107 protein-coding genes and 1 tRNA gene (2 of these 108 only partly in view) are annotated in these 113637 nt (G+C 64.5%); 58 read left to right on the top strand and 50 right to left on the bottom strand.

The annotated features are described in order from the left end of the window. A protein-coding gene (locus AC07UX_RS01770) for a CDP-alcohol phosphatidyltransferase family protein (RefSeq protein WP_495190311.1) crosses the window boundary here: on the top strand, positions 1–941 show its 3' portion. It extends 163 nt beyond the left edge of the window; only the last 941 of its 1104 coding nucleotides appear in the window; its start codon lies off the left edge, out of view; the stop codon is at positions 939–941. After that, on the top strand, positions 938–1363 hold the full coding sequence (locus tag AC07UX_RS01765) for an HIT family protein (RefSeq protein WP_495190310.1): 426 nt from the start codon (positions 938–940) through the stop codon (positions 1361–1363). The genes AC07UX_RS01770 and AC07UX_RS01765 overlap by 4 nt, the downstream gene beginning before the upstream one ends. A 248-nt stretch (positions 1364–1611) precedes the next feature. Here AC07UX_RS01765 and AC07UX_RS01760 read toward each other — a convergent pair whose 3' ends face one another. Beyond that, positions 1612–2382: a phosphocholine cytidylyltransferase family protein gene (locus AC07UX_RS01760; protein ID WP_495190309.1), complete on the bottom strand. Its 771-nt coding sequence runs from the start codon at positions 2380–2382 to the stop codon at positions 1612–1614. A gap of 111 nt (positions 2383–2493) precedes the next feature. Between AC07UX_RS01760 and AC07UX_RS01755 the strand changes: the two genes are divergently transcribed. Then, positions 2494–3798, top strand: a complete 1305-nt coding sequence (locus tag AC07UX_RS01755) for a lipopolysaccharide biosynthesis protein (RefSeq protein WP_495190308.1) — start codon at positions 2494–2496, stop codon at positions 3796–3798. Positions 3799–3822: 24 nt separating this feature from the next. Here AC07UX_RS01755 and AC07UX_RS01750 read toward each other — a convergent pair whose 3' ends face one another. The 3 genes from AC07UX_RS01750 to AC07UX_RS01740 are packed head-to-tail and all read right to left on the bottom strand — an operon-like array spanning position 3823 to position 6103. Continuing rightward, complete coding sequence (locus tag AC07UX_RS01750) at positions 3823–3999, bottom strand: YegP family protein (RefSeq protein WP_120249452.1); 177 nt, start codon at positions 3997–3999, stop codon at positions 3823–3825. A 23-nt stretch (positions 4000–4022) separates the two neighbouring features. Further along, positions 4023–5126: an NAD(P)/FAD-dependent oxidoreductase gene (locus AC07UX_RS01745; protein ID WP_495190307.1), complete on the bottom strand. Its 1104-nt coding sequence runs from the start codon at positions 5124–5126 to the stop codon at positions 4023–4025. A 14-nt stretch (positions 5127–5140) separates the two neighbouring features. After that, positions 5141–6103, bottom strand: coding sequence for an alpha/beta fold hydrolase (locus tag AC07UX_RS01740; protein WP_495191752.1), 963 nt, complete (start codon positions 6101–6103; stop codon positions 5141–5143). Positions 6104–6154: 51 nt separating this feature from the next. Here AC07UX_RS01740 and AC07UX_RS01735 point away from each other — a divergent pair, with 51 nt between their 5' ends. The 8 genes from AC07UX_RS01735 to AC07UX_RS01700 all read left to right on the top strand — a co-directional run bounded on the left by AC07UX_RS01735 (position 6155) and on the right by AC07UX_RS01700 (position 13789). Beyond that, positions 6155–6628, top strand: coding sequence for an A24 family peptidase (locus tag AC07UX_RS01735; protein ID WP_495190306.1), 474 nt, complete (start codon positions 6155–6157; stop codon positions 6626–6628). Positions 6629–6679: 51 nt separating this feature from the next. Beyond that, positions 6680–7693 carry a Flp pilus assembly protein CpaB gene (gene cpaB, locus AC07UX_RS01730; RefSeq protein ID WP_495190305.1) on the top strand — a complete coding sequence of 338 codons (1014 nt, stop codon included), beginning with the start codon at positions 6680–6682 and terminating at the stop codon, positions 7691–7693. A gap of 1 nt (position 7694) precedes the next feature. Next, complete coding sequence (locus AC07UX_RS01725; RefSeq protein WP_495190304.1) at positions 7695–9221, top strand: type II and III secretion system protein family protein; 1527 nt, start codon at positions 7695–7697, stop codon at positions 9219–9221. Between the two features lie 15 nt (positions 9222–9236). Beyond that, complete coding sequence (locus AC07UX_RS01720) at positions 9237–9890, top strand: CpaD family pilus assembly protein (RefSeq protein ID WP_495190303.1); 654 nt, start codon at positions 9237–9239, stop codon at positions 9888–9890. 1 nt (position 9891) lies between these two features. After that, positions 9892–11181, top strand: a complete 1290-nt coding sequence (locus AC07UX_RS01715; protein ID WP_495190302.1) for a CpaE/TadZ family protein — start codon at positions 9892–9894, stop codon at positions 11179–11181. Positions 11182–11235: 54 nt separating this feature from the next. Next, a complete protein-coding gene (locus tag AC07UX_RS01710; protein ID WP_495190301.1) occupies positions 11236–12234 on the top strand; it encodes a type II secretion system F family protein in 999 nt (332 codons plus the stop codon). 19 nt (positions 12235–12253) lie between these two features. Further along, on the top strand, positions 12254–13243 hold the full coding sequence (locus AC07UX_RS01705) for a type II secretion system F family protein (protein ID WP_495190300.1): 990 nt from the start codon (positions 12254–12256) through the stop codon (positions 13241–13243). 129 nt (positions 13244–13372) lie between these two features. Further along, positions 13373–13789, top strand: a complete 417-nt coding sequence (locus tag AC07UX_RS01700; RefSeq protein WP_495190299.1) for a DUF2147 domain-containing protein — start codon at positions 13373–13375, stop codon at positions 13787–13789. A 3-nt stretch (positions 13790–13792) separates the two neighbouring features. Here AC07UX_RS01700 and rnhB read toward each other — a convergent pair whose 3' ends face one another. The 4 genes from rnhB to glmM are packed head-to-tail and all read right to left on the bottom strand — an operon-like array spanning position 13793 to position 16887. Beyond that, positions 13793–14392, bottom strand: a complete 600-nt coding sequence (gene rnhB, locus AC07UX_RS01695) for a ribonuclease HII (protein WP_495191751.1) — start codon at positions 14390–14392, stop codon at positions 13793–13795. Beyond that, complete coding sequence (gene thiD, locus AC07UX_RS01690; protein ID WP_495190298.1) at positions 14385–15269, bottom strand: bifunctional hydroxymethylpyrimidine kinase/phosphomethylpyrimidine kinase; 885 nt, start codon at positions 15267–15269, stop codon at positions 14385–14387. The genes rnhB and thiD overlap by 8 nt, the downstream gene beginning before the upstream one ends. After that, complete coding sequence (locus AC07UX_RS01685; RefSeq protein WP_495190297.1) at positions 15266–15502, bottom strand: DUF1272 domain-containing protein; 237 nt, start codon at positions 15500–15502, stop codon at positions 15266–15268. Before AC07UX_RS01685 ends, thiD begins: the two co-directional genes overlap by 4 nt. 44 nt (positions 15503–15546) lie before the next feature. Further along, the gene (gene glmM, locus AC07UX_RS01680) at positions 15547–16887 is read right to left on the bottom strand and encodes a phosphoglucosamine mutase (RefSeq protein ID WP_495190296.1); all 1341 of its coding nucleotides are present in this window, start codon (positions 16885–16887) and stop codon (positions 15547–15549) included. Positions 16888–16988: 101 nt separating this feature from the next. On the opposite strand from glmM, the gene AC07UX_RS01675 reads away from it, so the two are divergent. Continuing rightward, positions 16989–18359 (top strand): alanine/glycine:cation symporter family protein, encoded by a 1371-nt coding sequence (locus AC07UX_RS01675; protein WP_495190295.1) that lies wholly within the window; start codon positions 16989–16991, stop codon positions 18357–18359. A gap of 176 nt (positions 18360–18535) precedes the next feature. Here AC07UX_RS01675 and AC07UX_RS01670 read toward each other — a convergent pair whose 3' ends face one another. Continuing rightward, positions 18536–18718, bottom strand: a complete 183-nt coding sequence (locus AC07UX_RS01670) for a CsbD family protein (RefSeq protein ID WP_495190294.1) — start codon at positions 18716–18718, stop codon at positions 18536–18538. Positions 18719–18802: 84 nt separating this feature from the next. After that, positions 18803–19960, bottom strand: coding sequence for an N-acetyltransferase (locus tag AC07UX_RS01665; RefSeq protein ID WP_495190293.1), 1158 nt, complete (start codon positions 19958–19960; stop codon positions 18803–18805). Between the two features lie 150 nt (positions 19961–20110). Here AC07UX_RS01665 and AC07UX_RS01660 point away from each other — a divergent pair, with 150 nt between their 5' ends. After that, positions 20111–21178 carry a fatty acid desaturase family protein gene (locus AC07UX_RS01660; protein ID WP_495190292.1) on the top strand — a complete coding sequence of 356 codons (1068 nt, stop codon included), beginning with the start codon at positions 20111–20113 and terminating at the stop codon, positions 21176–21178. A 378-nt stretch (positions 21179–21556) separates the two neighbouring features. Here AC07UX_RS01660 and lptG read toward each other — a convergent pair whose 3' ends face one another. Both lptG and lptF read right to left on the bottom strand, forming a co-directional pair. Further along, positions 21557–22657: an LPS export ABC transporter permease LptG gene (gene lptG, locus AC07UX_RS01655; protein ID WP_495190291.1), complete on the bottom strand. Its 1101-nt coding sequence runs from the start codon at positions 22655–22657 to the stop codon at positions 21557–21559. A 3-nt stretch (positions 22658–22660) separates the two neighbouring features. Next, entirely contained in the window at positions 22661–23872 is a 1212-nt protein-coding gene (gene lptF, locus AC07UX_RS01650; protein WP_495190290.1) for an LPS export ABC transporter permease LptF, read from the bottom strand. A gap of 130 nt (positions 23873–24002) precedes the next feature. Here lptF and AC07UX_RS01645 point away from each other — a divergent pair, with 130 nt between their 5' ends. Both AC07UX_RS01645 and AC07UX_RS01640 read left to right on the top strand, forming a co-directional pair. Then, on the top strand, positions 24003–24497 hold the full coding sequence (locus tag AC07UX_RS01645) for a DUF2141 domain-containing protein (protein ID WP_495190289.1): 495 nt from the start codon (positions 24003–24005) through the stop codon (positions 24495–24497). A gap of 10 nt (positions 24498–24507) precedes the next feature. Then, a complete protein-coding gene (locus AC07UX_RS01640) occupies positions 24508–25476 on the top strand; it encodes a diacylglycerol/lipid kinase family protein (protein WP_495190288.1) in 969 nt (322 codons plus the stop codon). Positions 25477–25539: 63 nt separating this feature from the next. On the opposite strand, the gene AC07UX_RS01635 is transcribed toward AC07UX_RS01640, so the two are convergent. The 8 genes from AC07UX_RS01635 to AC07UX_RS01600 all read right to left on the bottom strand — a co-directional run bounded on the left by AC07UX_RS01635 (position 25540) and on the right by AC07UX_RS01600 (position 32677). Continuing rightward, the gene (locus AC07UX_RS01635; RefSeq protein ID WP_495190287.1) at positions 25540–25953 is read right to left on the bottom strand and encodes a cupin domain-containing protein; all 414 of its coding nucleotides are present in this window, start codon (positions 25951–25953) and stop codon (positions 25540–25542) included. Positions 25954–26034: 81 nt separating this feature from the next. Beyond that, complete coding sequence (locus tag AC07UX_RS01630) at positions 26035–26556, bottom strand: DUF2239 family protein (protein WP_495190286.1); 522 nt, start codon at positions 26554–26556, stop codon at positions 26035–26037. A 67-nt stretch (positions 26557–26623) separates the two neighbouring features. Further along, positions 26624–27400: an exodeoxyribonuclease III gene (gene xth / locus AC07UX_RS01625; RefSeq protein WP_495190285.1), complete on the bottom strand. Its 777-nt coding sequence runs from the start codon at positions 27398–27400 to the stop codon at positions 26624–26626. Positions 27401–27482: 82 nt separating this feature from the next. Next, positions 27483–27809 carry an iron-sulfur cluster insertion protein ErpA gene (gene erpA / locus AC07UX_RS01620; RefSeq protein ID WP_495190284.1) on the bottom strand — a complete coding sequence of 109 codons (327 nt, stop codon included), beginning with the start codon at positions 27807–27809 and terminating at the stop codon, positions 27483–27485. Between the two features lie 79 nt (positions 27810–27888). Further along, the gene (locus AC07UX_RS01615; RefSeq protein ID WP_495190283.1) at positions 27889–28614 is read right to left on the bottom strand and encodes a M23 family metallopeptidase; all 726 of its coding nucleotides are present in this window, start codon (positions 28612–28614) and stop codon (positions 27889–27891) included. Positions 28615–28722: 108 nt separating this feature from the next. Next, positions 28723–29532 (bottom strand): ferritin-like domain-containing protein, encoded by an 810-nt coding sequence (locus AC07UX_RS01610; protein ID WP_495190282.1) that lies wholly within the window; start codon positions 29530–29532, stop codon positions 28723–28725. Next, a complete protein-coding gene (bcp, locus tag AC07UX_RS01605) occupies positions 29529–29990 on the bottom strand; it encodes a thioredoxin-dependent thiol peroxidase (RefSeq protein WP_495191750.1) in 462 nt (153 codons plus the stop codon). The genes AC07UX_RS01610 and bcp overlap by 4 nt, the downstream gene beginning before the upstream one ends. 2 nt (positions 29991–29992) lie before the next feature. Further along, positions 29993–32677, bottom strand: a complete 2685-nt coding sequence (locus AC07UX_RS01600; protein ID WP_495190281.1) for a bifunctional [glutamine synthetase] adenylyltransferase/[glutamine synthetase]-adenylyl-L-tyrosine phosphorylase — start codon at positions 32675–32677, stop codon at positions 29993–29995. 50 nt (positions 32678–32727) lie between these two features. On the opposite strand from AC07UX_RS01600, the gene AC07UX_RS01595 reads away from it, so the two are divergent. Together AC07UX_RS01595 and AC07UX_RS01590 are read left to right on the top strand one after the other, a co-directional pair. After that, complete coding sequence (locus tag AC07UX_RS01595) at positions 32728–32967, top strand: hypothetical protein (RefSeq protein ID WP_495190280.1); 240 nt, start codon at positions 32728–32730, stop codon at positions 32965–32967. 88 nt (positions 32968–33055) lie between these two features. Then, positions 33056–33385: a hypothetical protein gene (locus AC07UX_RS01590; protein ID WP_495190279.1), complete on the top strand. Its 330-nt coding sequence runs from the start codon at positions 33056–33058 to the stop codon at positions 33383–33385. A 7-nt stretch (positions 33386–33392) separates the two neighbouring features. Here the strand turns inward: AC07UX_RS01590 and ypfJ are convergent, their stop codons facing one another. After that, positions 33393–34271 (bottom strand): KPN_02809 family neutral zinc metallopeptidase, encoded by an 879-nt coding sequence (gene ypfJ, locus AC07UX_RS01585; protein WP_495190278.1) that lies wholly within the window; start codon positions 34269–34271, stop codon positions 33393–33395. A gap of 145 nt (positions 34272–34416) precedes the next feature. Here ypfJ and AC07UX_RS01580 point away from each other — a divergent pair, with 145 nt between their 5' ends. Together AC07UX_RS01580 and AC07UX_RS01575 are read left to right on the top strand one after the other, a co-directional pair. Next, a complete protein-coding gene (locus AC07UX_RS01580; protein ID WP_495190277.1) occupies positions 34417–35610 on the top strand; it encodes a DUF3734 domain-containing protein in 1194 nt (397 codons plus the stop codon). Further along, entirely contained in the window at positions 35607–36398 is a 792-nt protein-coding gene (locus tag AC07UX_RS01575) for a 3-hydroxybutyrate dehydrogenase (protein ID WP_495190276.1), read from the top strand. Before AC07UX_RS01580 ends, AC07UX_RS01575 begins: the two co-directional genes overlap by 4 nt. 76 nt (positions 36399–36474) lie before the next feature. On the opposite strand, the gene fsa is transcribed toward AC07UX_RS01575, so the two are convergent. Next, the gene (gene fsa / locus AC07UX_RS01570) at positions 36475–37128 is read right to left on the bottom strand and encodes a fructose-6-phosphate aldolase (protein WP_495190275.1); all 654 of its coding nucleotides are present in this window, start codon (positions 37126–37128) and stop codon (positions 36475–36477) included. Positions 37129–37208: 80 nt separating this feature from the next. On the opposite strand from fsa, the gene AC07UX_RS01565 reads away from it, so the two are divergent. Together AC07UX_RS01565 and AC07UX_RS01560 are read left to right on the top strand one after the other, a co-directional pair. Further along, complete coding sequence (locus tag AC07UX_RS01565; RefSeq protein WP_495190274.1) at positions 37209–39377, top strand: primosomal protein N'; 2169 nt, start codon at positions 37209–37211, stop codon at positions 39375–39377. A gap of 27 nt (positions 39378–39404) precedes the next feature. Continuing rightward, entirely contained in the window at positions 39405–39722 is a 318-nt protein-coding gene (locus AC07UX_RS01560; protein WP_495190273.1) for a DUF1289 domain-containing protein, read from the top strand. On the opposite strand, the gene AC07UX_RS01555 is transcribed toward AC07UX_RS01560, so the two are convergent. Continuing rightward, positions 39640–41154: a hypothetical protein gene (locus AC07UX_RS01555; RefSeq protein ID WP_495190272.1), complete on the bottom strand. Its 1515-nt coding sequence runs from the start codon at positions 41152–41154 to the stop codon at positions 39640–39642. The two genes, AC07UX_RS01560 and AC07UX_RS01555, sit on opposite strands and share 83 nt — an antisense overlap. A gap of 77 nt (positions 41155–41231) precedes the next feature. Continuing rightward, entirely contained in the window at positions 41232–42296 is a 1065-nt protein-coding gene (gene ada / locus AC07UX_RS01550; RefSeq protein ID WP_495190271.1) for a bifunctional DNA-binding transcriptional regulator/O6-methylguanine-DNA methyltransferase Ada, read from the bottom strand. A gap of 114 nt (positions 42297–42410) precedes the next feature. On the opposite strand from ada, the gene AC07UX_RS01545 reads away from it, so the two are divergent. The 8 genes from AC07UX_RS01545 (at position 42411) to AC07UX_RS01510 (ending at position 51164) form a co-directional block, all read left to right on the top strand. Then, a complete protein-coding gene (locus tag AC07UX_RS01545; RefSeq protein ID WP_495190270.1) occupies positions 42411–43982 on the top strand; it encodes a S1C family serine protease in 1572 nt (523 codons plus the stop codon). A gap of 183 nt (positions 43983–44165) precedes the next feature. Further along, positions 44166–44720, top strand: coding sequence for a F0F1 ATP synthase subunit delta (locus tag AC07UX_RS01540; protein WP_495190269.1), 555 nt, complete (start codon positions 44166–44168; stop codon positions 44718–44720). Between the two features lie 3 nt (positions 44721–44723). Next, on the top strand, positions 44724–46253 hold the full coding sequence (atpA, locus tag AC07UX_RS01535) for a F0F1 ATP synthase subunit alpha (RefSeq protein ID WP_495190268.1): 1530 nt from the start codon (positions 44724–44726) through the stop codon (positions 46251–46253). 6 nt (positions 46254–46259) lie between these two features. Continuing rightward, positions 46260–46883 carry a LysE family translocator gene (locus tag AC07UX_RS01530; protein WP_495190267.1) on the top strand — a complete coding sequence of 208 codons (624 nt, stop codon included), beginning with the start codon at positions 46260–46262 and terminating at the stop codon, positions 46881–46883. A gap of 3 nt (positions 46884–46886) precedes the next feature. Continuing rightward, positions 46887–47771: a F0F1 ATP synthase subunit gamma gene (locus AC07UX_RS01525; protein WP_495190266.1), complete on the top strand. Its 885-nt coding sequence runs from the start codon at positions 46887–46889 to the stop codon at positions 47769–47771. Positions 47772–47792: 21 nt separating this feature from the next. Further along, positions 47793–49253, top strand: a complete 1461-nt coding sequence (atpD, locus tag AC07UX_RS01520) for a F0F1 ATP synthase subunit beta (protein ID WP_495190265.1) — start codon at positions 47793–47795, stop codon at positions 49251–49253. Between the two features lie 53 nt (positions 49254–49306). After that, the gene (locus tag AC07UX_RS01515; RefSeq protein ID WP_495190264.1) at positions 49307–49561 is read left to right on the top strand and encodes an ATP synthase F1 subunit epsilon; all 255 of its coding nucleotides are present in this window, start codon (positions 49307–49309) and stop codon (positions 49559–49561) included. Positions 49562–49646: 85 nt separating this feature from the next. After that, the gene (locus AC07UX_RS01510) at positions 49647–51164 is read left to right on the top strand and encodes a hypothetical protein (protein WP_495190263.1); all 1518 of its coding nucleotides are present in this window, start codon (positions 49647–49649) and stop codon (positions 51162–51164) included. Here the strand turns inward: AC07UX_RS01510 and AC07UX_RS01505 are convergent. Then, positions 51156–51881 (bottom strand): class I SAM-dependent methyltransferase, encoded by a 726-nt coding sequence (locus AC07UX_RS01505; RefSeq protein ID WP_495190262.1) that lies wholly within the window; start codon positions 51879–51881, stop codon positions 51156–51158. The two genes, AC07UX_RS01510 and AC07UX_RS01505, sit on opposite strands and share 9 nt — an antisense overlap. Further along, the gene (locus tag AC07UX_RS01500) at positions 51854–52861 is read right to left on the bottom strand and encodes a glycosyltransferase family 2 protein (RefSeq protein WP_495190261.1); all 1008 of its coding nucleotides are present in this window, start codon (positions 52859–52861) and stop codon (positions 51854–51856) included. The genes AC07UX_RS01505 and AC07UX_RS01500 overlap by 28 nt, the downstream gene beginning before the upstream one ends. 428 nt (positions 52862–53289) lie before the next feature. Between AC07UX_RS01500 and AC07UX_RS01495 the strand changes: the two genes are divergently transcribed. The 3 genes from AC07UX_RS01495 to AC07UX_RS01485 all read left to right on the top strand — a co-directional run bounded on the left by AC07UX_RS01495 (position 53290) and on the right by AC07UX_RS01485 (position 56705). Beyond that, positions 53290–54819: a TadA family conjugal transfer-associated ATPase gene (locus AC07UX_RS01495; RefSeq protein ID WP_495190260.1), complete on the top strand. Its 1530-nt coding sequence runs from the start codon at positions 53290–53292 to the stop codon at positions 54817–54819. 111 nt (positions 54820–54930) lie between these two features. Next, on the top strand, positions 54931–55731 hold the full coding sequence (locus tag AC07UX_RS01490; RefSeq protein ID WP_495190259.1) for a class I SAM-dependent methyltransferase: 801 nt from the start codon (positions 54931–54933) through the stop codon (positions 55729–55731). 95 nt (positions 55732–55826) lie between these two features. Then, positions 55827–56705, top strand: a complete 879-nt coding sequence (locus AC07UX_RS01485; RefSeq protein WP_495191749.1) for a DMT family transporter — start codon at positions 55827–55829, stop codon at positions 56703–56705. On the opposite strand, the gene AC07UX_RS01480 is transcribed toward AC07UX_RS01485, so the two are convergent. Further along, positions 56677–57108, bottom strand: a complete 432-nt coding sequence (locus tag AC07UX_RS01480; RefSeq protein WP_056687533.1) for an OsmC family protein — start codon at positions 57106–57108, stop codon at positions 56677–56679. The genes AC07UX_RS01485 and AC07UX_RS01480 overlap by 29 nt on opposite strands. An 88-nt stretch (positions 57109–57196) precedes the next feature. Here AC07UX_RS01480 and AC07UX_RS01475 point away from each other — a divergent pair, with 88 nt between their 5' ends. The 11 genes from AC07UX_RS01475 (at position 57197) to AC07UX_RS01425 (ending at position 67715) form a co-directional block, all read left to right on the top strand. Beyond that, on the top strand, positions 57197–57562 hold the full coding sequence (locus AC07UX_RS01475; RefSeq protein WP_495190258.1) for a PRC-barrel domain-containing protein: 366 nt from the start codon (positions 57197–57199) through the stop codon (positions 57560–57562). A 177-nt stretch (positions 57563–57739) separates the two neighbouring features. Continuing rightward, the gene (locus tag AC07UX_RS01470; protein WP_495190257.1) at positions 57740–58411 is read left to right on the top strand and encodes an RBBP9/YdeN family alpha/beta hydrolase; all 672 of its coding nucleotides are present in this window, start codon (positions 57740–57742) and stop codon (positions 58409–58411) included. 104 nt (positions 58412–58515) lie between these two features. After that, positions 58516–58704, top strand: a complete 189-nt coding sequence (locus AC07UX_RS01465) for a YezD family protein (RefSeq protein WP_495190256.1) — start codon at positions 58516–58518, stop codon at positions 58702–58704. Between the two features lie 157 nt (positions 58705–58861). Next, complete coding sequence (locus tag AC07UX_RS01460) at positions 58862–61318, top strand: TonB-dependent receptor (protein ID WP_495190255.1); 2457 nt, start codon at positions 58862–58864, stop codon at positions 61316–61318. An 86-nt stretch (positions 61319–61404) separates the two neighbouring features. Next, positions 61405–62277, top strand: coding sequence for a 3-methyl-2-oxobutanoate hydroxymethyltransferase (panB, locus tag AC07UX_RS01455; protein WP_495190254.1), 873 nt, complete (start codon positions 61405–61407; stop codon positions 62275–62277). A 74-nt stretch (positions 62278–62351) separates the two neighbouring features. Further along, positions 62352–63050 carry a tetratricopeptide repeat protein gene (locus tag AC07UX_RS01450; protein ID WP_495190253.1) on the top strand — a complete coding sequence of 233 codons (699 nt, stop codon included), beginning with the start codon at positions 62352–62354 and terminating at the stop codon, positions 63048–63050. Positions 63051–63058: 8 nt separating this feature from the next. Then, on the top strand, positions 63059–64396 hold the full coding sequence (locus AC07UX_RS01445) for an outer membrane protein assembly factor BamB family protein (RefSeq protein WP_495190252.1): 1338 nt from the start codon (positions 63059–63061) through the stop codon (positions 64394–64396). 95 nt (positions 64397–64491) lie between these two features. Next, the gene (gene der / locus AC07UX_RS01440; protein WP_495190251.1) at positions 64492–65859 is read left to right on the top strand and encodes a ribosome biogenesis GTPase Der; all 1368 of its coding nucleotides are present in this window, start codon (positions 64492–64494) and stop codon (positions 65857–65859) included. A gap of 4 nt (positions 65860–65863) precedes the next feature. Next, the gene (locus AC07UX_RS01435) at positions 65864–66076 is read left to right on the top strand and encodes a sulfurtransferase TusA family protein (protein ID WP_495190250.1); all 213 of its coding nucleotides are present in this window, start codon (positions 65864–65866) and stop codon (positions 66074–66076) included. A gap of 95 nt (positions 66077–66171) precedes the next feature. After that, positions 66172–66609, top strand: coding sequence for an Hpt domain-containing protein (locus AC07UX_RS01430; RefSeq protein WP_495190249.1), 438 nt, complete (start codon positions 66172–66174; stop codon positions 66607–66609). A 101-nt stretch (positions 66610–66710) separates the two neighbouring features. Continuing rightward, positions 66711–67715 carry an LLM class flavin-dependent oxidoreductase gene (locus AC07UX_RS01425; RefSeq protein ID WP_495190248.1) on the top strand — a complete coding sequence of 335 codons (1005 nt, stop codon included), beginning with the start codon at positions 66711–66713 and terminating at the stop codon, positions 67713–67715. Here the strand turns inward: AC07UX_RS01425 and AC07UX_RS01420 are convergent. Further along, positions 67685–68800: an acyltransferase family protein gene (locus AC07UX_RS01420; RefSeq protein ID WP_495190247.1), complete on the bottom strand. Its 1116-nt coding sequence runs from the start codon at positions 68798–68800 to the stop codon at positions 67685–67687. The genes AC07UX_RS01425 and AC07UX_RS01420 overlap by 31 nt on opposite strands. 239 nt (positions 68801–69039) lie before the next feature. Between AC07UX_RS01420 and AC07UX_RS01415 the strand changes: the two genes are divergently transcribed. Beyond that, positions 69040–70698: an ATP-binding protein gene (locus tag AC07UX_RS01415; protein WP_495190246.1), complete on the top strand. Its 1659-nt coding sequence runs from the start codon at positions 69040–69042 to the stop codon at positions 70696–70698. A 76-nt stretch (positions 70699–70774) separates the two neighbouring features. On the opposite strand, the gene AC07UX_RS01410 is transcribed toward AC07UX_RS01415, so the two are convergent. The 6 genes from AC07UX_RS01410 to AC07UX_RS01385 all read right to left on the bottom strand — a co-directional run bounded on the left by AC07UX_RS01410 (position 70775) and on the right by AC07UX_RS01385 (position 80002). Further along, entirely contained in the window at positions 70775–72163 is a 1389-nt protein-coding gene (locus AC07UX_RS01410; RefSeq protein ID WP_495191748.1) for an MATE family efflux transporter, read from the bottom strand. 252 nt (positions 72164–72415) lie between these two features. Then, positions 72416–75115 (bottom strand): valine--tRNA ligase, encoded by a 2700-nt coding sequence (locus AC07UX_RS01405; protein ID WP_495190245.1) that lies wholly within the window; start codon positions 75113–75115, stop codon positions 72416–72418. A gap of 43 nt (positions 75116–75158) precedes the next feature. Next, complete coding sequence (locus AC07UX_RS01400) at positions 75159–77189, bottom strand: dipeptidyl-peptidase 5 (RefSeq protein ID WP_495190244.1); 2031 nt, start codon at positions 77187–77189, stop codon at positions 75159–75161. Between the two features lie 110 nt (positions 77190–77299). Next, on the bottom strand, positions 77300–77788 hold the full coding sequence (locus AC07UX_RS01395) for a DUF2497 domain-containing protein (protein ID WP_495190243.1): 489 nt from the start codon (positions 77786–77788) through the stop codon (positions 77300–77302). Positions 77789–77858: 70 nt separating this feature from the next. Continuing rightward, positions 77859–79349 carry a TolC family outer membrane protein gene (locus AC07UX_RS01390; RefSeq protein WP_495190242.1) on the bottom strand — a complete coding sequence of 497 codons (1491 nt, stop codon included), beginning with the start codon at positions 79347–79349 and terminating at the stop codon, positions 77859–77861. A gap of 20 nt (positions 79350–79369) precedes the next feature. Next, positions 79370–80002 (bottom strand): protein-L-isoaspartate O-methyltransferase family protein, encoded by a 633-nt coding sequence (locus AC07UX_RS01385; protein WP_495190241.1) that lies wholly within the window; start codon positions 80000–80002, stop codon positions 79370–79372. A gap of 201 nt (positions 80003–80203) precedes the next feature. Between AC07UX_RS01385 and AC07UX_RS01380 the strand changes: the two genes are divergently transcribed. From AC07UX_RS01380 to AC07UX_RS01370, 3 genes are all read left to right on the top strand, one after another. After that, positions 80204–80277 (top strand) — tRNA-Cys (locus tag AC07UX_RS01380). Between the two features lie 39 nt (positions 80278–80316). Further along, positions 80317–80511 carry a hypothetical protein gene (locus tag AC07UX_RS01375; protein ID WP_495190240.1) on the top strand — a complete coding sequence of 65 codons (195 nt, stop codon included), beginning with the start codon at positions 80317–80319 and terminating at the stop codon, positions 80509–80511. 118 nt (positions 80512–80629) lie between these two features. After that, positions 80630–83179 carry a TonB-dependent receptor gene (locus AC07UX_RS01370; protein WP_495190239.1) on the top strand — a complete coding sequence of 850 codons (2550 nt, stop codon included), beginning with the start codon at positions 80630–80632 and terminating at the stop codon, positions 83177–83179. Between the two features lie 122 nt (positions 83180–83301). Here AC07UX_RS01370 and AC07UX_RS01365 read toward each other — a convergent pair whose 3' ends face one another. After that, the gene (locus AC07UX_RS01365; RefSeq protein ID WP_495190238.1) at positions 83302–84642 is read right to left on the bottom strand and encodes a sensor histidine kinase; all 1341 of its coding nucleotides are present in this window, start codon (positions 84640–84642) and stop codon (positions 83302–83304) included. Next, entirely contained in the window at positions 84639–85316 is a 678-nt protein-coding gene (locus AC07UX_RS01360) for a response regulator transcription factor (protein WP_495190237.1), read from the bottom strand. Before AC07UX_RS01360 ends, AC07UX_RS01365 begins: the two co-directional genes overlap by 4 nt. 127 nt (positions 85317–85443) lie before the next feature. Here AC07UX_RS01360 and AC07UX_RS01355 point away from each other — a divergent pair, with 127 nt between their 5' ends. The 3 genes from AC07UX_RS01355 (at position 85444) to AC07UX_RS01345 (ending at position 87721) form a co-directional block, all read left to right on the top strand. Beyond that, positions 85444–86118 (top strand): glutathione S-transferase family protein, encoded by a 675-nt coding sequence (locus AC07UX_RS01355; protein ID WP_495190236.1) that lies wholly within the window; start codon positions 85444–85446, stop codon positions 86116–86118. A gap of 4 nt (positions 86119–86122) precedes the next feature. Further along, a complete protein-coding gene (locus AC07UX_RS01350) occupies positions 86123–86776 on the top strand; it encodes a hypothetical protein (protein WP_495190235.1) in 654 nt (217 codons plus the stop codon). A 99-nt stretch (positions 86777–86875) separates the two neighbouring features. Further along, entirely contained in the window at positions 86876–87721 is an 846-nt protein-coding gene (locus tag AC07UX_RS01345) for a sulfite exporter TauE/SafE family protein (protein WP_495190234.1), read from the top strand. A gap of 92 nt (positions 87722–87813) precedes the next feature. Here the strand turns inward: AC07UX_RS01345 and ndk are convergent, their stop codons facing one another. From ndk to AC07UX_RS01330, 3 genes are all read right to left on the bottom strand, one after another. Next, positions 87814–88236 (bottom strand): nucleoside-diphosphate kinase, encoded by a 423-nt coding sequence (ndk, locus tag AC07UX_RS01340; protein WP_093010670.1) that lies wholly within the window; start codon positions 88234–88236, stop codon positions 87814–87816. Positions 88237–88589: 353 nt separating this feature from the next. Beyond that, the gene (locus AC07UX_RS01335) at positions 88590–89027 is read right to left on the bottom strand and encodes a DNA polymerase III subunit chi (RefSeq protein WP_495190233.1); all 438 of its coding nucleotides are present in this window, start codon (positions 89025–89027) and stop codon (positions 88590–88592) included. After that, on the bottom strand, positions 89027–90472 hold the full coding sequence (locus AC07UX_RS01330) for a leucyl aminopeptidase (RefSeq protein ID WP_495190232.1): 1446 nt from the start codon (positions 90470–90472) through the stop codon (positions 89027–89029). Before AC07UX_RS01330 ends, AC07UX_RS01335 begins: the two co-directional genes overlap by 1 nt. Before the next feature lie 188 nt (positions 90473–90660). Here AC07UX_RS01330 and AC07UX_RS01325 point away from each other — a divergent pair, with 188 nt between their 5' ends. The 5 genes from AC07UX_RS01325 to AC07UX_RS01305 all read left to right on the top strand — a co-directional run bounded on the left by AC07UX_RS01325 (position 90661) and on the right by AC07UX_RS01305 (position 96852). Further along, complete coding sequence (locus tag AC07UX_RS01325) at positions 90661–92910, top strand: LPS-assembly protein LptD (RefSeq protein WP_495190231.1); 2250 nt, start codon at positions 90661–90663, stop codon at positions 92908–92910. A gap of 86 nt (positions 92911–92996) precedes the next feature. Then, entirely contained in the window at positions 92997–94382 is a 1386-nt protein-coding gene (locus AC07UX_RS01320; RefSeq protein ID WP_495190230.1) for a peptidylprolyl isomerase, read from the top strand. A 4-nt stretch (positions 94383–94386) separates the two neighbouring features. Then, entirely contained in the window at positions 94387–95382 is a 996-nt protein-coding gene (gene pdxA, locus AC07UX_RS01315; RefSeq protein ID WP_495190229.1) for a 4-hydroxythreonine-4-phosphate dehydrogenase PdxA, read from the top strand. Further along, positions 95375–96211: a 16S rRNA (adenine(1518)-N(6)/adenine(1519)-N(6))-dimethyltransferase RsmA gene (gene rsmA / locus AC07UX_RS01310; RefSeq protein ID WP_495190228.1), complete on the top strand. Its 837-nt coding sequence runs from the start codon at positions 95375–95377 to the stop codon at positions 96209–96211. Before pdxA ends, rsmA begins: the two co-directional genes overlap by 8 nt. 89 nt (positions 96212–96300) lie before the next feature. Then, positions 96301–96852, top strand: coding sequence for a pseudouridine synthase (locus AC07UX_RS01305; RefSeq protein ID WP_495190227.1), 552 nt, complete (start codon positions 96301–96303; stop codon positions 96850–96852). A 185-nt stretch (positions 96853–97037) separates the two neighbouring features. Here the strand turns inward: AC07UX_RS01305 and AC07UX_RS01300 are convergent, their stop codons facing one another. The 11 genes from AC07UX_RS01300 to ptsP form a co-directional block, all read right to left on the bottom strand. Then, positions 97038–98189, bottom strand: coding sequence for a JmjC domain-containing protein (locus AC07UX_RS01300; RefSeq protein WP_495190226.1), 1152 nt, complete (start codon positions 98187–98189; stop codon positions 97038–97040). Positions 98190–98453: 264 nt separating this feature from the next. Further along, positions 98454–98975 carry a tetratricopeptide repeat protein gene (locus tag AC07UX_RS01295; protein ID WP_495190225.1) on the bottom strand — a complete coding sequence of 174 codons (522 nt, stop codon included), beginning with the start codon at positions 98973–98975 and terminating at the stop codon, positions 98454–98456. Positions 98976–99052: 77 nt separating this feature from the next. Then, positions 99053–100228: an RsmB/NOP family class I SAM-dependent RNA methyltransferase gene (locus AC07UX_RS01290; RefSeq protein ID WP_495190224.1), complete on the bottom strand. Its 1176-nt coding sequence runs from the start codon at positions 100226–100228 to the stop codon at positions 99053–99055. Positions 100229–100372: 144 nt separating this feature from the next. Then, a complete protein-coding gene (gene guaB / locus AC07UX_RS01285; RefSeq protein WP_495190223.1) occupies positions 100373–101830 on the bottom strand; it encodes an IMP dehydrogenase in 1458 nt (485 codons plus the stop codon). A gap of 192 nt (positions 101831–102022) precedes the next feature. Continuing rightward, a complete protein-coding gene (locus tag AC07UX_RS01280) occupies positions 102023–102499 on the bottom strand; it encodes a hypothetical protein (RefSeq protein WP_495190222.1) in 477 nt (158 codons plus the stop codon). A gap of 149 nt (positions 102500–102648) precedes the next feature. Further along, entirely contained in the window at positions 102649–104598 is a 1950-nt protein-coding gene (gene ftsH, locus AC07UX_RS01275; protein WP_495191747.1) for an ATP-dependent zinc metalloprotease FtsH, read from the bottom strand. Positions 104599–104697: 99 nt separating this feature from the next. Continuing rightward, positions 104698–104886 carry a hypothetical protein gene (locus tag AC07UX_RS01270; RefSeq protein WP_120249277.1) on the bottom strand — a complete coding sequence of 63 codons (189 nt, stop codon included), beginning with the start codon at positions 104884–104886 and terminating at the stop codon, positions 104698–104700. Positions 104887–105015: 129 nt separating this feature from the next. Continuing rightward, complete coding sequence (gene tilS / locus AC07UX_RS01265) at positions 105016–105990, bottom strand: tRNA lysidine(34) synthetase TilS (protein ID WP_495190221.1); 975 nt, start codon at positions 105988–105990, stop codon at positions 105016–105018. Beyond that, the gene (locus AC07UX_RS01260) at positions 105981–106910 is read right to left on the bottom strand and encodes a hypothetical protein (RefSeq protein WP_495190220.1); all 930 of its coding nucleotides are present in this window, start codon (positions 106908–106910) and stop codon (positions 105981–105983) included. The genes tilS and AC07UX_RS01260 overlap by 10 nt, the downstream gene beginning before the upstream one ends. Before the next feature lie 111 nt (positions 106911–107021). Further along, on the bottom strand, positions 107022–108002 hold the full coding sequence (locus tag AC07UX_RS01255) for a helix-turn-helix domain-containing protein (protein WP_495190219.1): 981 nt from the start codon (positions 108000–108002) through the stop codon (positions 107022–107024). A gap of 74 nt (positions 108003–108076) precedes the next feature. Then, positions 108077–110350, bottom strand: a complete 2274-nt coding sequence (gene ptsP, locus AC07UX_RS01250) for a phosphoenolpyruvate--protein phosphotransferase (RefSeq protein WP_495190218.1) — start codon at positions 110348–110350, stop codon at positions 108077–108079. A gap of 160 nt (positions 110351–110510) precedes the next feature. Here ptsP and AC07UX_RS01245 point away from each other — a divergent pair, with 160 nt between their 5' ends. The 3 genes from AC07UX_RS01245 to AC07UX_RS01235 all read left to right on the top strand — a co-directional run. Then, complete coding sequence (locus AC07UX_RS01245; protein WP_495190217.1) at positions 110511–111671, top strand: pyridoxal phosphate-dependent aminotransferase; 1161 nt, start codon at positions 110511–110513, stop codon at positions 111669–111671. A gap of 343 nt (positions 111672–112014) precedes the next feature. Further along, on the top strand, positions 112015–113181 hold the full coding sequence (locus AC07UX_RS01240) for a pyridoxal phosphate-dependent aminotransferase (RefSeq protein WP_495190216.1): 1167 nt from the start codon (positions 112015–112017) through the stop codon (positions 113179–113181). Between the two features lie 222 nt (positions 113182–113403). Next, on the top strand, positions 113404–113637 hold the start of the coding sequence (locus AC07UX_RS01235) for an oligogalacturonate lyase family protein (protein ID WP_495190215.1). Its footprint extends 1044 nt past the window's final position; the window shows 234 of its 1278 coding nt (coding positions 1–234); it begins with the start codon at positions 113404–113406; its stop codon lies off the right edge, out of view.

Below are 113637 nucleotides of genomic sequence, written 5' to 3'. Positions count from 1 at the left end.
TCACCTACGCCTTCGACCCGCTGCTGTTGCGGCTCGTGCTGGAAACGCCGGGCACCTTGTTCGTCTGGGGCGGCACGCCGGTCGTGGGGCAAGTGGCGCAGAGCGCCGATCCGCTGACCGCGCCGCATGTCGTCGATCTGTCGGACGGCCGCAAACTCTATAACCGCCAGCTGCGCAAGCTGGAGCAGCCGATGGTGCGGGAACTGACGCCCGCATCGCGGCGGGCGATCGAGCGGCGCAGCTATTTCGGTGCGTATAAGGGCGTGACCGACCTGCTGACCAAATACCTCTGGCCCGAACTGGCGCTCATCCTGACGCGCATCGCCGCGCAGTTGCGCATGACGCCGAACATGGTGTCGGTGATCGGCGTGACCCTGTGCCTCGTCGCGACCTTCCTGTTCGCCAAGGGGCTGTTCTGGACCGGATTCCTGTGCGGTTTCATCTTCATGGTGCTGGACACGGTGGACGGGAAGCTGGCCCGCTGCACCATCACCTCGTCCAAATGGGGCAATGTGATCGACCATGGCGTGGACCTCGTCCACCCGCCCTTCTGGTGGTATTTCTGGGGCACGGGCCTGGTCTATTGGGGCCTTGGTCTGTCGGACGGCACCTTCGCCTTCATCATGACCGCCGTGATCGCGGGCTATGTGCTGCAACGGCTGATCGAGGGAATGTTCCTCAAGGACTTCAAGATGGACATTCATGTCTGGCGTCCCTTCGACAGCCAGTTTCGCCTCATCACCGCGCGCCGCAACCCGAACATGGTGATCCTGTTCGTCGCGCTGTTGTTCGCCCGTCCCGATATCGGCCTGATCGCGCTGGCATGGTGGACGATCATCTCGCTGGTCGTCCATGCCGTGCGGCTGGCGCAGGCCTATGGGCAGGCGCGGTCGGGCCAGCCGATCGTCAGCTGGATGAATGAAGCGGAAGCCGCGCTATGAACGCGACGATCGCAAAGTTCGGTCATCCAGCGACGCTGATCGCCGAGTTCGCCAATTGGGTGGTGCTGCTGCGCCCGGCCCAGCCGACTTTGGGGTCGTTGGTGCTGGCGGCCAAGAGCGACGCGACCGCCTTCGGCGACCTGCCGGCGGAGGCGCATGCGGAGTTGAAGACCGTCACCGCGGCGATCGAGGCGGCGCTGGGCAAGGCGGTGGACTATGCGCGGATCAACTATCTGATGCTGATGATGGTCGATCCCCATGTCCATTTTCACGTCCTGCCCCGCTATGCGGGCGAACGCAGCGCAGCGGGCGTGACGGTGGCGGATGCCGGCTGGCCGGGTCAGCCCGATCTGGGCACGGCAGTGAAGCTGGACAGCGAGTTGGACAGGTTGCGCGACTGGTTGAAGGGCTATTTCGCCTGAAACCTTCTCGCTTTGGGTGAGAGGGATGCGCACAAGCAGATTTATTGAGCAGATGGCGCAGCGCGCGCGCCTCTTCCAGCGTCGCCCAACTCGCGACGCTCGCAACTTCTCCCCCTCTGGGAGAAGGGCCTATGCTGTCCTATTCAGGCCTCAGCTGCTACCATCAACCCACCCGCAACAATCGGTCCGCAATAGGACATGAAATTGCGAATTCAGCGGGAAATGTGCGAAGTTAAGCGCGCGAGATCCTATTTGGCGTAGCGCCCTTCGGCGACCCACTTGGCCGTCAGCGCCTTGGCCGCCTCGACATCCTGAGGAAAATCGACTTCCTGCCAGTCCAGCCCGTCGATCGAGACGGTGCCGACGCGATTGCCCTTGGCGATGATGTCGATGGCGCGCAGATACCAGCGCTCGACGCCTTCGGGCGTGCGCATCATCTGTTCGATCTGGTTGCGGAAAATGGCGGGGCCTTCGCCGGTGAAGGCCAGCATGCCGATCGATTCGGCGTTGGTGTCGGGCGGCAGCAACCGCTTGCCGATATGGTGCAGGCGGCCGGTCGAATCCCGGTTCACCTTCATGTCGTCGTCATCATAGTCGCCGTCCGCCTTGATATCGACGGTCACGGTGATGGCGTCCTGCGCGCCGTTCACCAGGCGGCCGACGATCTCGTCGGAAATGATGGTATCGCCGTTCAGGATGATGAAATCCCGGTCCATCTCCTCGCGCACGATCCAGCAGGTGCCAAGGTTGTCGGCGACCTGGAAGAAGGGGTTGAAGACGGTGCGGATGCGCGCGCCGGTGTCGCGATAGAGTTGCAGCGCGTGATCCTCCACCCGTTCGGTGCGGAATCCGGTGACGACGACGATGTCGGTCACGCCATTGGCGACCAGCGCCGCGACCTGCCAGCTGATGAGGCTGCGGCCGTTGAAGTCGATCATGCACTTGGGCACGTCGCGGGTCAGCGGAAGGAGGCGCGAGCCTTGGCCGGCGGAAAGGATGATGGCTTTGCTGATCGTCATGCCCGCGCTTTAGAAGCCAATTTGGCCGAAAAAAAGGCGGCATTTGCACTCGATCTGTCGCTCGCCTAAAGCGCGACCTGCCTAACCCTCCTTCGGTCCTACGGAGTCACGATGTTCAAGCGCGGATCGGGAGCCGCTGGCGATGGTTTCGCCCGTATCCTGGCCAATACCGGCTGGCTGCTGGGCGGCAAGGGCGTGGGCGCGGTGCTCAGCCTCGCCTATCTCGCCATCGTCACCCGCAATTTGGGGGTGGAGGATTTCGGCCGTTTCGCGCTGGTGCTGAGCGCCGCCAACGTCATCAAGACGCTGGTCAGCTTCGACAGCTGGCAGATCGTCGTGCGCTATGGCCAGCCGCATCTGGCGAGCGGGAATGGCGATGCGCTGAACCGGGTGCTGCGCTTCTGCATCCTGATCGACCTTGGCTCTGCCGTCGCGGGCGGGCTGATCGCCGCCGCGATCATCCTGCTGTTCGGCGATCTGCTGGAGATCGGGCCGGACATGGGGTGGCAGGTCTGGCTATTCTGCATGGTGATGATGATCACCATCCGGTCCAGCCCGACGGGCGTGCTGCGCCTGTTCGACCGGTTCGATTCGGCCGCCTTTGCCGAAACCATGATCCCAGTCGGCCGCATGATCGGCGCGGGCGTGGCGCTGGCGATCATGCCCAACATCAGCGGCTTCCTGATCGCCTGGGCCTTTGCCGAACTGCTCTGCGCCTTGAGCTACTGGCAATTGGCGCTGAAGGTCGGGCGCGGGCGGATCGGCAGCTGGACCGCGGGCCGGGCGCTGGACGCGCGGATCGAAAATCCCGGCATCATCGGCTTCCTGACCGCCACCAACCTGCAAACCAGCCTGTCTTCCATCGGCCAGCAGGTCGCCGTGCTGATCGTGGGCGCCTTCGTCGGTCCGACCGGCGCGGGTCTCTATCGCCTCGCCAACCAGCTCGCCAATTCGCTGACCAAGATTTCCAGCCTGCTCTCGCGCAGCATCTTCGTCGAACTGTCGCGCACCAGCAACCATGGGAAGGAAGCGCTGAGCGCCCTGTTCCGCCGCACCAACAAGCTGGCGCTGGTGGCGGGCGCAGTCATCATCGGCCTGATCGTCACCATCGGCCATCCGCTGCTGGGGCTGATCGCGGGCAAGGATTTCCTGCCCGCCTATCCGCTGCTGCTGATGCTGGGGGTGGCGGCCTGCATCGACCTGATCGGCGTCAGCTATCGGCCGCTGCTGATGGCGACCGACCGGGCCGGGCTGTCGCTGCGCATCACCTTCGTGTCGACCCTGCTGCTGCTCGCCCTGCAATCGGCTTTGCTGCCGCTTTACAGCACGAAGGGCGCGGCGATGGCCAATATCGCCGCTTCGCTCGCCGGGTTCGCGATGATGGGCCTCGCCAGCCGCCGCGCGATGCGGGACTGATCGGAAACGGGCCGGAAGCAGCGTTTATTCGGCCTCTTCGACCGGCGCGCCAGGGCCGTTCTTCAGCACCGATTCGATTGCGTTCTTCGCACCGGCCTTGCTGGCATAGCCTTCGGTCCAGAAGATCGTTTCGCTATTATATTTGAACTTGGCGACGAACTCGCCGGCCTTGTTCTTCTCGATTACGAACTTGTGCGCCATGGGATGCCTCCAGATTCGTTGCGTCAGCGAAACCGCGTCGGAGAATAGGGGCGCGAATCGAGCTTGGCAATGGCCGCGGGCGGTGCGTCGCCGGTGATGAGCGCGGCCCCCAGCAAAGCCGCGGCTGGCGATGTCTGGATGCCGAAACCACCCTGCCCCGCGAACCAGAAGAAGCCCGGATGATCCGGATCGAAGCCATAGACCGGCGCGCGATCGGGCGCGAAGCTGCGCAGGCCCGCCCATTTATGCTCGACTGCCGCGATCGGCCAGTCGACCGCCTGCTGAAACAGGGCGATCGCCTGCGCCACGGCCAGTTCTTCGGGCGCGGCATCGCAGGGGGGCGATGACACTTCGTCATGCGGCGTCAGCCACACGCGGTCACGCCCCTCCGGCTTGAAATAGAAGCGCGACCGCAGGTCCATCAAGCGGGGCAGATCGGGCGACGACAAGCCGGGAATATGCAATTGCACGACCGTCCGGCGCAGCGGGGTGATGCCGATCGGCCGAACGCCGCAAGCGGTTGCGACCTGATCGGCCCAAGCGCCTGCGGCGTTGACCAGCAAGCCGCAATGGATAATGTCGGCCCCTGTATCGACCTGCCAGCCGCCACCTTCCGCGCGCGCAGCATATAGCCGCGTCGCCAACCGCACGTCACCACCCAGGCGGCGGAACTGGCGCAAATTTGCCTGATGCAGTGCGGCGACGTCGATATCCTGGCAGCTTTGTTCCAGCACGCCGATCGTCCAGTCCGGCCGCAATCCCGGCATCAGCGGCGCGGGATCGACGACGCGCAAATCGACCTTGCCGGCGAACTCGTCGATCAAGGCGTCGCGCCACGGCGCATCCTCTGCCCGGCCGACATGCAGCGCGCGGCGCGGCGACAGGAAGCTGCGATCATGAAAATCGGGATCGGGTGCGGACAGATAAGGCCCAGATGCGGTCGTCAGCGGCTGGACCAGCGGACCACCATAGCTTTCTTCCCAAAAGGCCACCGAGCGGCCGGTGGCGTGATAGCCCGCGCTATCCTCCATCTCCAATATCAGCACGCGGGCATGGGCGGCCAACTGCGCGCCAAGGCTGGCGCCGGCGATGCCACCACCTACGATTACGATATCGGGATGATTCAACGGCCCATTCCGCCTCAAGCAGTCTCGTCCAGGAAAGCGTCGATCCGGGCCAGCGCGTCGCACCGGACCGGGTCCAGTTCGCGCAATATTTCATGCGCGGCTTCGCGCCCATAGACATGCAGCCGCGCCGTCGCAATGCGCGCCGCGACCCGGCGGATGGCAGGCGTGGACACCAGCTGATCCGCCGCCGTCGCCAGGATCAGCATCGGCGTGGATATGCGCGCGACCGCTTCGGATCGTTCCAGCGCGCGGGTCGATTCCAGCGCCTGCAATACCCAGGTCCAGCTGGGCGGACCCAGCGCAATCTCCCGGCTATGGTCGCGCCACCAGATTTCGTCGGCATAGCGATCGGGATCATGCGTCAGTCGCTTCTGCCGCATCTTGCGCTGCCGGTCGGACTGTTCCTTCTGCGTCCAGGCGCGGTCCCGGCCATGGCCGGTGCGCACCATCGCGCGCGCAATCCCCACCGCCAGCCAGCGCGGCAGCGGCGCGCTATGGACGCCCAGCATCGGCGCGACCACGGCGGCGGCATCGGGTGGGCTCATCCCCTCCGCCAGTGCGCGAACCAGCATATGCCCCCCCATGGAGTGCGCCACCATCGCGGTCGGCCCTTCGCCCTCCGCGCGCCAGTCCGCCGCCAGCGCGTCCAGGTCGGCGATCCAGTCGGCAAAGTCATCGATATGGCCGCACAGCGGATCGTCGGCCAGCCGGCCCGATCCCCCCTGCCCGCGCCAGTCGAAGCTGGTGACGGCCCAGCCGCGCGACGCCCAATGGTGGATCACCTCCAGATATTTTTCGATCATGTCGCCGCGCCCGCCCAGCACCAGCATGCGGCCGCGCGACCCCGACCCCAACCGATAGCGGCGGATGGGCCAGCCATCGGGCGCATGCCAGTAATCCAGCCGTCCGCCCATCGGCCAGGCGCGCCGGTCGAAAGCGGCCGTCACGGGATGCGGCGGGAAGTCGGGTAAATCCATCGTCCCCATGGTTACGCTTTGGTAAGCCATATGGTCTAGGGCCTAAGCCCCATGACGGGGGAATTTTTCCAGATGGCGCTGATCGGCGCCCTGAGCGCGCTGCTGATCGCGGCGGCGATCACGGATTTGCGATCCCGCATCATATCCAACCGGTTGAACCTGGCCGTCGCGGCGCTCGCCCCTTTGTGGTGGCTGGCCTGCGGGCTGGACGTCTGGCCCGGCATGGCCGTGCAGCTGCTGGTCGGCGCCATCGTCTTCATCCTGTTTGCCGCGCTCTTTGCGGTCGGGATGATGGGCGGCGGCGACGTCAAGCTGCTCGGCGCGCTGGCGCTGTGGTTCCCGTGGCAGGCGGTGCTGTCCCTGATCGTTCTGATGGCGATGCTGGGCGGGCTGGTCACGATCGTCACGGTCATCCACCACCGGATGAGCAAAAAGCCGGGGCAACCCGAAATACCTTATGGCGTCGCCATCTCCATCTCAGCCCTTTGGTTGCTTGGCGAACGATATTTTAACCATTTTGCGTGATGAGTGGGGCACTGGGGGCAGTGCACCCATTTGAGGGAGGCGAATTTCGTCATGGATGCTAAGAAGATCGTGCTGCTGGTGGGGGCGCTTATCATAGCGGTCACTACAGCCCTGCTTGCACGCAGCATGTTGAGTTCGTCGAGCACGCCGCAGGTCAGCGCCGCGAACATGCCGGTCGAAGCCGACCAGCCGCATGTGCTGGTCGCGACCAAGGCGCTCCCGGTGGGCACCATCCTGGACGCGGAAAGCTTTCGTTTTCAGCCCTGGCCCAAGGATCTGATCGAACAGGCCTATTATCTGCGCGGTCAGGCCGACCCCGCCAAGCTGGCCGGCAGCGTCGTGCGCACCGCCATCACCGCCGGACAGCCGATGACGCAGGGTAGCATCGTCAAGCCGGGCGATCGCGGCTTCCTGGCCGCCGCGCTTGGCCCCGGCATGCGCGCCGTGACGGTGCCGGTATCGGCGCAAAGCTCGGTCGCAGGCTTCGTCTTCCCGGGCGACCGCATCGACCTTGTCCTGACGCAGAGCGTCAATGGCGGGGGCGACGGCGATCCGCTGAAGGTATCCGAAACCATTCTGCGCAACCTGCGCGTGCTCGCCACCGACCAGCGCATGGATGCGATGGGCGCCGACGGCAAACCGGAAGTGCGCACCTATTCCAACGTCACGATCGAAGTGACGCCCAAGATCGCCGAGAAGATCGCAGTGTCGCAGACGATCGGGTCGCTTTCGATGTCGCTACGCTCCATCGCCGACAATGCGTCCGACCTGGACGCCGCGATCGCTGGCACCGACGTCGACCTGCCCGGTAGCGCAAACGCGAACACCGAAAAGGCGATCATCGCGAAACTGGCCGCTCGTCCGGTCGATCGCGGCTCCACCTATTCGACCGGCGCCGACGTGTCGCGTTACCAGCGCAGTTCCGTCCCCGCCAAGGCCCAGGCCCCTGCGTCGCCGATGATGGCCGGCAACGGCGCCCCGCTCGGCGCCGTCGCCTATCAAGGCCCGGTCATCCGCGTGGCGCGCGGCACCACAGTGACCGAAGTTCCGGTCGGGGGGAAGTAAGATGAAGAGCTTGCACAATCGCGCCCCGCGCCTTGCCGCTCCGGCAATCGCACTGGGGCTGGCGGTCGCGACGGTCGCCGCGCCGACCACCGCGCTCAACGCCGCCCCCTCCAGTGCGCAGGACAATGCGATCCTGCTGTCGGTGGGCGGCAGCCGGGTCGTCAATCTGGACGCCAAGATGTCCGACGTCGTGATCGCCGATCCCGATGTTGTCGATGTCCATGTCCGCTCTCAGAACCAGCTGTACCTGATCGCGAAAAAGCCGGGCGAAACCACGGTGTTCGCCACGGCCCCCAACGGAAAGGTGCTGTTTTCGGGCACGGTCCGCGTCGGCAACAACCTGACCAGCATCGACGACATGCTGCGCCTGGCGATGCCGGGCGCGCAGATTGCGGTCAACAAGATGAACGGCATGGTCCTGCTGACCGGCACGATCCAGGCGCCCGAAGATGCAGCGGAGGCCGAGCGGCTGACGCAGGCCTTCGTCGGCAAGGACGTTACCGTGGTGAGCCGCCTGCGGATGGCGACCCCGCTTCAGGTCATGTTGCAGGTCAAGATCGCCGAAGTCACCAAGGATATCGGCCACAAGATCGGCGTGAACCTGGCGTCGGTCGATCGCGGTTCGGGTACGGCCGGCTATATCGGCGGTGGCTCCCGTGGTTTCGCCAACTATACGCGCGGTGAAACGACGGTCACGGCGAATTCGGACGGCACATCGACGGCGACAGCGACGCCCAGCTACTGGACGTTCAACAACGCCTTCGACGGCGGCTACAGCATCGGCGGCGTCGCCAAGCTGCTGGGGATCGACGTCGCGGCAGCCCTGGACCTGGCGGAATCGAGCGGGCAGGCCACCACGCTGGCGCAACCGAACCTCACCGCCCTCTCCGGTGAAACCGCCAGCTTCCTGGCCGGTGGCGAATATCCCTATACCGTGGGCAACGGGTTGCAGGGCAACTCGATCGAATTCAAGCAATATGGCGTGCAGCTGGCCTTCACGCCGACCGTGCTGGCCGACGGCCGCATCTCGCTGCGCGTCCGTCCGACCGTGTCGAGCCTGGATTTCACCGTCAGCTCGACCGTGCCGGCGCTCAGGAGCCGTACGGCCGAAACCACGGTCGAACTGGGTTCGGGCCAGGCCTTCATGATCGCGGGCCTGCTCAACAACGAAACCAGCAACACCATCAACAAGGTGCCGGGCCTGGGCGACATCCCGATCCTGGGCAGCCTGTTCAAGTCGCGGCAGTTCCAGCGCAACGAAACCGAACTGGTCATCGTCATCACGCCATATCTGGCGCGCCCGATGAACGCAGTGGACGTGCGCCTTCCTACCGACGGCTTCCGCAATGCCACGCAGGCCCAGGGCCTGCTGCTGCAACAGGGCAATGATGGCATCAGTGGCCAGCCCGGACAGGCGCCCCGGCGCGCGCCCGGCTCCACGCCCGTCGTGCCCAGCCCGCAGGCGTCTTCATCCCCGGCCAACCGGTCGAACAAGTCCGGTGCCGCCGCACCCGGCTTCAGCTTCTGACGGAAGGACAAAGACATGACTTCCCATCTGTCGATCAAGGCCATTGCGGCCATCGCGGTCCTGGCATTGCCGATGACCGCTCATGCCCTTCCCAAATCCAATCGTAGCGTCGATTCGGTGCATCAGCCGGTGGTCAGCCACAATGCCTATGTCTTCGACGTACAGGCCGGATCGAGCGGTGGCCTGACGCCTAACGAAGCGATCCGGCTGAACGAATGGTTCGTCACGATCGGCCTCGGCTATGGCGACAACATCGCCGTGGCGACCGATGGCGGCTATTATAATCCGGCGCTGCGCGACGATATTTCCGACGTCGTGGCGCGCCACGGCCTGCTGGTCGCCGAAGATAGTTCGGCCGAAGCGGGTCAGGCACCGGCCGGCAGCGTCCGGCTGATCGTGCGTCGCGCGACGGCCAGCGTACCGGGCTGCCCCGACTGGAATTCCAAGCAGGAAACCAACGGCACCCTGGCATCCTCCTCCAACTTCGGGTGCGGCATCAACAGCAACTGGGCCGCGATGGTCGCCAATCCGGAAGACCTCGTCCGTGGGCAGCAAAGCGACAGCGATCTGCGCACGGCGACATCGAACCGCGCCATCACCACCTATCGCGAAAAGAAGCCGACGGGTGCCGGCGACCTGAAAGAACTGACAGCAGGGGGAAAACAATAAGATGAACGCTCCCTGGAAACCGGGCCTGGGTGGCCAGCGCGACCCGTTCCACGCCTTCGTCTGCGACGATCACAGTTTCGACATGTTGCGCGCCGTCGCGGCCGAAATGGGATGGGCGCCGGAAAAGGTGAACAAGGGCGGCATGCGCAACGCCGTGCAGAGCCTGTCCATCACCGCCAGCCCGCAGATCCTGTTCGTCGATATGTCCGAAAGCGGCGATCCGCTGAACGACATCAACAGCCTGGCCGAAGTCTGCGAGCCGGGCACGGTGGTGATCGCCGCCGGCCAGGTCAATGACGTCCGCCTCTACCGCGATCTGGTCGCCAGCGGCATCCAGGACTATCTGCTCAAGCCCTTCGGCGCGGATCAGCTGCGCGATGCGCTGGCGCAGGCGCAGGCGGTGTTCATGGCGCCGCGCGATGCGGCACCCGAACGGCCGCATTCGACCGTGGCGGTCATCGGCACGCGCGGCGGCGTCGGCGCATCCAGCATCGCGACATCGCTGTCCTGGCTGCTGTCCGAAAAGAAGAAGCGCCCGACCGCGCTGCTCGACCTGGACGTTCATTTCGGCACCAACGCGCTGGCGATGGATCTGGAACCGGGCCGCGGCCTGACCGACGCGATCGAAAATCCCAGCCGCATCGACGGCCTGTTCATCGAACGCGCCATGGTGCGGGCGAGCGACACGCTGGCGATCCTGTCGGCCGAAGCGCCCATCAGCCAGCCGATGATGACCGATGGCGGCGCCTTCTACCAGTTGCTGGAGGAATTCCGACTCGCCTTCGAATGCAGCGTCATCGACCTGCCGCGCAACATGCTGATCCAGCATCCGCACCTGATGGCCGACGTGAACGTCACGCTGATCGTTACCGAACTGACGCTGGCGGGCGCCCGCGACACGATCCGTATCCTGTCCTGGCTCAAGAGCAACGCGCCGCAATCCCGTTTGCTGGTGGTCGCCAACCGCGTCCATCCCGGCGCGCCGGAAATCAGCCGCAAGGATTTCGAACAGTCGATCGAGCGCCGGGTGGACGTCATGGTGCCGTTCGACCTGCGCATCGGATCGCAGGCGGCGAAACTGGGCAAGACCCTGGCGGAAGCGGCCAAGGGCAGCAAGGTGGGCGCAGCCTGCATGGACATGCTGGACCAGGTCCTGGGGGCCGCCGACGCCGAACCGAATGTTGCTGGTTCCAAGGCGGCTCGCAAGAAGGGCGACTCGCTGCTCGGCAAGATCGATTTCAAATCGATGATGCCGTCGCGCCGCAAGGACAAGGCGACGCTGGATAATTGATCGCATGCGCCGCCCCTAGGGCGCGGCGCGGCATCCTGAAAGACGGGCGACGAGATGGACGGCAATTTCATCCTGATAACGGTGCTGATCGCGACCCTTGCGGGCGTCGCGATAATCGCGTTTGCCGGTCCGTCGCCGGACAAGGCGCGCAAGCGGCGTGTCGCGATGATCCGTGGCCGCCACAGCGAATCGGCAGAGGCTCTGCTGGAAGCGCGGATGCGCCGCGTGATTTCCAACCGCGATACCGGCGTCGAAGCCAAGATGCTGATATCGCTGATCCCCAACCCGGACAATCTGACCAAGCGTCTGAAGATGACCGGCAAGAAATGGACGCTCAGCCAATATATGACGGCCTGCGCCGGCATCTTCCTGCTGTTGTCGGCCTTCCTGATGCTGCGCGGCTTCCCTTTCCTGTTTGCGATGATGTTCGGCCTGGCCGCCGGGCTTGGCCTGCCGCACTGGTGGGTCGGCCGTCTGATCAAGGGGCGCGTGAGCAAGTTCACCGCGAAATTCCCCGATGCGTTGGAACTGTTGACCCGCGGTCTGCGATCGGGCCTTCCGATCGCAGAGACGCTGGGCATCGTGTCGAGCGAAATTCCAGGTCCGGTGGGCGAAGAGTTCAAGCTCATCACCGAACGCATTAAGATCGGCCGGACGATGGAGCAGGCATTGCAGGAAACGGCCGACCGTCTGGGTACGGCTGAATTCCAGTTCTTCGTCATCACCCTGGCGATCCAGCGCGAAACGGGCGGCAACCTGGCCGAAACCCTGTCCAACCTGGCCACCGTGCTGCGCCAGCGTGCGCAGATGAAGCTCAAGATCCGGGCGATGTCTTCGGAATCCAAGGCATCCGCCTATATCATCGGCTGCTTGCCCTTTCTGGTCTTTGGCCTGATCTCCTACATCAACTTCAATTATATGAGCCCCTTCTACACGGCCGACCCGGCGGGCATCTTCGGGCTGAGTTTGATGCAGGTGGTCGGCATCGGCGGCATGTGCTGGATGGGCATCGGTGCCTTCATCATGGCCCAGATGATCAATTTCGAAATCTGACGAGGGAGCGAGAAAGAATATGGACGCCCCTACCCCCGCCGGCACCCTGTTCGGCCTGACCGCCACCGATTTCGGCACGCTGCTGGCCGCGCTGGCGACGCTCGCCATATTGTTCGCGCTCTATGCCGTCATGACCGTGCGCGATCCCATGGCCAAGCGCGTCAAGGCGCTGAACGAACGGCGCGAGCAGCTCAAGGCCGGCATCACCGCCTCGACCGCGAAACGCCGCGCGAGCCTGGTGCGCCGGAACCAGACGACCGACCATATGCGGTCGTTCCTGTCGAGCCTGAAGGTCTTGCAGGACGACCAGCTCAAGGAGGCCCAGATTCGTCTGGCGCAGGCCGGTATCCGGTCGAAGGACTGGGCCGTCGCGGTCATCTTCGGCCGAATGTTCATGCCGATCTTCGTCGGCGGCGCTGCTGCGATCCTGCTCTATGGCGTAGGCATCGAACCCGAATGGGGTCCGTTGAAGCGCTTCTTCGCCTTCGCCGTGGCGCTGTTGCTGTCATACAAGGCACCTGACATCTTCATCAACAACAAGGTGCAGAAACGATCTGCCGCGATCCGCAAGGGTCTGCCCGATGCGCTCGACCTGCTGGTGATCTGCGCCGAAGCCGGTTTGACCGTCGATGCGGCCTTCAGCCGCGTGGCGCGCGAATTGGGCAAGGCCTATCCGGAACTGGGCGACGAGTTTCAGCTTACCGCGATCGAGTTGAGCTTTCTGACCGAACGGCGCATGGCGTTTGAGAATCTGGCGACCCGCGTGAAGCTGGACGCGGTCAAGGGCGTGGTCACGACCATGATCCAGACCGAAAAATACGGCACTCCGCTGGCGTCGGCGCTGCGCGTGCTGTCGGCCGAATTCCGCCACGAACGCATGATGCGCGCTGAAGAAAAGGCCGCGCGCCTGCCCGCGATCATGACCGTGCCGCTCATCCTGTTCATCCTGCCGACCCTGTTCGTCGTGATCCTGGGTCCGGCGGCCTGTTCGATCAGCACCGCCTTCTAAAAAAGTTGGAGAGCGGGACTGGCGCTGCCGTAGCGTCGCCCGGAAGACCCGCCCGCCCCGCCGAAAAAAGGCGGTAGCGGACGGGCTTTTTCATGCTTATCTGCATGTCAAAGACAAGGAGTGGATCGCATGAAATCGGCAGCTATCGCCATTTTGACCCTGACCGCCGCCGTCGCCCTGCCAGCGCAGGCCGCGCAACCCGTCACCGGCCGCTGGGCCACGGTGGACGGCAAGGCGATCGTCCAGATCGCGCCATGCGGAAAGCATCTGTGCGGCAAGATCGAAAAGATCGTAAAGCCCACCCCCGGCCGGCCGCAGACCGACATCAAGAACCCCGATCCGGCGTTGCAGTCCAAGCCGCTGGTCGGCCTGGCGCTACTGTCTGGCTTCAAGGATGATGGCGAATTGTGGAAGGGTACGATCTACGACCCTGAAAGCGGCAAAAGCTATGCGTCCAAGGTCAGCCGCAATGCCAATGGCACGCTGAAGGTTCAGGGATGCATCGCCTTCTTCTGCAAGACGCAGACCTGGACGCCGGTTCGCTGATCCTTACAGCAGGCTAAGCTGGGCTACCGGAGCGAAGCTGCGCCGGTGCAGCGGGGTCGGGCCATGTTCGCGCAGTGCGGCAAGGTGCCTGGCGCTGCCATAGCCCTTGTTCGTGTCCCAGCCATAATGGGGATGCTCGGCCGCCGCCGCAATCATCATCCGGTCACGCTCCTCCTTGGCGAGGATGGAGGCGGCCGCGATCGACAGGCATTTGCCATCGCCCTCCACGATTGCGGTCGAGGGCCAGCGCCATTGCGGACAGCGGTTGCCGTCCACCAGCACATGCGCGCAATCATGGCCCAGTGCCTCTACCGCTCGGGTCATGGCCAGCATCGTTGCCCAGAGGATATTGATCTCGTCGATTTCCGCGACGGTCGCGATGCCCACGCCCCAGCACAGGGCGCGCTCCTTGATCTGGCCTTCCAGCATGGCGCGTTTCCTGGCGCTGAGTTGCTTTGAATCGTTCAGGCCGTCGGGGCAGTCTTCGGCGCGCAGGATGACGGCCGCGGCCACGACGGGACCAGCCAGCGGTCCCCGGCCTGCCTCATCCACCCCGGCGACGAGGCCGGGATGGTGGATCAGTTCATGGGTAAAGTCAGGCATCGGCATAGCGCGCGGCAAAAGCCGCCGCGTCCCAGCCATCGCCATCCTTCGCGGCGAGCAGATGGTAGAAAGGCGTCATGCCCAAGGCGTGCCCCATCGGACCATGACCCTGCCCAAGCCCCGGCGCCGCTTGAAGAGCTGCCGCGACGAAGGCTTCCGCCCGATCGACGGCATCGCCCAGCGACAGGCCGGCACCCAGCCCCGCAGCGACGGCGCTGGCCAAGGTGCAGCCCGTGCCATGGCTGTGGCGCGTTTCCATCCGCCTGATCGAGAAGTCGGCGACCATATCCTCATCGACCAGAAGGTCGTGGATCAGCGGCTGGTCATCCTGCGCCTGCTGCGGCAGATGGCCGCCCTTGGCCAATATGACGCCGCCAGTCCGGTCGCGCAGCGCCTGCGCGGCATCCTCCAGCCCATCCAGATCGGCGATCGTGCGGCCCGTCAGCGCTTCCAGTTCGGGCAGGTTGGGCGTTTTGACGGTGGCGACCCGCATCAGTTTATCGAACGCGGCAATGGTGGCATCGTCGGCCAACATGGACCCGCTTGTCGCGACCATGACCGGATCGAAGACGATCGGTACATCGACCAGCTGCGCGAGCCGATCGGCAACGGCGTTGGCGGTTCGTGCGCTGCCGATCATGCCGATCTTTACCGCATCGACGCCGATGTCGCTGATGCAGCTTTCGATCTGCGCCAGCACCATGTCGGTCGGGATCGGGTGGACGCCCTGCACCCCCAGCGTGTTCTGCGCGGTGATGGCGGTGATGGCGGTCATGCCGTAGCCGCCGAGCAGCGTCACGGTCTTGAGATCCGCCTGGATCCCTGCGCCGCCCCCGCTGTCGGACCCGGCGATGATGAGGATACGGGGCAAGGTCACTGGCTGGATGTGGCCGTGAAATGCCGCACCGTAGAGGCGGGGTTGTTGGCCAGCGCCTTGCCCACGCGAGTCGGGCGGTCCATCAGTTCGCCGCCGCAATTGGGGCAGCGGTCGTCCAGCGCCTCCGCGCAGGGCGCGCAGAAACTGCATTCGAAGGAGCAGATGAACGCGCCGGGCTGATCGGCGGGCAGGTCCGTGCCGCAACGTTCGCAATCGGGGCGCATCTCAAGCATGGCAGATTTCCGTTTTGTTCGAACCGAACCGAGAAAGACAAATGTTACGCCGCCGCCTTCTCGACCGCGGCGCAGATGCGGTCCACCACATCCTTCACCTGATCCTCGCGGTCGCCCTCGGCCATGACGCGGATCACAGGTTCGGTGCCGGAAGGACGGATGACAAGCCGGCCGGTGCCGCTCAGTTCCGTTTCCGCCTGCGCAATGATGCGCTTCACATCCTCATGCTCCAGCGGCTTGCCGCCGGAAAAGCGGACATTCTTCAGCAATTGCGGCACCGGATCGAACTGGTGCAGCACGTCGCTGGCCGGCTTGCCGGAGCGGACCAGCGCGGCCAGCACCTGCAACGCCGCGACCGTGCCGTCGCCGGTGGTGGCATAGTCGGACAGGATCATGTGACCGGACTGTTCGCCGCCGACATTGAAGCCGCCCTCCCGCATCCGTTCCAGCACATAGCGATCGCCGACCTTGGTGCGTTCCAGATTGATGCCCTTGTCCGACAGGAAGCGTTCTAGACCGAGGTTCGACATGATCGTCGCGACCAGCCCGCCGCCGCGCAGCGTCCCTTCACGCGCAAAATTGGCGGCGATCAGCGCCATGATCTGATCGCCATCGACAAGTCTGCCCTTTTCATCGACGACGATCAGCCTATCGGCGTCGCCATCCAGCGCGATGCCGATGTCCGCGCCAGACGACACCACGGTTTCCTGCAACAGCAGCGGCGCGGTGGAGCCGCAACCGTCGTTGATGTTGATGCCGTTGGGGGTGACGCCGACCGCGACGACGGTGGCGCCCAGTTCCCACAGCGCGGACGGCGCGACCTGATAGGCGGCGCCATTGGCGCAATCGACCACGATCTTGAGGCCATCAAGTCGCAGGTCGGCGGGGAAGCTGGACTTGACCGCATGGATATAGCGGCCGCGTGCGTCCTCGACCCGGCGGGCACGACCGATATCCTTGGACGCGGCGAGAGGAATATCCTGGCCGATCAACGCTTCGATCTTCAGCTCATCCTCGTCCGACAGCTTGTAGCCGTCGGGGCCGAACAGCTTGATGCCATTGTCGAAATAGGGATTGTGGCTGGCGGAGATCATGACGCCAAGGTCCGCGCGCATCGAATGGGCGAGCAGCGCCACGGCGGGCGTCGGGATCGGACCGAACTGCACCACGTCCATGCCCACGGCGGTGAAGCCGGCGACCAGCGCATTTTCGACCATATAGCCCGAAAGCCGCGTATCCTTGCCGATGACGACGCGATGACGGTGGCTGCCGCGCAGAAAATGCGTACCCGCCGCCATGCCGACCTTCATCGCCAGCTCAGCGGTCATGGGCCATTGGTTGGTGCGGCCGCGAATGCCGTCGGTGCCGAAATATTGCCTGCTCATGCCACCTTCCATGCACCGATCAGGGTCAGGCGATCAACCCGCAGCCGCCACATGAGCAATCTTTAATCGACATTCCCCGACGATGGCGGCATCGGCAAGGGATGGAAAATTTCAATGGCTTTGTCGACGGCCTGTCCGCCGCCGTCTTTTTCAAGGTGCCGCTTTTTGGCGCGCAGATCGAACTGATCGTGCTGTACCTGGCGCTGCCGATGCTGTTCTTCACCCTTTGGCTGGGCTTTCCCAATATAACCCAGGTCGGGCGCGCGATCCGCATCCTGCGCAGCCAACCCCATGCAGGCGAGGCGAAGGGCGATGTCAGCCAGTGGGCGGCGCTCTCCACCGCGCTGTCGGGCACGATCGGCCTCGGCAATATCGCGGGTGTCGCGGTGGCGCTGACCATGGGTGGCCCCGGTGCGATATTGTGGATGTTCATCATCGGCTGGTTCGCGATGACGGTGAAGATGGCGGAGGTGACGCTGGGCCTGAAATATCGGGTCTTCGACAGTCGCGGCCATGTGCATGGCGGGCCGATGTATGTGCTCAAGGCCGTGGGCGCGGCGCGGGGCTGGCCGAAATTGGGTTTGGCGCTGGGTGGCAGCTACGCCTTTTTCGCCCTGTTCGGCGCGATCCCGATGGTGCAGGTCAACCAGAGCTTTGCGCAGGTCAAGGTCGTCACTGGCCTCACCAATGGCTGGGCCTATGGCGTGTTTCTGGCGGGCGCGGTGGCTTTGGTGACGCTGGGCGGCGCGGCCTGGCTGGGCGAGGTGTCGAAGCGGCTGACGCCGATCAAGGTTGCGGTCTATCTGGGCGGGGTCGCGGCGATCCTGATCCTGCATATCGGCGAAATTCCGGGCGCGCTGGCGCTGATCTGGAATGGGGCATGGTCGGGTGATGCGGCGACCGGAGGCGCGGTGGGCGCTTTCGTAGCAGGGATGCGGCGCGCGGTGTTCGCCAGCGAGGCGGGCGTCGGGTCTGCGGTGATGGCGCATAGCCTGGCCCGCGCCAAGCATCCGGTGTCCGAAGGGCTGGTCGCGCTGCTGGAACCCCTGCTCGGCACGATGATCGTTTGTGCGCTTGGCGGGCTGGCGCTGGTCGTGGCGGGCACATGGAATGGTGGGCTGGAGGGGATTGCGATCACCTCCGCCGCCTTTGCGCAGGTGTCGCCCTGGTTCCCCTGGCTATTGGCGGTGGTAGTGTTCCTCTTCGCCTATTCGACGCTGGTGGCCTGGGGCTTTTATGGGTTGCAGGCCTGGGGCTATCTGTTCGGCAATGGCCCGAAAGCGCAGTGGACCTACAAGATCCTGTATGTCGTCGCGCTGCCCCCGGCGGCGGCGATCGACCTGGGCCGGGTGGTCGGGATCGTCGACAGCAGCTTCTTCCTGATGGCCATCCCCAACGTCATCGCGCTGTACCTGTGCGCCGGTGAATTGCGGCGCGATGTGCGCGACTATCTTTCGAAGGCCGAAGCTTAACTTCGCATATTTCCCGCCAAATGCGACATTTCGTTGCGCGGGGATGATCCTATCGGAAAGTCTCCCATGCCTGTCTCCAACGGATGAGGTAGCGGATTTCGGTCATGTAGGACAGAAACGAAAAGGCCCCGCACCTTTCGGAGCGAGGCCTGTTCGTCGTGCAGACGGTTAGATCGTCAGATCTTGTCGCCGAGCGCGCCCTTGACCGATCCGGCGACGTCCTGCGCCGTACCCTTGGCCTTTTGCGCCTTCCCTTCGGCTTCCAGACGGTCGTTGTCCGTCGCCTTGCCGATGCCTTCCTTGATGGAACCAGCGGCCTTGTTACCTGCGGCCTTCAGCTTGTCGGTTGTCTCGCCCATGTCGATACTCCTTGGTTAGGGTGTTGGAGTATCAACGACAGGCAGTACGAAGGGTTGCCGCCGGTACGAAGGCGAAACGAAATATCAGAGCGGCTTCTCGTAAATCTGATAAACTTTGTTCACGGTGCTGTTGATGGCGTCGGCGATGGCGTTCATGCCCTGATTGTCGTCCAGCACCCAGCCGATCTCGCCACGGGTGGAACCATAATGGGCGACCGCTTCCACGCGGATCGTCTCGATCATCATGAAGGCGAGCTGGCTGGCCATGCGGGAGCTTTGCAGCCGCTGGACCACGCCCATCAACGGCACGCGCATCGTGCGCGCCTTGGGCTTGCGCAGCCATTTCAGCAGCTTGATGAAGCCGAAGGGGAAGAGCGAGCCGTTCAGGGACTTGGTCGCTTCATTGAGGTCCGGCAGCGTCATCATGAAGGCGACCGGTTCACCATCCAGTTCGGCGATCATGATCAGATCCTCGAACACGATCGGCTTCAATTTCTTGCCGGTGTGGGCGACTTCCTCATCCGTGATCGGCACGAAGCCCCAATTATTGCCCCAGGCGTCATTGAGGATCGACAGGATGATGGCGGCTTCCTTGTCGAATTTCGACTTGTCGACCTTGCGGATGGTGATGCGCGGGTTCTTGTGGCCCGACTGGACGATGCGCTGGATCAGCGGCGGAAAGCTTTGCGTGATGTCCAGTTCATAGGTTTTGAGCTGCTTGGCCGGCGTGTAGCCCGCGCCTTCGATCATCGCCTGATAGGCGGGGCTGTTATGTCCCATCATCACCGTTGGCGGATGGTCATGGCCGGCGATCAGCAGGCCCGGCTCTTCCCAGATGGACAGAGAAATCGGACCCAGCACGCGGGTCATGCCCTTGGTGCGCAGCCAATTTTCGGCCGTGGCGATCAGCGCCTTGCCCGTCGCGTCATCCTCCGCCTCGAACAGGCCGAAATTGCCGGTGCCCTGTCCCATGCCCTGTTCGACCGGCTGTTGCAGCGCGAGATGGTCGATATGGGCCGAAATGCGGCCGACCACCTGGCCATTGCGACGGGCAAGGAAATATTGCGCCTCGGCATGGCCGAAAAAGGGGTTCTTCCCGGGCGTGAGCAATTCCTTCACCTCCGCCTTCAACGGCGGCACCCAGTTGGGATCGTTCGCATAAAGCCGCCAGGGCAGGTCGATAAAGGCCTTGAAATCGGCCTTGCCGGAAACGGGGGTGATGACCAGTTCGTTATGCGCCACGGGTGCCGCCTCGAAAGAAAAATGAAGTGCGGTGCAGTTCGGCGCTTGTTTGCGGAATGTCAATCACGCGCCGCGTTCAGGCAGGTAACAGGGTGAATATGTCATGGTGCTGCCATGATCTCAGCGCATTTGGAGGCTAGGACCGCCCGCATGACAGTGCATGATCCCATTCTTGCCGCCGCGCAGCGGGCGCGGGCGGCCATTCCCGACGATAGCGCCATGCTGCGCGCTGCGGCCGATTTGACGCGCGCCCATTCGACCGCCAATCCGCGCATCTACTGGCCCGACCTGCTGGCATCCGCGCTGGTCGGCTGGGGCGCGATGGCCGGCGCTATTCTGGTCGACAATGTGGCAATCGCGGTTGCCTGCGGCATCGTGGCGATGCTGGCGCTCTATCGTGCGGCCAGCTTCATCCATGAACTGACCCATATTCGCAAGGGCGCCCTGCCCGGCTTCCGCTTCGCATGGAATCTGATCGTCGGCGTCCCGCTGATGATCCCGTCCTTCATGTATGAAGGCGTGCATACCCAGCATCACCAGCGCACCCGCTATGGCACGGCGGACGATCCCGAATATCTGCCGCTGGCGCTGATGAAGCCCTGGTCGCTGCCCTTGTTCATTCTCGTCGCGTCGCTGGCGCCGATCGGTCTCATCCTGCGCTTTGGCGTGCTGACGCCGCTGTCGCTGCTGATCCCGCCATTGCGCGCCAAGGTGGTGGCGGAATTTTCCGCCCTGTCGATCAACCCCGCCTATCGCCGCCGCGCGCCCGAAGGCGCGTTTGCCCGCCAATGGGCAGCCCAAGAAGCGGGCGCGAGCCTGTTCGCGCTGGCGCTGGTGGCGAGCGTCTTCGCCTTCGGCTGGAAGCCTTTGCTGGTCTATATGGCGATCCATTCGGCCATGACGGTCATCAATCAGTTGCGCACCCTGGTCGCGCATCTGTGGGAGAATGAGGGCGAGCCGATGACGGTGACGGCCCAATATCTGGACTCGGTCAATGTGCCGCCGCCCGGCACCCTGCCCGCTTTGTGGGCGCCGGTGGGCCTGCGCTATCATGCGCTCCACCACCTGCTGCCGAGCGTACCCTATCATGCGCTGGGCAAGGCCCATGCCCAACTGATCGCGACGCTGGGCACGGATTCGCCCTATCATCGGGGCAATTACAAGGGGATGCTGCCGCTGGTCGGCAAGATCGCCCGGAGCACCATGGCGGCGCGCTGAGCCGGATCCGATTCACGCGAAGACGAACGGAAGTTGCGTAATTGATATGAATGTGCCCCGGCGAGGCCGGGGTCCGGTTCATAGCGTGGGACTGGACCCCGGCCTTCCCCGGGGAACGCCTTGGTATAGGGCTCCGCGCGGGGAAAAATAACTTCCAGTTGCGGGTTGAAACCTGATTTCACGCAATTATATCGGGGTTGTTCCGGTCTTTCCCCTCCCCCTAAAGAGGATCGGAACGCCCCCTCTGGAAGGCCCCGCGCGACGTCCCTTGGTCGCCGGGGCCTTTTTATTCGGGGCGCGACAATCGCAGGCCGGCCATGAACCGGGTCGTTATTTTCCGTGATGTCCGAGCCGTGCACTATTCCATTGCACGCGACGTCATTCTTCCGTGCGGAACAGGACCGTTTCGCCCACCAGCAGGAACAGGAAGAAGGGCGCCCAGGCGGCCAGCACCGGCGGGTAAGCGCCGAGACTTCCCATCGCGAGCGAGAAATTGTCGGCAACGAAATAGGCAAAGCCCAGCGCCATGCCCAATACCGCACGCATGAACAGTTGGCCCGAACGCGCCAAACCAAAGGCCGCGACCGACCCCAGGATCGGCATCAGCAGGGCGGAAAGCGGGCCGGACAGCTTGTGCCACAGGCTGCCTTCCAGTTCGGCGGTAGGCCGACCGGCGTCATGCAGGTCGGAAATCGCCGCCTCCAGCTCACTGAACGTCAGCGCGTCGGGATCGACCCTTGCCAGCGTGAACTGGTCGGGGCGGATGTCGTGGCCGAAACGGACGGTGCCGACATTGGTCACGGTGCCGCGCGCCACATCGAACTGCCGCGCACCTTCCAGCAGCCAGCTCTTGCTCGCGGCGTCATAATGGCCCTTGGGCGCCTGAACGATGGTGGTCAGGCTGTTGTTGATGCGGTTGTAGATCTGCACCTTGCGCAGCTGCACCTGCGTACCGCGCCCGGCGACGATCGCCGCGTTGACCAGATTATTGCCGTCGCGCACCCAGGGATTGCTCTTTACGCCGCTGTCCGGCGGGGTCGGGCCATAATCCACCGCGGCCCACGCGCTCAACGCCGCCGTCGATCGGACGACGATCCGTTCGTTGAACACGAAGCTGATGACCGACACGCCCAGCGCCGCCACCACCAGCGGCGCCAAAATCTGATGCGCGGACAGGCCCGCCGCCTTCATCGATATGATTTCGCTATTCTGGTTGAGCGTCGCCAGCATGACCAGCGTGCCCAGCAGCACGGAAAACGGCAGGAACCGGGCAATGATCTGCGGCGCGCGCAGGCCGACATAATGCCATAATTGCGCGTCGCCATTGCCCGGATAGGCCAGCACGTCGCCCGAATTGCCGAGCAGGTCGAGCGTCTGGAGCACGACCACCAGCAATGCCAGCACGGCAAAGGTCCGGGTCAGGAACAGGCGCGCCATATAGAGGCTGATCTGGCGCGAGGGGAAGAAGTTGAACTGCATGGGTCAGGCCGCTCCTTCCGCGGCGGGCGCACGGCGGCGGCCAAAGCGCAGCAGACGCACGATCTGCTTGCCCAATTTGGAGAAGGCGACTTCCAGCGCGCCGATCGGCTGGCCGCCGGGGCGGTTGGCGATCACATGATACATCCACAGCACCAGGCCCGACGCGAGCAGGAACGGTCCCCACAGGGCGATGATCGGATCGACCTTCCCCAGCGCGCCGATGCCTTCGCCATATTGATTGATCTTGTGATAGGTCACGATGAAGACGATCGAGAGGAAGACGCCGAGCGCCGAGGTCGATCGCTTGGGCGGGATCGCAAAGGCCAGTGCGGCCAGCGGCAGCAGGAACATGAACACCACTTCGACCATGCGGAAATGGAAATTGGCGCGCACTTCGGCCTTCAGCTTGTCGGGCGTGGCCGGGCTGCGGCCGATCACCATCAATTCGGGAATGGTCTTTTCCCGATCGACGTCGCGGCCACGGAAATTCTCTATCTGCGGCAGGTCGATCGGCAGGTCATGGCTCGAGAAGGACAGGATGCGCGGCGTCTTGTACTTCGGCCCGTCATTGACCAGCACGCCATTGCGCAGGCGGAAGATGATGACGTCGGGATCGTCGGTGGCCAGGAAGGTGCCCTGCGCCGCCGTCACTGCGACCGACTGGCCATCCTTGCCGACCGCGCGGACGAAGATGCCTTGCAGGTTGCGGCCTTCATCCTTGCTGCGTTCGATGCGCATCGTCATGCGCTTGCCCAGGTTGGTGAACTCGCCGACCTTGATCGAGGCGCCGAGCGCACCGGAGCGCAGCTCGAACCGCAGCGCTTCATAGGCGTGGCGCGAGAGGGGCTGGACGAAGCCGACGATGCCGAAATTGAGCAGGGCCAGCGCGATCGCGTACATATAGGGCACGCGCAGCAGCCGGCCGTAGGACAGGCCCACCGCGCGCATCACGTCCAGCTCCGACGACAGGGCCAGCTTGCGGAAGGCGAGCAGGATGCCAAGCATCAGGCCGATCGGGATGCCGAGCGAGAGATATTCGGGCAGCATATTGGCGAGCATGCGCCACACGACGCTAACCGGCCCCCCTTCCGCCGCGACGAAATCGAACAGGCTGAGCATCTTGTCGAGCACAAGCAGCATCGCGGCGATCACCAGCGTGCCCAGCATGGGCACGGCGATCAGGCGGGCGAGATATCGGTCGGTGGCGGTCAGCATTCTCTAAGTCGTCGTCCCATCACCATGTTTTGGCCGCAAACCCATCCCATATGCGGGTCAGGTAGAAAAGCGGGGCGAACAGGGGCTCGCCGTCCGGTCCATATCGGCGGCTATAGCTTCCAGGAGTCTGATGGTCATGATAAAAGTTGCAATGGGTCTGATGGTCGGAACAGCGATGGTCGCTGCAAGCCCGGTCATGGCCCATGGCCAGGAAATTCCGAACGATCTGGAACGCTGCGGCGCGGATGCGCGCGGGCCGGCGGTGCTGGTCGATGTGCGTGGTTTCACGGCTGCTACCGGCAAGGTCCGCGTCCAGTCCTATCCCGCCACGAAGGCGGCCTGGCTGGCGAAGGGCGAATGGCTCAATCGAATCGATACGGCGGTGAAGCCGGCCAATGGCGCGATGCGCTTTTGCGTGCCGGTGCCCAGGTCGGGGGAATATGGCATCGCCGTGCGGCACGACCGCGACGGCAATGGCAAGACCGACATTTCGCGGGACGGCGGCGGATTTTCCAACAATCCGGCGATCAGCATCTTCAATCTGGGCAAGCCCGGCGTGGAGAAGGCGGCCTTTCATGTTGGGCCGGGCGTGACGAAAATCACGATCAACCTCAAATATATGTGATCGAAAAGCCATGGTAAGCGTCGCCCTCTTGTCCAATCCAAAATCCACGGGCAACCGGCAGACGCTTCCGCGCGTGCGCAGTTACTGCGCCAGCAACCCGGATATCTTCCATTATGAGGTGGAGCAGGTCGACCAGATAGGCCGGGCGTTCCAGACGATCGCCCGCGTCGATCCGGTCGTCATCGTCATCAATGGCGGCGACGGCACGGTGCAGGCTTCGCTGACCGAACTCTATCAGGGTGAGCATTTCAAGGGCCGGGTGCCGCCGATCGCGGTGCTGCCCAATGGCAAGACGAACCTGATCGCGCTGGACCTGGGCATCCATGGCGATCCGATCAAGGCGCTGGAGCGGATCGTGCAGATCGCCAAGGCGGGCGTGGACGACCATGTCGTCGCGCGCGAACTGATCGCGCTGTCCGACGGCGCGGTCGGCAGCCGGCCGGTGCTGGGCATGTTCCTGGGCGGCGCGGGCCTGGCCGACTACATGCTCTATTGCCGCAACCAGATTTATCCGCTGGGCCTGTCCAACGGCCTTAGCCATGTGATCACCGCGATCGCCGTTGTCTTTTCGCTGCTGTTCGGTATCCGTGCCAAATTCCTGCCGCCTTCGGGCAATCCCGTGCGGATATCGCTGATCCGCGACGGGCAACTGGTCGGGCGCTTTGCCGTGCTGATCGTGACGACATTGGAGCGATTGCTGCTGGGCGTGGATCCTGGCGATAGCCGGCGCGGCAATATGAAGCTGATGGCGGTCGACCAGAATCTCCCGGCGCTGTTGCGACTGGTGTGGGCCAGCCTGTTCCGGCGCGTGGGCAAACGGCAGATGCAGGGCATCCATCTTGAACAAGGCGACGTCATCCGGATCGAGGGCGACCGCAGCAGCGTGATCCTAGACGGCGAATTGTTCGAAGCGTCGGAAGGCAAGCCGATCGTGTTGCGATCAACCCAGCCGGTGCCGTTCTTGCGACTGGCGGCTTAGGGCCGGGGTCGCCGTTGGGTTGGTTGGTTTGCGGTCGTTGATCAGCAGGCTGAACACGCCTTATCACTTGTTGGACGGATTACCGTCCTTGAACTCGATCCTCACCGCCAGAAATGGTGCCGTTCCCCGGTTCATCACGGCATGCAGGCCCTCCGGTTCCCCTTTCACGGTCTGAGTGGGCTTGAGTGCGGGTGCGTCGAAACGCCGGGTCTCTACCGGACGGCCATCAATCAACTTATATTCAATATAGCTGATGGGCTGGGGCTGCTCGAAATACATCAAGCTCGGCCAGAGGTGTTCGTGGACGGGTTCAGTCGCGCCAGGGGCTACCTCGACCCGCAGAACACGAATTTTGTCATCTTCCATGAGAACATGGTGACTGCCCGGCGCAACAGCAACGGCATCGAAATCCTTAGCAGATGCGCTGACCGCAGTGGCCGTAGCGATCAACATTGCCAAAGAGAGAATGCGTGGCACGGCGGCTCCTATCTACGCGGCTTTCAGCACGCGGCGCTACTCTAAATAGTTTTAGTCAATGACGCTACTGGTCGTTAGCCGTCACCCTGGAAACGCCGGCGCCGCCAGGGCCCGTGCGTGGTCGCGGATTCCCGAGGGCCAGTCCTGCGACAGCGCCATGAACTGCGCGCCATCCTTTGCGAAGAGCGCGCGGATCGCAGCTTCGTAGCCGGGGCGATCTCCGGCCATGGCCGTCATGAAATGATAGGCCGCGTCCATCGCGGCGCGCGGGTCGGGTGTTGTCGCGCTGGCCTTGCGGGCGTCTTCGACCAGACGGCGGATGGTCGCCGATGCGCCGCCCGGTTGGGTGGCCAGCCATTCCCAATGACGCGGCAACAACGTCACTTCGCGCGGCTGGACGCCCAGCTTCGGGCGCCCCCTGCCCCGCGCTTCCTCAACCGCAGGACCGCGCAGGTCGATATCGACCTGCCGCCCGGTCGCATCGTCGAACAGCAAAATATTCTGGGCCTCGTCGCCCATGGCGCGCAACGCCGCGCGCACTTCGCCTTCGTCGCCGGTCGCGATCCACAGCTCGCCCGCAAAGGCCGTCAATGTCCGGTCCATGCCGAATCTCCCTTCGACACGGATAATATTATCCGGGCATTATTGAGTCAATATGATCCGGGTATAATTAAATGTCGCGCAGTTCCACCCAGGTGGGGGCATGGTCGCTGGCCTTTTCCCGGCCGCGAAATGCCTTGTCGACCTGCGCGTCGATCAGGCGATCGGCGGCGGCGGGGCTGAGCAGCAGATGGTCGATGCGGAACCCCGCGTCGCGCGGCCAGCTGTTCGCTTGATAATCCCAGAAGGTCCACACACCGCCATGGGGATGGCGGCTGAGGATCGCGTCGGTCCAGCCGTCGTTCAACAAGCAACGATAGGCTTCCCGGCTTTCCGGCTGCATCAGCGCGTCTTCCTGCATCGCCTTGACCGAGAATGTGTCGATGTCGCGCGGGATGACATTATAGTCGCCGGCCAGGATGGCGGGCACTTCCTCCGCCCATATTTCCGCGGCGCGGGCCCGCAACCGCTTCATCCAACGCAGTTTATAGTCGAATTTCGGGCCGGGCTGCGGATTGCCGTTGGGCAGGTAGATGCTGGCGACGCGCACGCCCTTCACATCCGCTTCCAGATAGCGGCTATGCTCGTCCTCCGGCTCGCCTTCCAGGCCCCGGCGTATCTCGACAGGCGTTTCGCCGCGCGCGAGGATGGCGACGCCGTTGAAACCCTTCTGCCCGTGCCAGATCACGCCATAGCCGGCAGCTTCGATATCCTTGACCGGAAAGGTTTCGTCGCTGGTCTTGATTTCCTGAAGGCAGGCGATGTCGGGCCGCGTTTCGTCCAGCCATTCCAGCAGGCGCGGCAGGCGCGCCTTGATGCCGTTGATGTTGAAGGTGGCGATGCGCATGGATGACCCTCTGTTCCGTTCCCGCCCTCCTTTGGAGAAAGGAATGGCCTTCGACAAGCTCAGGCGCAACGGAAGGAGAGGATCAGACCGAGAAGCTGGTACCGCAGCCGCAGCCGGCCGTGGCGTTGGGGTTCGTCACCTTGAACGCCTGCCCGCCCAGATCCGATACGAAATCGACCGCGGAGCCGCGCACCAGGTCGATGCTGACATCGTCGACCACCAGCGTCACGCCGTCGCGCTCCACCGTCAGATCTTCCGCCTCGACCGCTTCGGCCAGGCCGAACCGGTACTGGAAGCCCGAACAGCCGCCCCCTTCCACCGACAGGCGGAGGATGGCGGGCTTGCCCTGCCTGGCGGCGATGGCGGCGACGCGGGCAGCAGCGGACGGGGTGAGATCAATGTCGGACATGGTGCCTAGATAGGATCAAGCAAAAGGCCCGGCAACCCATCGGGCGCCGGGCCTTTTGCGAATATCGTGGTAAAGCCGATCAGTCGGCGGCTTTTTCTTCCGCCTTGGTCGGACCGCCCATGGCGAGAGGCGGCTTGGTGTTCATCGCGACCAGATAGTCGGGGCCGGCGACGAAGGGCAGCGGGTTGATGGCGGCGCCATCGACGCGCACTTCATAATGGAGATGGCTGCCGGTGGAACGGCCGGTCGAGCCCATCAGGCCGATCACCTGGCCGCGCTTCACATAGCTGTTTTCGGCGACCAGCAGCTTCGACATATGGCCGTAGCGCGTTTCCATGCCGCTGCCGTGCGAGATCTGGACGAGATTGCCATAGCCGCTGGCCCAGCCGGCGCGGCTGATGATGCCGTCGGCCGTTGCGTGGATGGGCGTGCCAATGGGGCCGGGGATGTCGATGCCCTTGTGCATGCGGGCGGCGCGGTTGAACGGGTCGGAACGGACGCCGAAGTTGGACGTGAGCGAAAGCTTTTCGACCGGGCGGCCCGACGGGATATAGGCTGCGGTCTTGGCGTTGCCGTCCAGCCGCTGAAGGCTGGAGAAGAGGTTGGAGAAGCCGACGTCGGACGGCCCAAGCGCGCTGGTATTGATTTCAGACGCTTCGCCATAGGGATCGTCGGTTTCGGTGGCGTGGGCCGGGGCGGTCGCGCACAGCGCGCCGACAATCCCGATACTCGCTAAGACCGCCTTAACCTTCTTCGCCTGGAACCAAAGCGACGGACGAACATTAACCGAATGAAGAACCGACATGCAGACCCCGACTATGTCACCGGAGGCTTGATGCCCCTCGGCGCTTCCCGTGTTCAATTTTTTGGCGACCTGGATCGCCCCCGCTGAACGCAGACTGCAAATTGCCGCTTATGTTGCAAGCGCCGCGTAGAATTCTTCCGTCAAACCGGCCTGTCGACGCGCTGAGTCGTTGAACGGTGGTTTAACGCTGCCGCGAAAATGCCTTTTCACAAGCATTTGGTAATGTTTTGGGGATTCGACGCCCAGTCGTTTCGTCGCCCAGACGAACCAGTTCGTCCCCGCCGCGACATGGCGAATTTCGTCATCGACGATGCGTCGCAGCATCCGCCCCGACGCCATGTCCCCCGCCCCCTCGAACCGCTCCACCGTGGCGGGCGTGATGTCGAGTGCGCGGGCCTCCAGCACCATGGGCACGATGGCCAGCCGCGCCAGCACATCGCCCGCCGTCTCCTCCGCCGCCTGCCATAATCCGTCATGGGCTGGCAGCGCGCCATAATGGCTGCCCAATTGCCGCAATCGCCGGTCGAGCAGCGCGAAGTGCATCGCCTCGTCCGCGCCGACCTTCATCCATTCGCTGGTGAAGTCGGGCGGAAACTGGTCGCCGAAACGGCCGATCAGGTCGAACGCCAGGTCGATCGCGACGAATTCGATATGGGCCAGCGCATGGAGCATGGCGATGCGCGCCCGTTCCGATCCGATCTTGCCCCGACGGGGCATGTGCGCTGGCGACAGCAGGATCGGCGCCGCCGGTCGCGCGGGCCGGTCGGGGATGGTCGCGTCGAAACGATGCGCCAGACGGCCCAGCCGCCAGGCGCGCGCCACCGCGCGCGCGGCCATCAGCTTGGCCTGCGGATCGGGCGTCAGCAGCACATGGGCGCAGGCCGCGCCCACGCTCGTCACGGACAGTGGCAGGCTCAAAGCGCGGTCACGGCTCCCAGCACATCTTCGGCATGGCCCTTCACCTTCACCTTGGGCCAGACCCGCAGGATCTTGCCGTCAGCGCCGACCAGGAAGGTCGCCCGTTCGATCCCCATATATTTGCGGCCATAGAGCGACTTTTCGACCCATGTGCCGAAGGCTTCGCAGACCGTCCCCGGCTCGTCCGAGGCAAGGATGACCGACAGGCCATATTTTTCCGCAAACTTCTTCAGCTTCGCCGGCTTGTCCTTCGAAATGCCGATCACCGGTACGCCGGCGGCGGCATATGCGTCGGCCAGCGCAGTAAAATCCTTGGCTTCGTTGGTGCAGCCGGGCGTATCCGCCTTGGGATAGAAATAGACGACCAGCGGCTTGCCCTGATAGCCGTGCAGCGTGAAATCGACGCCATCGGCATCCTTGAGCGTCACATCGGGGATCGCGTCACCCTGTTCGAGCATGGTCATTCCTCCTGATAGGGCGCGGCCAGCGCGGCCCAGGCTTCGCCCACGCATATCCGCGCCCTGGCATAGCTGGCAAGCAAACCGTCCCAATCTTCCGCGCCGCATGCGCGCGCGACCAGCGGTCGGCTCGCCTCCGCCGGCTCGGTCGATTTGGGCGAGACCAGCCGGGAGACGACGAGATAGCGGGTGATGAGGTCATGCGCGGCGATCAGGTCGGCGGGCAGATGGCCAGCCGCGACCAATGCGGCCAGCGCCTTACCCAGATCGGGGTCGAAGGCGATGCGATAATGGAACTGGTTGACGTGGATCAGGAATTCCAGATCGACGAGGCCACCCGGCACCAATTTCACGTCCAGATCGCCGACCGGCGGCTTGTGCTTCGCGATGTCGCCGCGCATCTTGACCGCCTGCCGCGCCAGATCGTCGAAATCGCGGGGGCGCTGGAGCGTTTCGGACAATATCGCGTCGAGCGCGGCGCGCGCCTGTGGCGAACCGTACACCGGCCGCGCGCGGGTGAGCGCCAGATGTTCCCAGGTCCAGGCCTCTTCCCGCTGATAACGCGCGAAGCTGTCCAGGCTGACGGCGAGCAAGCCCTGCGCGCCGGACGGGCGCAGCCGGGTATCGACTTCATAGAGCGGGCCGGAAGCGGTGGGGACGGACAAGGCGTTGGTGATGCGTTGCGCCAGTCGGTTGAAATATTGGGTCGCGCCCAATGGCCTGGCGCCGTCGGATTCGGTCGAGAAGGCGCCGGTGAAGAGATAGACGAGATCGAGGTCCGACGCATGGGTCAGCACGCCGCCGCCCATGCGCCCCAGCGCCAGGATCAGCAATTCGCCGCCCGGCACCTTGCCATGGGCGCTTTCGAACTCGGCGACGGTGGCGGCGGCCAGCGCCTGGATCGCGGCTTCGGCGACGCGGCCATAGCCCCGCCCGGCCTCCAGTGGATCGCCGCCCCGGATGATCTGCGCGCCCAGCGCAAAGCGGCGATCGCCCACACGCTGGCGCACCCGATCGAGCAGGGTCTGATAATCCTCGCCCGGTTCCAGCCGGCCCAATTGCGCCGCCAATATCTCGACCGAGGGCGCGGGATCGAAGGCGGAAGCGTCGATCAGTCCGTCGATCAATTCCGCCCGACGGCCAAGCGCATCGGCCAGCGTCGCGGCATGGCTCAATATCTCGGCCAGCAGTTCGACCAGGGCGGGGCGCGCGGCCAGCAGCTTGAAGAAGTTGATGGCGCTCGGCAGCCGGCCGATCATGTCGTCCAGCCGGTTGAGCGCGCGCGACGGATCGGGCGCGCTGGCCAGCGTGCGCATCAGGCCGGGCAGCAGCGCCTCCAGCGCCTCGCGCGAGGGCGCGCTGCGCAACGCGCGGATGGTGCCGCCGCGCCAGCGAGCGATACGGGCGAGCGGCGTTTCGGGATCGGCAAAGCCCAGTTCGACCAGTTGCGCCTTCAGCCGATCCTCGTCGTGCGAGAGGGAAGCGCCCGGCTGTTCCGGGCTGAGCCGGTCATAATTGCGCCCGACCCATTCGACATGGGGCCGCAACATGTCGAACAGCGCGCCGCCGTCGGCCAAACCATGCAGGCGCGCGACATTGTCCAGGCTATCGGGCGATTTGGGCAGTTCGTGGGTCTGGCGATCCTCCACCATCTGCAAGCGATGCTCGATGGTGCGGAACAGGATATAGGCTTCGTCCAGACGCGCCGCGACGTCAGCCTCGATCACTTGGGCGGCGGCCAGAGCGCGCAGCGCCTCGCGCGTGTTGCCGGACCGCAGCGACGGGTCGCGCCCGCCATGGATCAATTGATGCACCTGCGCGAAAAACTCGACCTCGCGAATGCCGCCGCGCCCGCGTTTGAGGTCATAGCCCGGTCCGAACGCCTGCCCCTGCGCATAATGGTCGCGGATGCGGCGGCTGATATCGACGATCGCGTCGATGGCCCCAAAATCCAGGCTGCGCCGCCAGACGAAGGGGCGAATCTGGCGCAGGAAATAGTCCCCCAATGCCTTGTCGCCCGCCGCCGGGCGCGCGCGGATGAACGCCGCCTGCTCCCAACCCAGGGCGGTCGATTCATAATAGCCGATCGCCGCCTCCACCGGCAGCGCCATCGGCGTCGCTTCGGGCGACGGGCGCAGGCGCAGGTCGACGCGAAAGACATAGCCGTCGCCATCGCGGGCGCTGAGCAATTCGCTGACCCGCCGGCCGATGCGCACGGCGGCGTCGGCCACATCCTCCCGCTCGCCATGGGGCATGGTGGTGGGATCGTAGAGCAGGATCGGGTCGATATCCGAAGAATAGTTCAGCTCGCGGCTGCCATGCTTGCCCAGCGCCAATACGACGAAGCCGCGATGCTCCGCATCAGGGTAGCGTTCCTGCATCGCCGCGGCGAGCGCTTCCTCCAGCGCCTGATCGGCAAAGTCGGACAAAGCGCGCGTCACGCGGTCCATGTCCCATGCACCGGCCAGATCCGCCGCGGCCACCGCCAGTGCGATCGCCCCGCGCCGGCGCCGCAGCGATTTGGCGACACCATCTTCAGGATCGCCGATCGCCTGCGCGGCAACGAAGGCACCGTCGAAATCGCCGGCGGCCAACCGGGCCGTCACCGTCGGATACCGGTCCAACGCGCGCGTCAGGAAGGGCGAATGGCCCCTGATCCGCTTTTCAGTGTCCAGCCAGTCGCTCACATCATCTCTCTTGTCGGTTCTCTCTTATTATGCGGCGCTATCGCTTGGCCGTGCGACGAACGCCAGAAACTTTTGAGCAAGATGTTGGTTCACCCCATATGGATTTCCCCCGCAAAGCTCCCGGCCGATCGGCAACAGGACGCGACGGCGGCGGTGGCCGCGTCGTTACTGTAGCTTTGCCAAAGCCTTATGAGGGGATCGGCAACGCGCTGCGTGCCACCTATGTGCCCGGCGACAACGGGACCCCATCCGATATGATGGCATTGCTGGCCAAGCTGGACCGACACTGACCGCCTGCTGGCCGGGTCATGGCAGGGCTTTATTTACCCATTCCGGGTAGAAAAATTCATCTTTCGCCAAAAAAAGTCGCATGCGCCCATGATGTATCGCAATTTCGCCCTCGCCACGTTGCTGGCTGCTCCATTGATCGTGATGGCGACGCAGAGTTTCCTCCCCAAGCCGGCGGAACAAGCGCCCGCGGCCACACAGCCCGAAACGCCGCCGCAGCCCGTTCCGGTGCCGGTGGCCCCGCCCGCCGTCCCGACCGGCATGCCGGCCGCGGTCGAACCGCCCTCCTCATTCGGTCAGCCCATGGCGGATGCAGGGCAACCCGCGCTCGCACCGGGCGTCGGCCTGCCAGAGGCCCCGGTTTCCGGTCCCGTTTCGCCGCTGGGCGCGCCCGCAGGCTCACCCAACGCCGAACCATGATGAGGGCCTAAACCGCGCCGGTGTCGCACTGTGCGGGGTCGCCGCTGTCCAGCCCTTTGCGCAGCCACTGCATGCGTTGCGCACTGGTCCCATGGGTGAAGCTGTCGGGCATGGGCCGTCGTCCCGCCTCCCGCTGCAACGTATCGTCGCCGATCGCCTCGGCCGCGCGCATGCCTTCCTCCAGATCGCCCGGCTCCATCAAATTGCTGTCGCGCGCCGCCCAGACGCCGGCATAGCAATCCGCCTGCAACTCCATCTTCACCTGTAGGGCATTGCCCTCCGCCTCGCCGGCGCGCTGCTGCGCCTTGCGGATCTTGTCCGCCTGGCCCGTGACGGTCTGGATATGATGGCCGACCTCATGCGCGATGATATAGCCGATCGGGAAATCGCCAGGCGCGTTGAAGCGCGTCTCCATTTCGTTGAAGAAATCGGTGTCCAGATAGATGCGCTGGTCGGCCGGGCAATAAAAAGGTCCCATCGCCGATTGCGCCGCGCCGCAACCCGACTGGCCATTCTGGCTGTAGAAGACCAGCGTGGGCGGCGGATATTGCTGTCCTTGCGCCTTGAAGATGTCGGTCCAGCGCCGTTCGGTCGATCCCAGCACCTTGAGCGAAACGCGCTGCACGTCGGTCAACTGGCCGCTGGCGGGCTTTTCCGTCTGCACCTGCTGCCCGCCGCCACCGCCGCCGATCAGGCTCAGCGGATTGACGCCCATCACCACCATGATGATCAGGACTATCGCGATCCCGCCGCATCCGAAGCGGCTGCCGACCAGCGGCAACAACATGCCCAGGCCTCCGCCCAGTCCGCCGCCGCCAAAGCCGCCGCCACCGCGCCCGTCCTGCACCTCATAATGGCTGCTTTCCTGTTCGTCGTCGAGCCGCATCGCGCCCTCCCTTTCCTGTGATCAGGCCTATCCGATTCATGTCCGGCGGGGAACCGTCCGCGCAAGCGAAGGTTGCGCAAAGGCATGATTTGTTACGAGACATTAAGTTGGAAGTGGGCCGGCAAAGCCTATATTGCACTGCGACATGGCTGATAGTGAATCCCCCCGCCAGGATGCGAAGCCGCCGCGTCGCGCGCGCACGCCCCTCCCCCTCCCCCGTGAAGTCGCGCTGCTGTTGCAGGGCGGCGGCGCGCTGGGTTCCTTTCAGTCCGGGGTCTATGAACGGCTGGACGAACTGGGCGTGGATGTCAGCTGGGTCGCGGGCATTTCGATCGGCGCGGTCAACGCGGCGATCATCGCCGGCAATCTGCCGCATCGCCGTATAAGCCGGCTCAAGAAATTCTGGTACACATTGTCGGGCGGGATCCCCAACATGATCCTGCCCGAAATCGACCATATCCGCGAAGCGGCCCATCTGGGTGCGGCCGCCACCGTCGCCACATTCGGCGTGCCCGGCATGTTCCGCCCGCGCCTCTGGCCCGCGACGCTGATGCCCGAAGGCACGCCCGGCGCGATCAGCTTCTATGAAACCTCTCCGCTCAAGGCGACGCTGGACGCCTGTATCGACTGGGATCTGCTGAACGATGGCCCGGTCCGCCTGTCGGTGGGCGCAGTCGATGTGGAGTCGGGCAATTTTGCCTATTGGGACACGCGCGGCCCCGGTGGCAATACGCGCATCGACGCGCGGCATATCATGGCGTCGGGCGCCCTGCCCCCCGGCCTGCCCCCGGTGGAGATCGATGGCCGCTGGTATTGGGACGGCGGCCTCGTCTCCAACACGCCGCTCGCCCATGTCCTGCAACGCCAGACGGAAGATATGCTGGTCTTCCAGGTCGATCTCTTCCCCGCCGAAGGGCCGATGCCGCGCCACATGACCGATGTCTATGCGCGCATGAAGGACATTCAATATAGCAGCCGCACCCGCCAGGTGACGGACCAGTATCTGCGACTGCGCCGGGAACATGGCGCGATCGCGGCATTGCTGCGCAAGCTGCCGCCGGAATTGCAGGACAGTGCGGAGGCGCAGGCGCTGCGCCAGTGCCTGGATCAAGGGTCGGTCAATATCGTCCACCTGATCTACCGGTCGCGCGCCTGGGAAAGCGGCGCCAAGGATTTCGAATTTTCCCGTGCCACCATGCTGGACCATTGGAGCCAGGGCCGTGAGGCGGTGGAGGAAGTGATGCACAAGGGCGACCTGATCGCCCGCAACATCCTGGACGGGAAGAGTGCGACCTTCGACCTCGACGAACCCGATCATCTCAAGGAGAAAAAGGCATGAGCAAATTCCTGGACGGCAAGACCGCCCTGATCACCGGCTCTACCTCCGGCATTGGTCTGGCCTATGCCAAGGCGCTGGCGGGCGAAGGCGCGAACATCGTCATCAACGGGTTCGGCGATGCCGACGCGATCGAGAAGGAGCGGGTCGGGCTGGAAGCGTTGAGCGGCGCCAAGGCGCTCTATTCGGGCCATGACCTGACCAAGGTGGACCAGATCGAGGCGATGATGAAGGAAGCGGCCGACAATTTCGGCGGCGTCGACATCCTCATCAACAATGCCGGCATGCAGCATGTCGCGCCGGTGGAGGAATTCCCGCTCGACAAATGGGATCTGATCATCGCGCTGAACCTGAACAGCGCGTTCCACACGACGCGCCTTGCCCTGCCGCACATGAAGGACAGGAAATGGGGCCGGATCATCCAGACCGCCTCGGCCCATTCGCTCGTCGCATCGCCGTTCAAGAGCGCTTATGTGACGGCCAAACATGGCCTGGCGGGCTTTACCAAGACGGTGGCGCTGGAAGTCGCGACCTTCGGCATCACCGCCAACTGCATCTCGCCCGGCTATGTCTGGACCCCGCTCGTTGAAAACCAGATCCCCGACACGATGAAGGCGCGCGGCCTGACCCGCGAGCAGGTGATGAACGACGTGCTGCTCGCCGGCCAGCCGACCAAGCAGTTCGTGACCGCCGAGCAGGTCGCCGCGACCGCCCTCTATCTGTGCAGCGACGCCGCTGCGCAGGTGACGGGCGCGAACCTGTCGATCGACGGCGGATGGACCGCGCAATAAGGCTGAACTGCCTGCCGCGCGTCCGAAAAAACGCACCCGCCCGCTCCCTACAGGGATGCGGGCGGGTTTCGTCGGATCAGAGAATGGTCTGGCCCGTCTTCGCCCAGTCGGCGGCGAAGCCTTCCAGGCCCTTGTCGGTCAGCACATGCTTGGAAAGCATGCGGATGACGGCGGGCGGCGCGGTCATCACGTCGGCACCGATGCGGGCGCTTTCCAGCACATGGATGGGGTGGCGGACCGACGCGACCAGGATTTCGGTGTCGAAGCCATAATTGTCGTAGATCAGGCGGATGTCGCCGATCAGCGCCATGCCATCGAAGCCGTTGTCGTCATGGCGGCCGACGAAGGGCGAGATGAAGCTGGCGCCGGCCTTGGCCGCGAGGAGCGCCTGGTTGGCGGAAAAGCAGAGGGTGACGTTGACGAGCGTACCCTCGTCGGTCAGTGCCTTGCAGGTCTTGAGACCGTCGATGGTCAACGGCACCTTGATGCAGACATTGTCCGCGATCTTCCGCAGCACTTCGGCTTCCTTCATCATCGTCTCATGATCGAGCGCGACGACTTCGGCGGAGACGGGGCCGTCCACGATGCCGCAGATTTCCTCGACGACTTCCAGGAATTTGCGCCCCGACTTGGCGATCAGCGACGGGTTGGTGGTGACGCCGTCCAGCAGGCCGGTGGCGGCCAGATCGCGGATGTCGGCAGTGTCGGCGGTATCGACGAAGAATTTCACAGGGATGCCCTTTGCGCAAAAAAGTGATTCGTTGCCCGCGCCTATAGCGTCTTGGGGGCCGCCTGTCCTACATGGGCGCAATGTCCCGCGCTCGCGTCCTCATCCTCAACGCCGCCCTTGGTCCGCTCGACTATCGGGTGCCCCATGGCATGACCGTCAAGCCCGGCAGCATCGTCGTGGCGCCGCTCGGGCCCCGCCAGCTGATCGGCGTGGTGTGGGAGGAGGACAGCTTTCCCGATATCGAGACGGTCGGTGACAATCGGCTGCGCAACCTGCTGGAGGTGGTGGATGCTCCGCCTCTGCCCGAAACGCTGCGCCGGCTGATCGAATGGACGGCGGATTATTATCTGGCCCCTCCGGCGGCCGTGCTGCGCATGGCGCTATCGTCCATGGCTGCGCTGGAGGGGACACGCACGGTCATCGAATATCGGGCGACCGGGGCGGTGCCCGACCGCATGACAGAGCAGCGGGCCCAGGCGCTGGAGCGGATCGGTGAGCGGCAGGGCCTGATTCGCGAACTGGCGATGATCGGCGGGGTGAGCGACGCGGTCATCCGCGGCCTTATCAAGCAGGACATCTTCGAGCCGGTGGAGGTGAGCGTCGATACCCCCTTCCCCATGCCCGATCCGGCCCATGCCCAGCCCGCCCTGTCGGACGCGCAGACCAGCGCGGCAGAGCAGATGGCGGACGCGGTGCGCGCCCATGACTTTGCGCCCTTCCTGCTGGACGGCGTCACCGGTTCGGGCAAGACGGAGGTCTATTTCGAGGCGATCGCGGCGGCAATCCGGGCCGACCGGCAGGTGCTGGTGCTGCTGCCCGAAATCGCGCTGACCGAACCCTTTCTGGAGCGTTTCGAAAAGCGGTTCGGCACCATACCGGTCAACTGGCATAGCGGCCTGCGCCAGACCGAGCGGCGGCGGGCCTGGCGCGCCATCGCATCGGGTCAGGCGCAGGTGGTTGTCGGCGCGCGGTCGGCGCTGTTCCTGCCCTACCCCAATCTCGGCCTTATCGTGGTGGACGAAGCGCATGAGGCCAGCTTCAAGCAGGAGGATGGCGTCCATTATCATGCCCGCGACGTGGCGGTGATGCGCGGGCTGATCGAGAAATTCCCGGTCATCCTGGCGTCGGCCACCCCGGCGATCGAAACCCGGCATCAGGTGGAACTGGGCCGCTATGCGGAGATCAAGCTGCCGTCGCGCTATGGCGGGGCGGAAATGCCGGGGATCGAAGGCGTAAACCTGCTGACCGATCCGCCCGAGCGGGGCCGCTGGATCGCGCCGCCGCTGGTCAAGGCGATCGACGAGGTGATGGCGAAGGGGGAACAGAGCCTGCTGTTCCTCAACCGGCGCGGTTATGCGCCCCTGACGCTATGTCGCCATTGCGGCTATCGCTTCCAATGTCCCAATTGCACCGCCTGGATGGTCGAACATCGACTAACCCATCGCCTGGCCTGCCATCATTGCGGCCATGTCATCCCCGCGCCGCGCCGCTGCCCGGACTGCAAGGAAGAGGATAGTCTGGTCGCCTGCGGCCCCGGCGTGGAGCGGATCGCGGACGAGGTGAAAGCGCTATGGCCGCAGGCGCGCATCGCGCTGGCTACGTCCGACACGCTCTGGTCGCCCGCCCGCGCCGCCGATTTCGTCAAGTCGGTGGAGGCGGGCGATGTCGATATCATCGTGGGCACCCAGCTCGTGACCAAGGGCTATCATTTCCCCAACCTCACTCTGGTGGGCGTGATCGACGCCGATCTGGGGCTGGAGGGCGGCGATTTGCGCGCGGCCGAGCGGACCTTCCAGCAGATCGTGCAGGTCGCCGGGCGTGCAGGGCGCGGCGAAAAACCGGGCAAGGTCTATATCCAGACCCGCATGCCGGGCAGCGAGGTCATCCAGTCGCTGATCGAAGGCGATACCGAGCGTTTCTACGCGGTGGAGACGGAGAACAGGCGGCGCGCCAATGCGCCGCCCTTCGGCCGCTTCGCCGCGATCATCGTGTCGAGCGAGGATGCGGACGAGGCGGCGCAGACCGCGCGGCTGATCGGCAAGTCGGCGCCGGTGATCGAGGGGATGCGCGTGTATGGCCCGGCCCCTGCGCCACTGTCCGTGTTGCGCGGACGGCATCGGCATCGGCTGCTGATCCATGCGGCGCGGCAGGTGGATATTCAGGCGGCGATCCGCGAATGGCTGGGCAATCTTGCCTGGAAATCAGGCACGCGGGTTGCGGTGGATGTCGATCCCTACAGCTTCATGTAGTGGCCGTTCAGCCCCGAAGGCCTGCAAATGGTGCGCAGCCCAAAGCGCGCCGCCGATCCGGCCTATCGCGGCCTTCTGATCCGGGATCGGCATGTTTTCATCGCTGGTGCAGAACGGCCGGGCAGGCTAGTTTGCGGGATGGACAGCCCCTGTCGCAACCTCTGTTCGCTCGACCGCGACCGGCGCGCCTGCACCGGCTGCGGCCGAACGATCGAGGAGATCGTCCATTGGCGCAGCCTGGGCGACACGCAACGTGCGGCCGTCATGAAGCGGGTGGAGGATTTCCAGCCTTTGCGCCGACCTTCTTTTCCGCCGCCTGCGCGTCATAATCCGCCTTCATCCTGATCGCCGATTGCCGCATGTCCGATCCGTGCGGGGAAAAGGCGATCGGATCGAGCATGGTCGAGGCAGCCGCATAGTCGCCGCGATAGGCCATCGCCTCCGCGATCTGGAACCGGTATCGCGGGCTTTGGGGCAAGAGGCTGAACGCCTTGTACAACCCGTCATAGCCGATATCGGGCATCTTTCCGCCCCGCATGGCATGATAGCGGTAGAAGAGCGCCAGCGGCACCGGGTCTTCGGTATCTGCGCGGTTGGCACGCACGATGGAGGTCAGCGCCGCCTTCCAATCCTTCGGCTTGTCGCTGTCCTGTGCGCGAGCCAGCAAGGCTTGCGCGCGCACCGCATAGGCGCGGGAGGATTGAGGATCGAGCGCGATCGCGCGATCGGCGTCGGCCAGCGCCGCGTCCGCCTGTTCAGCGTACCACTCCGCCTCTGCCAGCAGCGCCCAGGCATAGGCACTGTCGGGATATTTGGCTGCCATGGCGCGGATCGACGCGACCAGAGCGGGAATTTCGTCCTGCTGCGGCCGGTTGATGAGGTGCAGTTCATCCTCCACCAGGGCGGCTTGCGCGCCATCGATCGGCAGGAGCGTTATCGTACCGATATTCATTTCCTGCGGCTTCAGCACCGACATGGAGAGGCGCGTGCGCATATAGGCCTTGAGCGCCTTCTCAAGCCCTGCCACCCCGCCTTCGAAATAGCTGTCCGCCTGCACGCCCGGCTTCCCCTGCGCCAGATCGTTGAGATAGCGAGACATCGCCGCGGTCTGCGCATTTTTGTTCTGGAAATAATAATGGGTCAGCAGCCAGGCGGTACCATAATAGCGATCGCCATCCTTCAGGTTCAGGCCTTCGGTCGTGCGGGACAGCAATTGAGCGAGGGGATAAGGCTGTCCCAATACCAGCCCCGGCACACGGCCCATCGGCACCTTGGCGAACTGGATCGACCCATCCTTGGGGAAATCGACGACCGAGAAAAACTCCGCAAAGCCCTCCACATACCAGGCCGGGTAGGCCGCCGGAAAATGGTGCAGCATGAAATGATGGGTATATTCGTGGAATAATATTTCTTCGGCGCCGGTGTCGAACTTGCCGGTCTTCGCCCCGCGCGCCAGGAAGGCAAAAGCCGTGCGATCGGACGTGGTGTAATAGCCCGCGATATTGGGATTGCGGGCCAGTTCTTTGACCTTTGCCTCGCTGGACAGGAGGTAAACCTTGACCGGGCTGCCCTTGTCCGGACTGTCGACGCCCGTCACCCGGCGCAGGAGAAAGTCGAACTTCTCCAGCCGCTCGGCAAAGTTGCGCAGCGTTTCGTCCCGGCCTTCGCTATAGACGGTGAAATGCTGCGTCTGCGCCTGCCACCATGCCGCCTGCGCCGTCCCCATGCTCGCCATCGCCAGGCCCAGTCCAGCCAGCGCCCTTACCCACAATCGCATTGATGCCCTCTTCCCCCAAAAGATCGTGATGGCAGGGTGGCGCAGCGCTGACCGGATGAAAAGATGAAATTTTCCCGTTACTTGACTTTTTCTTTGGCCAGCAGCGCCTGTTTCTTGTCCAGACCCCAGGCATAGCCGCCCATGCTGCCATCACGGCGCACTACGCGGTGACAGGGGATGAGGACGGCAAGATTATTGTCGCCACAGGCCGTGCCGGCGGCGCGAACGGCGCCGGGGCGACCGATCGCGGCGGCGATCTCGCCATAGCTGCGCGTCTCGCCCGGCGGTATGGCGCGCAAAGCAGCCCAGATCGCTTGCTGGAAAGCGGTGCCGCGCACATCGGTCGGCAGGTCCGCACCGGCCGCCGGATCATCGACCATCCTGGCGACCCGTTCCGCCATCGCGTCCAGCGCCGCATCGGCCGGTTGCAGATCGGCCTGCGGAAAACGGGTGCGCAGTTCCGCCTCCCCTTCGCCGAAGCTGATGCGGCACAGCCCCTTGTCCGTCGCCGCCACCAGCATCGCCCCCACACTGCTGTCCACCGTACGCCAGCGGATGGAAACGCCGCGTCCACCATCCTTCCACGCGGTCGGCGTCATGCCCAGATGCCGGCTCGCATCGGCATAGGCGCGGCTGGGCGCATTATAGCCCGCCTCATAGATGGCGTCGGTCACGCGACCCTCCCGCGTCAATGCATCCTTCAGCCGGGCGGCGCGCAGCCCCCGCGCATAGGCGGCCGGGGTCAGGCCCGTTTCCCGCTTGAACAGGCGATGGAAATGATGCGGGGCATAGCCGGCATGGGCCGCGATCATATCCAGCAAGGGCACCTCCTCGGCCGCCTCGATAAAGGCGATCGCCTTTTCCACCGCCAGCCGGTCGCGCCCGACTTCGTCCGGATGGCAGCGCAGGCAGGCGCGAAAGCCAGCCGCCCGCGCCGCCGCCGGATCGGGCTGGAAGGACATATTTTCCCGCCTGGGGTGACGGGCCGCGCAGCTGGGCTTGCAATAGATGCCGGTCGTGGCGACGCAGCCGACGAACAGCCCGTCCATCGCCCGATCGCGGCGCAGAAAAGCGTCCCAGCAGGCGTCCGGATCGGGCATGGCGGGCAGCGGAGCGGGAATAAGGCGAGTCATCTGGTTCATGACGATAGGGGATAGACGACCGCCCGTCGCCATGCTTCCCACGCCTTGCGATCAAAGCATTTCGTCTTTTCCACATTGCACGGCGCGCGCCATGCAATATTGATGCGCACAGCTATGACCGCTCTCCTTCGCCGCTTCGCCCCGATCCTTGGCTTCACGTTCGCGCTGTTGGCGCCAGCGTCCCTCCATGCCGAACAGCAGGATATCGCCGCCGCCGCGCGTGGCGTGGTCCGCGTCGCGCTGGTCGCGACCGATGGATCGGACGCCTATTTCGTGGGCCATGGCAGCGGCTTTGCGGTCGCACCGGACAAGATATTGACCAACGCCCATGTCGTCGAACTGGCGCGCGAAGAGAAGAATCTGGTCATCGGGGTGATCCCGTCGGAGGGCACCAAGACCTATGGCGGGCGAATCATCGCCTATTCGCCGGGCAACGACCTGGCCCTGATCCAGCTGGAGGAAGGGCATCTGCCGGTATCGACCTTCTATGCCGGCGCGGTGACGGACGGGCAGCATGTCACCGCCATCGGCTATCCCGGCACGGTCGACCGGGCGCAGGGACTGGGCCTCAAGCAGCTGGTGGAGCCGCTCGCCACGGTGAAGACCAGCGGCAACATCTCCTCAGGGCGGGCCAGCCAGAGTTTCGACACCATCCTGCACACCGCCCCGCTGGCGGCCGGCAATAGTGGCGGGCCGCTGGCCGACGATTGCGGCCGGGTGCTGGGCGTCAACAGCTTCGGGTCCGTGTCGGACGGCAATGACGCGGAGTTCGGCTTTGCCGTCTCCTGGCGCGAGGTCGCCTCCTTCCTGCGGCAGGCGGGCGTATCGTCGCTCCATACCGTCGTCCCCTGCCGGTCGATGGCGGAGGCCGACGCCGCCGAAGCCAGCATCACCCAGCGCGAATCGCAGGCGACCGAGCAGAAGAGCCGCGCCAGCGCCGACGCGCGCGAGCAGGAAATGACCCGCGCCCGCGATGCCGCCGAACGCGACATCATCACGGCGCGCGAAAATGCCATGGCGGGCGCCGCCGTGCTCCTGGCCCTTGCCGTGCTGGGCCTGGGCGCGGGCGGCCTGTTCTACAATCAGGGCAAGGAAAAACAGGCCACCTGGTTCCTGGCCGGTGGCGGCGTGCTGCTGCTGGCGGCGCTGGGCCTCTTCTTCCTGCGCCCCAGTTTCGCCAGCGTGGACGAGCGGATGAAACTGCCCGCCGACAAGAGCGTGGTGGGCAATGGCGCCTTCGCCTGGACCGGCGAGAATATCTGCAAGGTGGATCTGGCCCGCAGCCGCCTTACCGTATCGCAACCCAATGATATCGGGCTGAACTGGGCCGATGGGGGCTGCGTCAACGGCGACACCCAATTTGTCGCGTCGGGTACCGTGTGGCAGCGCACGTCCGTGCCCGATGACCATAATTATGTGACGAGCAGCCAGTTCGACCCGGCCACCGGTACATTGCGCGTGCAGCGCTGGCTGCCCGACATCGACACGATGGACAAGGCCCGCGCCCTGTTGAAGGACGGTCCGGGCAAGGCGCCGATCAAGGGCTGCGGCAACGACTCCGGACTGCTGTCGCGGATCGCGACGCTCCAGAGCGACATGACAACGTTGCTTCCGGCCCAACCCAATGAGCGGATCGTCTACCATTGCCAGAAAGGACGGCTTGCACCGGTCGACCCTGCCGAATGACCGATTCGTCGCGACTGAAATACTCAGTCAAATAGGGCGTTTTTCGCACTATCGATGGAATCGCGTCACATGACTTGCATAGTCATAATCGCACTGCTAACCGGCCCGGCAACAGGGGCTCGGGACGGATCAGACCGCGCCCTCTTTTTGCATGACCCGCAAATCACGGAGGACGGCAGGCGCGTGGAGATTAATAGCGGCATTCAGGCCAGTCTCAGCGGCCGCTACGCGGTGGCGCTGTTCGACTTGGCGCGCGACGCACAATCGCTCGACACGGTGGCGGAGAGCCTGGCCGGGTTGAAACAAGCTATTGCGCAGTCGCCCGATTTCAAGGGGCTGATCAACAGTCCGGTTCTCAGCCGTGACGCAGCAGGCAAGACGATCGCCGCCGTCGTATCCTCCATGGGGACCGACGCATTGACGACGAAATTTCTGGGCGTGCTCGCGCAGAACCGTCGCCTGGGCCAGTTGCCCGCCGTCATCCGCGCCTATGAAACGCTGTTGTCGAATCACAAGGGTGAAGCCCGCGCCGAAGTGACGAGCGCCCACCCGCTCGACGCCGACCAGACCGCCGCCCTCGCCAAGAGCCTCAAGGCGCGCGTCGGCCGCAATGTCACGCTCGACGCGAAAGTCGATCCCGCGATCCTGGGCGGGCTGGTCGTCAAGATCGGCAGCCAGATGATCGACAGCTCCATCCGTACCCGTTTGAATACGCTCGCACAGGCCATGAAAGGCTAAGTCATGGATATCAACGCCGCAGAAATTTCGAAGGTCATCAAGGACCAAATCGCCAATTTCGGTACCGAAGCGCAGGTTAGCGAAGTCGGTTCCGTGCTGACCGTGGGTGACGGCATCGCCCGCGTCCACGGCCTCGACAACGTCCAGGCGGGCGAAATGGTCGAATTCGCCAATGGCGTGCAGGGCATGGCGCTGAACCTGGAAGCCGACAATGTCGGCGTCGTGATCTTCGGCTCGGACGCCGAAATCAAGGAAGGCGACACCGTCAAGCGCACCGGCACCATCGTGGACGTACCCGTCGGCAAGGGCCTGCTGGGCCGCGTCGTTGACGGCCTGGGCAACCCGATCGACGGCAAGGGCCCGATCGTGTCCGACCAGCGCATGCGCGTAGAGCGCAAGGCGCCCGGCATCATCCCGCGCACCTCGGTCCATGAACCCGTGCAGACCGGGCTCAAGGCCATCGACACCCTGGTCCCCGTCGGCCGTGGCCAGCGCGAACTGATCATCGGCGATCGCCAGACCGGCAAGACCGCCGTCGCGATCGACACCTTCATCAACCAGAAGGCCGCCAACGCCGGCGATGACGAGGGCAAGAAGCTTTACTGCATCTATGTCGCGATCGGCCAGAAGCGCTCGACCGTCGCGCAGATCGTCAAGCAGCTCGAAGAAAATGGCGCGATGGAATATTCGATCGTCGTCGCCGCGACCGCTTCGGAACCCGCCCCGCTCCAGTATCTCGCCCCCTATACTGGCGTGACCATGGGCGAATATTTCCGCGACAACGGCATGCACGCCGTCATCGTGTATGACGATCTGTCGAAGCAGGCGGTCGCCTATCGCCAGATGTCACTGCTGCTGCGTCGTCCTCCGGGCCGCGAAGCCTATCCGGGCGACGTTTTCTATCTGCACAGCCGCCTGCTGGAGCGCGCGGCCAAGATGAACAAGGAAAACGGCTCCGGCTCGCTGACCGCGCTGCCGATCATCGAGACGCAGGCAGGCGACGTTTCCGCGTACATCCCGACCAACGTGATTTCGATCACCGACGGCCAGATCTTCCTTGAAACCAACCTCTTCTACCAGGGCATCCGCCCGGCCATCAACGTGGGCCTTTCGGTGTCGCGCGTCGGTTCCGCCGCGCAGACCAAGGCGATGAAGAAGGTGTCCGGCTCGATCAAGCTGGAGCTGGCGCAGTATCGCGAAATGGCGGCCTTCGCCCAGTTCGGCTCGGACCTCGATGCCTCGACGCAGAAGCTGCTGAACCGTGGTGCGCGCCTGACGGAGCTGCTCAAGCAGGGCCAGTTCTCGCCGCTGCCGTTCGAAGAGCAGACCGCATCGATCTTCGCGGGCACCAACGGCTATCTCGACAGCGTCGCGGTCAAGGACGTGACCCGTTACGAAGAGCTGATGCTGGCCTATCTGCGCCACGACCATCCCGAAGTGCTGACCGCGATCCGCGACAGCAAGGATCTGGGCGACGATGCGAAGAGCAAGCTGAAGGCTGCGCTGGACTCGTTCGGCAAGACCTTCGCCTAAATCGCAGTGCTGACCGCCCACTCCCTTCTCGCCTGGACCGTGATGTCGATCGGTCTGGTGCTGCTGCCGGGGCCGGACACCATGTTGGTGGCCGGTCACGCGGCGCGCCGTGGGCTGAAGGCGGGGATGGCGGCGATCGGCGGCATCCAGCTGGGCGGTCTGTTCTACATGCTGCTGTGCGGCTTCGGTTTCCTCAGCGTGCTGAACGCGGTGCCGGGGCTGTTCATGGGCGTGAAGATCGCCGGTGCGCTCTATCTGGCCTGGATGGGCATCGGATTGCTGCGCGGCGCAATCAAGCCTGCGCCTGCAACGACGGAAAAGCTGCGGATCGGCGGATCGCCCTTCATGCAGGGTTTCGTCAGCACCGTGCTGAACCCGAAGGTCGCGATCTTCTTCCTGGCCGCATTGCCGCAATTCGTCGGCACCGGCCCGGATGCGCCGTGGCAGGGCATGTTGCTGATCGCGATCGTCTATGCACTGGGTTTCGTCTGGTGCGCGCTGCTCGCGCTGCTCGCTACCAAGGCGGGCCGCAAGGTCGGTCAAAGCAGCGCGATGCGCTGGTTCGAAGGCGCCATGGGCGTCGGTTTCTTTGGTCTCGCGGGCCGTCTGGCCCTTGCTCGGAATGTTTGAACTATGCCTAGCCTCAAGGAACTGAAGCTTCGCCGTGACTCGGTGAAGTCGACGCAGAAGATCACCAAGGCCAAGCAGATGGTCGCCGCGGCGAAGCTGCGCAAGGCGCAGGCCGCTGCCGAAGCCGCCCGCCCCTATTCCACCCGCCTCGAAGCCGTGGTGGCCAGCCTCGCCTCGAAAATCGCAGGCGGTTCGGGCGAAGGCGCATCGCCGCTGCTCGCGGGCACCGGCAAGGATCAGGTGCATCTGCTGGTCGTCGCCAACAGCGACCGCGGCCTCGCCGGCGCGTTCAACGCCAATATCGTCAAGGCCGCCCTGGCCAAGGCGCGCGAACTGGAGCTGGACGGCAAGACCGTGGAATTCTACCTGATCGGCCGCAAGGGTCGCCCGGTCATCAGCCGCACCTATCCCGGCAAGATCGTCGCGCAATATGACACGACCGGCACGAAGGAGCCGGGCTTCGCCCAGGCGCAGGCCATCGCGCAGGAACTCTCCAAGATGTTCCTGGACGGCAAGTTCGACGTCGCGCATCTCTTCTATTCGCGCTTCAAGTCGGCCCTTGCGCAGATCCCGACCGAGCAGCAGCTGATCCCGGTCAAGATCCCGGCCGACGCCGACCGCAACGCCATCCCCGCCACGGTGGAATATGAGCCGAGCGAGGAAGCGATCCTGGACGACCTGTTGCCGCGCAACATCTCGATCCAGCTGTTCAAGGCGCTGCTGGAAAACAATGCGTCCGAACAGGGCGCGTCGATGACCGCGATGGACAATGCGACCCGCAATGCCGGCGACCTCATCAACAAGCTGAACATCCAGTATAACCGCAGCCGTCAGGCCGCGATCACCACCGAACTCGTCGAAATCATCTCGGGCGCCGAAGCCCTTTAAGTGCAGGCAAGGACATAAGTCATGGCAACAATCTCAGGTGCTGGCACCAACAATGTAGGCCGCATTTCGCAGGTCATCGGCGCTGTCGTCGACGTGACCTTCCCGGATGCGCTCCCGGCCATTCTCTCGGCGCTGGAAACCAGCAACAACGGCCAGCGCCTGGTGCTGGAAGTCGCCCAGCATCTGGGTGAAAACACCGTTCGCACCATCGCAATGGACTCGACCGAGGGCCTGACCCGCGGCCAGGACGTCACCGACACCGGCGCGCAGATCAAGGTGCCCGTCGGCCCGGCCACGCTCGGCCGCATCCTGAACGTCGTGGGCGAACCGATCGACGAACGCGGCCCGGTGCAGACCGAACTGCGCTCGGCCATCCATGCCAAGGCGCCTGAATTCGTCGATCAGTCGACCGAAAGCAGCATCCTGGTCACCGGCATCAAGGTCATCGACCTTCTGGCCCCCTATGCCAAGGGCGGCAAGATCGGCCTGTTCGGCGGCGCCGGCGTCGGCAAGACGGTTCTCATCCAGGAACTGATCAACAACATCGCCAAGGGCCATGGCGGCACCTCGGTCTTCGCGGGCGTGGGTGAACGTACCCGTGAAGGCAACGACCTGTATCACGAATTCCTCGACGCCGGCGTCATCGCCAAGGATGCCGACGGCAACGCGATCAGCGAAGGGTCGAAGGTTGCGCTGGTCTATGGCCAGATGAACGAACCGCCGGGCGCCCGCGCGCGCGTCGCCCTGTCGGGTCTGACCATCGCCGAATATTTCCGCGACGTCGAAAATCAGGACGTTCTGTTCTTCGTCGACAACATCTTCCGCTTCACGCAGGCGGGCGCGGAGGTGTCGGCCCTGCTCGGCCGTATTCCTTCGGCCGTGGGCTATCAGCCGACCCTGTCGACGGACATGGGCGCGTTGCAGGAACGCATCACCTCCACCAACAAGGGGTCGATCACCTCGGTGCAGGCCGTGTACGTTCCCGCGGACGACCTTACCGACCCGGCGCCGGCGACCAGCTTCGCGCACTTGGACGCGACGACCGTTCTCAACCGCGCCATTTCGGAACTGGGCATCTATCCGGCGGTCGATCCGCTGGATTCGACCAGCCGCGTTCTGGAGCCGCGCACCGTGGGTCAGGACCATTATGACACCGCCCGCGCCGTGCAGTCGATCCTTCAGAAGTACAAGTCGTTGCAGGATATCATCGCGATCCTGGGCATGGACGAACTCAGCGAAGAAGATAAGCTGACCGTCGCCCGCGCCCGCAAGATCCAGAAGTTCCTGTCGCAGCCCTTCCACGTCGCCGAAGTCTTCACCGGCATCTCCGGCAAGTTCGTCCAGATCGAAGACACGGTGAAGTCGTTCAAGGCCGTGGTCGAAGGCGAATATGACCATCTCCCCGAAAACGCCTTCTACATGGTCGGCGGCATCGACGAAGCCGTCGAAAAGGCCAAGAAGCTGGCTGCCGAAGCGGCCTAAGCTGAACCACCATATCCCCTCCCTTGAAAGGGAGGGGCTTAGGATCAAACAAAATGGCACTGCATTTCGAACTCGTGACCCCTGAAAAGCTCGTCCGCTCGGAAGAGGTTTATCAGGTGGTCGTTCCCGGCACCGACGGCGACTTCGGCGTGCTGGAGGGTCACGCGCCCTTCATGTCGACCGTGCGCGACGGCAATATCCAGCTGTTCGCGACGGCCAGCGCCGCACCGGAAATCATTCCGGTCGAAGGCGGCTTTGCCGAGGTGAATGAAAAGGGCCTGACGGTATTGGCCGAAAAGGCGGGCTGATCTGCCAAAGATCGTCGGATCAGCGGATGATCGTTTGAAGGGGCGCTTTCCGCGCCCCTTTTTCTTTGCCATGACCGTGCGGGACATGACCGCATCTCCCCACTCCAGGCCCACCCCGTCTTTTTCCGCCAACCATCTGTTTGTCCGGAAGGTGCCCGGCGGCTGGCTGCTTGCGGCGCTGGCAGCGTGGCTGGGCATCGGACAGTTGCTGCTCTGGCGCTTTCTGGATGCCATGCCGCTCTATGCCTATGGCCTGGGCGCTATCGCGATCGGCCTGATATGCGCGGCGATCGTCCGCCTGACGCGCGGCTTTGCCGGTCCTTCGGTCGCCATGCTGCTGGCCTGCATCATGCTGGCGACGATGGTGATGATGCTGGGCGGTCAGGGGCGTTTTTTCTACGCCAATATCGACTGGCAGGTCCGCTTCGCCGCCCTACGCGACATGAGCATCCACCCTTGGCCGTTCGCCTATATGCGCGCCGAGCCGGAGGTGTTGCGGGCCCCTGTCGGCATGTTTCTGGCGCCCGCCCTGGTCGCCAAGCTGGCGGGCCTGCGGGCCGGCGATCTGGCCATGCTGGCGCAAAACAGCCTGTTGCTGGGCATGTTGCTGGCGCTGTTCACGACATTGTTCGGCACGATGCGCGGCAAGATGGTGGTGCTGGCCGTCTTCATCCTGTTTTCCGGCCTCGATGCGCTGGGCGCTATGCTGATCAAAAGCAGCTATGCGGACAGCCTGGAAGTCTGGTCCGATCTGCAATTTTCCTCCACCCTGACGCTGGCTTTCTGGGTGCCCAACCATGCCATTTCGGGGTGGGTCGGCGCCCTATCCTATCTGCTGTGGCGCGCAGAGAAGATCCCGCTTGGCGCGGCGCTGGCGTTGCTGCCGCTGACGGCGCTCTGGTCGCCGCTGGGGCTGATGGCGGCCATGCCCTTTGCGCTGCTGGCGGGCATACGCACGTTGATCTGCCGTCGCTTGCGCTGGACGGATATCGCCCTGCCCGCCCTGGCGAGCCTGATCGCGGCACCCGGCCTTTTCTATATGGCTGCTGCCGGTGACAGTGTCGGCTTTCGTCTGGCCATGGCGCCGCTGTCGCAATGGGTGATATTCGAACCGCTGGAAATGCTGGTCTATGTCGTGCCGATCGCCCTGGTGGCGCGGCATGTGCGTTTGGGCCGCGACACATTGGCACTGATCGCAGCCTGGTTGCTGATCGTGCCCTTCATCCAGATCGGATGGTCGAACGACATGATGATGCGCGGGTCGATCACGGCCTTGGCGATATTGGCGATCATGGTGGCCGACGCGCTGATGCACGATGCACAGATACGGCGTATATTGGTGATATTGCTGGCGATCGGATCGCTGACGGGGCTGACGGAACTGCGCCGCACCTTGTCCCATCCGCCTGCGCCGCAGGTGAAATGCAGCATTTTCGGCGCGTGGAGGCAGAGCTTCGGGGATTTCCCGATCCACAGCTATATCGCGCCCCTGTCCGCCATGCCCGCCATCGTCCGGCCGGTGCATCCCACACCGGTCGAGGTCGCCGATCCTGCCCGATGCTGGGATGGCCATTGGCACCATCCCCAGGACAGGTCAGGCTGACAGGATCGCGTAGAGCGACAGGCCGATGGGGAAGCGCACGCGCCCCAGCAAATGCCGTTCCCAGCCGAAAATCCGTTGCAACATGCTGTTGACCGGCGCGGCGGGCCTCGCGTCGAGCGGGGCGGTACGGCGCAGCAGTCGATGCGCAGTGCGCGTGGCGACGGCCAGCGGGAAGAGCAGGCTGTTGAAATAACCGATCGCCTCGACCTTCAGCCCGGCCGCCCCCGCCACATCGCGCAATCCTGCCAGCGTGTAGCGACGCTTATGATGGTGCAGCACATCATGATCGGACCACAGCCACGGCACGGCCGGCACCGTCAGCAATATCCGCCCGCCCGGCGCCAGCCGTGTACGCAGCGCCGCCAGCGAGGCCCGATCCTCATCCACATGCTCCAGCACATCGAGCAGCGCGATCAGATCATAAGACGCGCCGTCAAAGCCGATGCGGCTCGGCAACATGCCCGGTTCTATCCGGCCGACACCCTGCGCATGGGCCAAGTCGCGAGCCTGCGCATCATATTCCAGCGCATCGACAGATCCATGGCAAGCCAGCATGTGCAGATTGCCGCCCGTCCCGCAGCCCGCCTCCAATATCCGCGCACCATCGCGTGGCGCAATCCGGTCACGGATCAACCGGTCCAATATGGCGCGACGGGCGACGAACCACCAATGGTCACCCTCCTGCGCTTTCATGCTCGCATAGGCTGATCGGTCCATTCGTCCCTGTCCTTGTTGACGGTTATCGCCATCGGCGCGTGCGCCGATTGTTCAGCGACGATATAGAGCGGCCGCTGCCGCACCTCGCGCGCCACCCGGCCCAGATATTCGCCGATGATGCCCAGGCTCAGCAGGTTAAGGCCGCCCAGCCCCAGCACGGCGACCATGATCGACGCATAGCCCGGCACGTCGATACCGGTGACCATGGTATGGGCAATGAGGAACGCCGCATAGGCAAAGGCCAGCAGCGCGATGCCGCCGCCGACATAGGACCAGATCCGCAGCGGCATGGTCGTCGATGCGGTGATACCGTCGATCGCCAGCGACCAGAGCTTGCCCAGGCGCCATTTGGTCGTGCCCGATCCGCGCGCCGCGCGGACATAATCCACGGTCGCGACCCTAAAACCGATCCAGGAAAACAGCCCCTTGTTGAAGCGTGCCTGCTCGCCCAATTGCTTGATGACATCCACGGCCTGCCGGTCGAGCAGCCGGAAATCGCCCACATTTTCGGGGATCGGATAATCGGAAAGCCGATTGAGCAAGCGATAGAAGCCATGCGCGCTCCAGCGCTTGAACCAGCCGTCGCTCGACCGGTCGGCGCGGCGGGCATTGACCACCTGCGCCCCGCCCAGCCAGGCCCGAACCATATCGACGATCACGGCTGGCGGGTCTTGCAGATCGACGTCGATTGGGATGACGGCATCGCCGGTCGCATGGTCGATGCCCGCTGCAAGTGCCGCTTCCTTGCCGAAATTGCGCGACAGGGACAGGCAGCGAATGTCCGGATTCAGCCGAGCGAGGATTGCCAATATGTCGTCGGTCCGGTCGGAGCTGCCATCGTCGACGAACAGAAATTCGGCCCGCGCATCCGGGCCGACCAGCGCCAGCGCCTGCGCCACCGCAGGCCGCGCCGTCTCAAGGAACAGGGACAGGGCATCCTGCTCATTATAGACGGGAATGACGATCGACAGGGTCGGCATGGCGCGCAATTGTCCCGGAAAAACTGCACCCGCTATCGGCCACAATGGTTAACGTCGCGTAAGCGGGCCGGCCATGCACATGGTTTCTTTACCATGTTCCGGCATGGCTGAGCCGATGGTCGCGCGCCTTTGCGCCGTGACGCGCAGCCTGTCTGCATACGGGCCTCGTTCGGCGCCATGTCGATGTTGCCGGCTTTGCTTGCGACCGGGCTTAACCCATTCGCACCAATATATTTATCTGTGGACTGAACCGGCTCTACATGACCGCGCCCGCCCATGCGTCCGACGGCCGACACGCTGCTGCTGATATTAGCTTTCCGCGGCATTAGCCATTTGTCAAAGTTTCCGCCTTATTCACCTTCATCACCCAGATTGGATCGGCGCCCTCCGGGCTATTCGTGCCGATCGCGAGAGAGTGGCGGAGAAGTATGAGCGCCTTTGGACGGAAGAATGGACCTGCCGGGATCAAGCCCGGCTTCGGCGTTGCCCGCCCCATGCAGGGCGGCGGCCTCAAGGAAGAGGCGCCGCGTGGTGGCGATCAGTTCCCGCCGCTCGATATCGCGTCCCTGCCGGGCGAAGCCCCTTTCGATCCGCTTGCGGCCCCCACCAGCCAGATGCAGCGCAATGCCGACGCCATGGCGCGCCTGTCCGATCGCGCCAATTCAGAGCATGTGCCCGACGCGGGGCCGCAGGGTTTCGAAGCCAGCGTCCACAAGATCAAGGAACAGGTGCTCCCCCGTCTGCTGGAGCGCGTGGATCCCGAAGCCGCCGCGACGCTGACCAAGGATGAGCTGGCGGAAGAATTCCGCCCGATCATCATGGAAGTGCTGGCCGAACTGAAGCTGACGCTGAACCGGCGTGAGCAGTTCGCGCTGGAAAAGGTGCTGGTCGACGAATTGCTGGGCCTTGGCCCGCTGGAAGAATTGCTCAACGACCCGGACATCACCGACATCATGGTGAACGGGCCGGAGCAGACCTATATCGAAAAGAAGGGCAAGCTGGTCATCGCGCCCATCAAGTTCCGCGATGAGGAGCATCTGTTCCAGATCGCGCAGCGGATCGTGAACAAGGTCGGCCGCCGCGTCGATCAGACCACACCGCTGGCCGACGCCCGCCTGCCCGACGGCAGCCGCGTCAACGTGATCGTGCCGCCGCTCAGCCTGAAGGGCACGGCGATCTCCATTCGTAAATTCTCCGCCAAGCCGATCACGATCGACATGCTCGCCCAATGGGGCGCGATGAGCCCGAAGATGGCGACCGCGTTGAAGATCGCCGGCGCTTGCCGCTTCAACGTCGTCATTTCGGGCGGTACGGGTTCGGGCAAGACGACCATGCTCAATGCCCTGTCGAAGATGATCGATCCGGGCGAGCGCGTGCTGACCATCGAGGACGCGGCCGAATTGCGGCTTCAGCAGCCCCACTGGCTGCCGCTCGAAACCCGGCCGCCGAACCTGGAGGGCCAGGGTGCGATCACCATCGGCGACCTGGTCAAGAACGCCCTGCGTATGCGGCCCGACCGCATCATCCTGGGCGAAATTCGTGGCGCGGAATGTTTCGATCTGCTCGCGGCGATGAACACGGGCCATGACGGGTCCATGTGTACGCTCCACGCCAACAGCCCCCGCGAATGTCTGGGCCGTATGGAAAACATGATCCTGATGGGCGACATCAAGATCCCGAAGGAAGCGATTTCCAAGCAGATCGCCGATTCGGTCGACCTCATCATTCAGGTGAAGCGCCTGCGCGACGGCTCCCGTCGCATCACCAACGTGACCGAAGTGATCGGCATGGAAGGCGACGTCATCGTCACCCAGGAATTGTTCAAGTTCGAATATCATGACGAGGATGACAGCGGGAAGATCATCGGCGAATATCGCTCGATGGGCCTGCGTCCCTATACGCTCGACAAGGCGCGCATGTTCGGCTTCGACCAGCCTTTCCTGGAAGCCTGCCTCTGACCGTCCATCGGTAACTTATTGTGGCTGGCGCCCTTTGATCGCCAGCCACCCCTTGCGCCGGGCCGCTACAGGCGGCACACCCTCCCTCATTCCACGAGAGAGGATTGCCCGATGCGCCTTCCCGCTTTGCTTGCCGCCGCCGCCATGATCCTGCCAGCCGGCGCCGTCATCGCCCAACATGCCGGTCATCACAAGGCGGCCGACCCGATCGCCACCGCCATCGCCGCGTCCAGCCGGACCCCGACGAACATCGTGCGCGACAAATATCGCCACCCGGCCGAAACGCTGGCCTTCTTCGGCGTGAAGCCGACCCAGACCGTCGTCGAATATGCACCCAGCGGCGGCTGGTACACCGAAATCCTCGCGCCGCTGCTGCGCGACCACGGCACCTTCTACGCCCTGCAACCCACCGGCCGCTATCTGGACGGCTACAAGCAGTTTCTTGCTGCCAAGCCGGACGCCTATGGCAAGGTGAAGGTCGTCGCCTATCCTGAGCAAAATAGCGCGATTCCGGCAAACAGCGTCGATACCGTCCTTACCTTCCGCAACGTCCACAACATGGTCATGGCGGGCAGCGAGGCCGCCACGTTCAAGGCCTTCTTCGATATGCTCAAACCCGGCGGCACGCTGGGCGTGGTCGATCATCGCCTGCCCGAAGATCGCGATATCGCGCTGGAAAAGAGCAGCGGTTACCTGAAGGTCTCCACCATCCGTCGCATCGCGCAGGCCGCCGGCTTCGAATATGTCGGCGCGTCGGAGGTGAACGCCAATCCCAAGGATACGGCCGACTGGCCCAAAGGCGTGTGGACCCTGCCGCCGACGCTCAGCCAGAAGGATGTCGATAAGGACAAATATCTGGCGATCGGCGAAAGCGACCGCATGACGCTGAAATTCCGCAAGCCGGCCAAGTAAGCCATTTTTTCGCTTAGCCCGGTTGCGCCATCGCGTGACCGGGCTAAGGCGTGGGCGTGACCGCCGCCGACCGCCCCCATCGCCCACTCTTTGCCATCGCGCTGCGCCTGATCGCCGTCATCTGCCTGTCTATCATGTTCGTCACCGTGCGGCTGGCGAGCGAACATGGCGTGCATGTCGTGGAATCGCTCTTCTACCGTCAGGCGCTGGCGCTGCCGGTGGTGCTGGCCTGGGTCGCCATGGCCGGCGGCCTGCGGACCATCCGCACCCGGCGCATCCGCGTCCATGCCAGCCGCATGATGCTGGGCCTGACCGGCATGCTGCTCAATTTCCTGTCTTATATCTTGCTGCCACCCGCCGAGGCGGCGACGATCGGCTTTACCATGCCGATCTTCGGCACGATCCTGTCCGCTCTCATCCTGCGGGAAGTGACGGGCATCCACCGCTGGGGCGCGGTGCTGATCGGCTTTGTCGGCGTCCTGGTGATGATCCGTCCGGATGCCGGCCATTTCCCGATGCAGGGCGTGGCCGTCGCCATCGCCGCCGCGCTGATGACCGCCAGCGTCAGCCTGGTCCTGCGCGAACTGGGCAGGACGGAGGCGGCGGGCGTCGTCGTCTTCTGGTTCACCGCCTTGTCGATGATCCCGCTGGGCATCGCCATGCCCTTCGTCGCGCAGGCGCATGATGCCGCGACCTGGGGCCTGTTGCTGACCATCGGCCTTTTCGGCGGTATCGCCCAGCTCTGCCTGACCGCCGCATTGCGCTGGGGGCCGGTGTCGGTCGTGCTGCCGATGGATTATAGCGCGATCATCTGGACCACCCTGCTGGGCGTCGCGATCGGGGAGGATTGGCCGATGGCGACGACCTGGGTCGGTGCGACCCTCATCATCGCCAGCGGCCTCTACATCGCCTGGCGCGAACATCGCCGCGCCAGGAAGCCGCTCGTCAGCCTAACAACTCCGCCTCAAGACTGATGTCCGCCTTCAACAGCTTGGAAATGGGGCAACCGGCCTTCGCCTTGGCCGCCAGTTCCTGAAAGGTCGCATCGTCGGTGCCGGGGATGGTCGCCTTGAGCGTCAAATGGCTGGCGGTCACGGCAAAGCCGTCGTCCTGCTTTTCCAGCGTCACGACGGCGCTGGTTTCCATCTTCTCCGCCGTCAGCCCGGCTTCGCCCAGGATCAGCGACAGCGCCATGGTGAAACAGGAGGCATGGGCCGCCGCGATCAGTTCTTCCGGATTGCTGCCTGGCACGCCTTCAAAGCGAGTCGCAAAGCCATAGGGATAGGCGTCCAGCGCGCCGCTCTGGGTCGAGATCGTGCCCTTCCCGTCTTTCAGGCCACCGCTCCATACGGCCGAACCGCTACGATTGATCTTCATGGGCAATCTTCCTTGTTGTGAGCCGGAGGAACCCCGGCGGTCCCTCATGGTTGCATCCTAACAGAGACAATCGTGCAGGAGAGTGACAATGACGGATCTACCGCGTGAAAATCGGGGCGACCTGATCGCGTCCGACCGGGTCGAAGGCACTGCCGTCTATAATCGTCAAGGCGAGCGACTGGGCAAGATTTCCAACTTCATGGTGGACAAGCGATCCGGGCAGGCTCGCTACGCCGTGCTGTCCTTCGGCGGCTTTCTGGGCATGGGCCACGACCATTATCCCCTGCCCTGGTCGATGCTGACCTATGATGTCGGACAGGGCGGCTATGTCGTCGATCTGGACAAGCAACTGCTGGACAACGCCCCCCGCTACACAGCCGAGCAGCGGCCCGATTATGATGAGGGCTATGGCCGGAATGTATATCAATATTATGGACTTATCTATCCTTGGTAACTCCGGCTCACAAGGGATCGGGCGGCCGGGCCGGTATGATGCCACCCCGGTCGTTCTTATGTCCGCGTAACGACTTTCCGATTGCCTAGATTTCACCACATTTCGCCGCTCTCCCATTGTCAACTGGATAAATAGAGTTATTGTTGAAGGCTCGATAGCAAGGATGAGGATCAGAGCATGGAGCGATTCGGTTTTTCGGGTGACACGCGCCAGCCGGTCGTGTTGACCATCCCCGGCCTGAACAATAGCGGGCCGGATCACTGGCAGACGTTGTGGGAAGAAAAGCGCGGCGATTGCGAACGGGTGGATCTGGGCAGTTGGGCCAGCCCCAACCGCAACGCCTGGGTTACGCGGCTGGACGCGGCCATTCGGGAAGCGAACGGGCCGGTGATATTGGCCGCGCATAGCCTGGGCTGCATGGCCGTCGCCTGGTGGGGCGCGTTGCAGAGCCAGGCCTATGGCTGGCCGGTGACGGGTGCATTGCTGGTAGCGCCGCCCGATTGCGACCGGATGGAAACGCCCGAAACGATCGGTGGCTTCGGCCCGACGCCGCGCGCGCAACTTCCCTTCCCGTCGATTCTGGTCGGCAGCCGCGACGACCCCTATATCTTTTTCGAACGCGCCCACAGCATCGGGAAAAATTGGGGCAGCCAGTTCGTCGATGCGGGCTATGCCGGCCATATCAACGCGCAATCGGGCCTTGGCGACTGGCAATTCGGGCAGTCGCTGCTCGAACGGTTGATCGACAATGCGCAGGAACAGGCGTCGGCGATGCGGCAGATGCGTCCCGCTCTGCCCATGGCCCAGCAGGATCAGCGAAAGGCCCCGTCCCCCACCCTGCATCCCTAACGACTCACCCCGCAGGGGCGCGACAAGACAAACTTGCGCGCCCCTTATATTTGCTTTTTTGTCTATCTTTGAAGTTGAGATACTAAGCGAAACAAGAGGTGTCCATGAGCGAACATAAACCCATCGAACTGCGCCAGGTCCGCATCGACGGACAACGTGCCGACATCACCGCCAGCATCGACAAGGTGCGCGCTGTGCTGGAAGCGCTGCGCTTCGGATCGATCACGCTGACCGTTCATGACGCGCGCGTGGTCCAGATCGACGTGACGGAAAAGACGCGCCTGGCCAACTGAAGAGCCAGAAGGGGCGCTAACAGTTTCGGGCCGCAGGACGGCCCATGCGGCGGGGGTGAGCCGCACACGGCTTCATCCACGACATTGTCGGCCTGACCGGATCATCGGCAGGGCCGAAACCACAACGACCGGACAGCCGGATATAAAGGGGATTATCATGATCGCGCGTTTCCTGTTGCTCGCCAGTGCGGCTGGCGCTTCCATCATCACGCCCGACGCCTTCGCGCAGGATGCCGCGCAGCCCGCGGCGGATGACGTCCAGCAGCCCAATGTCCGCGGCGACGTGATCGTCGTCACGGCCCGCCGCCGTCAGGAAACCGCGCAGGAAGTGCCGCTCGCCATCTCCGTCGTAAAGGGCGACAGCATCGAGGCGACCGGCAATTTCAACATCGTGAAATTGCAGCAGCTCGCACCGACATTGCAGGTCTATACCACCAACCCGCGCAACACGTCGGTCAACATCCGGGGCCTGGGCGTGCCGTTCGGCCTGACCAGCGATGGCTTCGAACAGGGCGTGGGCATCTATGTCGACGACGTCTATAACAGCCGCGTTGCAGCGGCGACCTTCGACTTTCTCGACGTCAACCAGGTCGAAGTGCTGCGCGGCCCGCAGGGTACGCTCTACGGCAAGAACACCACGGCCGGCGCGATCAACATCACCACCAATCAGCCGACCTTCGATTTCGAAGGGCGCGCCGAACTGAGCGTGGGCAATCTCAATTACAAGCAGGCCAAGGCCGCCATTTCCGGTCCTTTGTCGGAAACGGTCGCCGCCCGCATCGCGGTCGCCGCGACCACCCGTCGTGGCACGCTCTACAATGTGACGAGCGAGCGCTGGATCAACGAGCAGGACAATCTGGGCATTCGCGGCCAGTTGCTGTTCAAGCCCAGCGAGGATTTCAGCATCACCCTGTCGGGCGACTATAGCAAGCAGGATCCCGAATGTTGCGGCACAACCTTCGTGCGCGTTGGCAGGACGCAGCGCCCGCTCAACCGCCAATATGACGCGCTGGCCGCGGCGCAGGGCTATGTCGTGCCCAGCCGCAACCCCTATGATCGCCTGACCGACCTCGATTCCAACCTGAACGCCGGCAACAAGATCGGCGGCGTGTCGGCCAAGATCAAATGGGATGTCGGCCCCGGCACGCTGACGTCCGTGACCGCCTGGCGCTTCTGGGACTGGAAGCCGGAGAACGACCGCGACTTCACGGGCCTGTCGATCGTATCGCGTTCGCAAAACCCGTCGCAGCAGGACCAGTATAGCCAGGAATTCCGCTATAATTACGAAAGCAAGGATGTCGATTTCGTCGTCGGCCTGTTCGGCTTCAAGCAGCGGATCGATACCCAGGGGACCGAGCAGCAGGGCGACGATGCGGCCCAATGGAGCCTTGCACCCTCGGCCGATCCGGCCAACCCTGCCAATATCCCGGCGACGCTGTCCGGCCTGACGGCCAGCAACACCCAATATCTCAAAGCCGACAGTGCGGCGCTCTTCGGCCAGCTCAGCTGGAAGGTGACGGACGCGCTGACCATTCAGCCGGGCGTGCGCCTCAATTATGACAAGAAGTCGGGCTTCTACCAGCGCATCGTCACCAACGCGCAGGGTCAGGCCATCAGCTGCACCACGGTGGCGGAACCCGGCACCATCAGGGGTACGTCGCAGCAGTGCGGCATCTATCAGCCGCAGGTCAGTTCACCGTCGGACAGCGCCTGGAACTTCACCTACGACTTCAACGTCAATTACAAGGTCGCTCGCGACGTCCTGGCCTATGCGACCTATGCCAAGAGCTTCAAGACGCTGGGCATCAACCAGAACGGCTTGCCGCTCAACGCCGACAATAGCGTCAATTATGACGCCAGCACGGTGAAGCCGGAATCGGTCAATCATTATGAGCTCGGCCTCAAGACCCAGTTCTGGGATCGCCGCGCGACCTTCAACCTCTCCGCCTTCCGCACGGAGATCAAGAATTTCCAGGCGACCGTGAATGGCGGCCAGTTCGGCACAGTGCGTGGTTATCTCGCCAACGCCGAAAAGGTGCGCTCGCAGGGAATCGAGGCCGATTTCAAGGTGGTCGTGAGCGACCGTTTCACCGCCTATGCCAACGGGGCCTATACCGACGCCAAATATAAGAAGTTCACCAACGCGCCCTGCCCGCCCGAACTGTCGGGCGGCACGTTGCAACCGTCGGGACAGGCAGCAGACTATTCGCAGCCCGGCGTGTCCGGTGCGCTCAGCCCGCGCCAGTGCGACATTTCGGGTCAGGATCTGCCCGGCGTGTCGAAATGGGCCTTCTCCTACGGCGGCGAATATAACATCCCGGTCACGTTGCTGGCGAAGGAAGGCCAGGTCTATCTGGGCGTGGACGGCAATTACCGCTCGCACTGGAACAGCAATGCCTCGCCATCCATCTATACCGAGGTCAAGGGCTATGCGCTGACCAACTTCCGCGCCGGCTTCCGGGGCGAAGGGTTCGACATCTTCGGCTGGGTCCGCAACGCCTTCGACGTCGACTATATCGAAAATCTTCAGGTCGCGCCGGGCAATACCGGCCTGATCGCGGGCCAGGTCGGCGATCCCCAGACCTGGGGCGGCACGATCAAGTTCAGCTTCTGATAGAGACAGGAAGGGCGCAGCGGCATGATAGTCACTGCGCCCTTCCACCATTTGCGCCGCGCCCTGCGCTGGGCTAGACCGCGCCCATGTCCACGACCTTCACGCTCGACACCGCGACCAGCCGCGCCAATCCCACGCCTGCGCCGATGAAGCGCCTGACCGTGCCCGCCATCCAGCGGCGCAAGTTTGACGGCAAGACGCAGGAACCGCTGGTCATGCTGACCGCCTATACCGCGCGCCAGGCCCAGTTGCTCGACCCGCATTGCGATATGCTGCTGGTCGGCGATTCGCTGGGCCAGGTGATTTACGGCCTGCCCTCCACCCTGCCCGTCACGCTCGACATGATGATTGCCCATGGCGCCGCCGTTGTGCGCGGCAGCTATCATAGCGTCGTTCTGGTCGACATGCCCTTTGGCAGCTACGAAGCCTCCCCGAGCCAAGCCTTTGCCAGCGCCAGCCGCATCATGGCCGAAACAGGGGCGGCCGGCGTGAAGCTGGAGGGCGGCGTCGCCATGGCGGAAACCATCCGCTTCCTCACCCAGCGCGGCATCCCGGTCATGGCCCATATCGGCCTGACCCCCCAGGCGGTCAATGCGCTGGGCGGCTATGGCGCGCGCGGCAAGAGCCAGGAAGAGCATGCCAAGATCATGGGCGACGCCCGCGCCGTGGCGCAGGCCGGCGCCTTTGCGATGGTGCTGGAAGGCGTGATGGAGGATCTGGCCATCGCGATCACCGACAGCGTCGATGTGCCCATCATCGGTATCGGCGCGTCGGCCCATTGCGACGGTCAGGTGCTGGTCACCGAAGACCTGCTGGGCATGTTCGAACGCACCGCCCGCTTCGTGAAGCGCTATGACAATATCGCCGAAACAATCGGTAATGCGGCGCAACGCTACGCCGCAGATGTGCGCGACCGCAGCTTTCCGACCGAAGATCAGGTGTATCGACCCAAAATTTGATTTGCCTGTGGCATAAGCACCGCTATTGATCGCGCCTTCCGGCAGAGTTTCTGTTCCATTTCTCGGAGAATATCGTGGCCCTCACGCCGCAAAATAGCGAAGCCTTCATGCGCGAGGTCGACGAAGCCGTCCGCCAGGACCAGCTTCTGACCTTCTGGGAGCGCTATGGTCGCCTGACGCTGGCCATTGTCGTCCTTGGCCTCGCCGCGTTTGGCGGCTGGCTCTACTGGCAGCATTACAGCAAGACCCAGTCCGAGGCCGTTTCCGAGCAGATGGATACGGTATTGACGACGGCTGCGGGCGGCGGGACACCCGACGCGAAGCAGTTGGAAACACTGACCAAGGCCAGCCAGCCGGGCTATCGCGCCGCGGCCTTTCTCACGCAGGCAGGCGTCGCGTCGCGCAAGGGCGACAGCAAGGGCGCAATCGCGCTCTACGCCGCCATCGCCGCCGACACGAAGCTCGACCAGCCCTATCGCGACCTGGCGCTGATCCGCCAGACTGCGCTGGAATTTGAGAGCCTCAAGCCCCAGCAGGTCGTCGACCGGTTGAAGCCGCTGGCGGTCGAAGGCGCGCCCTGGTTCGGCAGCGCCGGCGAGCTGGTGGCGATAGCCTATATGAAAATGGGCAAGACCGACCTGGCCGGCCCTATGTTCGCGGGGCTGGCGAAGGACGCCAATGTACCCGAATCGATCCGTTCACGCGCCCGTCAGATGGCGGGTGTCATGGGGATCGACGCGGTCGAAATTCCGACCGAAACCACCGAAGGATGATCGAGCGGATGGCAAGCATGAAGATGGGCCGGGTGGTGACGATGGCCGCCATGGTCGCGCTGCTGGCGGGCTGCGGCATCGTCGGCGGCAAGAAGGGCGGACCCAAGACCCCCGTGGTCGGCAACCGCGTCTCGATCCTGAGCAACGAGCAGGGCGTCGAAGTGGAGCCGAGCCTGGCCGACGTGCCGGTCACCCTGCCCGCGCCCTATGTCAACGACGCCTGGGCGCAGCCGGGTGGTGATCCGTCCAAGGCGATGGGCCATGTCTCGCTGGGCGGTTCGCCGAGCCAGGTGTGGAGCACCAAGATCGAGGGCAGTTCGCCCCAGGCGCGCCTGGCCGCATCGCCGGTCGTGTCCGGCGGCAAGCTGTTCGTCACCGACGCCGGCGCGCATGTCATCGCGTTCGATGCCGCAAGCGGATCGAAGCTGTGGCAGACCAACCTGCCGTCCGAGGGCAAGGGCAATGGCCGCGTGCTGTTCGGCGGCGGCGTCAGCGTATTGGGCGACCGGGTCTTTGCCAGCACGGGCTTTGGCGACGTCTTCGCGCTGAACGTGGCCGACGGTGCGATCGTCTGGAAAAAGCATCTGTCCGGCCCGCTGCGCGGCGCGCCGACTCTGGAAAACGGCCATGTCTATGTGATGGGCCAGGACAACCAGATTTTCGCGCTCGACCAGAGCAGCGGCGACACGCAATGGACCGATAGCGGCACCTTGCAGGTCACCGGCATTTTCGGCGTCGCGGCGCCCGCCGCTGCGCAGGGCACGGTGATCGCGGGCTACAGCTCCGGCGAAATCAGCGCCTATCGCTACGAAAATGGCCGTACCCTGTGGGGCGATGCGCTGTCGCGCACCAGCATCTCCACCGCCGTCGCCTCGCTGACCGATATCGATGCCGATCCGGTGATCGATCGCGGCCGCGTCTTCGCCATCGGGCAGGGCGGCCGCATGGCAAGCTATGAACTCACCAGCGGCCAGCGCCTGTGGGAAATCAACATTGCCGGCATTTCCACCCCGGCCGTCGTTGGCGAATGGGTGTTTGCAGTGACCAGCGACGCGCGCCTGCTATGTGTCGCGCGCGCCACCGGCAAGATTCGCTGGGTCAGCCAGTTGCGCCGCTGGCAAAAGGAAAAGAAGAAGGACAAGGCCATCCGCTGGACCGGCCCGGTTCTGGCCGGTGGCCGCCTGATCGTCGTGTCGACCCGTGGCGAAATGGTCTATATCGATCCGACGACCGGTTCCGTCCAGTCGACCGTCGATATGGACAAGTCCATGTCGCTCTCCCCGATCGTGGCCAACAACATGCTGTATGTACTGGCCGACGACGGAAAATTGACGGCGTTCCGCTAAACGCCACAATTATGCTAGACGCTACTCCCGCGTAGGCCTCGCCTGCGCGGGAGTAGCGTTTTTAATCGGTTTGAATTTTTGGAAGGAATAGGGGCATGCTGCCCACGGTAGCTATCGTCGGACGTCCCAATGTGGGCAAGTCCACCCTCTTCAACCGCCTGGTCGGCAAGAAGCTGGCATTGGTCGACGACCAGCCCGGCGTGACCCGCGACCGGCGAGAGGGGGAGGCAAGCCTGCTTGGCCTCGACTTTACGATCGTCGATACCGCCGGTTATGAGGATGAGGATGCCAACTCCCTGCCCGGCCGCATGCGGATGCAGACCGAAGCCGCCGTCGAGGATTGCGACGTCGCCCTGTTCGTGATCGACGCCCGCGCCGGCATCACCCCGCTGGATGAGGAAATCGCCCGCTGGCTGCGCGCCAATGACGCACCCGTCATCCTGCTGGCCAACAAGGCGGAGGGCAAGGCGGCCGACGACGGCGTCATGGAATCCTTTTCGCTTGGCCTGGGCGAACCCATTCCCTTTTCCGCCGAACATGGCCAGGGCCTGGCCGACCTGTTCCAGGCGCTTCTTCCCCATCTCGACCGCGAGGAATTTCAGGCGGAAGAGAAGGAATTTTATGAGGATGAGGAAGGCGCGCCGCTCAAGCTCGCCATCGTGGGCCGTCCCAATGCGGGCAAGTCCACGCTCATCAACCGGCTGCTGGGCGAGAATCGGCTACTGACCGGGCCGGAAGCCGGCATCACCCGCGACAGCATCGCCGTCGACTGGATGTGGACCAGCCGCGAAGGGCAGGAACGCCCCGTCCGCCTGATCGACACGGCGGGCATGCGCAAGCGCGCCAAGGTTCAGGAAAAGCTGGAAAAGCTGGCGGTGTCGGACGGCATCAACGCCGTGAATTTCGCCGAAGTCGTGGTGCTGATGATCGATTCCACCCGCGGGCTGGAAGCGCAGGATTTGCGCATTGCGGACCGTGTGCTGGAAGAAGGCCGCGCCCTCGTCGTCGCGCTCAACAAATGGGACACGGTCGAACATGGTTCGGCGCTGTACCAGGGAATCAAGAAGGCGCTGGACGAAGGGCTGGCGCAGGTGCGCGGCGTGCCGATCATGACCATATCGGGCGCCACCGGCAAGGGTCTGGACGACCTGATCCACGTTGCCTTTGAAACGCGGACCGCCTGGTCGCAGCGCGTATCGACCGGCGTCCTCAATCGCTGGTTCGAAACCGCGCTGGAGGCCAATCCGCCGCCGGCGCCGGGCGGCAAGCGGATCAAGCTGCGCTACATCACCCAGAACAAGACCCGTCCGCCGACGTTCGTTCTGTTCGGCACGCGCCTCGACGACCTGCCCGAAAGCTATCGTCGCTATCTGGTCAACGGCATCCGCCGGGAACTGGGCTTTGGCGCGGTCCCGGTGCGATTGACGCTGCGCAGCCAGAAAAACCCCTACGCGACCAAGTAAAGCGATGGCTGCCGATCCGGTTGTCGTGAACGCCAGGGGCATGAAATGCCCCTGGCCCGCCCTGCGCGCCGCCCGTGCCCTGCGGGACGCAACAGCCGTCATGATCGAAGCGGACGACCCGATCGCCCCGCGGGAACTGGAAGCCCTGGCGCAGGCGCAGGGATGGCAATTTTCCGCGCTGGGCGACCATCGCTTCACCCTTGTGCGTCAGCCCTGAATCTCATCCATAACCGATGGCATCAGGCCGCTTTTTAACGTGTCCTTTACCGCCTGCGCCTATTTTGGCCTCGCTAGAGTGAAGGAGCGGCACGGGTGTCCCAAGATACCGAATTGGTCAATTGGAGCGAATTTTCGCGGACCCGCGGCGAGCTGGGTACGGCCTTTCTTCGCATCCTTGGCTATTTTCGCGAAGACGGCGCCAAGTCCATCAGCGCGGTAGAGGGTGCTTTCCGCGCCCGCAGCGCCGTCGATCTCATTCGGCCAGCCCATACGTTGAAGGGCGAATCGGCGCAGTTCGGTGCCTATCGGCTGAGCGCCATGGCCGAAGAGATCGAAATGGTCGCGCGCCGCTGTGTGGAAATGCACGAGAGCCCGGACGAGCTGATCGAGGTGATCGTCGCACTTCGCCCCTGTTTTACCGAAACGATGGCGCTGCTGGATCGCGATGCCAATCCGCTGGTCGCCCGTCGCCCTACCGGCTTTGGACGCCGTGTTGAAACGCCCGCACCCACCTTCGGTCGCGCCGTCTAAGCGACTTTCGACGGCGACAGCTGCGGGCCATTCCGCGCAGACGCGCAGGCAAAATGCCATAAGTCTTGAACTAAAACCCATCATGCTCCCATATAGCGAGCATGACCCTTTTCTCCCTGCTCGACCTCGTCCCCGTTCGTGAAGGCGATAGCGCCGCCACGGCGCTCGCCAACGCAGCTGACCTTGCCGCCCATGCCGAACGGTTGGGCTATCACCGTTTCTGGGTGGCAGAACATCATGGCATGGCGGGCATCGCGTCGGCCGCCACGGCCGTGGTGCTCGCCCATATCGGACAGGCGACATCGACCATTCGCATCGGCGCGGGCGGCATCATGCTGCCCAATCATGCGCCGTTGCTGATTGCGGAGCAATTCGGCACGCTCGACGCGCTTTTCCCCGGCCGCATCGACCTTGGCCTCGGCCGGGCGCCGGGGTCCGACCAGCGGGTGTCGCAGGCCATTCGCCGCAACCTGTCCGGCGGCCCCGACCAGTTCCCGCGCGACGTGATGGAATTGCAGGCCTATTTCGCCAATGACGAACGCCTGCCGATTCAGGCGACGCCGGGCGCTGGCGCGGACATTCCCCTCTGGATACTCGGCTCCAGCCTTTATGGCGCGCAACTCGCCGCCGCGCTCGGCCTGCCCTACGCCTTCGCATCGCATTTCGCCCCGGCCGCGCTGGACGAAGCGATCGCCATCTATCGCCGCGACTTCCGCCCGTCGGCGCAGCTCAAATATCCCTATGTCATGGCCGGCTACAACGTCTTTGCCGCCGATACGCAGGCGGAGGCGGTGTTGCTCGCCAGTTCGATGCAGCAGGCGTTCGTCCGGCTGAGCACCGGCCAGCCGGGGAAGCTGCAACCGCCCGTGCCGGGCTATTATGAAGAGTTGCCGATGCAGGCGCAGGCCATGCTGTCGGATGTGCTGAGCGTCTCCAGCATCGGCACGCAGGCAGATGTGGAGCGCGACATCGCCGCCTTCCTCCGCCGCACCCAGGCCGATGAGCTGATCCTGACCGGCCAGATTTTCGATCCGGTCGCGCGCAAACATAGTTTCGCCATCGCCATGGCCGCCGCTCAGCAGGTGGCGAGTCGCGAAACCGCCTGAGGCTCGGGCTTTTTGAGCCGGCCGCCGCTCAATATCCCGGCGGCGGTCGGCGCGACCCTGCGCAACCCGCCACCAACCAGCATCACGACGCCCAGAATGATGAACGGCTGCGCGACCAGATAGAAGGGATAGAAGGGCGAACCCATCCGCCCGAACAATCCACCCAGCACCGGGCCGCCCACCCAGATCAGGATCAGGTGCGCGCTGAACAGGAAGAAGGCATAGGGCTCGATCCGCAGCAGTACCGACCGCGCAGGGCTGGCCGCCAGCCCCCAGGCAAGGCGCCAGAAGGCGACGGCCGCCGCGATGCGCAGCGTCAGGTCGAGCGCCCTCTGCGCCGCAGGCCAGGCATCGTCGGTGGTGGAAACCGCCACATAGAGTTGCCCCGCCATCAACAGCGCGAAAGGCAGCGCCAGCAACAGCATCGGCCGCGCCGCAACACGTTCCGCCCAACCACCACGTTGCGCCAATATGCCGAGCGCAAAGAAGACCAGGATCGAGGCGCGCATCAGCACCGGCGGGCCCAATCCGGCAATCTGGCACGCGGCCGCAATCGATGCGATCAGCAGCAATGACCAGTTGGGCAGGCGCACCAGCAGTGGCGCGACCATCATGCACAGGAACAGGTCGCGCAGGAACGGCATCTGCACATTGATGTCGGGATTGCGCGTGATGATGAAAATCTCGTCGAACGTCCACCAGACCGACTGTGGCAGGGGTGCCGCCAGTCCCAATTGCCAGGCGGCGCCCGACACCAGCACGATGCCGATGATGTTCCACAACGCCATCGGCAGCAGGATCGTGCGCGCCTTGCGCCGGACATGCTCGCCCCAGTCGCGGGTGCGCCGGCTGTTGGCCACCAGCCAGCCGGAAATCAGGCCGAGCAGCGGCACCGCGCTGCGCCCGAACAATTCCATCAACAGCCAGCGCAGATTTTCCTGGCCCGTACCGCGCAGCGCATGCAGCGCCTCGCCATTCATGCCGGTCCACGCATGCACGTAAACGACGCCCAGGATGCAGATGACCCTGGCTATCGCGATCGCGTCGGAGCGGCGCGCTCCATCAGGCGTGGGGATGTCGGACAAGCGGTTATCCTGATTATTGCCTATCCCCAATGCCCGAACCCACCCCCATGTTCCTGACCGGCCACGCACTTGGTCCATATCGGACCCCGGCTCGGCGTTTCTTAACCTCGTCGCCTTATACTGGTGAGCGTTCGCGCGATTAGATGGTGGGCAAGGCAGCTAAGCCAATATTTACCTCTTTTGCTTAGAAGCATCCCGTTAACCGGAAGCCTTTCCGGTCGAAGGGACGACGAAGGCTCATGACCCATATGCCGGGCGCACAACATTTCTCTCCCGCTTCCTCGGCCCCCGCGCACCTTGTCCCGGTCCAGTCGATGGGCATGGTGTTCCAGATCGCCGGCTCCAGTTCCAAGGTTCTGATCGACGCACAGACGCTGGCGATCCTGGGCCAGGACCACGATCCCTGCATCGCCATGGCAGGGCAGGTCGGCAGCCAGGTGAAAATGCGCGTCGGCAACAGCTGGCTGGTCGCCAGCGTGCGCGCCATGACGCTGGATCAGGCCAGCAAGGGCATCGTGGCCGACATCGATTTCCTGGGCGAAGGCGATGAGGAGAAGCTGACCGGCCGCATCTATCGCTTCCGTCGCGGCGTCACCCGCTATCCCACGCCGGGGACCGACATTTTTCCGGTGTCCAGCCATGACATGCAGCAGATCTACGCCGCCGACGACCGCGCCAATGTGGAAATCGGCACCGTCTATCCCACGTCGGATACGCGCGCGGCCCTTTATGTCGACTCCATGCTCGGCAAGCATTTCGCGCTGCTCGGCTCCACGGGCACGGGTAAATCGACCAGCGCCGCGCTGATCCTGCACCGCATCTGCGACCTGTCGCCGCAGGGGCATATCGTCATGATCGACCCCCATGGCGAATATGGCGCGGCCTTCGCCAGCAACGGCGCGGTCTATGATGTCAGCAATCTGGCCCTGCCCTATTGGCTGATGAATTTCGAGGAGCATTGCGAGGTGTTCGTCACCTCCGCCGGTTCCGAACGGACGGTGGACAGCGATATCCTCGCCAAATGCCTGCTGGCGGCCCGGTCGAAGAATCGCCTAGCCGAAAGCATCGGGCGCCTGACGGTGGATTCGCCCGTTCCCTATCTGCTTTCGGACCTCACCACCATTCTCCAGAATGAGATGGGCAAGCTCGACAAGGGCACCAATTCGCTGCCCTATATGCGCCTGAAGACCAAGATCGACGAGATCAGGGCCGACCCGCGCTACAGCTTCATGTTCTCCGGCATGCTGGTCGCCGACACGATGCAGGCCTTCCTTGCCAAGATCTTCCGCCTGCCCTCCGACGGCAAGCCCATCTCGATCATCGACGTGTCGGCCATGCCGTCCGACATTACCTCGACCGTCGTGTCGGTCCTGTCGCGACTGGTGTTCGACTATGCCATCTGGGCGCGCGACGAGCCGCAGCGGCCCATCCTCCTCGTCTGCGAAGAAGCGCATCGCTACATCCCCAACACGACCACCGGCAACGGCCAGGCTGTGCGCAAGATATTGGAGCGGATCGCCAAGGAAGGCCGTAAATACGGCATTTCCCTCGGCCTCATCACCCAGCGTCCGTCCGACCTTGCCGAAGGCGTGCTGTCGCAGTGCGGCACCATCATCTCGATGCGCCTCAACAACGATCGCGACCAGGCCTTCGTGAAGGCCGCCATGCCCGAAGGCGCACGCGGTTTCCTCGATTCGATCCCGGCGCTGCGCAATCGGGAGGCGATCATCTGCGGCGAAGGCGTCGCCGTGCCGATCCGCGTCGCGCTCGACAATCTGGAAGAGCATCGCCGCCCCGCATCGGGCGACCCCAGCTTCACCGAATTGTGGCGTCAGTCGGGCAGCGAAGCCGATATATTGGAACGCACCATCACCCGCTGGCGCCATCAGGGGCGGTAGGCAAGGCTGCCAGAAGCCCCCGCTTTTCAAGGGAGGGCATGGGTGCAGGCGAAGCGCGCTTCCGGTCGAAACTGCGTCAACCGACCGGCGCGATCCGCCCGGCCGGCTCCGCTTCGCTGTTCACTGCCTCACGACATTCCTCTTCATGCACAGGCACCATCAGGCGCGCCTTGCGCCATCCGCCGCGCGCATAGACCGCCCATGCCAACAGCAGCGCCACCCCCGACCCCACCGGGAAGCTGAGCCACAGCGCATCGGCGCCCAGCATCGGGTAGCCCAGCTCGTAAAAGCCCAGCCGCACCCCGAACAGGGTGAAGGTCAGGATCAACAGCGGTGCCACCACCACGCCATTGGCGCGCATCACCCCGAACAGGATCATGGTGACGCCAAAGATCATGAAGCTCCAGCTGGCCAGCAACTGCATGTTCCAGGCCGCGTCGATCGCCGGCTGATTGCTCCCCAGGAACAGCGACAGCAAGGACGCATGGAATAGCAGGATGATGACGATCATCGCGCCGGTGATCGCCAGCAGATAGGATATGCCATAGCCCGCGATCTTGCCGATCCGGTCCCATCGCCCCGCGCCGACATTCTGCGCCGCCATGGCGCTGACCGCCGCGCCCATCGCCATCGCGGGCATTTGCAGATAGGTCCAGATCTGCTGCGCCGCGCCATAGGCCGCCGTCACCAGCAACCCTTCCCGATTGACCAGCCCGATCATGACCAGGCCGGACGCGGACATGACGATCATCTGCAAACCCATCGGCAGCCCCTTGGCCACCAGGATGCGCAACTGGTCGGCGGCCGGCCACAAATAGCGCAATTCCGCGCCGCGCAGCCGCAGCGGCATGTCCCTGGCATAGATGAAGGCCACGACCCCGATCAGGCTGATGATCCCCGCCGCCGCCGTCGCCGCCGCCGATCCGGCAATGCCGTAGGCCGGGATCGGCCCCAGCCCCAGGATCAGCACCGGGTTGAGGATCAGGTCGATCGCCACGCTCACGATCATGAAGATGAGCGGCGTGCGCGCATCGCCCGCGCCGCGCAGCCCCATCATGATCATCACGACCAGCAGGGTCGCGGGCATGGCGAAGAAGATGACGCGCAGATAGACCAGCGCCAGATCGAAGGCCTCGACCGGGGTCGCCAGCATGCGCAGCAGCGCCGGCGCCCCGATCCAGCCCGCGATCGCGACGCCCAACCCCAATATCGAGCAGAAACCGACCGCCGATCCGAACGCGCGCCGCGCCGCGTCGATATCGCGCGCACCGACCGACTGGGCGATCACCACGGTCGATGCCATGCCAAAGCCGAATACGACCGAAAACATCAGGAACATGATGATATTGGCGTTCGCGGTGGCCGCCAGCGCCTGCGCGCCCAGAAACCGCCCGACCCAGATCGCGTTGATCGATCCGTTGAGCGACTGGAGGATATTGGACGCCAGCGTGGGGACGGCGAACATCAACAGCGTGGCGCCGATCGGCCCCTGCGTCAGGTCCCTGCTGCCCGGTTTGTTCCTCGTCACTTCCCGCTTCCCCTCGCGCTGGCTGATTATGAAGCGGCGTTACCCACTTCCGTTCGCCCTGAACCTGTCGAAGCCTGTCCTGAGCGACTGCTGCAAGCAGCCAGACGAAGGGGGCCATCCCTCTTGTAAGACAGAACGGGGCTTCGACAAGCGCGGCCCGAAGGAATTTCAAGTCGGGCCGTTAAATCCTCATCCCAGCCGTTCCAGCGCCGCCTTCAACCGCTCGGCTTCGGCCGTCTTCTCAGCATGATCCTCGCGTGCCTTGGCGACGGCTTCGGGCTTGGCCTTTTCGACGAAACTGGGGTTGGACAGGCGACCGCCCAGACCGTCCCGCTCCTTCTCCGCCGCGGCCAGTGCCTTGGCCAGGCGGGTCTTTTCCGCCGCGATATCGATCACGCCTTCCAGCGGCAGGATGAAGGTCGCTTCATCCACCACGATCTGCGCCGCGCCGCCAGCAGGGACGTCACCAAAGCTCAGGCTCTCGACACGGCCCAGCCGCGCCAGTGCCACGCCCTGACGATCCAGCCGGCGATGCGTCTCTTCCGATCCGTCGCGCACCACCATCGGCAGCTTCGCGCCCGGCGGCACGTTGAGTTCGGTCCGCGCCGTGCGAATCGCGCTCACCAGCCGGATCAACCAGTCGATCTCCGCCTGCGCGTCGCTGTCCACGGCGGCCAGCGCCTGCGGCCACTGCGCCACGATCAGTTCGTTGGACCGCGCACCGGTCAGGTGCCACAATTCCTCGGTGATGAACGGCATGAAGGGATGCAGCATCACCAAAATCTGGTCGAACGCCCATCCCGCGACGGCGCGCGTCTCGTCATCCATCGCGCCCTTGGTCAGTTCGATATACCAGTCGCAAAACTGGTCCCAGACGAAATGATAGATGGCGTTCGCCGCCGCGTCGAAGCGCAGGTCGGCCAGCGCCATGTCGATCGCCTGCACGGTCGCGACCGTCTCGGCGATGATCCAGCGGTTGACCGGCAGCGCCGCATGGGGCGCGTCATGGCTGGTGGAGGCGGTGACGCCGTTCGACTGAAGGAAGCGCGCGGCGTTCCACAGCTTGGTCGCGAAGTTGCGATAACCCTCGACCCGCTTCTCGTCCATCTTCACGTCGCGGCCCTGGCTTTCCATCGCCGCCATGAAGAAGCGCAGCGCATCCGCGCCGAACTTGTCTATCAGGCCCAGCGGATCGACCACATTGCCCTTGGACTTGGACATTTTCTGCCCGTCGGCCGCACGGACCAGACCGTGGAGATACAGCTTCTTCCACGGCACTTCGCCCATGAATTCCATCCCCTGCATCGCCATGCGCGCGTCCCAGAAGAACAGGATGTCGAAACCGGAAATCAGCAGGTCGTTGGGATAATGCCGCGACAGCTTCTCGCTCTGCTCCGGCCAGCCCAGCGTGCCGAACGGCCAGAGGGCGGAGGAGAACCAGGTGTCGAGGACGTCGGGATCGCGGGTCAGCACCTTGTTACCGGCCAATGCCTGCGCCTCGGCCTCGCTTTCGGCGACATAGCTGTTGCCGTCCTCATCGAACCAGGCCGGGATCTGATGCCCCCACCAGAGCTGGCGCGACACGCACCAGGGCTGGATATTCTCCATCCAGTTGAAGAAGGTCTTTTCCCACGTCTTGGGGACAATCTCGATCGCCCCGTCGCGCACAGCCTGCATCGGCGCGACGGCCAGCTTTTCGGCATCGACATACCATTGGTCGGTCAGCCACGGCTCGATCACCACATTGGAGCGATCCCCGAACGGCGTCTGGATCATGCGCGGCTCGAAATCGGCGAAGACCTCCTCGCCGTCCTTGTCCTTGGTGACATGGGGGACGAGGAAACCGAGCGCCTTCATCTCCGCGACCACGGCCTCGCGCGCGCCGTCCACGCCATCGCGCTTGAAGCGGTGCAGCCCCAGGAAGCGATCGGGGATCAGCCCGTCGGCGGTCTGGACGACATTGGCGTCGGCATCGAACATGTTGAGCATCTCGCCAGCCTTGAAGCCCGCGCGCTTGCCCACGTCGAAGTCGTTGAAGTCATGGCCCGGCGTGATCTTGACCGCGCCGGTGCCCAGCGCCGGATCGGCATGTTCGTCGGCCACGATGGCGAACCGGCGGCCGGTGATCGGCTGGAGGATCTCCTTGCCGATGACCGCCTTGTACCGCTCGTCGTCGGGATGCACGGCGATCGCCATGTCCGCCAGCATCGTCTCCGGCCGCGTCGTCGCCACGACGATATGGTCGCTGCCGTCCGCCAGGGTGACGCCATCGGCCAGCGGATAGCGGAAGCGCCAGAAGCCGCCCTTGGTCTCGACCGTCTCGACCTCAAGGTCGGAAATGGCCGACCGGAAATGCGGATCCCAGTTTACCAGTCGCTTGTCGCGATAGAGCAGGCCGCGCTTGTGCAGTTCCACGAAGGTCTTCACGACCGCCTTTGAGAATCCTTCGTCCATGGTGAAGCGTTCGTTCGCCCAGTCCATGGAGCAGCCCAGCCGCCGCAACTGGCCGGTGATGGTGCCGCCGCTCTCGGCCTTCCATTCCCACACTTTTTCGACGAACTGTTCGCGGGTGAAATCGGTGCGCTTCTGCTGCTGGGCGTTCAGCTGACGCTCGACCACCATCTGCGTCGCGATCCCGGCATGGTCGGTGCCGACCACCCAAAGCGCATCCTTGCCGCGCAACCGCTCGTAGCGGATGACGATATCCTGCAACGTATTGTCGAGCGCATGGCCGATATGCAGGCTGCCCGTCACGTTCGGCGGCGGGTTCACGATGGTGAAGGGCGTCGCGTCCGGCCGTTCGGGACGGAACAGGCCATTGGCCTCCCAATGGGCGTACCAGCGGGATTCGATATCGGCGGGGTCGAAGGTTTTGGGCAGTTCGGTCATGGGAAGGCGCTTTAGTCCGCCTTCCCATCAGGTTCCAGCGCTTTTACTTCCCCGTCCACTTGTCCAGCCAGCCCAGTGCCTCGCCATACCATTGCAGCGAGTTTTTCGGCTTTTGCACCCAATGATTTTCATCCGGGAACACCAGCAGTTTCGACGGGATTTCCCGCCGTTGGAGCGCTGTGAAAGCAGCCAGCCCTTGCGTGTAGGGGATGCGGAAATCCTTCTCGCCCGTTACCACCAGCATCGGCGTCTTCCACGCGGTCACATGGTTGACCGGGTTCCATTTCTCGAACTCTTCCGGCTTCTCATAATAGGGGCCGCCATGCTCCCACTCGTCGAACCACAGCTCCTCGGTCTCATAGGCCATGGCGCGGGCGTCGAACACGCCGTCATGCTGGACGATGCACTTAAAGCCATCGGCCCATAGCCCCTCGATCCAGTTCATCATGTAGCCGCCATAGCTGGCGCCCAGCGCACAGGCATTGGTCGCATCCACCTGCGCATCCTTCGTCGCCGCCGCCGCCAGCCCCAGCTTCAGGTCTTCCAGCGGCTTGCCGCCCCAATCCTTGTTGATGGCGTCGGTGAAGGCCTGCCCGTAGCCGGTGCTCCCATGAAAATCGACGATCACCGCCGCATAGCCATGCGCGGCGAACGCCTTGGGATTCCAGCGATAGGACCAGCTGTCGTTAAAGCTGCCCTGCGGCCCGCCATGCACCAGGAAGGCGACCGGCAATTTGCCCGCAGCGCCTTTGGGCTTGACGATCTGCCCCCATACCGTGTCGCCATTTGCGCCCTTGAAGCTGAAGCGATCGACCGACACATCATCCACGCCCGCCAGCTTGGCCGCATTCACCTCGGTCAGGCGCACCGCTTTACCCTTGCCGCCCGGCATCTTCCACAAATCGGCCGGCGACTGGATGCTGTCCATCGCATAGACGAAGCCGCCCTGCGGCAATGGCACCACGCTACCCGCATGCCCCTTCTGCGTCCGGCGCGTCACCGTGCCCGATGCCGCATCGACCCGGAACACCGGATTGTCCAGCACGTCGTTGGCCGTGACCAGCAACCCCTTGCCATTCGCCTCCCAGGCGATCGACGCGACCGACCGGTCCCACGCCTCGGTCAGCGCCTTCGTCTCACCGGTCGCGATGTTGCGCAGCATCAGCACCTGCCGGTCGGCTTCATAGCCCGGCCGCTTCATCGCGACATAGGCCAGCCATTGCCCGTCGGGCGACACGGTCGGCAGCGTATCGGTCGCATCATTGGCGTGCGTCAGATTGACCGGTGCCGCGCTCCCGTCCGCAGCCACGGAAAAAATGTCGAGATTGGTCGACAACGGCTCGATTCGCCCCGCTTCCCGCAGCGCGAAGAACAAAGTCTTGCCGTCCTTGCTCCAGGCGATCTCCTCTGCGCCGCCAAAGGGCTTGGACGGGCTGTCGCCGACCAGTCCGCCCATGACCGACACGGCCGGGCCGCCCGCGACCGGCATCACGAAGATCTGCGACCGCTGACCGTCCGACCATGTGTCCCAATGGCGCACGAACAGCTGGTCGTAGGTGCGGCCCGACCCCGCCTCCTTGGGCACGTCCGCCTTCACATCGTCGATCGTCTTCGCGCCCACCGGCCGATCGGCCCACAGCGCCACCTTGCTGCCATCTGGGCTGAGCAGGAAACCGCCGATACCGCCTGGTGCCTTGCTGATCTGCACCGGCTCTCCGCCGCCCAGCGCCACGCGCCACAGCTGGTCGTCGCCGCTGGCATCGGACTGATAATAAAGCGCCGAGCCATCGGGCGAAAACACCGGCGAGGCTTCATTCCTGTCGGGCTTCGACGCGATCAGCCGGGGCGCCTGCCCGGCCTTGCTGATATCCAGCAGATACAGGTCCGTCCGCCCCTTGTTCGCCGCCAGATCGGTCGCGCGCAGCTGATAGGCCAGCCATTTGCCGTCCGGCGACACCGCCGGCGCGCCGATACGATCCAGCCCCACCATGTCGGCGGGCGTAAACGGGCGCGCCAGTGCGGGCGCGGCGACCAGCGCCATCGCGCCGACGGCTGCGAGCAAAAATCTTTTCATGGAAATCACCCCTGGATCGGACAGTCCAACATCATGCAGGCGGCGCGCGATCGGCGCCGTCAGGATGCCAAGGGTCTAGGCCGCCGCGAAAGCGACCGCAAGGACGCGAATCAGCGCCCGGTGATGCGCGCGATTTCCTTCGCCACCATCTCTTCGACCATCGAAGGCAGGCGCGTGTCGAGCCAATCCTTCAACATGGGCTTGAGCATCGCGCGGACCAGCCCTTCCAGCGTATTGTCGCCGCCATCCTTGGGCGTGACCAGCATGGAGGACAGGGCCGACAGCGAATGACGCGCGGCGACTTCGCTTTCCACCGACAGGATCGAATCGTCGGCGTCCGTCTGTGCGACGGGTGCCGCCTTGGGCGTGGCTTTGGGAGCGGGCACGGCTTCTTCCTCCGCAATTTCGTCGGTCAGTTCCAACACTTCTTCGACGGCGGGTTCGATATGGACAGGCTCCACCGGCGCGGGCGCGGCCTTCGCCTCCGCGCGCATGCGGCGCGGTGCGGTCTGCACCGCCTCCTCGCCCTCTTCAGCGATGATCCGCTTGATGGAGGAGAGTATCTCTTCCATCGAGGGTTCCTTGGTCATGTCACCCATGGATAGTCCCCGTCCAACCCGCATTGCGCATCCTTAACCGTTAAAATTACCCAGCCGGGTTAACAAGCGGTTAAGGCTGCTTCGTGCCCGGTGCGACATTGGCGTTTTGCGCAGGCGTGTCAACGGTCCGCGTGGCGACCGGCGCGGGCTTGCCGTCGAAACCCCAGTCCAGCCACTTGCCCTTCACCCGCTCATAATTGACCATCGGGTCATATAGCGTGCCACTGTCCAGGCCCAGATCGCCCGCTTCGGCATGGCCCATCGCCGCCAGGACGCTGAATCCGGCGACATAGGCGTTGCGCTGCGCCGTCACCAGCAGCACCTTGGCATTGACCGCCTCCTGCTCGGCGTTCAGGATGTCCAGGATGGTGCGGCTGCCCACGCTATTTTCCGCGCGCACGCCTTCCAGCGACAGATTCGCGGCCTCGACCGCATTCTCGTTCGATTTGATGCTTTCCAGCGACGCCTGCCAGCTGGCATAGGCGGCGCGCGTCTGGGATATGACGCTGCGCTCCACCTCGATCTCGCGCTCGATCGCCTGCGATTCGAGCGCCTGATTCTGCCGTACCTGCGCGGCGGGCCGACCGCCCTGATACAGCGGGATGCTGAGCTGCACGCCGGCGGCGGCCTGCTTGTTGACCTGCGGCCCTTCGACCGCATTGCCTTCCGCATCCTGCGCAGTGCCGCCCAGCGTATGCAGATAGTTGGTATAGCCCGCCTGCGTGAAGCCGGTGATGGTCGGCAGCCGCCCCGCCCGCGCGACCTTCACGTCATAGCCGGCCGCGATCCGGTTCTGCTTGGCCGCCAATATGTCAGGATTGTCGTTGAGCGCGACCTGCACCGCGATCTGCGGCGTAGCGGGCAGGCCGGGCAAGGCCGGCGGCGCCTCCAGCGTACCGGGCACCTCACCCACCAGCGCCAGGAAATTTTCGCGGCTTCCTACCAGATTGGCTTCGGCGGTTTGCAGGTCGGACCGGGCGATCGCCAGCCGCGACTGCGATTGCGCGACGTCGGTGCGCGTCACGTCGCCGACCTCGAACCGGTCGTTGGTCGCCTGAAGATTGACCTCCAGCGCCTTCACATTGGACTGGTTGAGCGACACCACCGCATTGTCGCGCAGCACATCCATATAGGCCGCGACCACCTGCGAAAAGATGCTGGCTTCGGTCCCGCGCAGATTGGCCTGCCCAGCTTCGACCCGAACCTTGGCCGCCTTCACGCTGTTGCGCACGGCGCCGCCGGAATAGATGGGCACGTTCAGGTTGGCCTGCGCATTCACCGTGCGCTGGGGCGAGGTAAAGCTGATCGTGGGCTTCAGTACGCTTTCGGAAAAGCTGCCAGTCACGTCCGCATTGGGACGGCCGGCCGCCTTCTGGATCGGTACATTCTCGTCCGTCGCCCGCTGGCCGGCACGCGCACCGGTCAGCGTCGGGTTGGACGCATAGGCCTTGGCCAGCGCGCCCTGCAATGTTTCGGCCTGCGCCGAAACCGTCAGCGCGGAGGACAGCAACAGCAAAGCAGCCGCGGCATGATGCCGATAAAATATGCGCTTCGCCGTCATTTGTCCCCGCCCATCATATTTTAGAACACAAAAGCCTTCGGTGCGCCGAACCCCGGCAACACCACCATCTCGATATCGACCACGCTGTTCAGGCCCAGCGCGCCAGCGACCACCCGGCCGCTGCTCAGGCGCGTGACGCCGCGATCCGCGACGCCCGTCACCACGCGGGCGTCCTCGGCAAGCTGCTGAACGAGCGTTGCGGGGACTTCCTCCACCGCGCCGTCGATGAAAAGCACATCATAGGGCGCGCCATCGGCCGCGCCGGCATTCAGCGCGCCGCGCACGACGGTCACGCCATCGACTCCGATCTCCGGCCCGCTTTCTTCCTCGACCGCCGTGACCTGCGCGCCCAGTTCGACCAGCAGCGCGGCGGCATAGCCGGTGGCTGCGCCGATCAGCAGCACCTTGTCGCCCGGTGCGATCTGCGCCTCGGTCAGCAGGCGACCGGTCACCAGCGGCGGATTGAGCGAACGATCGCCCGTCAGCGGAATCGGCCGGTCGACATAGGCCATGGCCCGGCGCTGCGCCGGCACGAATTCTTCGCGCGGCACCTTCGCCATCGCGGCGATCACTCGCTGATCATCGACGTCGCTGGTACGCAACTGGCTCTCGACCATGGCGGTCCGCATCGAAGAATAATTCTGCTCGGTCACGATAGTTCTCGCTTGATCCAGAGGGATTGGCACAACTGTATTGGCAATGCAATACACTAAGGATGTCATCGGACCTCTAAATCAGCATGCGCCCCGCGCCAAGCGGCTTTGCGCGGTATCACGCAAGATTCTTGACACGATGACGACAGTGGCGGCTTGACTTTGCATCCAAAGCCGCACATTTGCGGCGTCCCACGCCGAGGCCCGATGGCGGAGTGGTGACGCAGAGGACTGCAAATCCTTGCACGCCGGTTCGATTCCGGCTCGGGCCTCCATCTATGTCCGCGTGGCGGCGACGATCATCCGCATCACCTTTGAACGCCGGGCGTGCCGGCTCGCTGGAGTCGCGCCCGCAAATGATGGCAGGGCAGGATTTGCCCCTTGCCCTGCGCCGTCCGCTTGCTGCATGCTATCGCTATCGATGTCGGGTTTTTGCTGCCGCAAAATTATTTTTTGCTTGGTCGGCGTCGACAAAATATCTGCAAATCAGGCACATGCAGCTTAAATGATGTGAAGATGAAGGTCTGCCGTCGCGCCTGTCTTCAATCTTGCATCCAACTGTCTTGATAGCGCCATATCAGCCCTTTCGACGCCAGAATAAACGTTGAAAAAGGGATTGTTTTCATCATGTTAAACCGATTCACTCGGGCGACGTTGCTCGCCGGAGCCGCCCTTGCTTGCCTGAACGCATCGGCAGCCTTTGCGCAGGCCGCCACGCCGGACGCGACCGCCGCCGCCGACGCGCCGGGTGACACTGGCCTGGGCGAAATCGTCGTCACAGCGACCAAGCGCGAAACGAACCTTCAAGAAACCCCGATCTCCATGGCGGTGATGAGCACGGAGGCGCTCAAGGATCGCCACGTTTCCAGCCTTTATGATCTGGCCGACGGCGCCGTGCCCAGCTTGCGCATCGCCACCTTCGAAGCGCGCCAGTCCGCGCTCACCATCGGCATTCGCGGCATCGTGCCGCTCGACGCCAACCAGCCCGCCCGCGAACAGGGCGTCGGCATCTATGTTGACGGCGTTTACATGGGTCGCCAGCACGGCCTTAATGCCGCGCTGTTCGATGTCGAGCGCGTCGAAGTGCTCAAAGGTCCGCAGGGCACCCTGTTCGGCCGCAATACCGAAGGCGGCGCGCTCAGCATCGTAAGCAAGGCGCCGACCGGGGAATGGGGCGGCCGCGTGGAGGCGGGCGCGGGCAATTATGGCGGCCGCAACGCCAATGCCCATATCAACCTGCCCTCGATCGCCGGCTTCTCGATCAAGCTGGACGGCGTGATCCAGCATCAGGACGCCACGACCAAAAATCCGATGGAGGGTCAGGCCGGCTTCAACTATTATAACCGCAAGGGCCTGCGCGCCGCGGTCCGCTGGCAGCCGACCAGCAGCATCACCAACGACTTTTCCTATGATGTCGCGAAGGACGAAAATACGCCCTTCTACAGCCAGCTGCTGAACTATAATCCCAATGGCTGCGGCACCGGCACCCAGGCTTCGCAAGCCGCCTGCACCCTGCCCGGCACCGCCTACACCAACCTGACCGGCGGTCCGGTCAAATCGTTGATGCCCGCCGTGGTGGTGAACGGCGACAGCCGCATGAGCGAGGCCGATATCGGCGTGCCGCAGCAGGTCAGCGTCGACAAGACCCACGGCTTCACCAACATGCTGAAGTGGGAAGTGTCGCCGCAGATCGAGCTGCGCTCCATCACCGCATGGCGCGGCGTGGACGCGACGCAGTGGGACAATAGCGGTGGCGCCCACCGTCCGCCGCTGGTCAGCCCGGCCCTTGGCAGCACCGCTGCCGGCTGCACCGCCGCCGCCCCCTGCGCCTTCAGCCGCTACAGCCTCGCCGACCTGCGCCAGCGCCAGTTCAGCCAGGAATTGCAGGCTGTCGGCACCGTCGGCAATATCGATTATGTCGCGGGCCTGTTCTATTTCAACGAGCATGTCAGCGATGACGCCGCCACCCCCAGCTCGATGGGCGCGGTCGCTATCCGCAACGCGGCTGGCGCCATCACCGGCTATAATTATGTCGCCATCCCCTTCTGCACTGCGTCCACCCCGGCCTTCGTCGGCACGGCGGTCAATGGCTGCTCGATCGATCGCGCTTCGGAAGTCTGGTCGAAAAGCTATGCCGGCTATGGCCAGCTGACCTGGAACGCCACCGACGCGCTGCACATCACCGTCGGCGGCCGCTACACGCACGACAAGAAGAAGGGCGTGCTGCATTATTCGCGCAACGTGAGTTACGACACCGCCACCGCCGCCTACCTGACCGGCGTCGGCTATCAGCCGCTCGATGCCAGCTGGAACCGCTTCAACCCGATGGCCACGATCGCCTATGACGTCAGCGACGACCTGCACGTCTATGCGAAATATGCAACCGGCTATCGCGCCGGCGGCGCCAGCTCGCGCACGTCCAACTATCAGGCCTTCGATCCCGAAGACGTGAAGTCCTATGAGGTCGGCCTGAAGTCGGACTTCTGGAACAACCGCGCCCGCTTCAATCTGGCCGGCTACATCATGGATCGCAAGGACAGCCAGGTGGACATCAGCTCCATCCAGTTCGTCGGCTCCAGCAGCTTCAACAACCTGGTCACGATCAATGCGCCCGGCACCACCAAGATCCGCGGGATCGAGGCGGACCTGACCGTGAACCCGATCGAAGGGCTGACGCTGAACGCCTCCTACGCCTACACCTATACGAAGATCCCGCCGGTGCTGATCACCGCCACGGATACGTCGGGTGCATCGACCAGCGTCTATCAGAATTTCTACATCGTGTTCACGCCGCGCAACGCCGCCAGCGGGTCGATCGACTATGCCGTGCCGGTCGGCGGCGGCGACACGAAGCTGAAATTCCATTTCGACGGCAATTATTCGCAGGCCACCCAGGCCTTCGACCAGTTCGCCACGAAGAATGACAGCTCGCTGATCTTCAACGGCCGCGTCTCGCTGGCGGATATCGAAGCCGGCGACGGTCGCAGCCTGACGCTCAGCCTGTGGGGCCGCAACCTGTTCAACGAACAATATGTGTTCCGCCGCGACCCGTCGAACAGCCTGCCGGCCGCCCCGACCAGCAGCGTGACCACGGGCAGCATCGCCAACGTGCTGGGCGACTATGGCAACTTCAACGCGCCGCGCACCTACGGGGTGGAAGCCAGCTTCAAATTCTAAAGCATTTTTGCCGTCAGCTGGCACAGCTGACGGCTCGCAAAATGCGGACGACGAAAGGCTGATCCCCCAGGATCAGCAGATCAAACTGAACCGGCGTGGCGGCCTGCCGCCACGCCGGTTTTTCATGTGGGAAAGGTCATGACGATATGCAGGCCCGGCCCTGCATCCTCCAGCACCAAAATCCCGCGATGCAGCCGCACGATCGCATCGGCCAGCGGCAGCCCCAACCCATGGCCCTTGCTATGCCGGCTGGCATCGGTTCGGCCGAAACGGCGCATCGCCAGCACCCTCTGATCCGGCGCGATGCCCGGACCATTGTCCGCGATCGCCAGCCTGATCCCCGAATTCGCCTGCTCCAGCGACACCCGCACATCCGCCCCGACCGGCGTGTGGCGCACCGCATTTTCCAACAGGTTGACCAGCATCTGCGACAGCAATTGCCGGTCGCCCTCCAACGACGCCGGTTCGTTCAGGATGATGGCGATGCGCTGGTCCTTCTCCGCCGCCACCGGCCGGACCATCTCGACCATCTCCTCCACCAGCTGGTCCAGCGCGATCGGCCGGAAACCGGCCCGGCGCGCACCGCTTTCGATTTCGGCAATGCGCAACATCGCGCCGAACATGGCGAGCAGATCGTCTGCCTGCCCGATCGCCAGTTGCAGCGCCTCGCGCACCGGCTCTGCCACATCCCGCCGTTCCAGCAGCGCCAACTCGCCGCGCAACCGCGCCAGCGGCGTGCGCAATTCGTGCGAGATATCGTTCGACACGTTGCGCACCTCGGCCATCAGCTGGCCCATGCGATCCAGCATGCGGTTCAGCGCGCCGGCCTGCCGATCGAACTCGCCGCCATCCCCGACCAGCGGCACCCGACGGGCGATATCGCCGTCGATGATCGATTCGGCGGTCAGGCGCATCTGCTCGATCCGCTCGCCGATCAGCCGCCGGAACAGCAGCAGCCCGGCCAGCACGACGACCACGATCGCCCCGAAGCCTGCAATGTAGATGCGCCGCCGCATCGCGAAATAATCGTCGATCGGCTCGGTTTCTGCGAACACCGCCAGCCGCACCCCCTGTCCTAGGTCGCGCACCAGCACGCGGCCGGCGCTCAGCCCCTCGATCCGGTCGCGCCGGTCGAGCGTGGAAAAGCCCAGCGGCAACGGTCGGGTGAAGCGGACATTCCCCGCAATCCGCCGCCCCTGCGCATCGGTCAGCAACATGCCAAGGTCGGCCGTGTCGCGCTCCCGCGCCATATCGGCGATCCGCGCCTGCCATTCCGCCTGGTCGAACGACGCGCCGACCGGGGCGATGGCATGGCTTTCCGCCTCGACCCGCTCGTCCACCAGCGCCGTCACCATCGACAGCGTCGCAAAGAAAGTGCCCAGCCCCGCCGCCAGCGTCACGGTCAGGAACAGGGCGAGAAAAGCGATGGTCAGCCCGCGCAGCGATTGCGGACGCCACCTCATGCGCGCAGCAGATAGCCCATGCCGCGCTGCGTACCGATCGGATCGTCGCCATGCTCGGTCAGCTTCACCCGCAAATGGCGGATATGCGCATCGACCAGATTGGTCGTCGGCATGAAGTCCAGCCCCCATATCCGCTCGATCAGCATCGGCCGCGTCACGATCGTGCCGGCATTGCGCGCCAGCTCCAGCAACAGCTTGAACTCGGTCTGCGACAGGTTCAGCGGCCGGCCGTTCCGCCAGGCGCGCAGGCGCGACGGGCTGATGGTGATATCCCCGGCGCGCACCGTGTCGGATGGCTGGTCGGTCGTGCGGCGGGCGCGCACCAGCGCATTGACCCGCGCGTTCAATTCCAGCGGATCGACCGGCTTCACCACATAATCGTCCGCCCCCGCGTCGAACCCCTCGACCTTGTCGAACACCTGCCCCAGCGCGGTCAGCATCAGCACGGGCACGTTCATGCCCCCCTCGCGCAACTGGCGCAGCACGGTGATCCCGTCCACGCCCGGCATCATCCAGTCCAGGATGACGATATCGAACGCCTTCTGGCCCACGATCGCCAGCGCACCCAGCCCGTCGTCGGCGGTTTCCACCTGATGCCCGAACTGCGTCAATTGATCGGCCAGCTGCCGCTGCAACTGCCTGTCATCCTCGGCCAGAAGAACATGCAAGCCCATCAAATATACCGGTCCGATTCCAAGCGCGTGACTGTCATCGTCAGGATAGTCCCCCCTTCCCCCGATGACCATCCCGCAACAGCCTTCCTTCTCGACTTGTCGCCGGTCACACGTCTAAGAAGGACGCATGATGAAGCTGTTCATTGGCAACAAGGCCTATTCGAGCTGGTCCCTGCGCGGTTGGCTGGCCTGCAAACTCTCCGCCCTCCCCTTCGAGGAAGTCGTCGTCCCCCTCTATGACGAGGCGTGGGAGAAGCGGCGGGAAGGCGACGAGTTCGCCCCCTCCTCCGGCAAGGTGCCGATCCTGTGGGATGGCGACGATGTCGTCGTGTGGGACAGCCTGGCCATCGTCGAATATCTCAATGAAAAGACGGATGGCGACCTGTTCTGGCCGACCGATCCCGCCGCCCGCGCCATGGCCCGATCCATGGCCGCCGAAATGCACAGCAGCTTTGCCGCCCTGCGCCGCGAGCACAGCATGAACATCCGGCAAATCTACCCCGCCACGCCCCCGTCGGACGCGGTGGCGCAGGATCTCGCCCGCCTCATGCAGCTTTGGGCGCAGGCGCGCGCGCGTCATGGCGGCGAAGGCGACTTCCTGTTCGGGGCCTTCGGCGCGGCCGACCTGATGTTCGCGCCCGTCGTCACCCGCCTCATCACCTATCAGCTGCCCGTGGCCCGCTTTGCCGAGGCCTATATGCGCGCCGTCATAGCCCATCCCTGGATGCAGGAATGGATCGGCGGCGCCCAGGCGGAGGACTGGGTGATCGACCGGTTCGAAATCCCCCCGCAGGCGGTGTAACGCCATGAGCGACACGCCGGAGCCCCCAAAAGCAGAGACCCCAAAAGAGGTGCGCGCGGCGGAAGCCGCCGCGATTCGCCGCCGCTGGATCACGCTGGGCGAAGTGCTGGCGGTGCTGGCCGTCTCCATCTCCGCCCTCACCCTCTATCTCAACTGGGCGGACAAGAAGGACGAGCGCGCGGACAAGGCGGCAGAAAGCCGCAAGGCGTCCAGCCGCGCCGCCATTCTGGTGCTGAACGCCGAATCGGTGAAGGATGATCGGATCGCACTGAAACCCGCCGATCCCGACCAGCTGATCCAGAGCCAGACCATCCTCTTCCCCCGCGCGCTCGGCATCGCGCCGGTCGATACCACCGGCGACCCGCGGATCGAGGCCGGCTGGTTCGAAAGCGCGCTCAAAAAAGCGCGGGCCAGGGCGAAGCTGCCCGACGACAGCGTGGGCGATGAACGGCTGCCGGTCGTCATCACCACCCGATTCATGGTGGGCGGCGATGCGCATGACAATGTGGCGCTCTACGATATCGGCTATGGCATCAAGGGCGGCTGGATCGCGGGGCACAGCCTGACGCTACGCGGCATATCGCGGGTCGGAACGCTCAAGGCCAACGCCGCCCAGGCCAGCGCCGATGCCCGCTGGGCACGCCTCACCAAAAGCTGAAGTTCACGCCCTGAAACCCGAAACCCGCTTGTGTTACGCCCGTGAAACGGGTGGAAGGCCGCGGGCAGGGTTGGACATGATAAGGACAAGACGGGCGCCATGAGCCTGATGGGATCGATCGACCTCTTCCATGCCGTGGCCGGTCTGCTGGTCGGGGTGCTGGTGGGCGTGACGGGCGTCGGCGGCGGATCGCTGATGACGCCGCTGCTCGTGCTGATGTTCGGCGTCAGTGCCAAGACCGCCGTGGGCACCGACCTGCTCTTTGCCGCCCTGACCAAGATCGTGGGGTCCACCGTCCATGGCAAGCGCGACACCATCGAATGGCCGATCGTGCGGCGCATGGCGGCAGGCAGCGTCCCGGCCGCACTGGTCACGTTGGTCGTCCTTGGATGGATCGGCGATGTCGGCAAATCGACCGAGCATATCATCCTGGTTTCGCTCGCATCGCTGCTGGCGTTGACGTCGGTGGCGGTCATCGGCCGCAAATGGCTGTTCCGCCATCGCGGCGATCTTGGCGCCACCCATTCGGCGGCCACCACCCTCTACGGCACCACGGCTTTGGGCGCGCTGATCGGCGTGGCCGTGTCGCTTTCCTCGGTCGGGGCCGGCGCGATCGGCGTGACGGTCCTGCTCATCCTCTATCCGCGCCTGCCGGTCGCCCGCATCGTCGGCTCCGACATCGCCCATGCCGTGCCGCTGGCGCTGATCGCCGGCACCGGCCACTGGTTGATGGGCGACGTCAACGGCATATTGCTCATGAACCTGCTGATCGGCTCCATCCCCGGCGTGATCGCAGGCAGCTATCTCGCCTCCTACGCCCCCGACAAGGTGCTGCAACCGCTGCTCGCCGCCGTGCTGGCGCTGTCCTCATGGCAATTGTTCGTCAAGGCCCGCACGCCCGACCCGGTCAAGGTCGAAGCCCCCGCACCAATCCAACCACATTAGCTATCCCGCCACCCGTTGGCGCAAAACGCAAAAAAGCCCGGCCGCTCCATCGGAGCGCCGGGCCTTTCCACGTCCATCGGGACGATCGGCGATCAGCCGACGATTTCTTCCGGCTTGAAGAAATAGGCGATTTCGATCGCGGCATTTTCTTCGCTGTCCGAACCATGGACCGAATTGGCTTCGATCGATTCGGCCAGTTCCTTGCGGATGGTGCCGGCGTCGGCGTTGGCGGGGTTGGTGGCGCCCATGATGTCGCGGTTGCGCTTCACGGCATCTTCACCTTCCAGAACCTGGACGACGACCGGGCCGGAAATCATGAAGGCGACCAGGTCGGCGAAGAAGGGGCGTTCCTTGTGAACGGCATAGAAGCCTTCGGCCTGTTCGCGGCTCATGCGGATGCGCTTGGAAGCGACGATGCGAAGGCCCGCCTCCTCCAGCATCTTGGCGACCGCACCGGTCAGGTTGCGACGGGTCGCGTCGGGCTTGATGATCGAAAAGGTGCGCGTGACGGCCATGGCCCTCGAAACTCCAGATTGTTGGGAATAAAGTTGCGCGGCCTTTAGACGCGGCCGGGCCGGGCCGCAAGAGGCTTCGCTTATGTGCGTGGAGCGAGGGGGTGTTTGGGTCACGCCCTTGGATGACAGATGGCGTGAATGGGTGACTAAGCTACGGTCGGCTGCCCGAAAAAATGCCGTCATGCCAGCGAAGGTTGGCATCTCAGGCATGGCTATGCTGCGTCAACGGATAGCGCCAGCCCGCTACCCTCATTATACTGCCGCCTGAGACCCCAGCCTTCGCTGGGGTGACGGCTATGGGCCAAGCTGAAATGGCCGTAGTGGACGATATCTGCTGCTACATCTCTACCCGCTCAAGGCCCTTGAACCCATTTGCGGCCATCCTGCCGCCAGAAGCGCGGCTCTATGCCATCCGCCTTGCTCAGCGCCCGCCAACTCGCTCGCGCGCCCTCGATCGTGTCGGCGTCGAAGAAGTAGAAAGCCCGCTCGAACCCGAGCGCCTCTTCGCGCCACACCCCGTCGGCCAGCGCGATATGCCGCGCGCCATTGGCCGCATCGCACGCCGCACTCAGCAGGATCGGCTGATGCGCCTCGCCGCCCGCGCCCGCCCGGCCATGGGCCAGAAAGCTTTCGGGCGCCCCCGCCCAAAGCCCGGCGGAAATCCGCTCCAGCCGCTCATCCTCCCGCGCCACCACCAGCAGCCGCGCGCCCAGCCCCAGGATGCGCGCCGCGATCGCGGGCAGCACCTGGTCCACGGGATCGCGGCTCAACTGGTAGAAATCGACCTGCATCAGCCTTCAAATTTGTCCGCCACGAACCGGTCGATCAGGCGCACGCCATAGCCGGTCGCGCCCTTGTCCCATGTCGCGCCGGGCTTGTCGGCCCACACCATGCCGGCAATGTCGAGATGCGCCCATTTCACGCCGTCCTCGATGAAGCGCTTCAAAAATTGCGCGGCGGTGATCGACCCGCCGAAGCGCGGGCCGATATTCTTCATGTCGGCGATCGGGCTGTCGATCAGCTTGTCATAGGCCGGCGACAGCGGGAAGCGCCACAGCGGATCGCCCGCCGACTGGCCCGCCGCCATCAGGTCGCTCGCCAGACCGTCGTCGTTGGAAAAGATGCCCGCATATTCCGTGCCCAGCGACACGATGATCGCGCCGGTCAGCGTGGCCAGATCGACGATCACCTCCGGCTTGTAGGTGCGCTGTGCCCAGGTCAGCGCATCGCACAGCACCAGCCGCCCTTCGGCGTCGGTGTTCAGTACCTCGATCGTCTGGCCCGACAGGGACGTTACGATATCGCCGGGGCGCTGCGCATTGCCGTCGGGCATATTCTCGACCAGGCCGCAAATGCCCACGACATGCGCCTTCGCCTTGCGCCCGGCCAGCGCCTTCATGGCGCCGGCGACCGCGCCCGCGCCGCCCATGTCCCACTTCATGTCTTCCATGCCGGCCGCCGGCTTGATGGAAATGCCGCCCGTGTCGAACGTCACGCCCTTGCCGACGAAGACGACCGGCTTGTCCGACGTGCCGCCGGTGCCGTCCCATTCCATCGCCAGCAGGCGCGCTTCGCGCACGGACCCCTGCGCCACGCCCAGCAGCGATCCCATGCCCAGCGCTTCCATCGCTGCCTTGTCCAGCACGGTGATCTTGATGCCGAGGTCGGCCAGATGCTGGCAGCGTTGCACAAAGCTTTCGGGATAGAGGATGTTCGCCGGCTCCGACACCAGTTCGCGGGTGAAGGCCACGCCCGCCGCGACCGCCGACAGCTTGTCCCAGGCCTCTTCCACGCCGGTCGCGACCAGCGTGACCGTCTTCAACGTCGGCTTGGCCTTTTCGGCTTGGCGCGTGCGATAGGTGTCGATCCGCCAGCCGCGCAATTCTACGCCCAGCGCCAGATGCGCCGTCTGCTCGGCGCTCGCCCCGCCGACAAATTCGACGGCGGCATGCCCTGCGCCGCTGGTGTTCAGTTTGGCGGTCAGCGCCGCACCGGCCTTTTCATAATCCTGCTCGCTGCCGGCGCCCACGCCCAGCAACAGCACGCGCACCGTCTTGCCGCCTTCCTCGACGAAGCTTTCGAAGCTCGTGCCCGTCTCGCCGGTGAAGCGCGACGCGGTGGCACCGGCCGCCAGAACGGGCGCTGCGTCCAGCGGCAGGGCATCGAATCCCCCCTTGGGCACGACGAAGGCCAGCGTGTCGGCTTCGGGGCGGGTCGGGCTGAACTGGATATCCATCGGGGCTCTTTTCCTCTTGTCTGATGCGGCGCGCACCGCTCTTGTCTGCCAGATAGTGCGGCTTTCCCCGTCTGGCAAAGCCGTTCGACCGATTTTCCCATGGCCAATGCAAGACGGGCGATTGCCGACACGGCTTGTGTGCGATAGGCGGGTCAGCCTGATGCGCCTGTCTATTGAGGCACCACTGCTTGCAAAACGCCCTATTCTCCCTTTCCTTCCGCGCCGCCCTGCTGGGCACCGCTGCGCTTGGCGCCGCGCCGGACCTGTTGGCACAACAGCTGAACGAGCCCGCCACGCCGATCAGCGCGCCCGACGCGCCGACACCCGGCAATGACGACCAGATCGGTTTTGCCGCCGATGCGCTGCAATATGACAGCAATAGCGAGGTCGTGACCGCCAACGGCAATGTCCAGCTGTTGCGCGAAGGCAACCGGCTGCGCGCGGACAAGGTCGTGTGGGACCGCACCAGCGGCAAGGTGGAGGCGCAGGGCAATGTCTCGATCATCGATGCCGACGGCAATGTCGCCTATGGCGACCGGTTCGACGTCACCGATACGCTCAAGGACGGCGCGGTCGACAATATGCTGCTGGTGCTTCAGTCGGGCGGCCGGCTCGCCTCGGTCAAGGGCACGCGGGTCAATGGCGTCTATACGCTCAATCGCGCCACCTATACCGGCTGCGCGGTGGAGGATAGCGACGGCTGTCCCAAGGAACCGACCTGGCAGATCAACGCGATCAAGGTCGTTTACGACCCGACGCGAGAGCGCGTCACCTACACCAACGCCAATATCGAATTGTTCGGCCTGCCGCTCATTCCGCTGCCCGGCCTGTCGCATCCGGTGGGCGAAGGCGGCGGCAGCGGCCTGCTCGTCCCCAATCTGCGCTACGACCGCAATAACGGCTTCGAAGCGGCGTTGCCCTATTATTTCAAGCTGGCGCCCAATCGCGACGTCACCATCACGCCGCACGTCTATACGGGCGTCCTGCCGATGCTGGAGGCCAATTACCGCCATCTCTATGATCGCGGCGCCTACACCATCACTGGTTACGCCACCTATGGCCGGCGCGTCGGCATCGGTAGCGACGCCGTATCGCCCGACGCGGAAAAGGATATTCGCGGCTATATCGACGCCAGCGGCAAGATGCAGCTGTCGCCCGAATGGAGCCTGGACGGGTCTATCCGCGTCGCCACCGACCGCACCTTCCTGCGCCGCTACGACATCAGCCGGGAAGATCGCCTGCGCTCGACCATCGGTGCGCAACGGATCGACGAAAACAGCTATCTGTCGATTCGCGGCTGGGCGGTCCAGACTCTGCGCCAGGGCGATTCGCAGGGTCAGACGCCGATCGCGCTCCCCCTCATCGACTATCGCCGCCGGATCGCCGACCCGCTGCTGGGCGGCGTCCTGCAATTGCAGGCGAACACCCTCGCCATCACCCGCACCCATGGCCAGGATACGCAGCGCGCCTTCGTCGGGGCCGAATGGAATCTGCGCAAGCTGACCGGCCTTGGCCAGGAAGTGACCTTTACCGGCTATCTGCGCGGCGACGTCTATCACAGCAGCGACAATGGCCTGACCTCGGTGGTCAGCTATGCCGGCGATCCGGGCTGGCAATCGCGCGGCATCGCGGCGGCAGCCATCGACATGCGCTGGCCCTTCGTGGGTGAAGCGTTCGGCGGCGTCCAGCGCATCGCCCCGCGCGTCCAGATCGTCGCCTCGCCCAAGATCGCGAACCTCTCGCTCCCCAATGAAGACGCCCGCGCCGTCGATCTGGAGGACAGCAATCTCTTCGCGCTCAACCGCTTCGCCGGCTACGACCGGTTCGAAGATAGTTCGCGCGTCACCTACGGCCTCGAATATAGCCTCGACCTGCCCAATTTCTCGCTCCAGAGCATCGTCGGCCAAAGCTATCGCCTCGACAGCCGCGAAAGCATTCTGCCCGACGGCACCGGCCTGTCCGACCGCACGTCCGACATCGTGGGCCGCACCACCGTGCGCTACAAGGATTTCATCGCGCTGACCCACCGCTACCGGCTGGACAAGGACAATCTGTCGGTCCGCCGGAACGAGATCGACACGACCATCGGCAGCAAGAACACCTATGTCATGGCGGGCTATCTGCGGCTCAACCGCAATATCAGTTCGGGGCTGGAGGATTTGCAGGACCGCGAGGAAATCCGCCTGGGCGCCCGCGCCCAGTTCGCGCGCTTCTGGTCCGTCTTCGGCTCGACCGTCATCGACCTGACCGGCGCCAGGGAAGATCCGGTCACGCAAGCCGACGGATTCGAACCCGTCCGCCATCGCCTGGGCTTCGCTTATGAGGATGATTGCCTTACCCTGGGCTTCACCTGGGTGCGCAGTTACCAGACCAATGGCGACGCGCGAAAGGGCAATGGCTTCCAGCTACGTCTAGCTTTCCGCAATATTGGTATATAAGGAACAGGCTCCTGCATCCCCGTCAGGGCCGGTTAAGGCGGACCCGCGCATCATGCGCAGGTTCGTATTGGAGATTTTTGCCGACGATGCTGCCTGTCGTTTCCTCGCCCAACAGCCTGTTCCATGGCGTTCGCTTGGGCTTTCGCACCTTGCTCCTGTCCACTGCGCTGCTTGGCGCCGGCGTCCAGCCGGTCGTCGCCCAGACGGTCGATGATGACGGCAACGTCGCCAGCCAGCAGTTGAACCTGCCAAAGGACGTCACCGTCTTTGGCAAGAGCGACCCCAACGTCCGCAAGGCGACCGCGATCGTCAACAACCGGATCATCACCGGCACCGACATCGACCAGCGTCTCGCCCTCATCATCACCGCCAATGGCGGCAAGGTGGAAGCGGAGGAAAAGGAGCGGCTGCGCGTGCAGGTGCTGCGCAACCTGATCGACGAAACGCTCCAGATTCAGGAAGCCGCCGCCAACGACATCAAGATCGACCCGGCCGAAATCAACCAGAGCTACGAGCGCGTCGCGGCCAATTTCCGCCAGTCGCCCACCCAATTCGACGCCTATCTGCGCGAAAAGGGCAGCTCGGCCGCCAGCATCAAGCGCCAGATCGAGGGCGAACTGGCCTGGAGCCGCCTGCAACGGCGCAACATCCAGCCCTTCGTCAACGTGTCTGAAGATGAAGTGAAGTCGGTCGTCGACCGGCTGAATGCGTCCAAGGGCAGCGACGAATTTCGCGTCGGTGAAATCTACCTGTCGGCGACGCCGGAAAATCAGGCACAGATCATCGCCAACGCGCGCAACATCATCCAGCAGATCCAGCAGGGTGGCAGCTTCCAGGCCTATGCCCGCCAGTTTTCCGAAGCCTCCACGGCGGCGGTCGGCGGCGACCTCGGCTGGGTCCGCCCGGCGCAGTTGCCGAACGAACTGGCACAGGCGGCATCGGAAATGCAGGTCGGCCAGATTGCCGGCCCGATCCCGGTCGCCGGCGGCGTGTCGCTGCTCTATCTGATGGACAAGCGCAAGGTGCTGACCGCCGATCCGCGCGATTCGCTGCTCAGCCTCAAACAGCTGTCGGTCCTTTTCCCCAAGGGCACGAGCAAGGAGCAGGCCAGCGCCAAGGCCGCCGCCTTCGCCGCCGCGATCAAGGATATCAAGGGCTGCGGCCAGGCCAATGAGGTCGGCCAGAAAATCGGCGCCGACGTCGTCGACAACGACAATGTGAAGGTGCGCGACCTGCCGCCGCAGTTGCAGGACATTCTGGTCAACCTTCAGGTCGGTGAATCCACGCCGCCCTTCGGCTCGATCAACGATGGCGTCCGCGTCCTGGTAGTCTGCGGCCGTGACGAGCCTGCCTCGGCCAATGCGCCCAATGCCGAACAGATCATGGCGCAGCTGGAAGAGGAACGTGTCAACAAGCGCGCGCGCATCTACCTGCGCGACCTTCGTCGCGATGCGGTGATCGAATATAACTGACGCCTTGCCTCTCGCACCCTTCGCGGTGTCGCTGGGCGATCCCGCCGGGATCGGGCCGGAGATCGTCGCGAAAAGCTGGGTGATGCGCGAAGCGCGCGGCCTGCCGCCTTTCTTCGCGGTGGGCGACGCGGCATCGCTGCGCGCCGTCTGGCTGGGACCGATCGCATCGATCGGATCGCCGGAAGAAGCCGCCTCGGTCTTCGACAGGGCGCTGCCCTGCCTTCAGGTCGCGGACGCGGGAGACATCGTGCCGGGCACGCCCAGCATCGATGGCGCCCGCACCGCCTTCCAGGCGCTCGAAGTGTCGGTCGGTCTGGCGCGGCAGGGGTCGGCCGCCGGCATCGTCACCGCCCCGGTGGGCAAGGAACAGCTATATGGCGTGGGCTTCACCCATCCGGGCCAGACCGAATTCGTTGCGGAACGCTGCGGCGTGTCGGCCCATAATGCGGTGATGATGCTGGCCGGGCCGTCGCTGAAGGTCGTGCCGATCACCATCCATATCGCCTTGGCCGATGTGCCCTCCGTCCTCACCATCGACCTGATCCGCGCCCGCGCGCTGACCACGGTCAAGGGGCTGCAACGCAATTTCGGCATCGCCCGCCCGCGTCTGGCCGTCGCCGGCCTCAACCCCCATGCCGGCGAAAATGGCGCGCTGGGCCGGGAAGAGATCGACGTCATCCGCCCCGCGATCGATTCGCTGCGCGCCGAAGGGCTGGACATAGTCGGCCCACTTGCAGCCGACGGCATGTTCCACGCCCGCGCCCGCGAAACCTATGACGCGGCGCTGTGCATGTATCACGATCAGGCGCTGATCCCGATCAAGACGCTGAATTTCGACGATGGCGTCAATATCACGCTGGGCCTGCCGATCGTGCGCACCTCGCCCGACCATGGCACCGCCTTCGGCATCGCCGGCACCGACAGCGCCAATCCCGGCGCGATGATCGCCGCGCTCAAGATGGCGGCCGAAGCCGCCCGCGCCCGCATCGCTTATGGCTGACACCCGCCCGGCCCTGCCGCCCCTCAGAGACGTGATCGCGCGCCATGGCCTTGCCGCCAGCAAGGCGCTCGGCCAGAATTTCCTGCTCGACGAACAGTTGCTCGATCGCATTGCCGCCATCCCCGGCCCATTGAAAGACGCGCCGGCGTTCGAGGTCGGCCCCGGCCCTGGCGGCCTGACCCGCGCCATCTTGCGCGCTGGCGCCCGCCTCGTCGCGGTCGAGCGCGACCGTCGCTGCCTCCCGGCGCTTGCCGAACTGGAGGAGGCCTTTCCCGGCCAGTTGCGCGTCCTTTCCGGCGACGCGATGCAGGTCGACGCCCGTGCCGAGGCAGGTGAAGGCGCGCACATCATCGCCAACCTGCCCTATAATGTCGGCACGCCCTTGCTGGTCGGCTGGCTCTCGGCGGCGTGGTCCCCGCTTCCCTGGTGGCAGAGCCTGACCCTCATGTTCCAGATGGAAGTGGCCGAACGCATCGTCGCCGGGCCTGGCACCGACCATTATGGCCGCCTCGCCGTCCTGTCCCAATGGCGCAGCGACGCGAAGATCGCGATGAAGGTCCACCGCAGCGCCTTCACGCCGCCGCCCAAAGTCATGTCGGCGGTCGTCCACATCACGCCAAAGCCTGCGCCCGACGGCGTACAGCTTAAATTTCTCGAACGCCTCACCGCCGCCGCCTTCGGCCAGCGCCGCAAGATGCTGCGCCAGAGCCTCAAGGGCCTCCCCGGCGCGCTCGACGCGCTGGAGCAGATCGGCATCGACCCCCAACGCCGCGCCGAAACGGTCAGCGTCGAGGAATTCGTCGCCGTCGCCCACATACTGAGCCGCTAAGAAACCATCCTTTATTCAGCCAATCCGTTTGTGCTGAGTAGAGACTGAGCTTGTCGAAGGCTCGTATCGAAGCATAGTCTGGATAGCCCATGCCCCGCCTGATCCTGTTCAACAAACCCTATGACATGCTCTCGCAATTCACCGATCGCGGCACCGACACCGCGCGCGCGACCCTGTCCGACTGCATCGCCGTCCCCGGTGTCTATCCCGCCGGCCGGCTCGACCGCGACAGCGAAGGGCTGCTGCTGCTGACCGACGACGGCCGCCTGCAATCGCGCATCGCCGATCCCAAATACAAGACCGCCAAAACCTATCTGGCGCAGGTCGAAGGCGAAGTGACGGACGACGCGCTCGCCGCGTTGCGCCGGGGCGTGGACCTGAAGGACGGCCTCACCCGCCCGGCCGATGTCGAACGCATCGACGCGCCGGACATCTGGCCGCGCACCCCGCCGATCCGCGTGCGCAAGAGCATCCCCGACAGCTGGATCAGCCTCACCATCCGCGAAGGCCGCAACCGCCAGGTCCGCCGCATGACTGCCGCTGTCGGCCATCCCACGCTGCGCCTCATCCGCTGGCGCATCGGCGACTGGTCGCTGGACGGCCTGCGACCTGGCGAGTGGAGGGAAGTTCAGGTCGGCTGATCGCCACCGATCAAGATGCGCGGCACCCGTTTCCCCTTGGTCCGGCTGGTCAGATGAAATTGCCGACACCGGTCGCAGCGATAGGACCGCAACGGCACATCCGCCCGCAACGCCACCGCCAGCGCCGCTTCTTCGGACGCAAAGCGCGTCTTCTTCGCGCAAATGCTCAGCCGCGTGCGGATCGCTCAGTCCTCCGGGTCGAAGCTGACACAGCCTTCATTGAACAACGTCACGATCAGCGCCATCGCCGCTCCATCCTCGATCAGCGCAGGATCGACCACCAGCCTGTCGTCCGCGCATAATATCGCGGCCAGCGCCGCCGCCGCTCCGTCGCAATCCTGCGCCTGTCCATCCACGAACAGCGTCAGCGCCCCTTCCCCCTGCGCCACATACGCAAAGCGGCTCGCCGGATTGCGGCACAGTGCCACGCCGTCCCCCACCAGTTCGCGGACATCCTCGGCCGCGATTGGCTCGTCCGGTCGGAAATCCAGTTCGGGATATTTGCGCTCGCTGCTATAGGCCCCGAACCAGCGGGCAAAGGCGGCCGGATCGCGCACCGCATCCATCACCATCGCCTGCAACCGCTGGAGCGCCGCCGCGCCGATTTCGCCCGGATTGGCCTGTACGGTCAGGTCCGGGTCGGCATAGCGATCATCTTCCTCCATTTCGCCGACGACATGGGCGCAAAATTGCTCGACCAGCTCGCTCCGTGCGGGCGCCCGGAAACCGACCGAATAGGTCATGCAATCGTCGCCGACCGCCACGCCATCATGGGCGATCCCAGGTGGCACATAAAGGATGTCGCCCGGCTCCAGCACCCACTCGTCCGTCTGTTCGAACGCGGCGAGCAGGCGCAGATCCTCCTGCACCAACAAGGGCGTGTCCGCATCGCAACGCTGCCCCACGCGCCAGCGCCGCCGGCCCAGCCCCTGGATCAGGAACACGTCATATTGGTCATAATGGGCGCCCACGCCGCCGCCGTCGGTGGCATAGCTGACCATCACATCGTCGATCCGCCAGTTGGGCACGAAGCGAAAGGGCGCGATCAGCGCCGCGACATCGGGCACATGCATGTCCACCGCCTGCACCAGCAGCGTCCAGGGCGCGGCCCCCATATGCCCGAAGCGATCTTCGGGGAGCGGTCCATGTTCGACGCTCCAGCGCCCGTCCGTCCGCCCGATCAGCCGCGATTCGACGCCCTCCTCGCATGCCAGCGCCGCCAGTTCGTCCGGCTCCACCGGATTGACCCAATGCTGCCATGGATTGCGGATCAGCAGGGGCTTCTTCTGCCAATAGTCGCGCAGGAACAAATCGACGTCGAAGTCGGTGAAGGTCATGGAACATCTCGCCAGCGATCGGCGCGCCTCATGCGCCCGTCACCCCGGCCTTGCCCCGCCCCGACGGCGAAGTCAAAGCGCAGAGCGACCTCCACCCACCCGTACGGGCCGAGCTTGTCGAACCCCGCTCTTCTTCCTTGCGATCTGGCGAGAAAGATCAGCCCCTTCGACTGACTGCTTGCAGCAGTCGCTCAGCACAGGGTTCGATCGGCTCAGGGCGAACGGGGGTTATGAGCGTTCAGGACCTTCAATGCCCGCGCGTCGTTACGGCGTCTGGGTCGGCGCCTTCTTGGCCGCAGGATCCGCGTCCTTCGCGGTCGTCATCGCAACGGCTGGCGGCCCCTTCTGGATCGCGGCGGCCAGCTTGCCGACTGGCGCACAGTCGCCCTTGCACACGGCCTGCGCCTGCGTCAGCACTTCCTTCGCCCTGGCGATCGCGCCCTTCTCGACCATGGCCTCACCCTGACCGGCAAGTGCCACGATATCGGTCGGGTCCAGCAGCAACGCTTCCTTGTAGAGCCGGATCGCCTTGCCCTGAAGCCCCTGCGCGCGCGCGACCTCGGCCAGTTCGACAAAGGCGGCGCGGTTGCGCGGATCGATCGCCAGCGCGCTTTCCAGCGCGTCATTGGCGCCTTCCAGATTGCCGGCCTTGCGCGCGGCCTCGCCGGCCTTCTGCCATTCCACCGACTGCGGGCTGATCTGGCTGTCGGGCTTCTGGCTCAGCCCCACGCTCGACACAGTGGTCAGAACGACGGCAAGCGCGATCGAAGCGGGGGTAAAACGCATTACTATCTCCAGCCATGTTTCAGGCGTTAATTCGGACCAAGTGTCGCTATTTTGCGGGCGCTTGTCCATGGCCTGTTTCACGCCCCCCGGCGCAGTCGCGCAAAGAAGAAGCCGTCGCTGCCGTCATGTCCCGGCGTCAGCAGCAGCCCGGCGCCATGGGCACGCCCCACCGGCAGGGCGATCGGCTCGGCGCTCCAGCCTTCATGACGGCGCAGGAAGGCATCCACCTGCCCCCGCCCTTCGCGCTCGGTCAGCGCACAGGTCGCATAGACCAGCAGCCCGCCCGGCGCCAGCAAGGGTGCCGCAAAATCAAGGATGCGCGCCTGTTCGGCGACCAGCCGGTCAAGCCGCACCTGCGTCAGCCGCCAGCGCGCTTCCGGGTTGCGCCGCCAGGTGCCGGTGCCCGAACAGGGCGCATCGACCAGCACCACGTCCGCCTTGCCGCGCAGGCTCTCAAGGCCCCGCGCTTCGTGGCTCTGGTCCAGCAGCAGCGTCTCTATGAACGTCGCGCCCGCCCGCGCCGCGCGCGGCTCCAGCCGGGCCAGCCGCGACCGGATCGTATCGGCCGCAATCAATATGCCCTTGCCCTGCATCGCCGCAGCCAGCGCCAGCGTCTTGCCGCCCGCGCCCGCGCACAGGTCCACCACCGTCATCCCCGGCTGCGCGCCACAGGCGGCCGATATCCACTGGCTCCCTGCATCCTGCACCTCGACCAGCCCGTCGGCCCAAGCGGCCTGCTGCTCGATCGGATAGCCTTCGGGCAGGCGCAGCCCGTCGTCCAGCCCCGCAATCGCCAAGGCGTCGGGCAACATCGGCGCGATGGCCGCGGGATCGGCCTTCAACCGGTTCACGCGCACATCCACCGGCGCCCGGCCCAGCAGCGCATCCTGCTCCACCGGCGCGGCCAGCAAGGGCTGCACCCATGCCGGGACCGCGCCAGCTTGCGCGCCCAGTTCGCCCGGTTCGATCGGCAGTGGCGCATGGGTCGATCCGTCGAACAAGGCCGCGACGTCCGGCCGGTCCAGCGCCACGCCGATCATCGCCTCGCGCCCCGTCTCCGGCCGCTCGGCCGCGCGACGGATCGCGTCATACACATGATCGCGCACCGCGCGCCGATCGCGCGACCCGGCATAGCGCCGTTCCTTGAAATAGCGCGCGATCAGCGTATCGGCCGCCGGCCCGCCATCGCGCGCCGACGCGATGATGGCGTCGAGCAGATCGATAGCGGCCTGTATGCGGGCAGAGGGTGTCATTCATACCTTCCCCCCTCCCTGGTCGGGAGGGGCCGGGGGTGGGTGCGCCACGACAGCGGCGCCTGCAACCGCCGGGATAGTCGCGCGCTACGCTCGCGCCCACCCCTAACCTCTCCCTGGCAGGGAGGGGAATTCAGAAACGCTTCAGCGCGTCGGATAATTGGGCGCTTCGCGCGTGATCGTCACATCATGCACATGGCTTTCCGAAAGCCCCGCATTGGTAATCTGCACGAAACGCGCGCGTTCCTGCAAATCCTTGATCGTGGCACTGCCGGTATAGCCCATCGCCGCCTTCACACCGCCGACCAGCTGGTGAATGACATCCTTGGCCGGGCCCTTGAACGGCACCTGGCCTTCAATCCCTTCGGGCACCAGCTTCATCTGGTCCTTGATATCAGCCTGGAAATAGCGGTCGGCGCTGCCGCGCGCCATCGCACCGACGCTGCCCATGCCGCGATAGCTCTTGTACGCGCGGCCCTGATACAGGAACGTCTCGCCCGGCGCTTCGGCCGTGCCCGCCAGCAGCGACCCGACCATGACGCAGCCCGCGCCTGCCGCCAAAGCCTTCGCCACGTCACCCGACGTGCGCAGGCCCCCGTCGGCGATTACCGGCACGCCATGCTTGTGCGCTTCCTCGGCCGAATCCATCACGGCGGTCAGCTGCGGCACGCCCACGCCCGCGACGACGCGCGTGGTGCAGATGGAACCCGGCCCGATGCCGACCTTCACGCAATCCGCGCCCGCGCCGATCAGCGCCTTGGTCGCCTCGGCCGTGGCGACATTGCCCGCCACCACCTGGACATGGTTGGACAGCTTCTTCACCGCTTCCACCGCGACCGCGACCTGGCGGCTGTGGCCGTGGGCGGTGTCGATGACGATCAGGTCGCATTCCGCGTCGATCAGCGCCTTGCTGCGCTCCAGCCCCTTGTCCCCCACGGTGGAGGCGGCGGCGACGCGCAGGCGGCCGGTGCCGTCCTTGGTCGCCTGCGGGTAAGTGACCGCCTTCTCGATATCCTTGACCGTGATCAGACCCACGCAATGATAGGCGTCGTCCACCACCAGCAGCTTTTCGATCCGGCGTGCATGCAACAGGCGCTGCGCCTCTTCCTGACCCACGCCGACCTTGACCGTGGCCAGATTGTCCTTCGTCATCAGTTCGCTGACGGGCTGGTTCGGGTTTTCGGCGAAGCGGGTGTCGCGGTGCGTCAATATGCCGACCAGCTTGCCGCTCTGCTCCACCACCGGAATGCCGCTGATCTTGTGCCGCTGCATCAGCATCTGCGCGTCGGCCAGCGTGGCGGTGGGCAGGATAGTGATCGGGTTGACCACCATGCCGCTTTCGAAGCGCTTGACCGCGCGCACCGCGTCGGCCTGTTCCTCAACCGTCAGGTTGCGATGCAGCACGCCGATCCCGCCCAGCTGCGCCATCACGATCGCCATGTCGGCCTCCGTCACCGTGTCCATCGCGGACGACAGGATCGGAATGTTCAGCTTGATCGCCTTGGTCACATAGGTGGACGTATCCGCCTGGCTGGGCAGCACATCGGATTCGGCGGGCTGCAACAGCACGTCGTCAAAGGTGAGGCCAAGGCGGATGTCCATGGAAAAAGCCACTTTCTACTGTGCGGACCGGGTGAAGGGAGGCCGGATCGCTGGGGGATTTGTGGCGGCCCATGTAACCACTCCGATGGCAAACGGCCAGACCCTTTGGGGATTTTATTGCGGGAGAGGGTCCGTGCAGCCGATACGGGGGCATGTCGTACGAGACATGAAAATTGATAAACAATGTGGAGATCAATCTCGCGAAAAACCAAGACTATTAACTGCACTCCAACGAACACTGATTTCGGCTGCATCCGATGTGCGAACACGAAGGAATTCATCTCCAAGAGTGATAAAACTGACATTATCAACTACAGCCTGCCAAGCATCAGGCCGTCCAGTTTCGAGGTTAGAAACTTGAGATATAGGAATGAAGACACCGCGCTCTTGAATTTCAGCCATGAGTGCACCGGCCTCACCAAGCATTTTTATTCCCGCCTTTGAACTCGCAGAAGACAAAGCATTCTCTATGGCCCCCAAAACTAGCGAACCCGTAATGACCCAACCTGGCGATCCGATGAACCCAATACCGCTATTTACACCCCCCATTTTTTCCTGAGCAGCAACAACCAGTCCTCTCCAGCGTGCTACAGCTTTAGCGTGAAACATCTTCAATTCAGCAACCCGAATAGAACGATACGGAGTTTCCAAATCTAGAAATTCGCTCAACTTAAATGCCCCCGATATACCGAATTGAAATATTCAAATTTGTAATCTTATCACAATTTCAACAGCTATCAGCTTTGTCGATTATTCCATTAAAAAAGGGCGCAGCCTCCCGGCCACGCCCTTCCGCAACTTGTCGCTGAACCCAGCCCTTACACGCCGGCCGGCGAAGCCTCGCCGAACGGTCCCTTGCGCTTGCGGATGCGCGGGATCGAGGAGCCTGCCGCCGGGATCACCGACGGCTTTATCGTCGTGCCGTCGTCGCGGGTGATCTCGCCCTTTTCCAGCAGCGCCTTGATCTCTTCGCCGCTCAGCGTCTCATATTCCAGCATCGCGTTGGCCAGCAAGTGCAGCTGGTCCTCATGACCCTTCAGCAATTCCTGCGCGCGATGATAGCCCTGCTCCACCAGCCCGCGGATTTCCGCGTCGATCAGCTTGGCCGTTTCGTCAGACATATGGGTGCGCTGGCTCTGCGAATAGCCCAGGAACGTCTCGCCCTGCTGCTCTTCATATTGCAGCGGACCCAGCTTGTCCGACATGCCCCATTGGGTCACCATGTCGCGCGCCAGCTTGGTCGCGTACTGAATGTCACCCGACGCGCCGCTCGACACCTTGTCATAGCCAAAGATGATCTCTTCGGCCACGCGGCCACCCATGGCGACGGCCATGTTCGCGTGCATCTTGTCGCGATGATAGCTGTAGCTGTCGCGCTCCGGCAGGCGCATCACCATCCCCAGCGCGCGGCCGCGCGGGATGATCGTCGCCTTGTGGATCGGGTCGGACGCGGGTTCGTGGACCGATACGATCGCATGGCCGGCCTCATGATAGGCGGTCATCTTCTTTTCATCGTCGGTCATGACCATGGAGCGGCGTTCCGCGCCCATCATCACCTTGTCCTTGGCCGATTCAAATTCGTCCATGGCGACCAGCCGCTTGCCACGCCGCGCCGCCGTCAGGGCGGCCTCGTTGACCAGGTTGGCGAGGTCCGCGCCGGAAAAGCCCGGCGTGCCGCGCGCGATGGTGCGCGGATTGACGTCGGGCGCCAGCGGCACCTTCTTCATATGCACGGCCAAAATCTTCTCGCGGCCCTCGATATCGGGACGGGGCACCACGACCTGACGGTCGAAACGGCCCGGACGCAGCAGCGCAGGGTCCAGCACGTCGGGACGGTTGGTCGCCGCGACGATGATGATGCCCTCATTGGCCTCGAAGCCGTCCATTTCGACCAGCAGCTGGTTCAGCGTCTGCTCGCGTTCGTCATTGCCATTGCCCAGGCCCGCGCCGCGATGGCGGCCGACCGCATCGATTTCGTCGATGAAGACGATGCAGGGGGCATTCTTCTTGGCCTGTTCGAACATGTCGCGCACGCGGCTTGCGCCCACGCCCACGAACATTTCGACAAAGTCAGACCCCGAAATGGTGAAGAAGGGCACGCCCGCCTCACCCGCGATCGCGCGGGCCAGCAGCGTCTTGCCCGTGCCTGGCGAACCGACCAGCAATGCGCCCTTTGGGATTTTGCCGCCCAGGCGCGCGAACTTGCTCGGGTCTTTCAGGAACTCGACGATTTCCTGCAATTCCTCGCGCGCTTCGTCGATGCCGGCGACGTCGTCGAACGTCACCTTGCCATGCTTTTCGGTCAGCAGCTTGGCCTTCGACTTGCCGAAACCCATCGCGCCGCCCGCGCCGCCCCCCTTCTGCATCTGGCGCAGCACGAAGAAGGCGATGCCCAGGATCAGCAGGAACGGCAGTGACTGATAGAGCAATATCTGCCAGAAGCTCGGCTGGTCCTGCGCCTGACCCGAATATTTGACATTATAGTCGTCGAGCAGGCCGGTCAGGCCCGGATCATTGACCGGAACGGTCGAAAATTTCTGACCGCTCGACAGGGTGCCGCTGATCCGGTCCGGCGCGATCGCGACGTCCTTGACCTGCCCTTCCTGTACCTTGGAGCGGAATTCCGAATAGGCGATGGCCGATCCCGCAGCCGACGTCGTGCGGCTGTCGAACAGCGACACGAACAGCAGCAGGGCGACGATCACGCCCGCCCAAATCATGGCGCTCTTGATCCAGGGGTTGCCCTGCGGGTCTTTTTCGTCGTTCATCATCACTCACTTTCACCGGTCAAGATAGGGCGCGTCCGCAAAAGCGCAAGCAGGCTCAGGCCCACCGCGCCCGCTATTTCACGCCCTTCCCGTCGATGGTCAGGCGCCCAGCAACGTCAGCGCGACATAGCCCAGCGCCAGCGCCAGGCCGGCGGACAGGCCGCACAGCAGATAACCGACATAAAGCAGCAGCGGCGGATGCGGCCGCGCCAGCATCCTGTTCCGCTTCGCCGCAGACAGAATGACACTGGCCAACAGGCCGTAAGTCAACGCCGCAAACTCCACCATGCACCATATTCCCCGCTAGAAAGCCCGCCCGATAGCATGATGCGCGTTAAGGAAGGGTCATTTCGCCCTGATTAATCGGCAAAGCGTGGGGCTTGCGCGACGATCCGTGGAACCTTTCCGTAACGATCGTCAGCGGCGCAGCGGCGCGGGCCTCAGCGTCCAGTCCGTCCCCCCTTTGAGCAGCCAGTCGCCCAGGCTCGCCTGCCGCCCGGCCGCCGCCTCGCCCAGCGCCAGGTCCAGGCTGTCGCCACGCGGCACCGGCGCCTCGGCCAGCATCAGCATATGCAGCACCAGCCGCCGCAGATATTCGCGCGGCAGGTCGGTCCGTTCCAGCCGCCAGCCAGCGCCATCCGCCCGCACATGGGCCTGCGCCAGGTCCGCCACGCTCCATGCGATCGCCGCTTCGGCCTCCCCCAGCGCCGCCGCGCTTCGTGCCGCCGCCTGCGCATCCAGCCAGGGCGCCTGCGCCAGCGCCTTGCGCATCGCCACCCGGTCGAACCGCGGATCGGCATTGGACGGATCATGGACATGGGGCAGCCCTTGCGCCTCCGCCAGGGCCTGCAAATCCGCCTTGCGCATCTCCAGCAGCGGCCGGATCACCCGGCCCGACCGGCCCCGCACCCCGGCCAATCCTGCGACCCCCGATCCCCGATTGATCCGCATCAGCATCGTTTCCAGCTGGTCGTCGGCATGATGGGCGGTCATGATCCAGTCGATTCCCTGCCCCGCGCGCCATTGCTCGATCACGCGATAGCGCATCGCCCGCGCCCACGCCTGCACATTGCCCTGCACCGGCATATCGGGCGTCAATGTCGCATGGGGAACGGACTGGCCGGCGCACCAGCGCGCCACCATCACCGCCTCGTCCGCCGACGCCGCCCGCAATTGATGATCGACCGTCACTGCCGCGATCCGCCCTGCAAAGGCGCGCGCGGCCAGAAACAGCAGCGCCATGCTGTCCGGCCCGCCAGACACGGCCACGGCAAAACGCGCCGCCGGATCATGCCCGACCAGCGCGTGCGTTGCCGCAACCAGCCGCGCCGCCAGTCGCCCGGTCAGCGCCGCCCCGTCGCTGTCGCCGTCGCTGTCGCTGGTCAGCTGCACTTCGCCTTGGCACGCCCGGCCGTCATCATCGCGCGCAGGCTGTTGGACAGGCTCTCGCCATAGACCTGCTCCAGCTCCTGATAGACCTTGCAGGCATCGGCCGGCTTCTTCAGCTGGATCAGCGCCTCGCCCAGATAGGTCAGGCTGTCGGCGGCGCGATCGCCACGCGGGCGCTTCTGGTAATTTTCATAGAAGGCGACCGACGCCAGCGCCGGCTTGCCATCGTCCAGATAGGCGCGGCCCAGCAGGTTCTGCGCCTTGCTGGCGATGGGGCTGGTGCCATATTTCTCCACCGTCGCCTTCAACTGACCCTGCGCTTCGGGATAGAATTTCGCGTCCCACAGGCGGAAGCCGTAATTATAGGCGTCACCCGCCGCATCGCCGGTATCGGGTCGCTCCACCGCGGCCACGGCGGCCTTGCGCGCTTCGCTGGCGACCGGTGCTGCCGCTGCGGGCTTGGGCGCAGCCGGCTTGGGCGCGGCGGTGGTCGGCGCAGGCGCCGGCGCGGCCGGAACCGACACAGGCGGCGCAGCTGCCGCCGGCTCCGCCAGGCGCGCGTCATTTTCCGCCTTATATTTGGTGAAGGCCGCCTCCAGCTGGCGCAGCTTGTAGCTATTTTCCTCCACCTGCCCGGTGATGGAGGCCAGCTGCGATTCCAGCGCCCCCACCCGCGCCGTCAGGTCGGCGATCGGGGTCGACGCCGGCGATCCGGGCGCGACCGTGGGCGTGGCAGGACGGACGATCTCCGCCTCGATCGGCGTGCCGGCCGGGAAGACCTTGCGCTGCACCGCGCGCATTTCCTTTTCCAGCCGATCGACCCGCACCTCGACCGGCGCATTTTGCGCGGCGGCGGGCTGAACGATGGCGGGCGCGGCCATCGTCAGCAGAACGGCCGATGTCGCGAAGAGGGCGTTACGCATGATGTTCCCCGACTAAATCTGTTGGCTTGACCATAAGCCGTTATTTTGCGTGGTAAAGCGCGACGTGGCCTGGGCTGAAGCCTGGGCGCAGGCCCGAACTCAGGCCCGAACTCAGGGCTGCGTGCCCGCCGCGCCACTGGTCGCCGGTGCGGGCGCTGCCGGCAACGGCACGCTCATCCCGCCGGGCTGTCCGGCGATCTGGCCATTGGCTGCGGACGGGGCCGCCGCCGTCGGACGCTGCGCCGGACGCGCCGCCGGGGCACGGGCAGGCGGCGTGGTGGCGGGCGCCGCGCCGGGCGCCGCCGGCGTTTCCGCCGCCCGCGCCAGCAGCGCCGTCGCGCTCACCGGCACATCGGAAATGGTGCGGTCGGGCGCGCCCAGCGGCGGGATCGCCTTGCCACCGACCGTCACGGTCAGCGCCTGCGGGCGACCGGTCAATATGGTCGGCCCCTTGGCGTCCGCGGGCAGGGTGAAGCTCTCGCCCTTCTTGAGCGTCCCGTCCTTCAACCGCTCGCCCGCTTCGTCCACGATGCGCAGCCACACATCGTCCACGGCGGTGAATATCACGGTCTGCACCACAGGCGCGGCCGGCGCGACGCCGGCCGGACGCGCGGCGGTCGTTTCCTGCTTGTCCTGCGCGATTTCCTCGGCCGTGGGCGGCGTCAACAACTGGGTACGCCAGATGGTGAAGCCGGCGATCAGCACGACCACGATCAGCGCCGCGGTCCAGGCCAGAGCGCGCGAGGGGACACGCGCCGGATCGACCGGCTCGAACGCTTCGTACCGGGTGGCGCCGATATCGCTGTTATGCACGCCATGGCGCACCTCGGCCGCGATCTCCACCTCGTCCAGATCGACGGCGCGGGCATAGGCGCGCGCGAACCCTACGGCATAGGGGATGCCCGGCAGGGCGGCATAATCGTCCCGCTCCACCGCTTCCAGCTGACGCACGGCGATGCGCGTGCGGGTGCCGACATCCTGTATCGAAAGGCCTTGCGCCTCCCGCGCGGCGCGCAACTTCGCGCCAGGAGTGGAAAGCTGCGCTTCCGGCGCGCCGATGGCGCCGGCTTCGGTTTCTGCTTCGTCTGCCATGCTGCTCCGCGACCTGTAATGGCCGGCCTTGTCTCATTGCGGGACGGGCGTTGTCAACGCCGTATCCCCCGATTTCAGCCGAGTTCGATATTCCGATCGACCGCCCATCGCGTCAGCCGCGCACGAATGTCGATCGTCCCGCTATCCAGCATCTCGCGCATCAAGGCGCGCAATTCTTCGGCATCGATCGCCCGGATCATCGCCTTGACCGGCCCGACCGACGCCGGCGTGATGGACAGGCGGCGCACCCCCAGGCCGATCAGCGCCATCGCCTCCAGCGTCCGCCCGCCCATTTCGCCGCAGACACCGACCGGCACCTGATGATCCTGGCATGTCCGCACCACCCGGTCCAGGAAACGCAATATGGCGATGCTCAGCCAGTCATAGCGTTCGGCCAGGCGCGGATGCGCCCGGTCGGCCGCGAAGAGGAACTGGGTCAGGTCGTTGGTCCCGATCGACAGGAAATCCAGCTTGGGCAGAAGCAGGTCCAGCACCTCCGCCAGCGCCGGCACCTCCAGCATCGCACCATATCTGATCGCGATCGGCAGCTTCTTCTTCTGCGATACCAGCCATTCGCGCTGATGCTCCACCAATGCGCGGGCCTGTTCATATTCCCACGGTTCCGACACCATCGGGAACATGATGTGCAACACCTTGCCCGCCGCCGCCTCCAGCAGCGCGCGCGCCTGCGCCTTCATCAACCCGTCGCGGTCCAGCGCCAGCCGCAGCGCGCGCCAGCCCATGGCCGGATTATCCTCATGCTCGTCGTCGTCGCGCTGCATATAGGGCAACGCCTTGTCCCCGCCGATGTCGACCGTGCGGAAGATGACGGGCCGGTCGCCGGCGGCATCCAGCACATCCTTGTACAATCGCTGCTGCTTTTCCCGCTGCGGCAGGGTGGCCGACACCAGGAACTGGAATTCCGTGCGGAACAGGCCGATCCCGTCCGCGCCCACCACATCCAGCGCCTGCGCATCCTCGCGCAGGCCGGCATTGACCATCAACTCCACCCGCTGCCCGTCCGCCGTCACCGATGGCAGGTCGCGCATGGCGACGAATTCGGCACGCTTCTTCTGCGTCACATGCAGCTTCGTTTCGAACGCTTCCTCCATGTCGGCGGTCGGGCGGATCAGCAGGGCGTTGGCGCCCACATCCATCAGCACCAGATCGCCTTCGGTCACCAGATGGCGGATGTCGCGCACCCGGCCCAGCACCGGCACGCCCATGGCGCGCGCGACGATGGTGACATGGGCGGTCAGCGACCCTTCTTCCAGGATCACGCCCTTCAACCGGCGCCGGTCATATTCCAGCAATTCCGCCGGGCCCAGGTTGCGCGCGATCAGGATCGCGTCCTGCCGCAGGCCCATCTGCGCCGCCGTGCCCAATTGCCCCGACACGATGCGGAGCAACCGGTTGGCCAGATCCTCCAGATCGTGCATCCGGTCGGACAGCAGCGGATCGTCGATCTGCCGCATGCGCATGCGGGTGCGCTGCTGCACCCGCTCGATCGCCGCCTCGGCGGTCAGGCCGCTGTCGATCGCCTCGTTGATGCGCCGGGTCCATCCCTCGTCATAGGCGAACATCTTGTAGGTTTCCAAAACCTCCTGATGCTCGCCCTCCATGCCGAATTCGGCCGCGCCGGTCATCCGGTCGATCTGTTCGCGCATCTTGGCGAAGGCGGAAAAGACGCGCTGCCGCTCCGCCTCCACATCCTCGGCGACCGTATGCTCGATATGCACGCGCGGCTGGTGGAACACGACATGCCCGCGCGCCATGCCCATCACCAGTTGCAGTCCGTGCAACATGCTGGTGCCGGTGTCGGCAATCCGGGCGTCGGACGGGCCGTCATCGGCCAGTTCGGCATTCGCGATCAGTTCCGACATCACCATGGCGACGGTCTGGAGCGCCTCGATCTCGACCTCCTCATATTTGCGCGGGTCCGCATGCTGCACGCACAGGACGCCGATGGCGCGCTCGCGCCGCACGATCGGCACGCCGGCAAAGCTGTGGAACAACTCCTCGCCGGTTTCCGGGCGATAGGAAAAATCGGGGTGCGACGCCGCCTCGTCCAGGTTCAGCGTCTCGACATTGGTGGCGATCAGGCCGACCAGCCCCTCCCCCTTCGCCATGCGGGTGACATGGACCGCTTCCTGCTTCAACCCGCGCGTCGCGAACAGTTCCAGCACGCCCTCTCGCACCAGATAGATGGAACAGACCTCGCTCGACAGCGACTCGCCGATAATCTCCACTACCTTGTTCAGCTTGGCCTGGGCGCTGTTGCGCGCGGCCATCACCTCCTGCAATCGGATCAGGATCTGGCGGGCGGCGGCGGCGGGTGTGCTGGGCATATCATTGCGCTATCAGATTGACGCACCGCTTTCCAAGGCGTTTCCTATGATCGGCCCCGCAATATTGTTAAGCAGAGCTGATTTGCATGGCGGGAACAATCTGTACATTCGTCCAGCAAGCTGAAAGCCCGCATGCGGGCATGGAGGGAGAAGAGGGATCATGGCGACGCAACTCGAACCGGCAATGGAACAGGAATTGATGGCACGCGGCTATTCGCGCCGTCAGATGGCAAAGGTCGCGGCGCTGCTGGGCGCCGGCGCGGCCGCCATCCGCATCACGGGCGCGGGCGCGCAACAGGCGGCCAAGCCTGTCGCCGGCGCCGTCCGCATCGGCGCCAACGAATGCTGGACCGGCCCCTTCCCCGTCGCGGCCGAAGCCGCCTTCAAGCTGGTGCAGGAAGGCAATCGCTACGAACCGGACAATGAACATCAAAAGCTGTTCGACGCCGTCTCTTCCGTGGAAGGCATCCCGGCCGACCGCATCGTCGCCTGGCCCGGATCGTCCGATCCGCTGAGCCGCGTCGCGATCGCCTATGCCTCGCCCACGCGCGGCATCGTGACCGCCGACCCGACCTATGAAGCCATCTGGCGCACCGCCGCCTGGCTCGGCGCCCCGGTCAAGAAAGTGCCCCTGACCAAGGATTACGCCCATGACGTAAAGGCGATGCTGGCGGCCGATCCCAATGCGGGCGTCTATTATATCTGCTCGCCCAACAACCCGACCGGCACCGTCACCCCTGTCGCCGACATCGAATGGCTGGCCAACAACAAGCCCAAGGATTCGATCCTGGTCGTGGACGAAGCCTATATTCACTGGGTCGATGGTCCCAACGCCGCCAAGCTTGCCGCCACCCGCGACGACGTGCTGATCCTGCGCACCTTCTCCAAACTGTTCGGCATGGCCGGCATGCGCCTCGGCCTCACCTTCGCCTCGCCCGCGCTGATGGAAAAGATGATGCGCTATGACGGCGGGCAGGTCACGGCGATGTTGCCGATGACGGCCGTCGCCTGCGGTACGGTGTCCGTCACCCAGGCAGACCTCATCAAGGCGCGCCGCGCCGAAATGAACGCAGCCCGCGAAAAATCGGTCAGCTATCTCAAGGCCAAGGGGATCAAGGTCATTCCCGGCAGCCAGGCGAACATGTTCATGGTCGACTGGGGCAAGAAATCGGCCAAGGACATGCAGGCCGCCCTGCTCGCCGCCAATGTGCAGATCGGCCGCAACTGGCCGATCTGGCCCAATGTCTCGCGCGTGTCGGTCGGCTCCATGGCCGAAATGGAAGCGTTCAACGCCGCCGTCGACAAGGTGTGGAAGGCGTAAAGAACATGACCCGTCACCCCGGGCTTGATCCGGGGCGACGCGGTCTTTGAACGATAGAACGCCGTTCCCCGGCGAAGGCCGGGGGCCAGATCCGACCGTGAAACCGGCCCCCGGCCTTCGCCGGAGAAAGATATGTGTCCTGAGCGCTTGCCTTGGCCAGCGATGGAAAGGGCCGGTGACAGCTTTTCCCTGCCGGCAAACGCCTGCCTTTCATTCGTGGCGCCAGAACGGCACGACACGCCAGAATAATTACATAAATCGTAATCGACACATTGCGGAAATGCTCTGCCCTTTCGTCTTCCCCCATGTGATTTGAACCGATTTTCAGACGGGGACGGACGACATGACCATGATGCTGAACAAGGATGCCCAGGAAGACCTGATCGAGCGCGGCTATTCGCGCCGCCAACTGGGCGAAGTTGCCGCTTTGCTGGGCGCCGGCGTCGCCGCCAGCTCGCTTCTGGGCGGCAGCGCCATGGCGCAGCAGCAGGCCGCCCGCGGCGTCAAGGGCGCAGTGCGCATCGGCTCCAACGAATGCTGGACCGGCCCCTTCCCCTCGGGCGTTCAGGCCGCCGCCGAAGCCGCCTCGTTCGGCAACTGGTACGACCCGGACAATTATAAGGGCGACCTCATCTCCACCGTCGCCGCGGTCGAAGGCATCCCCGAAGCGCAGGTCATGCCCTGGCCGGGTTCCGGCGGCCCGCTGGTCAGCATCGTGGCGGCCTATTGCTCGCCAACCAAGGGTCTCGTCACCGCCGACCCGACCTTCGAATCCGCCTGGCGCACCGCCGATTACATGAAGGCCCCCATTGCCAAGGCGCCCCAGGCGATCGGCAAGGGTCATGACGTCAAGGCGATGCTGGCCGCCAATCCGAACGCCGGCCTCTATTATATCTGCACGCCCAACAACCCGACCGGCACCATCACTCCGCTGGCCGACATCAAATGGCTGCTGGACAACAAGCCCGCCGACGCCATGCTGCTGGTGGACGAAGCCTATATCCACTTCTCCGAAGCCCCCAGCGCCGCCTCGCTGATCGGCAACCGCAAGGACATCATCGTCATGCGGACCTTCTCGAAGCTGTTCGGCATGGCCGGCGTCCGCCTCGGCCTCACCTTTGCCGATCCCGAAGTGCAGAAGCGCATCTCGCTCTTTGGCCCCTCGGCCGGTGGTCTCGCGATCACCGCCATGCATTGCGGCAATGCGGTTTACAAGGAAGCCGCCCTCATCAAGGCCCGCCGCAACGAAATGATCGCCAACCGCGATGAAACCATCGCATGGCTGACCAAGAAGGGCATCGAAGTGCAGCCCGGCAGCCAGGCCAATATGTTCATGGTGAACTGGAAGAAGCCGGCCAAGGAAATGCAGGCCGCCCTGCTCGCGTCGCCGGAAAAGGTGCAGATCGGCCGCAACTGGCCCATCTGGCCCACCGTCTCGCGCGTGACCGTCGGTTCCGCCGACGACATGGCCAAGTTCCGCGCCGCCGTGGACAAGGTCTATAAGGCGTAACCGCCACCCCTAGTCACTAACGAAAAGGCGTCCGGGCAATCGGGCGCCTTTTTTTTGCCAAGACCCAGGACGGGCGGATCATGACCTTCAATGCCCGTTCGGATGCGCCCCCATGCCTTGTTGCCGCCCCCGCCTGTGCGCCACCCTGACGGTATCGCCATCCCTTCGATTGCCTAAATTGTCACCATGCGTTACCACGTTCCACAAAATGGATATGCGGAGATGACGATGCGCGCAAAAGGGCTGGCTCTGACGGGACTTCTGCCACTGCTGGTCGCGGCAGCCCCCGCGCCCAGACCTGCATCGTGGACAGATCCCACCACGGGCCACCGCATCGTCCGGGTCGACGATCGTCCCGGCAATTACGGCCTCTATTTCAACTATAACCCGTTCACCCCGGACGGGAAGCGCATGATCTACCTGACGCCCGAAGGCATCCGCGTCGCTGACACCGCC

The sequence above is a fragment of the Sphingobium sp. GW821-FHT02B05 genome, assembly GCF_059421905.1.
The sequence above is the reverse complement of the archived record's forward strand: the minus strand, read 5'-3'. Positions and strand labels throughout refer to the sequence as shown.

Excerpts from the sequence above, each read along its gene's own strand:
- AC07UX_RS01765 (WP_495190310.1), top strand. The coding sequence starts at position 938 with ATGAACGCGACGATCGCAAAGTTCGGTCATCCAGCGACGCTGATCGCC.
- AC07UX_RS01760 (WP_495190309.1), bottom strand. The coding sequence starts at position 2,382 with ATGACGATCAGCAAAGCCATCATCCTTTCCGCCGGCCAAGGCTCGCGC.
- AC07UX_RS01755 (WP_495190308.1), top strand. The coding sequence starts at position 2,494 with ATGTTCAAGCGCGGATCGGGAGCCGCTGGCGATGGTTTCGCCCGTATC.
- AC07UX_RS01750 (WP_120249452.1), bottom strand. The coding sequence starts at position 3,999 with ATGGCGCACAAGTTCGTAATCGAGAAGAACAAGGCCGGCGAGTTCGTC.
- AC07UX_RS01740 (WP_495191752.1), bottom strand. The coding sequence starts at position 6,103 with ATGGATTTACCCGACTTCCCGCCGCATCCCGTGACGGCCGCTTTCGAC.
- AC07UX_RS01735 (WP_495190306.1), top strand. The coding sequence starts at position 6,155 with ATGACGGGGGAATTTTTCCAGATGGCGCTGATCGGCGCCCTGAGCGCG.
- cpaB (WP_495190305.1), top strand. The coding sequence starts at position 6,680 with ATGGATGCTAAGAAGATCGTGCTGCTGGTGGGGGCGCTTATCATAGCG.
- AC07UX_RS01725 (WP_495190304.1), top strand. The coding sequence starts at position 7,695 with ATGAAGAGCTTGCACAATCGCGCCCCGCGCCTTGCCGCTCCGGCAATC.
- AC07UX_RS01720 (WP_495190303.1), top strand. The coding sequence starts at position 9,237 with ATGACTTCCCATCTGTCGATCAAGGCCATTGCGGCCATCGCGGTCCTG.
- AC07UX_RS01715 (WP_495190302.1), top strand. The coding sequence starts at position 9,892 with ATGAACGCTCCCTGGAAACCGGGCCTGGGTGGCCAGCGCGACCCGTTC.
- AC07UX_RS01710 (WP_495190301.1), top strand. The coding sequence starts at position 11,236 with ATGGACGGCAATTTCATCCTGATAACGGTGCTGATCGCGACCCTTGCG.
- AC07UX_RS01705 (WP_495190300.1), top strand. The coding sequence starts at position 12,254 with ATGGACGCCCCTACCCCCGCCGGCACCCTGTTCGGCCTGACCGCCACC.
- AC07UX_RS01700 (WP_495190299.1), top strand. The coding sequence starts at position 13,373 with ATGAAATCGGCAGCTATCGCCATTTTGACCCTGACCGCCGCCGTCGCC.
- rnhB (WP_495191751.1), bottom strand. The coding sequence starts at position 14,392 with ATGCCTGACTTTACCCATGAACTGATCCACCATCCCGGCCTCGTCGCC.
- AC07UX_RS01685 (WP_495190297.1), bottom strand. The coding sequence starts at position 15,502 with ATGCTTGAGATGCGCCCCGATTGCGAACGTTGCGGCACGGACCTGCCC.
- glmM (WP_495190296.1), bottom strand. The coding sequence starts at position 16,887 with ATGAGCAGGCAATATTTCGGCACCGACGGCATTCGCGGCCGCACCAAC.
- AC07UX_RS01675 (WP_495190295.1), top strand. The coding sequence starts at position 16,989 with ATGGAAAATTTCAATGGCTTTGTCGACGGCCTGTCCGCCGCCGTCTTT.
- AC07UX_RS01670 (WP_495190294.1), bottom strand. The coding sequence starts at position 18,718 with ATGGGCGAGACAACCGACAAGCTGAAGGCCGCAGGTAACAAGGCCGCT.
- AC07UX_RS01660 (WP_495190292.1), top strand. The coding sequence starts at position 20,111 with ATGACAGTGCATGATCCCATTCTTGCCGCCGCGCAGCGGGCGCGGGCG.
- lptG (WP_495190291.1), bottom strand. The coding sequence starts at position 22,657 with ATGCAGTTCAACTTCTTCCCCTCGCGCCAGATCAGCCTCTATATGGCG.
- lptF (WP_495190290.1), bottom strand. The coding sequence starts at position 23,872 with ATGCTGACCGCCACCGACCGATATCTCGCCCGCCTGATCGCCGTGCCC.
- AC07UX_RS01645 (WP_495190289.1), top strand. The coding sequence starts at position 24,003 with ATGGTCATGATAAAAGTTGCAATGGGTCTGATGGTCGGAACAGCGATG.
- AC07UX_RS01640 (WP_495190288.1), top strand. The coding sequence starts at position 24,508 with ATGGTAAGCGTCGCCCTCTTGTCCAATCCAAAATCCACGGGCAACCGG.
- AC07UX_RS01630 (WP_495190286.1), bottom strand. The coding sequence starts at position 26,556 with ATGGACCGGACATTGACGGCCTTTGCGGGCGAGCTGTGGATCGCGACC.
- xth (WP_495190285.1), bottom strand. The coding sequence starts at position 27,400 with ATGCGCATCGCCACCTTCAACATCAACGGCATCAAGGCGCGCCTGCCG.
- erpA (WP_495190284.1), bottom strand. The coding sequence starts at position 27,809 with ATGTCCGACATTGATCTCACCCCGTCCGCTGCTGCCCGCGTCGCCGCC.
- AC07UX_RS01615 (WP_495190283.1), bottom strand. The coding sequence starts at position 28,614 with ATGTCGGTTCTTCATTCGGTTAATGTTCGTCCGTCGCTTTGGTTCCAG.
- bcp (WP_495191750.1), bottom strand. The coding sequence starts at position 29,990 with ATGCTCGAACAGGGTGACGCGATCCCCGATGTGACGCTCAAGGATGCC.
- AC07UX_RS01590 (WP_495190279.1), top strand. The coding sequence starts at position 33,056 with ATGATGTATCGCAATTTCGCCCTCGCCACGTTGCTGGCTGCTCCATTG.
- ypfJ (WP_495190278.1), bottom strand. The coding sequence starts at position 34,271 with ATGCGGCTCGACGACGAACAGGAAAGCAGCCATTATGAGGTGCAGGAC.
- AC07UX_RS01580 (WP_495190277.1), top strand. The coding sequence starts at position 34,417 with ATGGCTGATAGTGAATCCCCCCGCCAGGATGCGAAGCCGCCGCGTCGC.
- AC07UX_RS01575 (WP_495190276.1), top strand. The coding sequence starts at position 35,607 with ATGAGCAAATTCCTGGACGGCAAGACCGCCCTGATCACCGGCTCTACC.
- AC07UX_RS01565 (WP_495190274.1), top strand. The coding sequence starts at position 37,209 with ATGTCCCGCGCTCGCGTCCTCATCCTCAACGCCGCCCTTGGTCCGCTC.
- AC07UX_RS01560 (WP_495190273.1), top strand. The coding sequence starts at position 39,405 with ATGGTGCGCAGCCCAAAGCGCGCCGCCGATCCGGCCTATCGCGGCCTT.
- AC07UX_RS01555 (WP_495190272.1), bottom strand. The coding sequence starts at position 41,154 with ATGCGATTGTGGGTAAGGGCGCTGGCTGGACTGGGCCTGGCGATGGCG.
- ada (WP_495190271.1), bottom strand. The coding sequence starts at position 42,296 with ATGAACCAGATGACTCGCCTTATTCCCGCTCCGCTGCCCGCCATGCCC.
- AC07UX_RS01545 (WP_495190270.1), top strand. The coding sequence starts at position 42,411 with ATGACCGCTCTCCTTCGCCGCTTCGCCCCGATCCTTGGCTTCACGTTC.
- atpA (WP_495190268.1), top strand. The coding sequence starts at position 44,724 with ATGGATATCAACGCCGCAGAAATTTCGAAGGTCATCAAGGACCAAATC.
- AC07UX_RS01525 (WP_495190266.1), top strand. The coding sequence starts at position 46,887 with ATGCCTAGCCTCAAGGAACTGAAGCTTCGCCGTGACTCGGTGAAGTCG.
- atpD (WP_495190265.1), top strand. The coding sequence starts at position 47,793 with ATGGCAACAATCTCAGGTGCTGGCACCAACAATGTAGGCCGCATTTCG.
- AC07UX_RS01515 (WP_495190264.1), top strand. The coding sequence starts at position 49,307 with ATGGCACTGCATTTCGAACTCGTGACCCCTGAAAAGCTCGTCCGCTCG.
- AC07UX_RS01510 (WP_495190263.1), top strand. The coding sequence starts at position 49,647 with ATGACCGCATCTCCCCACTCCAGGCCCACCCCGTCTTTTTCCGCCAAC.
- AC07UX_RS01505 (WP_495190262.1), bottom strand. The coding sequence starts at position 51,881 with ATGGACCGATCAGCCTATGCGAGCATGAAAGCGCAGGAGGGTGACCAT.
- AC07UX_RS01500 (WP_495190261.1), bottom strand. The coding sequence starts at position 52,861 with ATGCCGACCCTGTCGATCGTCATTCCCGTCTATAATGAGCAGGATGCC.
- AC07UX_RS01495 (WP_495190260.1), top strand. The coding sequence starts at position 53,290 with ATGAGCGCCTTTGGACGGAAGAATGGACCTGCCGGGATCAAGCCCGGC.
- AC07UX_RS01490 (WP_495190259.1), top strand. The coding sequence starts at position 54,931 with ATGCGCCTTCCCGCTTTGCTTGCCGCCGCCGCCATGATCCTGCCAGCC.
- AC07UX_RS01480 (WP_056687533.1), bottom strand. The coding sequence starts at position 57,108 with ATGAAGATCAATCGTAGCGGTTCGGCCGTATGGAGCGGTGGCCTGAAA.
- AC07UX_RS01475 (WP_495190258.1), top strand. The coding sequence starts at position 57,197 with ATGACGGATCTACCGCGTGAAAATCGGGGCGACCTGATCGCGTCCGAC.
- AC07UX_RS01470 (WP_495190257.1), top strand. The coding sequence starts at position 57,740 with ATGGAGCGATTCGGTTTTTCGGGTGACACGCGCCAGCCGGTCGTGTTG.
- AC07UX_RS01465 (WP_495190256.1), top strand. The coding sequence starts at position 58,516 with ATGAGCGAACATAAACCCATCGAACTGCGCCAGGTCCGCATCGACGGA.
- AC07UX_RS01460 (WP_495190255.1), top strand. The coding sequence starts at position 58,862 with ATGATCGCGCGTTTCCTGTTGCTCGCCAGTGCGGCTGGCGCTTCCATC.
- panB (WP_495190254.1), top strand. The coding sequence starts at position 61,405 with ATGTCCACGACCTTCACGCTCGACACCGCGACCAGCCGCGCCAATCCC.
- AC07UX_RS01445 (WP_495190252.1), top strand. The coding sequence starts at position 63,059 with ATGGCAAGCATGAAGATGGGCCGGGTGGTGACGATGGCCGCCATGGTC.
- der (WP_495190251.1), top strand. The coding sequence starts at position 64,492 with ATGCTGCCCACGGTAGCTATCGTCGGACGTCCCAATGTGGGCAAGTCC.
- AC07UX_RS01435 (WP_495190250.1), top strand. The coding sequence starts at position 65,864 with ATGGCTGCCGATCCGGTTGTCGTGAACGCCAGGGGCATGAAATGCCCC.
- AC07UX_RS01425 (WP_495190248.1), top strand. The coding sequence starts at position 66,711 with ATGACCCTTTTCTCCCTGCTCGACCTCGTCCCCGTTCGTGAAGGCGAT.
- AC07UX_RS01415 (WP_495190246.1), top strand. The coding sequence starts at position 69,040 with ATGACCCATATGCCGGGCGCACAACATTTCTCTCCCGCTTCCTCGGCC.
- AC07UX_RS01410 (WP_495191748.1), bottom strand. The coding sequence starts at position 72,163 with ATGTTCGCCGTCCCCACGCTGGCGTCCAATATCCTCCAGTCGCTCAAC.
- AC07UX_RS01405 (WP_495190245.1), bottom strand. The coding sequence starts at position 75,115 with ATGACCGAACTGCCCAAAACCTTCGACCCCGCCGATATCGAATCCCGC.
- AC07UX_RS01400 (WP_495190244.1), bottom strand. The coding sequence starts at position 77,189 with ATGAAAAGATTTTTGCTCGCAGCCGTCGGCGCGATGGCGCTGGTCGCC.
- AC07UX_RS01395 (WP_495190243.1), bottom strand. The coding sequence starts at position 77,788 with ATGGGTGACATGACCAAGGAACCCTCGATGGAAGAGATACTCTCCTCC.
- AC07UX_RS01390 (WP_495190242.1), bottom strand. The coding sequence starts at position 79,349 with ATGACGGCGAAGCGCATATTTTATCGGCATCATGCCGCGGCTGCTTTG.
- AC07UX_RS01370 (WP_495190239.1), top strand. The coding sequence starts at position 80,630 with ATGTTAAACCGATTCACTCGGGCGACGTTGCTCGCCGGAGCCGCCCTT.
- AC07UX_RS01365 (WP_495190238.1), bottom strand. The coding sequence starts at position 84,642 with ATGAGGTGGCGTCCGCAATCGCTGCGCGGGCTGACCATCGCTTTTCTC.
- AC07UX_RS01360 (WP_495190237.1), bottom strand. The coding sequence starts at position 85,316 with ATGGGCTTGCATGTTCTTCTGGCCGAGGATGACAGGCAGTTGCAGCGG.
- AC07UX_RS01355 (WP_495190236.1), top strand. The coding sequence starts at position 85,444 with ATGATGAAGCTGTTCATTGGCAACAAGGCCTATTCGAGCTGGTCCCTG.
- AC07UX_RS01350 (WP_495190235.1), top strand. The coding sequence starts at position 86,123 with ATGAGCGACACGCCGGAGCCCCCAAAAGCAGAGACCCCAAAAGAGGTG.
- AC07UX_RS01345 (WP_495190234.1), top strand. The coding sequence starts at position 86,876 with ATGAGCCTGATGGGATCGATCGACCTCTTCCATGCCGTGGCCGGTCTG.
- ndk (WP_093010670.1), bottom strand. The coding sequence starts at position 88,236 with ATGGCCGTCACGCGCACCTTTTCGATCATCAAGCCCGACGCGACCCGT.
- AC07UX_RS01335 (WP_495190233.1), bottom strand. The coding sequence starts at position 89,027 with ATGCAGGTCGATTTCTACCAGTTGAGCCGCGATCCCGTGGACCAGGTG.
- AC07UX_RS01330 (WP_495190232.1), bottom strand. The coding sequence starts at position 90,472 with ATGGATATCCAGTTCAGCCCGACCCGCCCCGAAGCCGACACGCTGGCC.
- AC07UX_RS01320 (WP_495190230.1), top strand. The coding sequence starts at position 92,997 with ATGCTGCCTGTCGTTTCCTCGCCCAACAGCCTGTTCCATGGCGTTCGC.
- rsmA (WP_495190228.1), top strand. The coding sequence starts at position 95,375 with ATGGCTGACACCCGCCCGGCCCTGCCGCCCCTCAGAGACGTGATCGCG.
- AC07UX_RS01305 (WP_495190227.1), top strand. The coding sequence starts at position 96,301 with ATGCCCCGCCTGATCCTGTTCAACAAACCCTATGACATGCTCTCGCAA.
- AC07UX_RS01300 (WP_495190226.1), bottom strand. The coding sequence starts at position 98,189 with ATGACCTTCACCGACTTCGACGTCGATTTGTTCCTGCGCGACTATTGG.
- AC07UX_RS01295 (WP_495190225.1), bottom strand. The coding sequence starts at position 98,975 with ATGCGTTTTACCCCCGCTTCGATCGCGCTTGCCGTCGTTCTGACCACT.
- AC07UX_RS01290 (WP_495190224.1), bottom strand. The coding sequence starts at position 100,228 with ATGACACCCTCTGCCCGCATACAGGCCGCTATCGATCTGCTCGACGCC.
- guaB (WP_495190223.1), bottom strand. The coding sequence starts at position 101,830 with ATGGACATCCGCCTTGGCCTCACCTTTGACGACGTGCTGTTGCAGCCC.
- ftsH (WP_495191747.1), bottom strand. The coding sequence starts at position 104,598 with ATGAACGACGAAAAAGACCCGCAGGGCAACCCCTGGATCAAGAGCGCC.
- AC07UX_RS01270 (WP_120249277.1), bottom strand. The coding sequence starts at position 104,886 with ATGGTGGAGTTTGCGGCGTTGACTTACGGCCTGTTGGCCAGTGTCATT.
- AC07UX_RS01260 (WP_495190220.1), bottom strand. The coding sequence starts at position 106,910 with ATGCGTAACGCCCTCTTCGCGACATCGGCCGTTCTGCTGACGATGGCC.
- AC07UX_RS01255 (WP_495190219.1), bottom strand. The coding sequence starts at position 108,002 with ATGGCAGACGAAGCAGAAACCGAAGCCGGCGCCATCGGCGCGCCGGAA.
- ptsP (WP_495190218.1), bottom strand. The coding sequence starts at position 110,350 with ATGCCCAGCACACCCGCCGCCGCCGCCCGCCAGATCCTGATCCGATTG.
- AC07UX_RS01245 (WP_495190217.1), top strand. The coding sequence starts at position 110,511 with ATGGCGACGCAACTCGAACCGGCAATGGAACAGGAATTGATGGCACGC.
- AC07UX_RS01240 (WP_495190216.1), top strand. The coding sequence starts at position 112,015 with ATGACCATGATGCTGAACAAGGATGCCCAGGAAGACCTGATCGAGCGC.